At 69.4% G+C, this 110,934-nt stretch carries 116 protein-coding genes (2 of these 116 only partly in view); 71 read left to right on the forward strand and 45 right to left on the reverse strand.

Features of this window, described 5'->3' with window-relative positions:
* Positions 1-466, forward strand: partial view of a DEAD/DEAH box helicase gene (locus MPE_RS03170; protein WP_148210880.1) — the final stretch only. It extends 1,001 nt beyond the left edge of the window; only the last 466 of its 1,467 coding nucleotides appear in the window; its start codon lies beyond the left edge, outside the window; it ends in the stop codon at positions 464-466.
* Between the two features lie 8 nt (positions 467-474).
* Here the strand turns inward: MPE_RS03170 and MPE_RS03175 are convergent, their stop codons facing one another.
* Both MPE_RS03175 and MPE_RS03180 read right to left on the reverse strand, forming a co-directional pair.
* A complete protein-coding gene (locus MPE_RS03175) occupies positions 475-1,242 on the reverse strand; it encodes an SAM-dependent methyltransferase (protein WP_011828232.1) in 768 nt (255 codons plus the stop codon).
* The gene (locus tag MPE_RS03180) at positions 1,239-1,847 is read right to left on the reverse strand and encodes a Maf family nucleotide pyrophosphatase (RefSeq protein ID WP_041929868.1); all 609 of its coding nucleotides are present in this window, start codon (positions 1,845-1,847) and stop codon (positions 1,239-1,241) included. Before MPE_RS03180 ends, MPE_RS03175 begins: the two co-directional genes overlap by 4 nt.
* Before the next feature lie 39 nt (positions 1,848-1,886).
* On the opposite strand from MPE_RS03180, the gene MPE_RS03185 reads away from it, so the two are divergent.
* The 22 genes from MPE_RS03185 (at position 1,887) to nagZ (ending at position 21,514) form a co-directional block, all read left to right on the forward strand.
* Positions 1,887-2,450, forward strand: coding sequence for a YceD family protein (locus tag MPE_RS03185; protein WP_041929513.1), 564 nt, complete (start codon positions 1,887-1,889; stop codon positions 2,448-2,450).
* Between the two features lie 185 nt (positions 2,451-2,635).
* Complete coding sequence (gene rpmF, locus MPE_RS03190; protein WP_011828234.1) at positions 2,636-2,818, forward strand: 50S ribosomal protein L32; 183 nt, start codon at positions 2,636-2,638, stop codon at positions 2,816-2,818.
* A 209-nt stretch (positions 2,819-3,027) separates the two neighbouring features.
* Complete coding sequence (gene plsX, locus MPE_RS03195) at positions 3,028-4,134, forward strand: phosphate acyltransferase PlsX (protein ID WP_011828235.1); 1,107 nt, start codon at positions 3,028-3,030, stop codon at positions 4,132-4,134.
* The gene (locus MPE_RS03200) at positions 4,131-5,129 is read left to right on the forward strand and encodes a beta-ketoacyl-ACP synthase III (RefSeq protein ID WP_011828236.1); all 999 of its coding nucleotides are present in this window, start codon (positions 4,131-4,133) and stop codon (positions 5,127-5,129) included. The genes plsX and MPE_RS03200 overlap by 4 nt, the downstream gene beginning before the upstream one ends.
* A gap of 52 nt (positions 5,130-5,181) precedes the next feature.
* A complete protein-coding gene (gene fabD, locus MPE_RS03205; RefSeq protein ID WP_011828237.1) occupies positions 5,182-6,120 on the forward strand; it encodes an ACP S-malonyltransferase in 939 nt (312 codons plus the stop codon).
* The gene (gene fabG / locus MPE_RS03210) at positions 6,117-6,866 is read left to right on the forward strand and encodes a 3-oxoacyl-ACP reductase FabG (protein WP_011828238.1); all 750 of its coding nucleotides are present in this window, start codon (positions 6,117-6,119) and stop codon (positions 6,864-6,866) included. The genes fabD and fabG overlap by 4 nt, the downstream gene beginning before the upstream one ends.
* A gap of 117 nt (positions 6,867-6,983) precedes the next feature.
* A complete protein-coding gene (acpP, locus tag MPE_RS03215) occupies positions 6,984-7,223 on the forward strand; it encodes an acyl carrier protein (RefSeq protein WP_011828239.1) in 240 nt (79 codons plus the stop codon).
* 38 nt (positions 7,224-7,261) lie between these two features.
* Positions 7,262-8,506 carry a beta-ketoacyl-ACP synthase II gene (gene fabF, locus MPE_RS03220; protein ID WP_011828240.1) on the forward strand — a complete coding sequence of 415 codons (1,245 nt, stop codon included), beginning with the start codon at positions 7,262-7,264 and terminating at the stop codon, positions 8,504-8,506.
* A gap of 33 nt (positions 8,507-8,539) precedes the next feature.
* Entirely contained in the window at positions 8,540-9,004 is a 465-nt protein-coding gene (locus MPE_RS22625; protein ID WP_011828241.1) for a hypothetical protein, read from the forward strand.
* Between the two features lie 3 nt (positions 9,005-9,007).
* Positions 9,008-9,628: an RNA polymerase sigma factor RpoE gene (rpoE, locus tag MPE_RS03230; protein WP_011828242.1), complete on the forward strand. Its 621-nt coding sequence runs from the start codon at positions 9,008-9,010 to the stop codon at positions 9,626-9,628.
* A gap of 38 nt (positions 9,629-9,666) precedes the next feature.
* Complete coding sequence (locus tag MPE_RS03235) at positions 9,667-10,311, forward strand: sigma-E factor negative regulatory protein (RefSeq protein WP_011828243.1); 645 nt, start codon at positions 9,667-9,669, stop codon at positions 10,309-10,311.
* A 2-nt stretch (positions 10,312-10,313) separates the two neighbouring features.
* A complete protein-coding gene (locus MPE_RS03240) occupies positions 10,314-11,372 on the forward strand; it encodes a MucB/RseB C-terminal domain-containing protein (RefSeq protein ID WP_041929514.1) in 1,059 nt (352 codons plus the stop codon).
* Between the two features lie 100 nt (positions 11,373-11,472).
* Positions 11,473-12,978, forward strand: a complete 1,506-nt coding sequence (locus MPE_RS03245) for a DegQ family serine endoprotease (RefSeq protein ID WP_049820749.1) — start codon at positions 11,473-11,475, stop codon at positions 12,976-12,978.
* 559 nt (positions 12,979-13,537) lie between these two features.
* Entirely contained in the window at positions 13,538-15,352 is a 1,815-nt protein-coding gene (gene lepA / locus MPE_RS03250; RefSeq protein WP_011828247.1) for a translation elongation factor 4, read from the forward strand.
* Between the two features lie 7 nt (positions 15,353-15,359).
* Complete coding sequence (gene lepB / locus MPE_RS03255) at positions 15,360-16,328, forward strand: signal peptidase I (RefSeq protein ID WP_011828248.1); 969 nt, start codon at positions 15,360-15,362, stop codon at positions 16,326-16,328.
* A gap of 26 nt (positions 16,329-16,354) precedes the next feature.
* A complete protein-coding gene (locus MPE_RS03260) occupies positions 16,355-16,744 on the forward strand; it encodes a DUF4845 domain-containing protein (protein ID WP_011828249.1) in 390 nt (129 codons plus the stop codon).
* Positions 16,745-16,802: 58 nt separating this feature from the next.
* Complete coding sequence (rnc, locus tag MPE_RS03265) at positions 16,803-17,495, forward strand: ribonuclease III (RefSeq protein ID WP_041929872.1); 693 nt, start codon at positions 16,803-16,805, stop codon at positions 17,493-17,495.
* Positions 17,492-18,430, forward strand: coding sequence for a GTPase Era (era, locus tag MPE_RS03270; RefSeq protein WP_011828251.1), 939 nt, complete (start codon positions 17,492-17,494; stop codon positions 18,428-18,430). Before rnc ends, era begins: the two co-directional genes overlap by 4 nt.
* Positions 18,427-19,251, forward strand: coding sequence for a DNA repair protein RecO (gene recO / locus MPE_RS03275; protein WP_011828252.1), 825 nt, complete (start codon positions 18,427-18,429; stop codon positions 19,249-19,251). The genes era and recO overlap by 4 nt, the downstream gene beginning before the upstream one ends.
* Before the next feature lie 15 nt (positions 19,252-19,266).
* The gene (locus MPE_RS03280; protein WP_011828253.1) at positions 19,267-20,064 is read left to right on the forward strand and encodes a pyridoxine 5'-phosphate synthase; all 798 of its coding nucleotides are present in this window, start codon (positions 19,267-19,269) and stop codon (positions 20,062-20,064) included.
* Positions 20,065-20,071: 7 nt separating this feature from the next.
* Entirely contained in the window at positions 20,072-20,470 is a 399-nt protein-coding gene (gene acpS, locus MPE_RS03285; protein WP_011828254.1) for a holo-ACP synthase, read from the forward strand.
* Positions 20,471-21,514: a beta-N-acetylhexosaminidase gene (gene nagZ, locus MPE_RS03290; protein ID WP_011828255.1), complete on the forward strand. Its 1,044-nt coding sequence runs from the start codon at positions 20,471-20,473 to the stop codon at positions 21,512-21,514.
* Between the two features lie 91 nt (positions 21,515-21,605).
* Here nagZ and MPE_RS03295 read toward each other — a convergent pair whose 3' ends face one another.
* The gene (locus tag MPE_RS03295) at positions 21,606-24,602 is read right to left on the reverse strand and encodes an Rne/Rng family ribonuclease (RefSeq protein WP_011828256.1); all 2,997 of its coding nucleotides are present in this window, start codon (positions 24,600-24,602) and stop codon (positions 21,606-21,608) included.
* A 579-nt stretch (positions 24,603-25,181) separates the two neighbouring features.
* Here MPE_RS03295 and MPE_RS03300 point away from each other — a divergent pair.
* The 5 genes from MPE_RS03300 to MPE_RS22630 all read left to right on the forward strand — a co-directional run bounded on the left by MPE_RS03300 (position 25,182) and on the right by MPE_RS22630 (position 31,495).
* Entirely contained in the window at positions 25,182-26,258 is a 1,077-nt protein-coding gene (locus MPE_RS03300) for an RluA family pseudouridine synthase (RefSeq protein WP_083768008.1), read from the forward strand.
* Positions 26,255-26,923: an HAD family hydrolase gene (locus MPE_RS03305; protein WP_011828258.1), complete on the forward strand. Its 669-nt coding sequence runs from the start codon at positions 26,255-26,257 to the stop codon at positions 26,921-26,923. The genes MPE_RS03300 and MPE_RS03305 overlap by 4 nt, the downstream gene beginning before the upstream one ends.
* On the forward strand, positions 26,916-27,326 hold the full coding sequence (locus MPE_RS03310; RefSeq protein ID WP_011828259.1) for a Rieske (2Fe-2S) protein: 411 nt from the start codon (positions 26,916-26,918) through the stop codon (positions 27,324-27,326). The genes MPE_RS03305 and MPE_RS03310 overlap by 8 nt, the downstream gene beginning before the upstream one ends.
* On the forward strand, positions 27,323-28,333 hold the full coding sequence (locus MPE_RS03315; RefSeq protein WP_011828260.1) for a S49 family peptidase: 1,011 nt from the start codon (positions 27,323-27,325) through the stop codon (positions 28,331-28,333). Before MPE_RS03310 ends, MPE_RS03315 begins: the two co-directional genes overlap by 4 nt.
* Before the next feature lie 141 nt (positions 28,334-28,474).
* Positions 28,475-31,495, forward strand: a complete 3,021-nt coding sequence (locus MPE_RS22630) for a bifunctional diguanylate cyclase/phosphodiesterase (protein ID WP_011828261.1) — start codon at positions 28,475-28,477, stop codon at positions 31,493-31,495.
* A gap of 19 nt (positions 31,496-31,514) precedes the next feature.
* Here MPE_RS22630 and lysM read toward each other — a convergent pair whose 3' ends face one another.
* From lysM to ureE, 4 genes are all read right to left on the reverse strand, one after another.
* Complete coding sequence (lysM, locus tag MPE_RS03325) at positions 31,515-32,018, reverse strand: peptidoglycan-binding protein LysM (protein ID WP_036235720.1); 504 nt, start codon at positions 32,016-32,018, stop codon at positions 31,515-31,517.
* Positions 32,019-32,121: 103 nt separating this feature from the next.
* The gene (ureG, locus tag MPE_RS03330; protein WP_011828263.1) at positions 32,122-32,781 is read right to left on the reverse strand and encodes an urease accessory protein UreG; all 660 of its coding nucleotides are present in this window, start codon (positions 32,779-32,781) and stop codon (positions 32,122-32,124) included.
* Between the two features lie 52 nt (positions 32,782-32,833).
* The gene (locus MPE_RS03335) at positions 32,834-33,547 is read right to left on the reverse strand and encodes an urease accessory protein UreF (RefSeq protein ID WP_011828264.1); all 714 of its coding nucleotides are present in this window, start codon (positions 33,545-33,547) and stop codon (positions 32,834-32,836) included.
* 3 nt (positions 33,548-33,550) lie between these two features.
* Complete coding sequence (gene ureE / locus MPE_RS03340) at positions 33,551-34,204, reverse strand: urease accessory protein UreE (RefSeq protein WP_011828265.1); 654 nt, start codon at positions 34,202-34,204, stop codon at positions 33,551-33,553.
* A 143-nt stretch (positions 34,205-34,347) separates the two neighbouring features.
* Between ureE and MPE_RS03345 the strand changes: the two genes are divergently transcribed.
* Entirely contained in the window at positions 34,348-36,366 is a 2,019-nt protein-coding gene (locus tag MPE_RS03345; protein WP_041929515.1) for an AsmA family protein, read from the forward strand.
* Here MPE_RS03345 and ureC read toward each other — a convergent pair.
* The 3 genes from ureC to MPE_RS03360 are packed head-to-tail and all read right to left on the reverse strand — an operon-like array spanning position 36,351 to position 38,701.
* Positions 36,351-38,078: an urease subunit alpha gene (gene ureC / locus MPE_RS03350; protein WP_011828267.1), complete on the reverse strand. Its 1,728-nt coding sequence runs from the start codon at positions 38,076-38,078 to the stop codon at positions 36,351-36,353. The two genes, MPE_RS03345 and ureC, sit on opposite strands and share 16 nt — an antisense overlap.
* A 1-nt stretch (position 38,079) precedes the next feature.
* Positions 38,080-38,388: an urease subunit beta gene (locus MPE_RS03355; protein ID WP_011828268.1), complete on the reverse strand. Its 309-nt coding sequence runs from the start codon at positions 38,386-38,388 to the stop codon at positions 38,080-38,082.
* Positions 38,389-38,398: 10 nt separating this feature from the next.
* Positions 38,399-38,701 (reverse strand): urease subunit gamma, encoded by a 303-nt coding sequence (locus tag MPE_RS03360; protein ID WP_011828269.1) that lies wholly within the window; start codon positions 38,699-38,701, stop codon positions 38,399-38,401.
* Positions 38,702-38,798: 97 nt separating this feature from the next.
* Between MPE_RS03360 and MPE_RS03365 the strand changes: the two genes are divergently transcribed.
* Positions 38,799-42,311 (forward strand): hybrid sensor histidine kinase/response regulator, encoded by a 3,513-nt coding sequence (locus MPE_RS03365; RefSeq protein WP_011828270.1) that lies wholly within the window; start codon positions 38,799-38,801, stop codon positions 42,309-42,311.
* Positions 42,292-43,293 carry a response regulator transcription factor gene (locus MPE_RS03370; protein ID WP_011828271.1) on the forward strand — a complete coding sequence of 334 codons (1,002 nt, stop codon included), beginning with the start codon at positions 42,292-42,294 and terminating at the stop codon, positions 43,291-43,293. The genes MPE_RS03365 and MPE_RS03370 overlap by 20 nt, the downstream gene beginning before the upstream one ends.
* 17 nt (positions 43,294-43,310) lie before the next feature.
* Here the strand turns inward: MPE_RS03370 and MPE_RS03375 are convergent, their stop codons facing one another.
* From MPE_RS03375 to MPE_RS03440, 14 genes are all read right to left on the reverse strand, one after another.
* Entirely contained in the window at positions 43,311-43,577 is a 267-nt protein-coding gene (locus tag MPE_RS03375) for a hypothetical protein (protein WP_011828272.1), read from the reverse strand.
* A 31-nt stretch (positions 43,578-43,608) separates the two neighbouring features.
* Positions 43,609-44,367: a metallophosphoesterase family protein gene (locus MPE_RS03380; RefSeq protein WP_011828273.1), complete on the reverse strand. Its 759-nt coding sequence runs from the start codon at positions 44,365-44,367 to the stop codon at positions 43,609-43,611.
* Complete coding sequence (locus tag MPE_RS03385) at positions 44,364-44,786, reverse strand: VOC family protein (RefSeq protein WP_011828274.1); 423 nt, start codon at positions 44,784-44,786, stop codon at positions 44,364-44,366. Before MPE_RS03385 ends, MPE_RS03380 begins: the two co-directional genes overlap by 4 nt.
* Positions 44,787-44,827: 41 nt before the next feature.
* Positions 44,828-45,430 carry a cysteine hydrolase family protein gene (locus MPE_RS03390; RefSeq protein ID WP_011828275.1) on the reverse strand — a complete coding sequence of 201 codons (603 nt, stop codon included), beginning with the start codon at positions 45,428-45,430 and terminating at the stop codon, positions 44,828-44,830.
* Between the two features lie 74 nt (positions 45,431-45,504).
* The gene (locus tag MPE_RS03395; RefSeq protein WP_011828276.1) at positions 45,505-46,077 is read right to left on the reverse strand and encodes a hypothetical protein; all 573 of its coding nucleotides are present in this window, start codon (positions 46,075-46,077) and stop codon (positions 45,505-45,507) included.
* Complete coding sequence (locus tag MPE_RS03400; RefSeq protein ID WP_011828277.1) at positions 46,074-46,763, reverse strand: SDR family oxidoreductase; 690 nt, start codon at positions 46,761-46,763, stop codon at positions 46,074-46,076. The genes MPE_RS03395 and MPE_RS03400 overlap by 4 nt, the downstream gene beginning before the upstream one ends.
* A 28-nt stretch (positions 46,764-46,791) precedes the next feature.
* Complete coding sequence (locus tag MPE_RS03405) at positions 46,792-47,196, reverse strand: hypothetical protein (protein WP_011828278.1); 405 nt, start codon at positions 47,194-47,196, stop codon at positions 46,792-46,794.
* Positions 47,197-47,260: 64 nt separating this feature from the next.
* A complete protein-coding gene (locus MPE_RS03410) occupies positions 47,261-47,974 on the reverse strand; it encodes a GNAT family N-acetyltransferase (protein ID WP_011828279.1) in 714 nt (237 codons plus the stop codon).
* A gap of 13 nt (positions 47,975-47,987) precedes the next feature.
* A complete protein-coding gene (locus MPE_RS03415; protein WP_011828280.1) occupies positions 47,988-48,611 on the reverse strand; it encodes a LysE family translocator in 624 nt (207 codons plus the stop codon).
* 33 nt (positions 48,612-48,644) lie between these two features.
* On the reverse strand, positions 48,645-49,142 hold the full coding sequence (locus MPE_RS03420; RefSeq protein WP_148210881.1) for a hypothetical protein: 498 nt from the start codon (positions 49,140-49,142) through the stop codon (positions 48,645-48,647).
* Positions 49,143-49,204: 62 nt separating this feature from the next.
* Entirely contained in the window at positions 49,205-49,627 is a 423-nt protein-coding gene (locus MPE_RS03425; RefSeq protein WP_011828282.1) for a hypothetical protein, read from the reverse strand.
* A 15-nt stretch (positions 49,628-49,642) separates the two neighbouring features.
* Entirely contained in the window at positions 49,643-50,266 is a 624-nt protein-coding gene (locus MPE_RS03430; protein WP_148210882.1) for an antibiotic biosynthesis monooxygenase, read from the reverse strand.
* Between the two features lie 43 nt (positions 50,267-50,309).
* A complete protein-coding gene (locus MPE_RS03435) occupies positions 50,310-50,603 on the reverse strand; it encodes a hypothetical protein (RefSeq protein WP_011828284.1) in 294 nt (97 codons plus the stop codon).
* Between the two features lie 66 nt (positions 50,604-50,669).
* On the reverse strand, positions 50,670-50,888 hold the full coding sequence (locus tag MPE_RS03440; RefSeq protein ID WP_011828285.1) for a hypothetical protein: 219 nt from the start codon (positions 50,886-50,888) through the stop codon (positions 50,670-50,672).
* Positions 50,889-50,965: 77 nt separating this feature from the next.
* On the opposite strand from MPE_RS03440, the gene MPE_RS03445 reads away from it, so the two are divergent.
* The 5 genes from MPE_RS03445 to MPE_RS03470 all read left to right on the forward strand — a co-directional run bounded on the left by MPE_RS03445 (position 50,966) and on the right by MPE_RS03470 (position 55,951).
* Entirely contained in the window at positions 50,966-51,376 is a 411-nt protein-coding gene (locus MPE_RS03445; protein WP_041929879.1) for a DUF2946 domain-containing protein, read from the forward strand.
* 486 nt (positions 51,377-51,862) lie between these two features.
* Positions 51,863-54,013, forward strand: coding sequence for a TonB-dependent siderophore receptor (locus tag MPE_RS03455; RefSeq protein WP_011828288.1), 2,151 nt, complete (start codon positions 51,863-51,865; stop codon positions 54,011-54,013).
* Between the two features lie 12 nt (positions 54,014-54,025).
* Positions 54,026-54,919 (forward strand): DJ-1/PfpI family protein, encoded by an 894-nt coding sequence (locus tag MPE_RS03460; protein ID WP_011828289.1) that lies wholly within the window; start codon positions 54,026-54,028, stop codon positions 54,917-54,919.
* Positions 54,920-54,967: 48 nt separating this feature from the next.
* Positions 54,968-55,411 (forward strand): copper uptake system-associated protein, encoded by a 444-nt coding sequence (locus tag MPE_RS03465; protein WP_011828290.1) that lies wholly within the window; start codon positions 54,968-54,970, stop codon positions 55,409-55,411.
* A 63-nt stretch (positions 55,412-55,474) separates the two neighbouring features.
* Positions 55,475-55,951: a copper chaperone PCu(A)C gene (locus MPE_RS03470; protein ID WP_011828291.1), complete on the forward strand. Its 477-nt coding sequence runs from the start codon at positions 55,475-55,477 to the stop codon at positions 55,949-55,951.
* A gap of 23 nt (positions 55,952-55,974) precedes the next feature.
* Here MPE_RS03470 and MPE_RS03475 read toward each other — a convergent pair whose 3' ends face one another.
* The 3 genes from MPE_RS03475 to MPE_RS24965 all read right to left on the reverse strand — a co-directional run bounded on the left by MPE_RS03475 (position 55,975) and on the right by MPE_RS24965 (position 57,664).
* Complete coding sequence (locus tag MPE_RS03475) at positions 55,975-56,421, reverse strand: SRPBCC family protein (RefSeq protein ID WP_011828292.1); 447 nt, start codon at positions 56,419-56,421, stop codon at positions 55,975-55,977.
* A 528-nt stretch (positions 56,422-56,949) separates the two neighbouring features.
* The gene (locus MPE_RS23150; RefSeq protein ID WP_148210883.1) at positions 56,950-57,357 is read right to left on the reverse strand and encodes an excalibur calcium-binding domain-containing protein; all 408 of its coding nucleotides are present in this window, start codon (positions 57,355-57,357) and stop codon (positions 56,950-56,952) included.
* A 97-nt stretch (positions 57,358-57,454) separates the two neighbouring features.
* Positions 57,455-57,664: a DUF6980 family protein gene (locus MPE_RS24965; RefSeq protein WP_148210884.1), complete on the reverse strand. Its 210-nt coding sequence runs from the start codon at positions 57,662-57,664 to the stop codon at positions 57,455-57,457.
* Positions 57,665-58,375: 711 nt separating this feature from the next.
* On the opposite strand from MPE_RS24965, the gene MPE_RS03480 reads away from it, so the two are divergent.
* The 8 genes from MPE_RS03480 (at position 58,376) to MPE_RS22635 (ending at position 67,338) form a co-directional block, all read left to right on the forward strand.
* Complete coding sequence (locus tag MPE_RS03480; protein ID WP_011828296.1) at positions 58,376-59,392, forward strand: integron integrase; 1,017 nt, start codon at positions 58,376-58,378, stop codon at positions 59,390-59,392.
* Between the two features lie 102 nt (positions 59,393-59,494).
* The gene (gene urtA / locus MPE_RS03485) at positions 59,495-60,772 is read left to right on the forward strand and encodes an urea ABC transporter substrate-binding protein (RefSeq protein WP_011828297.1); all 1,278 of its coding nucleotides are present in this window, start codon (positions 59,495-59,497) and stop codon (positions 60,770-60,772) included.
* Between the two features lie 155 nt (positions 60,773-60,927).
* Complete coding sequence (gene urtB, locus MPE_RS03490) at positions 60,928-62,523, forward strand: urea ABC transporter permease subunit UrtB (protein WP_041929518.1); 1,596 nt, start codon at positions 60,928-60,930, stop codon at positions 62,521-62,523.
* On the forward strand, positions 62,520-63,656 hold the full coding sequence (gene urtC, locus MPE_RS03495) for an urea ABC transporter permease subunit UrtC (protein ID WP_011828299.1): 1,137 nt from the start codon (positions 62,520-62,522) through the stop codon (positions 63,654-63,656). The genes urtB and urtC overlap by 4 nt, the downstream gene beginning before the upstream one ends.
* Positions 63,653-64,537, forward strand: coding sequence for an urea ABC transporter ATP-binding protein UrtD (urtD, locus tag MPE_RS03500; protein ID WP_011828300.1), 885 nt, complete (start codon positions 63,653-63,655; stop codon positions 64,535-64,537). The genes urtC and urtD overlap by 4 nt, the downstream gene beginning before the upstream one ends.
* A gap of 7 nt (positions 64,538-64,544) precedes the next feature.
* Positions 64,545-65,237, forward strand: coding sequence for an urea ABC transporter ATP-binding subunit UrtE (gene urtE, locus MPE_RS03505; RefSeq protein WP_011828301.1), 693 nt, complete (start codon positions 64,545-64,547; stop codon positions 65,235-65,237).
* Between the two features lie 108 nt (positions 65,238-65,345).
* Entirely contained in the window at positions 65,346-66,431 is a 1,086-nt protein-coding gene (locus MPE_RS03510; protein WP_011828302.1) for a GGDEF domain-containing protein, read from the forward strand.
* 151 nt (positions 66,432-66,582) lie between these two features.
* Positions 66,583-67,338 carry a hypothetical protein gene (locus tag MPE_RS22635; RefSeq protein WP_011828303.1) on the forward strand — a complete coding sequence of 252 codons (756 nt, stop codon included), beginning with the start codon at positions 66,583-66,585 and terminating at the stop codon, positions 67,336-67,338.
* A 40-nt stretch (positions 67,339-67,378) separates the two neighbouring features.
* Here MPE_RS22635 and MPE_RS03520 read toward each other — a convergent pair whose 3' ends face one another.
* Complete coding sequence (locus MPE_RS03520; RefSeq protein WP_011828304.1) at positions 67,379-68,872, reverse strand: cryptochrome/photolyase family protein; 1,494 nt, start codon at positions 68,870-68,872, stop codon at positions 67,379-67,381.
* Between the two features lie 34 nt (positions 68,873-68,906).
* On the opposite strand from MPE_RS03520, the gene MPE_RS03525 reads away from it, so the two are divergent.
* From MPE_RS03525 to MPE_RS03555, 7 genes are all read left to right on the forward strand, one after another.
* Positions 68,907-69,509 (forward strand): YqgE/AlgH family protein, encoded by a 603-nt coding sequence (locus MPE_RS03525; protein WP_011828305.1) that lies wholly within the window; start codon positions 68,907-68,909, stop codon positions 69,507-69,509.
* Entirely contained in the window at positions 69,502-69,912 is a 411-nt protein-coding gene (ruvX, locus tag MPE_RS03530; RefSeq protein WP_011828306.1) for a Holliday junction resolvase RuvX, read from the forward strand. The genes MPE_RS03525 and ruvX overlap by 8 nt, the downstream gene beginning before the upstream one ends.
* Entirely contained in the window at positions 69,909-70,409 is a 501-nt protein-coding gene (pyrR, locus tag MPE_RS03535) for a bifunctional pyr operon transcriptional regulator/uracil phosphoribosyltransferase PyrR (protein WP_011828307.1), read from the forward strand. Before ruvX ends, pyrR begins: the two co-directional genes overlap by 4 nt.
* Entirely contained in the window at positions 70,409-71,371 is a 963-nt protein-coding gene (locus tag MPE_RS03540) for an aspartate carbamoyltransferase catalytic subunit (protein ID WP_011828308.1), read from the forward strand. The genes pyrR and MPE_RS03540 overlap by 1 nt, the downstream gene beginning before the upstream one ends.
* Positions 71,368-72,687: a dihydroorotase gene (locus MPE_RS03545; RefSeq protein ID WP_011828309.1), complete on the forward strand. Its 1,320-nt coding sequence runs from the start codon at positions 71,368-71,370 to the stop codon at positions 72,685-72,687. Before MPE_RS03540 ends, MPE_RS03545 begins: the two co-directional genes overlap by 4 nt.
* A 31-nt stretch (positions 72,688-72,718) precedes the next feature.
* Entirely contained in the window at positions 72,719-73,468 is a 750-nt protein-coding gene (locus MPE_RS03550; RefSeq protein ID WP_011828310.1) for a lysophospholipid acyltransferase family protein, read from the forward strand.
* A 526-nt stretch (positions 73,469-73,994) separates the two neighbouring features.
* Positions 73,995-74,213, forward strand: coding sequence for a hypothetical protein (locus MPE_RS03555; RefSeq protein ID WP_011828312.1), 219 nt, complete (start codon positions 73,995-73,997; stop codon positions 74,211-74,213).
* A 9-nt stretch (positions 74,214-74,222) separates the two neighbouring features.
* On the opposite strand, the gene gpmA is transcribed toward MPE_RS03555, so the two are convergent.
* Positions 74,223-74,966, reverse strand: a complete 744-nt coding sequence (gene gpmA / locus MPE_RS03560; RefSeq protein ID WP_011828313.1) for a 2,3-diphosphoglycerate-dependent phosphoglycerate mutase — start codon at positions 74,964-74,966, stop codon at positions 74,223-74,225.
* 93 nt (positions 74,967-75,059) lie between these two features.
* On the opposite strand from gpmA, the gene MPE_RS03565 reads away from it, so the two are divergent.
* From MPE_RS03565 to MPE_RS22645, 13 genes are all read left to right on the forward strand, one after another.
* Positions 75,060-75,476 (forward strand): rhodanese-like domain-containing protein, encoded by a 417-nt coding sequence (locus MPE_RS03565; RefSeq protein WP_011828314.1) that lies wholly within the window; start codon positions 75,060-75,062, stop codon positions 75,474-75,476.
* Positions 75,477-75,601: 125 nt separating this feature from the next.
* On the forward strand, positions 75,602-75,877 hold the full coding sequence (gene grxC / locus MPE_RS03570) for a glutaredoxin 3 (RefSeq protein WP_011828315.1): 276 nt from the start codon (positions 75,602-75,604) through the stop codon (positions 75,875-75,877).
* 182 nt (positions 75,878-76,059) lie between these two features.
* Positions 76,060-76,551, forward strand: coding sequence for a protein-export chaperone SecB (gene secB, locus MPE_RS03575; protein WP_036230692.1), 492 nt, complete (start codon positions 76,060-76,062; stop codon positions 76,549-76,551).
* Positions 76,552-76,579: 28 nt separating this feature from the next.
* Positions 76,580-77,581, forward strand: coding sequence for an NAD(P)H-dependent glycerol-3-phosphate dehydrogenase (locus MPE_RS03580; protein ID WP_011828317.1), 1,002 nt, complete (start codon positions 76,580-76,582; stop codon positions 77,579-77,581).
* A 150-nt stretch (positions 77,582-77,731) separates the two neighbouring features.
* A complete protein-coding gene (locus MPE_RS22640; protein WP_011828318.1) occupies positions 77,732-78,499 on the forward strand; it encodes an SGNH/GDSL hydrolase family protein in 768 nt (255 codons plus the stop codon).
* A 25-nt stretch (positions 78,500-78,524) separates the two neighbouring features.
* Positions 78,525-79,718, forward strand: a complete 1,194-nt coding sequence (locus tag MPE_RS03590; RefSeq protein ID WP_011828319.1) for an acyltransferase family protein — start codon at positions 78,525-78,527, stop codon at positions 79,716-79,718.
* A gap of 66 nt (positions 79,719-79,784) precedes the next feature.
* Positions 79,785-80,741: an exosortase B gene (gene xrtB / locus MPE_RS03595; protein ID WP_011828320.1), complete on the forward strand. Its 957-nt coding sequence runs from the start codon at positions 79,785-79,787 to the stop codon at positions 80,739-80,741.
* The gene (locus MPE_RS03600; RefSeq protein WP_011828321.1) at positions 80,738-81,490 is read left to right on the forward strand and encodes an exosortase C-terminal domain/associated protein EpsI; all 753 of its coding nucleotides are present in this window, start codon (positions 80,738-80,740) and stop codon (positions 81,488-81,490) included. The genes xrtB and MPE_RS03600 overlap by 4 nt, the downstream gene beginning before the upstream one ends.
* Before the next feature lie 8 nt (positions 81,491-81,498).
* Positions 81,499-82,560: a glycosyltransferase family 2 protein gene (locus MPE_RS03605; protein WP_011828322.1), complete on the forward strand. Its 1,062-nt coding sequence runs from the start codon at positions 81,499-81,501 to the stop codon at positions 82,558-82,560.
* The gene (locus tag MPE_RS03610) at positions 82,560-83,750 is read left to right on the forward strand and encodes a glycosyltransferase (RefSeq protein ID WP_011828323.1); all 1,191 of its coding nucleotides are present in this window, start codon (positions 82,560-82,562) and stop codon (positions 83,748-83,750) included. Before MPE_RS03605 ends, MPE_RS03610 begins: the two co-directional genes overlap by 1 nt.
* Positions 83,747-84,634, forward strand: a complete 888-nt coding sequence (locus MPE_RS03615; protein ID WP_011828324.1) for a glycoside hydrolase family 16 protein — start codon at positions 83,747-83,749, stop codon at positions 84,632-84,634. The genes MPE_RS03610 and MPE_RS03615 overlap by 4 nt, the downstream gene beginning before the upstream one ends.
* 3 nt (positions 84,635-84,637) lie before the next feature.
* Positions 84,638-85,999, forward strand: a complete 1,362-nt coding sequence (locus MPE_RS03620) for an O-antigen ligase family protein (RefSeq protein WP_011828325.1) — start codon at positions 84,638-84,640, stop codon at positions 85,997-85,999.
* Complete coding sequence (locus MPE_RS22645) at positions 85,996-87,045, forward strand: glycosyltransferase family 2 protein (protein WP_011828326.1); 1,050 nt, start codon at positions 85,996-85,998, stop codon at positions 87,043-87,045. The genes MPE_RS03620 and MPE_RS22645 overlap by 4 nt, the downstream gene beginning before the upstream one ends.
* Here the strand turns inward: MPE_RS22645 and MPE_RS03630 are convergent.
* The 13 genes from MPE_RS03630 to MPE_RS03690 form a co-directional block, all read right to left on the reverse strand.
* A complete protein-coding gene (locus MPE_RS03630) occupies positions 87,000-88,169 on the reverse strand; it encodes an acyltransferase family protein (protein WP_011828327.1) in 1,170 nt (389 codons plus the stop codon). The two genes, MPE_RS22645 and MPE_RS03630, sit on opposite strands and share 46 nt — an antisense overlap.
* A 46-nt stretch (positions 88,170-88,215) precedes the next feature.
* Entirely contained in the window at positions 88,216-89,010 is a 795-nt protein-coding gene (locus tag MPE_RS03635) for a glycosyltransferase family 25 protein (protein WP_049820752.1), read from the reverse strand.
* A complete protein-coding gene (locus tag MPE_RS03640) occupies positions 89,007-90,338 on the reverse strand; it encodes a polysaccharide pyruvyl transferase family protein (protein ID WP_011828329.1) in 1,332 nt (443 codons plus the stop codon). Before MPE_RS03640 ends, MPE_RS03635 begins: the two co-directional genes overlap by 4 nt.
* Before the next feature lie 8 nt (positions 90,339-90,346).
* Positions 90,347-91,864, reverse strand: coding sequence for a lipopolysaccharide biosynthesis protein (locus tag MPE_RS03645; RefSeq protein ID WP_011828330.1), 1,518 nt, complete (start codon positions 91,862-91,864; stop codon positions 90,347-90,349).
* A 9-nt stretch (positions 91,865-91,873) separates the two neighbouring features.
* Positions 91,874-92,917, reverse strand: coding sequence for a nitroreductase family protein (locus MPE_RS03650; protein ID WP_011828331.1), 1,044 nt, complete (start codon positions 92,915-92,917; stop codon positions 91,874-91,876).
* 4 nt (positions 92,918-92,921) lie between these two features.
* Complete coding sequence (locus tag MPE_RS03655; RefSeq protein WP_011828332.1) at positions 92,922-94,118, reverse strand: acyltransferase family protein; 1,197 nt, start codon at positions 94,116-94,118, stop codon at positions 92,922-92,924.
* A complete protein-coding gene (locus MPE_RS03660; RefSeq protein ID WP_011828333.1) occupies positions 94,115-95,344 on the reverse strand; it encodes a glycosyltransferase family 4 protein in 1,230 nt (409 codons plus the stop codon). Before MPE_RS03660 ends, MPE_RS03655 begins: the two co-directional genes overlap by 4 nt.
* Positions 95,345-95,348: 4 nt before the next feature.
* On the reverse strand, positions 95,349-96,677 hold the full coding sequence (locus tag MPE_RS03665) for a glycosyltransferase family 4 protein (RefSeq protein ID WP_011828334.1): 1,329 nt from the start codon (positions 96,675-96,677) through the stop codon (positions 95,349-95,351).
* Positions 96,674-97,783, reverse strand: coding sequence for a glycosyltransferase family 2 protein (locus MPE_RS03670; protein ID WP_237706361.1), 1,110 nt, complete (start codon positions 97,781-97,783; stop codon positions 96,674-96,676). Before MPE_RS03670 ends, MPE_RS03665 begins: the two co-directional genes overlap by 4 nt.
* Before the next feature lie 14 nt (positions 97,784-97,797).
* Positions 97,798-98,745: a polysaccharide biosynthesis tyrosine autokinase gene (locus MPE_RS03675; protein WP_011828336.1), complete on the reverse strand. Its 948-nt coding sequence runs from the start codon at positions 98,743-98,745 to the stop codon at positions 97,798-97,800.
* A complete protein-coding gene (gene epsF / locus MPE_RS03680; protein WP_011828337.1) occupies positions 98,742-100,178 on the reverse strand; it encodes a chain length determinant protein EpsF in 1,437 nt (478 codons plus the stop codon). The genes MPE_RS03675 and epsF overlap by 4 nt, the downstream gene beginning before the upstream one ends.
* A 30-nt stretch (positions 100,179-100,208) precedes the next feature.
* A complete protein-coding gene (locus MPE_RS03685) occupies positions 100,209-101,162 on the reverse strand; it encodes an EpsD family peptidyl-prolyl cis-trans isomerase (RefSeq protein ID WP_041929522.1) in 954 nt (317 codons plus the stop codon).
* Between the two features lie 236 nt (positions 101,163-101,398).
* Positions 101,399-101,872 carry a PEP-CTERM sorting domain-containing protein gene (locus tag MPE_RS03690; RefSeq protein ID WP_041929523.1) on the reverse strand — a complete coding sequence of 158 codons (474 nt, stop codon included), beginning with the start codon at positions 101,870-101,872 and terminating at the stop codon, positions 101,399-101,401.
* 335 nt (positions 101,873-102,207) lie between these two features.
* On the opposite strand from MPE_RS03690, the gene MPE_RS03695 reads away from it, so the two are divergent.
* Together MPE_RS03695 and MPE_RS22650 are read left to right on the forward strand one after the other, a co-directional pair.
* Entirely contained in the window at positions 102,208-102,885 is a 678-nt protein-coding gene (locus tag MPE_RS03695; protein WP_011828340.1) for a sugar transferase, read from the forward strand.
* A 202-nt stretch (positions 102,886-103,087) separates the two neighbouring features.
* Positions 103,088-104,197 (forward strand): glycosyltransferase, encoded by a 1,110-nt coding sequence (locus MPE_RS22650; protein WP_158304595.1) that lies wholly within the window; start codon positions 103,088-103,090, stop codon positions 104,195-104,197.
* Here MPE_RS22650 and MPE_RS03705 read toward each other — a convergent pair.
* Positions 104,121-105,011, reverse strand: coding sequence for an urease accessory protein UreD (locus MPE_RS03705; protein ID WP_041929524.1), 891 nt, complete (start codon positions 105,009-105,011; stop codon positions 104,121-104,123). The two genes, MPE_RS22650 and MPE_RS03705, sit on opposite strands and share 77 nt — an antisense overlap.
* Positions 105,012-105,283: 272 nt before the next feature.
* Between MPE_RS03705 and MPE_RS03710 the strand changes: the two genes are divergently transcribed.
* Both MPE_RS03710 and MPE_RS03715 read left to right on the forward strand, forming a co-directional pair.
* A complete protein-coding gene (locus MPE_RS03710) occupies positions 105,284-106,183 on the forward strand; it encodes a CmcJ/NvfI family oxidoreductase (protein WP_011828343.1) in 900 nt (299 codons plus the stop codon).
* Positions 106,180-106,785 (forward strand): 2-hydroxychromene-2-carboxylate isomerase, encoded by a 606-nt coding sequence (locus MPE_RS03715; RefSeq protein WP_011828344.1) that lies wholly within the window; start codon positions 106,180-106,182, stop codon positions 106,783-106,785. The genes MPE_RS03710 and MPE_RS03715 overlap by 4 nt, the downstream gene beginning before the upstream one ends.
* A 7-nt stretch (positions 106,786-106,792) precedes the next feature.
* On the opposite strand, the gene MPE_RS03720 is transcribed toward MPE_RS03715, so the two are convergent.
* Positions 106,793-107,755 (reverse strand): LysR substrate-binding domain-containing protein, encoded by a 963-nt coding sequence (locus tag MPE_RS03720; protein ID WP_011828345.1) that lies wholly within the window; start codon positions 107,753-107,755, stop codon positions 106,793-106,795.
* A 115-nt stretch (positions 107,756-107,870) separates the two neighbouring features.
* Here MPE_RS03720 and MPE_RS03725 point away from each other — a divergent pair, with 115 nt between their 5' ends.
* From MPE_RS03725 to MPE_RS03735, 3 genes are all read left to right on the forward strand, one after another.
* Positions 107,871-108,185: a putative quinol monooxygenase gene (locus MPE_RS03725; protein ID WP_202796705.1), complete on the forward strand. Its 315-nt coding sequence runs from the start codon at positions 107,871-107,873 to the stop codon at positions 108,183-108,185.
* Positions 108,186-108,246: 61 nt separating this feature from the next.
* Positions 108,247-108,729 carry a cupin domain-containing protein gene (locus tag MPE_RS03730; RefSeq protein WP_011828347.1) on the forward strand — a complete coding sequence of 161 codons (483 nt, stop codon included), beginning with the start codon at positions 108,247-108,249 and terminating at the stop codon, positions 108,727-108,729.
* A gap of 19 nt (positions 108,730-108,748) precedes the next feature.
* Positions 108,749-109,114 carry a DUF2917 domain-containing protein gene (locus tag MPE_RS03735; protein ID WP_011828348.1) on the forward strand — a complete coding sequence of 122 codons (366 nt, stop codon included), beginning with the start codon at positions 108,749-108,751 and terminating at the stop codon, positions 109,112-109,114.
* Between the two features lie 31 nt (positions 109,115-109,145).
* Here MPE_RS03735 and MPE_RS22655 read toward each other — a convergent pair whose 3' ends face one another.
* Positions 109,146-110,934, reverse strand: partial view of a sensor histidine kinase gene (locus tag MPE_RS22655; RefSeq protein ID WP_011828349.1) — the 3' portion only. It continues 5 nt past the right edge of the window; the window shows 1,789 of its 1,794 coding nt (coding positions 6-1,794); its start codon lies beyond the right edge, outside the window — the gene reads right to left on this strand; it ends in the stop codon at positions 109,146-109,148.

Consider the following 110,934-nt stretch of genomic DNA (forward strand, 5'->3'; position numbering starts at 1 on the left):
CGACGTGCCCTTCAACGCCGAGGACTACGTGCACCGCATCGGCCGCACCGGCCGCGCCGGGGCCTCGGGCCTGGCGATCACGCTGGTGTCGCGTGACGATGCCCGGCTGGTGTCCGACATCGAGAAGCTGATCAAGAAGAAGCTCGATATCGAGGCGCTCGAACTCGAGGACGACCGTCCTCGCCGTGCGCCGCGGCGTGACGATGGTGAGCGCGACGTCGTGCGCCGCGAGGATGACGGGCGCCGGACCAGCGCTGCCGCGGCAGGCGATCGGCCTGCGCCAGCGCGGCGCCCCACTCCGCCGGCAGCGCCCTCCGATCCGTTCTTCAGCCAGCCCTACGAAGCCCAGGCCGGCATCGAGCCCGTGTGGGAGAAGTCGGCCGCCCAGGCGTCGGCGCCCAGCAGCGGGCTGTCGCGCTACATCAAGGCCAAGAAGCGCGTGGCGTCCTTGCTGGGTGGCAAGTAAGGCGGCGATCAGCCGGCCAGCAAGGCGAACACCGCCGGTACGTCGGCCGGCAGTTCCGTGGAGCGCTGGCGCCACTGCGCCACCCGCGCACTGCGGGTCCAGCCACCCGGCAGGGTCAGGCCGCAACTGACGCTCAACCAGGTGTCCGGCGCGAGCGCACTGAGCAGCGCCCGGAGCAGGGCGCCATTGCGGTAGGGCGTCTCGATCATCAGCTGCGTCTGGCCGAGACGGCGTGACAGCGCCTCCAGTTCCTTCAGCCGCTGGGCCTGCGCGCCGGCTTCCTGCGGCACGTAGCCGACGAAGGCGAAGCTCTGGCCGTTCAGGCCGCTGGCGGCCAGTGCCAGCAGCAGCGAGGTCGGGCCAGGCAAGGGCTGCACGCTCACGTCGGCCGCATGGGCGGCCGCCACCAGAGCGGCGCCAGGGTCGGCAACGGCGGGCAGGCCGGCTTCGCTGATCAGCCCGATGTCGTGACCATCGAGCGCGGGTGCCAGCAGCGCCCGCAGATCCGCCGGCTCGGCCGCGTGGCGGCCTTTCGGCGGTCGCTGCAGCTCACGGATCTCCAGGGTTTGCAGCGGCTGCGCCAGCGGCGTGATGGCGTCCACGCGCTTCAGGAAGGCGCGGGTCGACTTGGCGTTCTCGCACACCCAGTACCGCAACCGGGCTGCGGCGTCGATCACGCCCTGCGGCAGCACCTCGCGGAGATCGGGTGGGGGCAGGCTGCCAACCAGCGTGCCGAGGTCCAGGGTGTTCGGCACCAGGATCAGCCGGCCCTTCATCCCGGGCTCCGCAGCAGCACGTCGATCCCGGCCTCGCGCAGCAGCTTGGCGGTGGCGATCAGCGGCAGGCCGATCAGGGCGGTCGGGTCGTCGGATTCGATCGCGTCGAGCAACGCGATACCCAGGCCTTCGGACTTGGCGCTGCCGGCGCAGTCGTAGGGCTGCTCTGCGCGCAGGTAGGCCTCGATCTCCGCGTCGCCCAGCGCCCTGAAACGCACCGCCACCGGCACACGCAGCAGTCGCTCGAAGCCGGTGGCCGGTCGCACCACCGCCAGCGCCGTCTGGAAGACCACGGTGCGGCCACTCATCGAACGCAGTTGCTCGACCGCGCGCTGGTGCCCGCCGGGCTTGCCGATCGGCGTGCCGTCCAGGTCGGCCACCTGGTCGGAGCCGATCACGACCGCGTCGGCATGGCGCGCCGCCACCTCGTGCGCCTTGGCGAGCGCCAGGCGCTCGGCCAGCGCGGCAGGGGCTTCGCCGGCGAGGGGCGTCTCGTCGACGCGCGGACTGTCCACCTCGAAGGGCACGCGCAGGCGCATCAACAGTTCGCGCCGGTAGCGCGAGGTGGAGCCGAGGATCAGGCGAGGCGGCGGCGTGGGGATCATGGGCGCCATTGTCGGTGCGGCGCATAAACTCCGGGCGCGATGAAGCCGAGCGAACAGAACCCCTTGCGCCTGAACGTCGCCGGCCTGGCGGCGGACGCAGCCAGCTTGTCGGGTACGTGGTCGCTGACGACGCTGGAGCGTCTGGCGGCCAGCGCCCATGCCGATGCGCCGCCGGCCGCCGGGGACGAGGTTGTCTGGGCCGCCCGGGGCGAGCAGCGTCGGCGCACGGGTGGCAGCCCGGAGGTCTGGATGCACTTGCAGGCCCGCACGTCGGTCCGACTGCAGTGCCAGCGTTGCCTGGCGCCGGTCGAGGTCGCGCTGGACTGCGATCGGTGGTTCCAGTTCGTGGCGACCGAGGATGCCGCTGCCGCCCTCGATGCCGACAGCGAGGACGACGTGCTCGAACTGACCCGGGCGCTGGACCTGCGCGAACTCGTCGAGGACGAGTTCCTGCTGTCGTTGCCGGTGGTGCCGCGGCACGACCGTTGTCCCGAGCCGCTGGTCGTTACCGGCGATGTCCTGGCCGCCGAGCCCGTGGCGCCCGCGAAGGAGAACCCGTTCGCCGTGCTCCAGGCACTCAAGACGCCCAAGGCCGGCCACTGACCCGGCCAACGTTCCGGGTATACTCGCGGGCTGTTTTATATTTCTGCCGGGCTTGCCCGACATGAAAGCTGCCGGCGCATGGCGCTCCGGCATGGACCATCCGCCACGGTGCTCCGGTCGATCCGGGGGTGCCACGGCAGCGTCCGGCGTCTGGTCGCCGGGCACGCAAGACCCAGGAGCTCCTCATGGCCGTTCAACAGAACAAGAAGTCCCCGTCGAAGCGCGGCATGCACCGCTCGCACAACGCTCTGAACACCCCGGGCCTGGCGATCGAGCCGACCACCGGTGAAACCCATCTGCGCCACCACATCAGCGCTACCGGTTTCTACCGCGGCCGCAAGGTGCTGAAGACCAAGGCGGATGCCTGAATCGGTGCGGCCCGGCGCCTCGTGCGGCCGGGCAGCGTCATCCTGCTTCGCAACGCGCCCGGCATGCCTGATTGAAGGCGGCCGGGCGTTGTCGTTGGTTCGGCGGCAACGTGCAAGCGCTGCTTCGCGCGTCACTTGCCACCGCTCCGCGCAAGGCTTAGCGTGTCGCCTGTGACCCGGCCAAGGCCCGCCTCCGCTCCGTCGACACCATGAACGACCCGCTCGCTTCCGCTGCCGAGGCCCGGTCTGCCACGGTGCGCTTGGCCGTCGACTGCATGGGCGGCGACCATGGTCCTTCGGTCACGCTACCGGCCTGTCGGGCCTTCCTGGCGGCCCATCCCGGCGCCGAGCTGTTGCTCGTCGGACGCCCCGAGGCGCTGGCGCCGGCGGCCGGCTGGGAGCGCTGCACGCTGGTGTCGGCGAGCGAGGTGGTCGCGATGGACGACCCCGTCGAGGTGGCCCTCCGGCGCAAGCGCGACTCGTCGCTGCGCGTCGCGATCAGCCAGGTCAAGCCGGTCGATGGCGTGGCGGCGGCGCAGGCCTGTGTCTCTGCGGGCAACACGGGGGCGCTGATGGCCGTGGCGCGCTATGTGCTCAAGACACTCGACGGCATCGATCGCCCGGCGATCGCTACCGTGATGCCGAACCAGCTCGATGGTCACACCACCGTGCTCGATCTCGGCGCCAACGTCGACTGCACGGCCGAACACCTGCTGCAGTTCGCGGTGATGGGCAGCGCACTGGTGGCCGCCGTCGAGGGCAAGGCGAACCCGAGCGTCGGCCTGCTGAACATCGGCGAAGAGGCGATCAAGGGCAGCGAGACCATCAAGCGCGCCGGCGAATTGCTGCGCGCCGCAGCCGCCGGCGGCCAGCTCAACTTCGTCGGCAACGTCGAGGGCAACGACATCTTCACCGGCCGCACCGACATCGTCGTGTGCGACGGTTTCGTCGGCAATGTGGCGCTGAAGACGGCCGAAGGCCTGGCCTCGATGCTGTCGAGCTTCATTCGCCAGGAGTTCACCCGCAGCTGGTACAGCAAGCTGGCGGCGCTGGTGGCGTTGCCCGTGCTCAGGCACTTCAAGAACCGGGTCGACCACCGCCGCTACAACGGTGCGGCGCTGCTCGGCCTGCGCGGCCTGGTGTTCAAGAGCCACGGTTCGGCCGATGCCTTTGCTTTCGAGCAGGCGCTCAACCGGGCTTATGATGCCGCGCGAAACCGACTGCTCGATCGGGTCCACGACCGCATCAGCGCGACGCTGCAGGCCCTGCCGGCCGATGCGGGCGCGCCGGACGGTCAGGTGCCCGAAGCCGCATGACCCCCTCTGCCTCTTCCCTTCCTCGCTACGCGCGCATCACCGGCACCGGCAGCTACTTGCCGCCGCGTCGCCTGACCAACGCCCAACTCGCCGCCGAGCTGGCTCAGAGCGGCGTCGAGACCTCCGATGAATGGATCGTCGAGCGCACCGGTATCCGCGCTCGCCACTTCGCGGCGACCGACGTCGCCTGCAGCGACCTGGCCGTCGAAGCCGCTCGCCATGCGCTCGAGGCAGCAGGGCGGCAGGCGGCCGAAATCGACCTGATCATCGTGGCGACCTCCACGCCCGACATGGTCTTCCCCTCGACAGCCTGCATCGTGCAGCACAAGCTCGGTGTCGCCGGCTGCCCGGCCTTCGACCTGCAGGCGGTGTGTTCCGGCTTCGTCTATGCGCTGTCGGTGGCCGATGCCATGATCCGCACGGGCGCCGCCAGCAGGGCGCTCGTGATCGGTGCCGAGGTGTTCTCCCGCATCCTCGATTTCAAGGATCGCACCACCTGCGTGCTGTTCGGCGACGGTGCCGGTGCCGTGGTGCTGGAGGCCAGCGACACGCCGGGCATCCTGGCGACCGAACTGCATGCCGACGGCAGCCATGTGGGCATCCTGTGCGTGCCGGGCACGGTCGCTGGCGGCCACGTCACCGGCGATCCGCTGCTCAAGATGGACGGACAGGCGGTGTTCAAGCTCGCCGTCCGGGTGCTCGACGAGGCGGCGCGCGCGGTGCTGGCCAAGGCCGGCCGCCAGGAGGCGGACGTCGACTGGCTGATTCCGCACCAAGCCAACATCCGCATCATGCAGGGCACGGCCAAGAAGCTGAAGCTGCCGCTGGAGAAGCTGGTCGTGACCGTCGACGAGCACGGCAATACGTCGGCCGCCTCGGTGCCGCTGGCGCTGGACCACGCGGTGCGCAGCGGCCGGGTCAAGCCGGGCGACACGGTGATGCTCGAAGGCGTGGGCGGCGGCTTCACCTGGGGCGCGGTGCTGCTCGACCTGTGATCGGCGCCGGGCCCGCCCGGCCAGAAGCCATAAGAAGATTGGGAAGTTCTCGATGTCCGCATTCGCATTTGTCTTTCCCGGCCAGGGCTCCCAGACCGTCGGCATGCTCGACGCCTGGGGCGATCACCCGGTCGTGGGCGAGACCCTGGCCGAAGCCTCGCAGGCGCTCGGCGAGGATCTGGTCGCGCTGATCCGGTCGGGTCCGAAGGAGGCGCTGGACCTCACCTCGAACACCCAGCCGGTGATGCTCGCAGCCAGCATCGCCTGCTACCGTGCCTGGCTGGCCGAGACCGGCCGGTCGCCGTCGATCGTGGCTGGGCACTCGCTGGGCGAGTACAGCGCCCTGGTGGCGGCCGGCGTGCTGAGCCTGGCGGACGCGGTGCCGCTGGTCCGGCTGCGGGCGCAGGCGATGCAGGACGCGGTGCCGGTCGGCGCCGGCGCCATGGCGGCCATCCTCGGGCTGGACGCCGATGCGGTGCGCGCCGGGTGTGCCGACGCCGAGGCGGCGACCGGCGAGTCGGTGCAGGCGGCCAACTACAACGACCCGAAGCAGACCGTGATCTCCGGCAGCAAGCTCGCCGTCGACAAGGCCTGCGAACTGCTGAAGGCGGCCGGTGCCAAGCGGGCGCTCCCGCTGGCGGTGTCGGCACCTTTCCATTCGAGCCTGATGAAGCCGGCGGCCGAGCGGCTGCGCCAGCGCCTTGTCGATGTGGCGCTGGCCGCGCCGGCCATTCCGGTGCTGAACAACATCGACGTCGCCGTCGAGTCCGAGCCGGCGGCGATCCGCGACGCGCTCTACCGCCAGGCCTTCGGTCCGGTCCGCTGGGTCGAGACGGTGCAGGCGCTCAAGGCCCGCGGTGTGTCGACCGTCGTGGAGTGCGGGCCGGGCAAGGTGCTGGCCGGGCTGGTGAAGCGGGTCGATGCCGAGCTGGCCGTGCTGAACATCTTCGATCCGGCCAGCCTGGCCGAGACCCAAGGAGCCCTGGCATGAGCGCGGACGCTTCGGTGACGACGCAGGTGGCCCTGGTGACGGGCGCGAGCCGCGGCATCGGCCGCGCGATCGCGACCACGCTGGCCGAGCGCGGCTTCAAGGTCGTCGGCACGGCGACCAGTGAATCCGGCGCGGCAGCAATCGGCGAGGCGCTGGCCCCCCTGGGCGGCCGCGGGTTGGTGCTGAACGTGAACGACGGCGCGGCGCTTGAGGCGGCAGTCGACACCATCGTCAAGCAGGACGGCGGACTGCACGTGCTGGTCAACAACGCCGGCATCACGCGTGACACGCTGTCGATGCGCATGAAGGACGACGACTGGGACGCCGTGCTCGACACCAACCTGAAGGCGGTGTTCCGTGCCAGCCGCGCGGTGATCCGGCCGATGATGAAGCAGCGCTACGGTCGCATCGTCAACATCACCTCGGTGGTGGGGGCAAGCGGCAATCCGGGCCAGGCCAACTACGCTGCGGCGAAGGCCGGCGTCGCCGGCATGACGCGCTCGCTGGCCCGTGAACTGGGCAGCCGGGGCATCACGGTCAACTGCGTGGCGCCGGGTTTCATCGCGACCGACATGACCGACGGACTGCCCGAGGCGCAGAAGGCCGCGCTGCTGGGGCAGATCCCGCTGGGGCGCCTGGGCGCGCCGGAGGAGATCGCCGATGCGGTGGCCTTCCTGGCGTCGAGACAGGCCGGCTACATCACGGGGACCGAACTGCACGTCAACGGCGGCATGTTCATGAATTGATCGTCGAACAGAGCGCGGTGCGACCCGTCGCCCCGGGGTCGCGCCGCTGCGCCGGAGCTGTCACGCCGGAGCAACTAGAATCACGGGCTGTTTTTGCAAACTCTCCTTGGAGGAGTCATGAGCGACATCGAAGCACGCGTCAAGAAGATCATCGCCGAGCAACTCGGCGTGGCCGAAGGCGAGGTCACCAATGAAAAAGCCTTCGTCGCCGATCTGGGCGCGGATTCGCTGGACACCGTGGAACTGGTGATGGCACTCGAGGACGAGTTCAGCATCGAGATCCCCGATGAAGAGGCGGAGAAGATCACGACTGTGCAGCTCGCGATCGACTACGCCAAGAGTCACGCCAAGGCCTGACGGCCGCGGTTTCCGTTTCATTCGTTTCTCTACAGCGCATGAGCCGTCGTCGCGTCGTGGTGACCGGGCTCGGTCTCGTCACCCCCCTGGGCAACACGGTGGACGAGTCCTGGTCGCGGCTCGTGGCTGGCCAGTCCGGCATCGCCACCGTCACCAAGTTCGATGCCACCAAGCTGGCCTGCCACATCGCCGGCGAGGTGAAGGGTTTCCAGATCGAGGATTACATCCCCGCCAAGGAAGCCCGGCACATGGACACCTTCATCCACTACGGCCTCGCAGCGTCGCTGCAGGCAGTGAAGGATGCCGGGCTGCCCACGGGCGATGCGCTGAACGAGGAGCAGGCCGAGCGCATCGGTTGCCTCGTCGGCTCGGGCATCGGCGGCCTGCCGCTGATCGAGGAGACCCACGCGGAGTACGCGGCACGCGGGGCGCGGCGGATCTCGCCGTTCTTCGTGCCGGCCTCGATCATCAACATGATCTCGGGGCATCTGTCGATCCAGTGCGGCTTCACGGGGCCGAACCTCGCGATCGTGACTGCCTGCACCACCGGCCTGCACTGCATCGGACAGTCGGCCCGCATGATCGAGGCCGGCGATGCTGACGCGATGATCGCTGGCGGTGCCGAGTCGACCGTCTCGCCGCTCGGCATCGGTGGCTTCGCCGCGGCACGTGCGCTGTCGACCCGCAACGACGATCCGGCCACCGCCTCGCGCCCCTGGGATCGCGACCGCGACGGCTTCGTGCTCGGCGAAGGGGCCGGCGTGATGGTGCTCGAGGAGTACGAGCACGCCAAGGCCCGCGGCGCACGGATCTATGCGGAGCTGGCCGGCTTCGGCATGGGCGCGGACGCCTTCCACATGACGGCGCCCAACGTGGACGGCCCGAAGCGTGCGATGAAGGCCGCGTTGCGCAGCGCGGGAATCGAAGCGGGTCAGGTGCAGTACCTGAACGCGCACGGCACCTCGACGCCGCTGGGCGATCTGAACGAGAGTAACGCGATCAAGCTGGCCTTCGGCGATCACGCGAAGAAGCTGGTGGTCAATTCCACCAAGTCGATGACCGGTCACCTGCTTGGCGGCGCAGGCGGCATCGAATCGGTGTTCACCGTGCTCGCGATCCGCGACCAGGTGTCGCCGCCCACGATCAACATCTTCAACCAGGATCCCGAGTGCGACCTGGACTACTGCGCGAACACTGCGCGCGAGATGAAGATCGAGCACGCCGTGAAGAACAACTTCGGTTTCGGCGGCACCAACGGCACGCTGGTGTTCAAGCGCGTCTGACGCGCGTGCCGGCCCTGAGCATTTCCCTGAACGATGCGTGCGGCTCCCGCCGTGGCGGTGACGGCGTGTCCGGGGCTGGCGCGAGCGGTGCTGCGACTCCTGTCGGCGCTGGCCGTGGGCGTGACCGCGCTGTGGGCGCTGCAGCGCGGCGACGGTCTCGCGGCGACCATCACCAGCCTGGTCGTGGCTGGCGTGGCGTGTTTGCTGTGGCGAGATCGGCGAGCCTCCGCGCAGTATCTGAAGTGGGACGGCGTCGACTGGTGGTTGGCCGCGCCGGTGGATGCGTCGGAACCGCGCGTAGGCAAGGTGGCGGTGGCGCTCGACCTGGATCGCTGGTTGCTGCTGCGCTTTCGGGCGGGCGGCCTCGAAGTTCCGGCGCCCGGACCCCGTACGCGCTGGCTGGCGTTGCGGCGCCACGAGCATCCGGCCGAATGGCATGCGCTGCGCTGTGCGCTCTATTCGCCCGCGGCATCGTCCGGCGCATCGGAAGGTCCCTGAGCCGTGGCTGAGCCGACCAGTCCTGACAACGACGCCCTGCTGGTCGACCGCGTCAAGCAGGGCGACGTACGCGCCTTCGAGATGCTGGTCGTCAAGTACCAGCGGCGGATCGAGCGCCTGATCGGGCGCATGGTGCGCGACGTCGACCTGGTCCAGGACATCGCGCAGGAGACCTTCATCCGCGCCTACCGGGCGATCCCGCAGTTCCGTGGCGAGAGCCAGTTCTACACCTGGCTGTACCGGATCGCGGTCAACACGGCCAAGAAGACCCTCGGCGACCTGAAGCGAGACCTGCTCGTGACCGAATCGGCACGGGCCGGCCGGGACGAGGACGGCGATGAAACTTCCCGGGTCGAGAACGAACTAACCGACGGCGAGACGCCTGACGCCTTGCTGGCATCGAAACAGATCGCCAATGCGGTGAACTCCGCGATCGAGGATCTGTCCGAAGATCTGAGGCAGGCGATCACGCTGCGCGAGATCGAAGGCCTGAGCTACGAAGAGATCGCTGACGTGATGAATTGCCCGATCGGGACGGTGCGGTCGCGCATTTTCCGGGCGCGCGAGGCGATCGCGGAGCGTTTGCGCCCGATGCTGGAGCAGCGCTCCGGCGAGCGCTGGTGAGTAGTGTGGGCGAGCCCAGGGGCCAACGGAGTGTTCAGATGAGCAATGTCGAGAACCTGCAGGGGGCCGAGGCCCTTTCGGCCCTGGTCGATGGCGAGGCCGACGCCGGCACGGCGGCCTCGCTCAGCGCGCGCTGGCGTGACGAGGCGGCTTTGCGCGAACGCTGGCACAGCTACCAGCTGATCGGTGACGTGCTGCGCTCCGAGGAGCTCGCCGGCGGGGGGCGCGACGCGGCGTTCCTTCAGCGTCTGCGCGCGCAGCTCGACCGGGAGCCGGTCGTTCTGGCGCCCCGGGCCGATCGGGTGGCCGAGGAGTCCGCTGCGGCGTTGCCCAGGCAGCGGGCCGCTGGTGGGGGATTGCGCCGCTGGGCCACGCCGGCCGCAGTGGCGGCGGGTTTCCTGGCCGTGATCGGGTCGTTGGCCGTGACCCGCCTGTCGGGGCCGCAGGCGGACGCGCCGCAGCTGGCGCAGGCGCCAGTGGTGCCGGCCGAGGCGCCCCAGCGGGTCGTCCTGTCCGCGCCCGCCGATCAGGTCGAGCCTGCCAGCGGCGTGCTGATCCGCGATGCCCGCCTCGATCAGTATCTGGCGGCGCACAAGCAGTTCGGTGGCAGCTCGGCCTTGAGCGTGCCGTCGGGTTTCCTGCGCAGCGCGACCTACGACGGCGCCACGGCGGCCGCGCGCTGAACATGCTGCAGAACATCGTCGCGCGGGGATGGCGCGCCATGCCGGCCGTCGTGCTGATGGCCGCGTTGTTGCCCTCCGCGACCCGAGCCCAGGCCGGGGGCGATCCGCTGGTCGAGGCGCGCGATGCACGCTACTGGCTGGCGCGCATCCACGAGGCGGCCGGGAAGCGCAACTTCCAGGGAACGTTCGTCGTGACGGCGGCCGGCTCGGTGGCGAGTTCGCGCATCGTGCACTTCTGCGACGGTCGCAACCAGTTCGAGCGCATCGAGTCGCTCGATGGTCAGCACCGTCAGGTCTACCGTCACAACGATCTCGTGCACAGCCTGTGGCCGCACAGCCGTGTCGCGGTGGTGGAGACGCGGCAGGCCATGGGGCAGTTCCCCCTGTTGCTGTCGGCCGGCGCTGACCGCATCGTGCCGTTCTACGACGTCAAGTCGCTGGGCGACGGGCGCGTGGCGGGGCACGAGGCCAATGTGCTGCTGCTTCAACCCAAGGACGGCTACCGCTTCGGCTACCGCCTGTGGGCCGAGCGCAGCTCCGGCCTCTTGTTGCGATCCGAGGTGTTCGACGAGCGCGATGTCGTGCTGGAGACCTCGGCCTTTTCCGAGGTGTCCATCGGCGTGAAGCCCCGGCCGGAGTCGGTGCTGCAAGCGATGAAGCGACTGGACGGCTATCGCGTCGAGCGACCGACGCTGCAGCAGGTGGACATCGGGCGAGAGGGGTGGTTGCTGAATGCCTTGCCACCGGGCTTCCGGCACGTCAGCAGCGTCAAGCGCCTGATGACCGTGGCTGGAGGGGAGCAGCCCCGGCCTGCTGCTGCCCAGGAAGAGTTCCCCTTGGCGCCGCCTTCGGTGCTGCAGGTCATCTACTCCGATGGCCTCACCTACGTGTCGGTGTTCATCGAGCCCTACATGCCGCGCCTGCACCGCCGGGAGATGCTGATGTCGCTGGGTGCAACCCAGACTCTGGTGAAGCGCCGGGGTGAATGGTGGATCACCGTGATCGGCGATGTCCCCGTCGTGACCCTGCGCGCGTTCGCGGCGGCCTTGGAACCCCGCTGACGGATTCGCGATCTCACTGCGCCGGGCCGCGGGGTCCCGCGGCCAAGGCTCCCTGATCGACTGTTGGTACGAGGTGATGATGCAAGAAGCAAGAACTGAAATGCCGCGCTCGTCGTGGCGCGCGCGTTCCTGGGTCTGGGTGGCGGCGGCGAGCATCGCCGGCGCCTCGACGCTGGGGGGGCTGCTGATGTCTCCGCATGCCAGCCATGCGCAGCCGGCCGTGGCAGCGGCACGTGGCCTGCCCGACTTCACCGACCTCGTCGAGCAGGTCGGCCCGGCGGTGGTGAACATCCGGACTACCGAGCGCACCCGCGGTGGCCAACGCGGCGGTGGGGGTGCCGGCCCGGAGATGGACGAGGAAATGCAGGAGTTCTTCCGTCGCTTCTTCGGCGTGCCGCCGGGGCAACTGCCTGGGCAGCGCCAAGATCCGCGGCGGCAGGCACCGGACGAAGAGCAACAGCGTGGCGTGGGTTCCGGCTTCATTTTCACGACCGACGGCTACGTGATGACCAACGCGCACGTGGTCGACGGTGCCGACGAGGTGTACGTCACGCTGACGGACAAGCGCGAGTTCAAGGCCAAGCTGATCGGTGCTGACAAGCGCACCGACGTGGCCGTGGTCAAGATCGAGGCCGCAGGCCTGCCGTCGGTGAAGATCGGCGACGTCAGCAAGTTGAAGGTCGGCGAATGGGTCATGGCGATCGGCTCGCCCTTCGGCCTGGAGAACACGGTCACGGCGGGCATCGTCAGCGCCAAGGCGCGCGACACCGGCGAGTTCGTCCCCTTCATCCAGACCGACGTGGCCATCAATCCCGGCAACTCCGGCGGTCCGTTGATCAACCTGCGCGGCGAGGTGGTCGGCATCAACTCGCAGATCCTCAGCCGCTCGGGCGGCTTCATGGGCATCTCCTTTGCCATTCCGATGGACGAAGCCACGCGCGTGGCGGACCAGTTGCGTGCCGGTGGCCGTGTGGTGCGGGGTCGCATCGGCGTGCAGATCGGCGAGGTGACGAAGGACGTGGCCGAATCGCTCGGCCTCGGCAAGGCGGCGGGGGCCCTGGTGCGTTCGGTCGAGGCCGGCGGGCCGGCCGACAAAGCCGGCGTCGAGGCGGGCGACATCATCACGCGCTTCGATGGCAAGCCGGTCGAGAAATCCAGCGACCTGCCGCGTCTGGTGGGGGGAACCAAGCCGGGGAGCAAGGCAAGCCTGCAGGTCTTCCGCCGCGGCAGCGCGCGAGATCTTGGTGTGACGGTGGCAGAACTCGAGCCCGAACCGGGACGCCGGGCGGCCGCACCGGAGAGCAAGCAGGCGCCGACGCCGAGCGTGGTGTCCGGCCTGGGCTTGACGCTGGCCAACCTGAGCGAGGAGCAGAAGCGCGAACTCAAGCTGCGTGGCGGCGTGCGTGTGGAAGCGACCGAAGGTGCGGCGGCGCGCGCGGGCTTGCGTGAAGGCGACGTGATCCTGTCGGTCGGCAATGTCGAGATCGTCGACGTGAAGCAGTTCGAGGCCGTGATCGCCAAGGTCGACAAGAGCAAGCCCATCAACGTGCTGTTCAGGCGAGGAGAGTGGGCGCAGTACGCGCTGATCCGCACGGCGACCCGCTGACGCAGCGCGGGGAAGGGCGGCGCGACGGTCGATCCGGGTCGTCAAGCCGTCGCCCCAGTCGTCAGTCTGGTTTTCCGCCAGCTGAAATCGATTCGGCGATTTGCGGAAGCCTTGAAATCTTCCAAAAAGTGGGTGTGTGCACACACCCACTTTTTAGTGTTCGAATTGGGCTTGAAATTCACTAGAATTCCGCCGAATTTCGCCCCTTTATGCGCGGCGCAGAACAATAGTCGGCATGCTAAAGATCGTCCACAGGACACCCACAGGGGTTTGTGGATAACATGTGCATGAATTCCATTGTTGGCACGCTGCAACGACGCAAAACCGAGCATCGGCGCGGTTTCCGGCCCGGTTGATGTGGCTACAATGAAAGCCCAACGAAGCAGTTGCCAAACGTTTTTTGTTGGAAGGCGCGTCACCGGTTTGACGTGCCTTTTTTTTATGTGCGGCACGGACCGCCCAGCCCTCATCCCGCTTCGCGACACGAGCACCCGGCGCAACGGCAGCGCTCTTGTGGCTCCCGCTTGAAGCGCAGCGCAGTACGACGACGACAGGTCAGATGGACCACATCCGCAATTTCTCGATCATTGCCCACATCGATCACGGCAAGAGCACCCTGGCCGACCGGATCATCCAGCGCTGCGGTGGCCTGAGCGATCGCGAGATGGAAGCCCAGGTGCTGGACTCGATGGACATCGAGCGTGAGCGTGGCATCACGATCAAGGCGCAGACGGCGGCGCTGAACTACAAGGCGCGCGATGGCCGGGTCTATCAACTCAACCTGATCGACACGCCGGGGCACGTGGACTTCAGTTACGAGGTCAGTCGCTCGCTGTCGGCTTGCGAGGGGGCTCTGCTGGTGGTCGATGCGTCGCAGGGTGTCGAGGCGCAGACGGTGGCGAACTGCTACACCGCGCTCGACCTGGGCGTCGAGGTGGTGCCGGTGCTCAACAAGATGGATCTGCCCCAGGCTGATCCGGAGAACGCCAAGGCCGAGATCGAGGACGTGATCGGCATCGACGCCGAGCATGCGATCCCCTGCTCTGCGAAGACGGGCGAGGGCATCGACGAGATCCTCGAGGCAGTGATCACCCGCATGCCGGCTCCCCGTGGCCAGCCCGACGGGCCGCCGCGCGCGATGATCATCGACTCCTGGTTCGACAACTACGTCGGCGTCGTGATGCTGGTGCGCATGGTCGACGGCGTGCTCCGCAAGGGAGACCGCATCCGGATGATGGCCACCGACACCGTGTATCCGCTGGAACAGTTGGGGGTTTTCGCGCCGAAGTCCGAATCTCGCGAGCAATTGAAGGCGGGCGAGGTCGGCTTCCTGATCGCCGGCATCAAGGAACTGCAGGCCGCCAAGGTCGGCGACACCATCACGCTCGAGAAGAAGTTGCCCAACAACGCCGGGCCGGCAAGTGACCCGTTGCCCGGCTTCAAGGAGATCCAGCCGCAAGTCTTCGCCGGGCTCTATCCGACCGAGGCCAGCGAGTACGACCAACTGCGCGACGCGCTGGAGAAGCTCAAGCTCAACGACTCCTCGCTGCGCTACGAACCCGAGGTGAGCCAGGCGCTGGGCTTCGGCTTCCGCTGCGGCTTCCTCGGCCTTCTGCACATGGAAATCGTGCAGGAGCGCCTGGAGCGCGAGTTCGACCAGGACCTGATCACCACTGCGCCCAGCGTCGTCTACCAGGTGCAGCTCGGCGGCCTGGCGGGCGAGGTGATCGAGGTCGAGAACCCATCGAAGATGCCCGAGATCGGCAAGATCGCCGAGATCCGCGAGCCCATCGTCACCGTCCACCTCTACATGCCGCAAGACTACGTCGGCCCGGTGATGACGCTGGCCAACCAGAAACGCGGCGTGCAGCTCAACATGGCCTACCACGGCCGCCAGGTCATGCTGACCTACGAGATGCCGCTCGCCGAGATCGTGCTGGACTTCTTCGACAAGCTGAAGTCAGTGTCGCGCGGCTACGCCTCGATGGACTACGAGTTCAAGGAATACCGCGCGGCCGACGTCGTGAAGGTCGACATCCTGATCAACGGCGACCGGGTCGATGCGCTGTCGATCATCGTGCACCGCAGCCAGAGCCAGTATCGGGGCCGCGCTGTGGTGGCCAAGATGCGCGAGATCATCTCGCGGCAGATGTACGACGTGGCCATCCAGGCAGCCATCGGTGCCAACATCATCGCGCGGGAGAACATCAAGGCCTTGCGCAAGAACGTGCTGGCAAAATGCTACGGCGGTGATATCAGCCGCAAGCGCAAGCTGCTCGAAAAACAGAAGGCTGGCAAGAAACGCATGAAGCAGATCGGCTCCGTCGAGGTGCCGCAGGAAGCGTTCCTGGCCATCCTCCAAGTGGACGACTGAACACTTCATGAGTGCATTGACCGGGCTGCTCTATGGCGCCCTCGTGGTTTACCTGGGCGGCTGGTATCTCGGCTCCTGGAGCGGCAACTTCTCGCTGCTGCTCTTCATCCTGACGCTGGCGACCTTCGGCTACTGGCTGGCCGAGCGCCTGCACTTCCTGCCGCGACGCGTGGCGGCAGCCTCGGCACTGGAGGCGCAGGACGCGCAGCGGCGCAGCGAACTGCAGCGCCAGGGCATCCAGCAGGTCGATGGCAACGTGGCCGTGGCGCGGGAGCGCGTGTTGGCCCAGCCGTGGTGGCTGGACTGGACCGCGGGCCTGTTCCCGGTGATCCTGGCGGTCTTCCTGCTGCGCTCCTTCCTGTTCGAACCGTTCAAGATTCCGTCAGGCTCCATGATCCCCACGCTGGCGATCGGCGATCTCATCCTCGTGAACAAGTTCCACTATGGGGTGAGGCTGCCGGTGATCAACAAGAAGATCCTCGCCAACAATGAGCCCCAGCGTGGCGACGTGATGGTGTTTCGCTATCCGGTCGAGCCAGGTGTCGACTACATCAAGCGCGTGGTCGGTCTGCCGGGTGATGAAGTGGCCTACCTGAACAAGAAGCTCTCGATCAATGGTCAGCCGGTGGAAACACGGCCGCTGCCGGATTTCTATGACGAGGACTCGCTGCGCTATGCCCAGCAGGCAAGTGAAAAGCTCGGCGCCGTCGAGCACCGCATCCTGACCGACAAGGACCGTCCCGGCTTCGTGATCCCGATGCCCCAGTTCCAGAACTTCCGCGACAACTGCCGCTACAACGCCGAAGGCGTGGTGTGCACCGTGCCCCCGGGCCACTACTTCATGATGGGCGACAACCGGGACAATTCGCAGGATTCGCGCTACTGGGGCTTCGTGCCCAACGAGAACATCGTCGGCAAGGCCTTCTTTGTCTGGATGAATTTCGGTAACCTCAGGCGAATCGGCTCCTTCCATTGAGCCGGCGCTTCACCAGGAGAACAACGATGGCCTTCGCAGCGTCGGCAACATCGGGTGCGGTCCGCGCGCGCCCTGCCCAGAGAGGCGTCACCCTGATCGGCCTGCTGTTCTGGGCCATCATCATTGCCTGCGTCGCGTTGGTCGGCCTGAAGGTGCTGCCGACCCTCAACGAGTACTTCACCATCCAGCGCGCGGTCAACAAGGTCGCCAAGGAGGGGGGCAGCACCGTGCCGGAGATCCGGGCCGCCTTCGACCGCCAGAAGGACATCGAATATTCGATCTCGTCCATCAGCGGCAAGGACCTCGAGATCACGAAGGAGAACGAGAAGGTCGTGGTGAAGTTCGCCTACGACAAGGAGCTCGAGCTGATCCAGCCGGTCTTCCTGCTGATCAAGTACCGGGGGCACTCGCAGTGAGGCCGTGCCGCGCCGCCGCCGCCAGGCGCGCGGCGCGGTCGGCGACGCCGTGAGCGACATCCCCGCCGCCTTCGACTCGCTGCAGGTCCGTCTCGGGCACCGCTTCGCGCAGGTCGGCCTGCTGGGCCGGGCGCTGACCCACAAGAGCTTCGGCGCCGACAACAACGAACGGCTCGAGTTCCTCGGCGACGCGGTGTTGTCGGCCGCCATCTCGGGCCTGCTGTTCGAGCATTTCGGCCAGTCCGGCGAGGGCGACCTGACCCGGGTGCGTGCCCACCTGGTGCGCGAGGAGATGCTGCACCGCCTGGCGCTGGATCTCGGCCTGCCGGCCCTGCTGCGCCTGAGCGAGGGCGAGGCGCGCAGCGGCGGCGCCCGGCGTCCGTCGATCCTGGCCGACGCGGTGGAGGCCTTGATCGCCGCGGTCTACCTCGACGGCGGCTTCGCGTCGGCGCAGGCCCTGGTCGAGCGCCTCTTCACGCCGCTGGTCGCCAGCACCGCGGCCGAAGCCTGGACGCGCGACCCCAAGACCGAATTGCAGGAATGGCTGCAGGCCCGCCGCCAGCCGGTGCCCGGATATCGCATCGAATCGACCCGCGGACGCCAGCATGAGCAGATGTTCACCGTGGTCTGCAGCATCCCGTCGCGTTCGCTCGAAGTTCGCGGTGAAGGGCGGTCCCGGCGTGCCGCCGAGCAGGAGGCCGCCCGTGCGGCGCTGGCTACACTGAAGCCAGACGAAACCGAGCGCCCATGAACGACAGCACCACCGCCGCCCCTGCTGCGGGCGCAGAGATGCCCGAGCAGCGCTGCGGCCTCGTGGCGATCGTCGGCCGGCCCAATGTCGGCAAGTCGACCCTGCTCAACGCCCTGGTCGGGCAGAAGGTCAGCATCACCTCACGCAAGGCGCAGACCACGCGCCACCGCATCACCGGCATCCGCAGCGCCGACGCGGCGCAGTTCGTGTTCGTCGACACCCCCGGCTTCCAGACCCGCCACACCGTCAAGGGCGCCGGTGCGCTGAACCGCAACCTGAACAAGACCGTCCAGTCGGTGATGGGCGACGTGGACGTGGTGCTGTTCGTCGTCGAGGCCGGCCGCTTCGGGCTCGACGATGCCAAGGTGCTATCGCTCGTGCCGCCGGGCAAGCCGACGCTGCTGGTCGCGAACAAGCTCGACCTGGTGCGCCGTCGCGCCGAACTCGCGCCCTGGCTCAAGAGCATGCAGGAGCGCCATCCGTTCGCCGAGTTCGTGCCGCTGGCGGCCACCAGCCCCGACGACGTGCGGCGCCTGCTCCAGATCGTCCAACCCTACCTGCCCGAGCAGCCGTGGTTCTACGACGAGGAGGCCCTGACCGATCGCAGCGAGCGCTTCCTCGCCAGCGAGATCATCCGCGAGAAGCTGTTCCGGCTGACCGGGGACGAGCTTCCCTACACGTCGACCGTGGTGATCGACGAGTTCAAGGAAGAGGGCGCGCTGCGCCGTATCGCCGCCACCATCATCGTCGAGCGCGAGGCCCACAAGGGCATGGTCATCGGCGACAAGGGGGAGCGCCTGAAGCGCATCGGCACTGATGCGCGCGTCGAGCTCGAGCGCCTGATGGACGGCAAGGTCTTCCTCGAGATCTGGGTCAAGGTGCGTTCCGGCTGGGCCGACGACGAGGCCCGCCTCAAGAGCTACGGCTACGAGTGAGAGCCGCCGCGTCGCGCGTCGCCGGCGCCACCCCGCAGGCTGCCCGTGGCGGCCGTGCTGCGGCCCCGGCGCTGCAGCCGGCCTACCTGCTGCACCGCTACGACTGGAGCGAATCCAGCCTGATCCTCGACCTGTTCACCCGCGAGCACGGCCGCGTGGCGGTCGCGGCCAAGGGAGCGAAGCGGCCCTACTCCCAGCTGCGCGCGGTGCTGCTGCCGTTCCAGCGGTTGCAGGTGGCCTATGGTGTGCGGCGCCCTCGGGAGGGCGACGGCGGCGAGGTGCAGCCGCTGAAGACCGCCGAATGGGCCGGCGGCCCGGCGATGCTCGGCGGCGCGGCGCTGCTGACCGGCTTCTACCTCAACGAACTGTTGATGAAGCTGCTGGCCCGACAGGACCCGCACCCGGCCCTGTTCGACGCCTATGCGCACACGTTGCCGGCGCTGGGGGCGAGCGACGATGCGCGGGTCGCGGCGGCGCTGCGCGGCTTCGAGCTGGTGCTGCTGCGCGAGATCGGCCTGCTGCCCGAACTCGGCCGCGTCACGCTGACTCAGCAGCCGCTGGGCGGCGGCGTTCGGCATGCGCTGAAGGCCGAGTCCGGCCTGGTGGCCGCAGCCGCGGGCGAGGTGGGCCTGGCGGCGGACGACTGGCGGGCCCTGCAGGCCGCGCTCGATGCCGACGATCTGGCGGCGCTGCAGCGCGCCTGCCTGCCGGTGCTGGCCGACCTCAAGCCGATGCTGCGCAACCTGCTTCACTATCATCTGGCCACGCCGGTGCTGCGCACGCGGCAGTTGATGATGGACCTGCAGAACCTCGACCGCTGACGAGCTGACGTTTCGATGAATCCGCTGATCTCCTCCGGCCATGCTTTCCACGCCGCGACGACCGCGCTGTCGGTCAACCTGAACAAGGTTGCGCTGCTGCGCAACACGCGGCCGCTGACGATCCCGAGCGTCACGCGTGCCGCCCGCATCGCGATCGACGCGGGGGCGCACGGCATCACCGTGCACCCGCGGCCCGACCAGCGCCACATCCGCACCCACGACGTGCACGACCTGGCCGAGATGCTGAAGCAGGAGCATCCGCACATCGAATACAACATCGAAGGCAATCCCTTCCACAACCTGATGGACCTTGTGCGTGTGGTGCGTCCGCACCAGGCCACCTTCGTGCCCGACAGCGTCGAGCAGTCCACCTCCGACCACGGCTGGAGCCTGCCCGAGGACAACGAGGCGCTGAGACCGCTGATCGACGAATGCCATGCGCTCGGCGTGCGCGTCAGCCTGTTCATGGACCCGCTGCCCGAGGCGATGGCCCAGGCCCGTGCCATCGGGGCCGACCGCGTCGAGCTCTACACCGAGGCCTATGCGCGCTCGCATGCCGAAGGCGCCGGCACGCCGCAGCATGCCGCGCTGCTGGCCTGCTACACCGCCAGCGCCGAGGCCGCGCTGGGCGTCGGCCTTGGGCTCAACGCCGGCCACGACCTGAACCGCGACAACCTGACCGCCTTCCTCCGCGCCGTGCCCGGCGTGCTGGAGGTGTCGATCGGCCACGCGCTGATCGCCGACGCGCTGGAACTGGGGCTGGCCGAGACGGTGCGCGACTACCTGCGCTGCATCCACCGCGCCCACGCGTAGCCCCGGCATGATCTTCGGGATCGGCACCGACATCTGCGACATCCGTCGCCTGCGCGCGACCTATGCACGTCGCGGCGAGCGCTTTGCGGAGAAGGTGCTGGGCCCGCAGGAGCTCGAGGTGTTCCGCTACCGCCTGGCCAAGGTGGAGGCGCGGGGCCTCAGCTACCTGGCCACGCGCTTCTCGGCCAAGGAGGCCTTCTCGAAGGCGATCGGCACCGGCATGCGCACGCCGATGAGCTGGCGTGCCTGCCAGATCCTCAACGCGCGCAGCGGCAAGCCGGAGATCCGCCTGCACGGACCGCTGGCCGCCTGGTTCGAGGCACAGGGCCTGCGCGCCCACGTCAGCGTCACCGACGAAACCGACTACGCGGCGAGCTTCGTCGTGGTCGAGACCCAGGAAACCTAGATGAACCACGCCCCCATCGTCCTCGACATCGCGGGGACCGCGCTCGATGCCAACGACCGGCGCCGCCTGCGTCACCCGCTGGTCGGCGGGCTGATCCTGTTCGCCCGCAACTGGCAGCACCGCGCCCAGCTGACCTCGCTCACCGCGGAGATCAAGGCGCTGCGCCCCGACGTGCTGGTGTGCGTCGACCATGAAGGCGGGCGCGTGCAGCGCTTCCGCAGCGACGGCTTCACCCACCTGCCGCCGATGCGGGCGCTGGGCGAACGCTGGATGCAGGATGCACTGGCCGCCACCGATGCCGCCACCGCCTGCGGCTACGTGCTGGCCGCCGAACTGCGTGCCTGTGGCGTCGATTTCAGCTTCGCGCCGGTGCTCGACCTCGACCACGGGCCGAGCGGCGTGATCGGCGACCGTGCCTTCCACCGCGATCCGCGCGTGGCCACGCTGCTGGCCAAGAGCCTGATGCACGGCCTGCTGCTGGCCGGCATGGCGAGCTGCGGCAAGCATTTCCCGGGGCACGGCTACGTGGCCGCCGATTCGCACACCGAGGTACCGGTCGATCGCCGCACGCTGCGCCAGATCCTCGGCGACGATGCCCGGCCCTACGAGTGGCTCTCCACCTCGCTCCCCAGCGTGATGCCGGCGCACGTGATCTACCCGAAGGTCGATGCGCGGCCCGCCGGCTTCTCGCCGCGCTGGCTGCAGGACATCCTGCGCGGCCGGCTCGGCTTCACCGGCGCGATCTTCAGCGACGACCTCAGTATGCAGGGCGCGACCGTCGCCGGCACGCCTACCGAGGCCGGCATCGCCGCGCTGAACGCCGGCTGCGACCTGGTGCTGCTGTGCAACCAGTCTCTCGACGGCGGCGCACCGCTCGATGCGCTGATCGACGGGTTGGAGACGGCGCTCGAGCGTGGCCGCTGGCAGGCCAGCGCCGACAGCGAGGCGCGCCGCCTCGACCTGCTGCCGCAGGCGGCGCCGTTGCCCTGGGACGAGCTGATGCACCACGCGCCCTACCAGCGCGCGCTCGACCAACTGCCCTGAGGGGATGCCGTGCCGCCGGTACCGCGGCCCATGAAAAAACGCCCCCGGGCCGCGAAGACTCGGGGGCGTTGTCCTCCGCCCTGGCGCGGGCTCAGCGGCCTTCGAACGGCAGCTTGATCTGCGACAGGTCCTTGCGCGTCTCCACCAGCACCAGCGGGCCGTCGTCGATGGCAACCACCGGCTTCGGCTCGCGCGGCACATGCACCGGCTTCGGTGCATCGGCCATCGCCTGCTGCACCGCGCGAACCTTGTCCGCGTCGGAGTTCACCCACTGCAGGCCTGCGCTGGTGGCCACCGCGGCGAGGTCGTCGATCGGCAGCGCGTAGGGCGGCAAGGCGGCGGCAGCCGCAGGCGGCGCAGCATCGGCGACCGGTTCGATCGCGACCGGCGCGGGTGCCGGTGCGCGCGCCACCACCGGTGCAGCGACCGGCACCGAGGCGGGCGGCGTGGCCACGGGAGGCCTGGACACCACGTCGGCCAACGCCTGCAACGCGACGTCCGCGGGCTGCGGCGGCGTGGGCGCCGCGACGGCCGGCTCTGCCGCAGCGGTGGGCTCGGCGGTCGGGGTAGCTTCCCACCAGGGCTTGACGGTGTCGGCCGCGCTGGATGACGCCGCAGCGTCGTCGCCACCGGCCACATCGCTCAGCGGCGCTGCGGCGACCGGCGCGCCGTTGTCGCCCTCGCCGCGCTCGCGGCGACCGCGGCCGCCCCGGCGCCGGCGGCGCGGCTCGCCGCCTTCGCCGGCGGTCTCGTCGTCCGGTGCGGCCTCGCCTTCGGCACGCGGCGGCAGGCTGTCTTCGTCGGTGCTCGGTGCAGCGTCGACGGCGGCGCCTTCGACCGCGCCTTCGGGCGCATCGCTGCGGGCCTCGTCACGCTCACCGCGACCGCGGCCACCGCGGCGGCGGCGGCGGCGTGCGCCTTCACCTCCCTCCGCATTTTCCGTGGCGTCGGCTGCAGCCACGCCCTCGGCAGCCAGAGGCAGTGTCAGGTCCTCGGCCGCCGATGCGGGGGCCGATTCCGGACGCGGGCCGCGGCGCGGCTCATTGCGCGGCGGGCGGTCGGCGCTCAGGCCGGCCGTCTCAGCGACAGCACCTTCCGGGCGCTCGCTGCGGCGGCCTCGGCCGTCGCGTTGTTCTCCCGCACCACCGCCACGGCGGTTGCGGTCCTCGCCCCGTTCACCGCGTTCGCCACGGGCTTCGGTGCGTTCGCCGCGCTGGCCATCGCGTCCGCCGCGGCGACCGCGGCCCCCGTCGCGCTGGCCATCGCGTCCGCCTTCACGGGCCGGCTTCGCCGGCTGTGCGGCAGGCGCGCTGACCGCGGGTGCGGCGGCCGGCGGCACGTCGCCGCCGAAGAGTTTCTTCAACCAGCCGAAGAACCCACCGCCGCCCGCGTCGCGGCTGGCAGGCACCGGTGCCGCCACGACCGGCGGCGCTGCGGCCACCGGCGCCTTGGCCACCGGTTCCGGTTTCGGCGCGGCCACCGGGGCGGGCAGATCAGGCAGCACGCCTTTGATCACCGGTTCCTGCTTGGCCTTGGCCTTCTCGCGCCGGGTGATGCCGACCTCGTCGTCCGGCTCCTCGATCATCGTGTAGCTGGCCTGCAGGTTCTCCAGACGGGGGTCGTCGTGACGCAGGCGCTCGAGCTTGTAGTTCGGCGTCTCGAGGTGCTTGTTGGGCACCAGCAGCACGGTGGTGCGCTGACGCAGCTCGATCTTGGTGATCTCGGTGCGCTTCTCGTTGAGCAGGAAGGACGTGACCTCCACCGGCACCTGCACGTGCACGGCGGCGGTGTTCTCCTTCATCGACTCTTCCTGGATGATGCGCAGGATCTGCAGCGCGGAAGACTCGGTGTCGCGGATGTGGCCGGTGCCGTTGCAGCGCGGGCAGGTGATGTGGCTGCCTTCGCTGAGCGCCGGGCGCAGGCGCTGACGGCTCAGTTCGAGCAGGCCGAACTTGCTGATCGAGCTGAACTGCACACGCGCGCGGTCGGTGCGCAGCGCGTCGCGCAGGCGGGTCTCGACCTCGCGGCGGTTCTTGCTCTCCTCCATGTCGATGAAGTCGACGACGATCAGGCCGCCCAGGTCGCGCAGCCGCATCTGGCGCGCGATCTCGTCGGCCGCCTCGAGGTTGGTGCGCGTCGCGGTCTCCTCGATGTCGGAGCCGCGCGTCGAGCGCGCCGAGTTCACGTCGACCGATACCAGCGCCTCGGTGTGGTCGATCACGATCGCGCCGCCCGAGGGCAGGTTCACCGTGCGCGAGAACGCGGTCTCGATCTGGTGCTCGATCTGGAAGCGGCTGAACAGCGGCGCGTCATCCTTGTAGCGCTTGACCCGCGAGGCCGATTCCGGCATCACGTGGTTCATGAACTGCTGGGCCTGCTCGTAGATGTCGTCGGTGTCGATCAGGATCTCGCCGATGTCGGCGTGGAAGTAGTCCCGGATCGCACGGATCACCAGCGAGGACTCCTGGTAGATCAGGAAGGCGCCCTTGCCCGCCTTGGCCGCGCCATCGATGGCGCTCCACAGCTTGAGCATGTAGTTCAGGTCCCACTGCAGCTCGGGGGCGCTGCGCCCGATGCCGGCGGTGCGCGCGATCAGGCTCATGCCCTTGGGGTACTCGAGCTGGTCGAGGTTCTCCTTGAGCTCCTCGCGGTCCTCGCCCTCGATGCGGCGCGACACGCCGCCGCCGCGCGGGTTGTTGGGCATCAGCACCAGGTAGCGCCCGGCCAGGCTGACGAAGGTGGTCAGCGCCGCGCCCTTGTTGCCGCGCTCCTCCTTCTCGACCTGCACCAGCAGCTCGGTGCCGTTGGAGATCACGTCCTGGATCTTCGCGTCGCGGACGGTCACGCCTTCCTTGAAGAACTGCTTGGAGATCTCCTTGAACGGCAGGAAGCCGTGGCGGTCCTCGCCGTAGTCGACGAAGCAGGCCTCCAGCGACGGCTCGACGCGGGTGACGACGGCCTTGTAGATGTTGCCCTTGCGCTGTTCGCGCCCCTCGATCTCGGTCTCGAAGTCGAGCAGTTTCTGCCCGTCGACGATCGCCAGGCGCCGTTCTTCCGATTGCGTGGCATTGATCAGCATGCGTTTCATGTGCACTCCTTCGTGCGGGAGGCCAGGGGCCCGCCCGCACACGAATCCGACCAGGCCCGTCGCCGGGCACGGCCTGTCGATGCACGAAACAGCGTGGAGGAACCGGAAGGAATCGCCCTGGACTCGACCGCTCACCACGCCCGTCAGGGCGCTGCGGCGCTCAAGCGTTGGCGCGTGCGTCCGCGTGGGTCTGGATGGGCTTGCCACGGGCCGGGCCGTGGCGTGGCGCGCTCCTTCCGCACACGCGCGGGCCGACGCGCAGCGACGGGGCTGCGGGCGATCGGAGCGCGAAGGGGAGGGGGCGGGCCGAAGACATCCGGGACATCACGGGGCGCGGGGGGCAGCTCGCCGGTGCCTGGGGCACCTCCGGTCTGCCACCGGAAAACCTTGTTGGTTGGTTCGTACTACGCTGGCTCTGCCGCCGCCTCGCGCCGCCTGCCGCTCACCTTGGGAGCCGGCCCGGCCGCTCGACGCGGCGTTGCATCACCGAATACCTGCCGCCGATCCGGCTGCAGGGCCCACGCCACGGCGAAGTGACCGCTAAACTCAAGCAAATCAATCACTTACGGCGCACACGTGGTGCAACGCATTATAGGAGGCAAAGCGGCCCCGGCGCGCAAGGCCTCGCGAGCCCCGGTGGCTGCCCCGCACCCGGTCGCCAGCCCGGCCGCGCGACCACCGCCGGCCCCCGCGGTGAGACACCTGACGGTCGGCGAAGACGGCGCCGGCCAGCGGCTCGACAACTACCTCGTCAAGACGCTCAAGGGCGTGCCGAAGACGCACGTCTACCGCATCATCCGCAGCGGCGAGGTGCGGGTGAACCGGGGCCGCGCCGCCGCCGACACGCGGCTCGCGGCCGGCGATGAACTGCGCCTGCCGCCGGTGCGGATGGCCACCCCGGCCGAGCGCGAGGCTGCGCCGCCCCGCGAGTTCCCGGTCGTTCACGAGGACGAGCACCTGCTGGTGATCGACAAGCCGGCCGGCGTGGCCGTGCACGGCGGCAGCGGCGTGAGCTTCGGCGTCATCGAGCAGCTGCGCCGGGCCCGGCCGCAGGCGAAGTTCCTGGAGTTGGTGCACCGCCTCGACCGCGAGACCTCCGGCCTGCTGCTGCTCGCCAAGAAGCGCAGCGCACTCACGCGTCTGCAGGACCAGTTCCGCGCGCGCGAGACCGGCAAGACCTACGCCGCGCTGGTGCCCGGGGCCTGGCCGGCCCGGCACAAGGTGATCGACGCGCCGCTGCACAAGTACCTCGACGGGGCCGGCGAGCGCCGGGTGCGCGTCACCGGCGCGGACGACGAGGACGGCCAACGTTCGATCACGCTGGTGCAGGTGGCCGCCGCCTACGCCGGCTACACCCTGCTCGACGTGACCATCAAGACCGGCCGCACCCACCAGATCCGCGTGCACCTCGCGCACGCCGGCCACGCCATCGTCGGTGACGACAAATACGGCGACTTCGCGCTGAACAAGGCCTTCGCCCGCGGCGAGGCCGTGCCGGCGGTGAAGTTCGACCGCATGTTCCTGCACGCGCGGCGGCTGCGCTTCGAGCACCCCGCGAGCGGCGAGACGATCGAGCTCGAGGCCGCCCTGCCGGCAGAATGCCGGCTCCTCCTGACAGCCCTGCCGCGCGTCGCGGCCCCACCGCCCCCTCCATGAGCGCATTCCGCCCCCGCCAGTTCGACCTCGTCGTGTTCGACTGGGACGGCACGCTGTACGACTCCACCGCGCTGATCGTCAAGTGCATCCAGGCGGCCGCCGCCGACCTCGGCACCGAGGTGCCGGGCGACACCCAGGCCGCCTACGTGATCGGCATGGGCCTGCAGGAGGCGCTGCAGCATGCCGTGCCCGGCCTGCCGCGCGAGCGCTACCCCGAGCTCGGTCAACGCTATCGGCACCACTACTTCGCGCGGCAGCACGAGCTCAGCCTGTTCGCCGGCGCGCTGGACATGCTGCACGCGCTGAAGGCGCGCCAGCACTGGCTGGGCGTGGCCACCGGCAAGTCGCGCCGTGGGCTCGACGAGGCGCTGCACACGGTGCAGCTCCAGGGTCTGTTCGACGCCACCCGCACCGCCGACGAGACCGCGTCCAAGCCGCATCCGCGCATGCTGCAGGAGCTGATGGCCGAGCTGGGCGTCGCGCCGGCCCGCACGCTGATGATCGGCGACACCACGCACGACCTGCAGCTGGCCGCCAACGCCGGCACGGCCAGCGTCGCCGTCAGCTTCGGAGCGCACGAGCCGGCGGCCTTCGAGACCTACGCGCCGCGCTTCGTGGCCCATTCGACGGCCGAGCTCGACCACTGGCTGCGCGCCCATGCCTGAGCCCGCCGACCCCGGCACCGGCGTGCCGCTGTGCGCCTCGTCCGACCTGGCCGAGGGCGGACGGGCCGTGCTGTTCGACGTGCTCGAGCACGGCCAGCCGCTGCGCGCCTTCGTGCTGCGCGTCGACGGCCAGCTGGTGGCCTACCTGAACCGCTGCGCCCATGTGCCGGTCGAGATGGATTGGCAGGAAGGCGAGTTCCTGGACGGTGACCGCCGCTACATCGTCTGTTCGATCCACGGCGCCACCTACGAGCCGTCCGACGGCTACTGCATCGCCGGGCCCTGTGGCGGTGCGCGCCTCAAGGCCGTTCGCGTGGCGGAGCGCGACGGCCAGGTGAGTTGGTATCCTTCCGCGGACATCCGGCCCGCCTTCGGCGCCGCTTCCACACCGAGCAGTCCATGAGCAGTTTCGACGATCCCGCCGAGCCCACGCTGGGCCCCGCCACGCCCGCCCGCCCCGCGGCCGCCGCCGGCGGCCCCGCGCCCACCAGCGTCGACGGGCGCGTGATCGAGGAGTTCGCGCGTGACTTCCTGAAGGAGCGCCGCAGCGAGCGGCGCTGGCGCGCGTTGCGACGGCTCGCCTGGCTGGTGATCTTCGCGCTCATCGCCTGGGCCCTGATCACGCAGCAGCGCAATGCCGCCGTGCCGAGCGGGCCGCACACCGCGCTGATCGAGATCCGCGGCGAGATCGCCGCAGAGGCGCTGGCAAGCGCCGAGGGCATCAATGCCGCGCTGCGCACCGCCTTCGAGGACGCCGGCGCCCAGGCCGTGGTGCTGCGCATCAACTCGCCCGGCGGCAGCCCGGTGCAGGCCGGCCTCGTGACCGACGAGATCAGGCGCCTGAAGGGGCTGCACGCCGACAAGAAGCTCTATGCGGTGTGCGAGGAACTGTGTGCCTCGGCGGCCTACTACATCGCCGCGGTGGCCGACGAGATCTTCGTCGACAAGGCGTCCATCGTCGGCTCGATCGGCGTGCTGATGGACGGCTTCGGATTCACCGGCACGATGGAGAAGCTCGGCGTCGAACGCCGCCTCATCACCGCCGGCGACAACAAGGGCCTGCTCGACCCCTTCTCTCCGCTGAGCGAGGCCCACAAGGCCTATGCGCAGGCGATGGTCAACCAGATCCACCAGCAGTTCATCAAGGTGGTGAAGGACGGCCGCGGCGCGCGCCTGAAGGAGGCGCCCGAGACCTTCTCCGGCCTGTTCTGGAGCGGCGAGTCGGCGGTGCAGCAGGGTCTGGCCGACCGGCTCGGCAGCCTGGACTACGTGGCGCGCGAGGTGGTCAAGGCCGAAGAGGTGATCGACTACACCCCCAAGGAGAACGTGGCCGAGCGCCTGGCCAAGCGCTTCGGCGCCGCGGTCGGCGCCGGCGCGGCCAAGGCGCTCGCGGGACCGTCGCTGCGCTGACGGCCGGAATTGCCGGCCTGTTCGGCGCTTCGACCGTCCTGCAAGTCTTCCAGAATCCTCCGAGGGCGGCGTTTGCCGCCCGCCCCCCCGCGCACGCGCGGACGCAGCATGGACGGAGACCGGGCGGTGGCCCCGAGCAGGATGACGAACGACCCGATGGCCAGCGGCGGTTTTCCACCGACCCCGCGCGCGCAGCCCGAGCGGCCCGAGCGGTCGCTGGCGGCCTCGCTCGCGCTGCTCGCCGTCCTGCACTTCGTGTTCGCCTACGGCGCGATCCACCTGTCCCGTCAGCCGGGCAGCGTCGCCACGCTCTGGTATGCCAATGCGGTGGTCGCGGTCGTGCTGCTGTCGCGCCGGCGCGCCGAATGGCCGCTGCACCTGCTGGCGATGGCCGTGGCCAATGTCGCCGCCAACCTGTTCAGCGGGCACGCGCCCGGTCTGAGCCTGTCTTTCCTGCTGCCCAATCTGCTGGAGGCCTCGCTCGCGGCTGCACTGCTGCGTCTGGCCGGACCGCCCGCGCGCTGTGTCCAACAGGTCGGAGCGCTGCTGTGGGCGCTGGTGCTGGGGGCCGTCGTGCCGAGTCTCGTCGGCGCCACGATGGGAGCGGCGGTGCTGTCGATGCAGTTCGACGCGCCCGTGGGCTCGCTGTGGTCGGCCTGGTTCGTCGGCACGGTCATCGGTGGCGTGTCGGTGCTGCCGCTGGGCCTGCTGCTGCTGGCGCGTGGCGGTCGGGCGGTGTGGGCGGCGCTGGCCCGGCCCGCGGTGGCCGCGGTGGTGCTGGTCGCGGTCGCGACCGCGGCCTCGGCCTCGGTGTTCTCGCATTTCCGCTACGTCTACGTGTCCGTCGCGCTGATGCTGGTGGCGGCCGTCGGGGGCTTCGCCGGCGCAGCCACCGGCGGCCTGCTCGCCTCGCTGTCGGTCGGCATCGTCATCGCGCTCGGCCTGTTCCAACCCGGGCCGGGCGAGGGCTGGCTGGAGACGGTGGCCTTCTACCTGCCGGTGGTGCTGACGCTGGTGCCGCCGCTGCTGCTGGCCGCTGCGATGGAGCGCAACCGCCAGCATGTCCACGAGATCGAGGACCGCGAGGCGCAGTTCCGCACGCTGTACGAACGCACGCCGGTGATGATGCACTCGGTCGACGTCGAGCGCCGGCTGGTCGCGGTCAACGACGCCTGGCTGGCCCGCCTGGGCTACGAGCGCTCCGAGGTCCTCGGGCGCCGTTCCACCGAGTTCCTGACCGCCGAGTCTCGCGAGCGCGCGGAGCGGTCGATCATTCCACGCTTCATGCGCGAAGGCGAACTGCGCGACATGGACTACCAGATGGTGACCAGGTCCGGCGAGGTGCTCGACGTGCAGATCTCCGCCATCTGGGAGACCGACGCGCACGGGCAGCCTTTGCGCACGCTCGCCGTTCTGAAGGACGTGACCGAGCAGAAGCGTCTGGCGCTCGAGCTGGCGGCCGAGAAGGAGCGCATCGAGGTCACGCTGCACTCGATCGGCGACGGCGTGATCAGCACCGACGAAGCGGGGCGCATCACCTATCTCAATCCGGTGGCAGAGCAGATGGTCGGTTGCCTGCTCGCGCAGGCCCGGGGCCTGCCGTTCGCGCAGGTCGTCCAGCTGTTCGACCAGGAGAGCGGCGCGCCGCTGCCGAGCCCGGTCGAGCAGTGCCTGCAGGACCGCGAGGTCTATGGCGTGCGGGAAAGCGCGGCGCTGCGGCACCGCTCCGGCCGCGACTACGGCGTGCAGATCTCGGCCGCACCGATCGCGGGGCGTGATGGACGGGTGCTCGGCGCGGTGATGGTGTTCCAGGACGTGACCGAGGCCCGCGGCCTGGCGCAGAAGATGTCCTACCTGGCCCATCACGACGGCCTCACCGGCCTGCCCAACCGCGTGCTGTTCCAGGACCGCGTGCACCAGGCCTGCCAGTCCGGACGCCGGCATGGCCGGCGTTTCGCGGTGATCTTCATGGACCTGGACCACTTCAAGCACGTCAACGATTCGCTGGGCCATGCGGTCGGCGACGAGCTGCTGAAGGCGGTGGCACAGCGGCTCACCGGCGCGCTGCGCGCCAGCGACACCATCTGCCGTCTCGGCGGCGACGAATTCGTGGTGCTGCTGTCCGACCTCGACGACGTCGAGGTCGATGGCGTGGCCGAGGTCGCCAAGAAGATCCTGCGGCAGGTGGCCCAGCCGTGCGTGCTGGGTGGCACCGAGGTCAACGTCGGCGCAAGCCTCGGCATCGCGCTGTTCCCGGGCGATGGCGAAGACCCCGACACACTGATGAAGCGTGCGGATGCGGCCATGTACCGGTCCAAGCGCGAAGGCCGCAACCGCTATCACTTCTTCTCGAAGGCGGTCGACGATGCCGCCTCGGCGCGGCTGCAGCTCGAGGCGGACATGCGCCGCGCGCTCGCGGCGGGCCAGTTCATCGTGCACTACCAGCCGGTGGTCCATGGCCGCACGCGCGATGCGGTCGCCGTCGAGGCCCTGTTGCGCTGGGATCGTGCGGGCCAGGGCCTGCAGAGCCCGGCCGTCTTCATCCCGGTGGCCGAGGAGAGCGGCCTGATCGTGCCGATGGGCCACTGGGTCCTGCGCCAGGCCTGCGAGCAGCTGCGGGCGTGGTCGGGCACCGCGCTCGGCGGCATCTCGGTCGCGGTCAACGTCTCGCCGGTGCAGCTGGCGCAGGCAGATTTCGTCGACACCGTGGCCGACGTGCTGCACGCCACCGGCGTCGACGGCAGCCGTCTCGAGTTCGAGATCACCGAGTCCACGCTGATGCAGGACCCCGAGGCCACGCTGGAGATGCTGCGCCGCCTCAAGGGCCTGGGGGTGCGGATCGCGATCGACGACTTCGGCACCGGCTATTCCAGCCTCGGCCACCTCAAGCGCTTTCCGGTCGACACGCTGAAGATCGACCACACCTTCGTGCGCGACCTCGAGGCCGATGCCGATGACCGCGAACTCGTCCGCGCGATCCTCGCCATGGCCCGCAGCCTGCGGCTGCACGTCGTGGCCGAGGGCGTCGAGACCGAGGCCCAGGCCGCGATCCTGGCCGCGATGGAGTGTCCGGCTTTCCAGGGCTACCTGTTCGCCCGGCCCGCCGGCGCCGCCGTGACGGCGGCGTGGCTGCAGGACCGGGCCGCGACGCTCGCGCGGTGACGCCGGGCGCGCGCCGGATTCAGGGCTGCGGCGGGATGCGCAGCACCTGGCCCGGGTAGATCTTGTCCGGGTGCGTCAGCATCGGCTTGTTGGCCTCGAAGATCACCGGGTACTTGTTCGGCGTGCCGTAGAACTGCTTCGAGATCTTCGACAGGTTGTCGCCCTTCACCACGGTGTAGTACTGCGCCTCGGGCGTGGGCGTCGCCACCGTGAGCCGGTCGTTCACCGCCACCACGTTCTCGACGTTGCCGCAGCACAGCAGCACTTTCTCCTTGGTGGCCTGGTCGGGGGCCTCGCCCGAGACCGTGACCGTCGCGCTGGCACCGTCGAAGCCGACAGCCAGGCCGTCGACCTTCAGGCCCTGCGCCTGGATGTAGCTCACGATGGCGTCGCCGGCAGCCTTGTTCAGCCGCTCCAGGTTCTCGGGACTGGGGGCCTGCTTTGCGGCCTCCTGCGCTGCCTTGGCCTCGCCCTTGCCGAACAGCTTTTCTCCGGCTTCCTTGATGAAACTCATCAGGCCCATGGCGTTGTCCTTTCGTGGTGGATAGAGAAGGGGGAGTGCCGACTCTAAACCCACCGCGACCCGGCGCCGATGAAAGACCGCCTACCCCCGCGGGGCAGGGGGCTCAGGCCGCGTGCAGCAGTCCGCGACGCTCGATGAAGCTCACCACCTCGGCCAGGCCAGCGCGGGTCTTCAGGTTGGTCATCACGTAGGGCCGCGAACTCGCATGGGCCGGCCGCATGCGCTGCGTGTCGGCCTCCATGACGGCCAGGTCGGCGCCGACGTGCGGCGCAAGATCGGTCTTGTTGATGACGAACAGGTCGCTCTTGGTGATGCCGGGGCCGCCCTTGCGCGGGATCTTCTCGCCGGCGGCGACATCGATCACGTAGATCGTCAGGTCGCTGAGCTCGGGGCTGAAGGTGGCCGCGAGGTTGTCGCCGCCGGACTCGATGAACACGATGTCGGCGTTCGGGAACTTCGCCAGCATGCGGTCCACCGCCTCGAGATTGATCGACGCATCCTCGCGGATCGCCGTGTGCGGGCAGCCGCCGGTCTCCACACCCATGATGCGTTCGGGCTCCAGCGCGCCCGACACCGTGAGCAGGCGCTGGTCTTCCTTGGTGTAGATGTCGTTGGTCACGACCACCAGGTCCCAGCGCTCGCGCATGCTCTTGCAGAGCATCTCCACCAGCGTGGTCTTGCCGGAGCCGACGGGGCCGCCGACGCCCACGCGCAGGGGGGGCAGCTTCTTGCTGCGGTGGGGGATCGAATGCAATGCGCTCATGGCGGTGATGATGCACGAAGCGCGCCACCGGCCACGCCGTGGCCCCGCTCGCTCAGGAGCGGAACAGCCGCGAGTACTGTGTCTCGTGGCGGGCCGACAGCACCGCGAGCATTGGCGTGAAGGCCATGCGTTCGCCGTCACGCAGCACGAGCGCCGCGTCCACGGTCGCGGGGATGGCCTCGACCAGCGCACCGAGCATGCGCTGGCCGGCGCTCTGGCCCAATGGCACCGCCTTGATCGCCGCCTGCACCATGTTCTCGGCCCAACCGAAGGCGTAGGCCAGCGCCACCTCGCGCAGGCTCGCGGGCGTGCCGGCCGCGGCCAGCGCGAACGCCACCGGATAGCTGGGCGCGGGCGGCAGCGCGAGCAGGCGCGCCAGGGCTGCAGCGTCGGTGCCGGGCCGCTGCTGCAGCCAGGCACCGAGCGAGCGGCCCATCTGCTCGGTCTGCAGCCGCAGCTCGGCGCTCTCGCGGGTGGACAACAGCCAGTCGTTGAGTTCCCGCACCCGCGTCGCGTCGCCGCGCCGCCAGGCCGCCACGGCCTGGGCCACCACCGCCAGCTCGCCACGCCCGAGGCCCAGCAGCAGCTGATCGAGCAGCCAGGCCTGTGCCGTGGCCTCGTCGCTCACCAGGCCGGCCTCGACCGCCGGCTCCAGGCCCTCGGAATAGCTGAAGCCGCCCACCGGCAGGGCCGGCGAAGCCAGCCACATCAGGGCCAACAGTGTGGCGGCGCCGGTCGGCGCGGCCGGACGGCGCACGCGCGGCATCGCTCAGTGGTGATGGCCGGAGCCGTGATCGTGGTCGTGCCCGCAGCCGGGGCCGTGCACGTGTGGTGCCGGTGCGGCGGCCTTGATGGCCACGCCGACCGGCCGGCCACGCGGCGTCGGCGCCGGGGTGCTGGCCTGCGCGGGTCCGTGGTCGTGGTCGTGCGCGTGATCGTGCCCGGCGTGGCCATGCCCGTGCGCGGCCGCCTCGCCGTAGGCGCCGCTCTCGGGCTCGAACGGCGCCTGCGCCTCGCTGACGATCAGGTGCATGGCGCGCAACATGTCGGCCAGCACATGGTCGGGCTCGAGCTGCAGGCGGTCGGGCTGCAGCTCCAGCGGCACATGGCGGTTGCCGAGGTGGTAGGCGGCGCGCAGCAGGTCGAAGGCCGAGCCGTGTTCGCTGCAATGCCTCACCACCAGCACCGACTGGGGCGCGGCGATCACGCGGACCAGCGAACCGTCCTCGGCCACCAGCACGTCGCCGCCGCGCACCACGCTGCCGCGCGGCAGGAACACGCCGAGCGCGCGGCCCTGCGAGTCGGTGGCATCGAAGCGGCTCTTCTGGCGCACGTCCCAGTCGAGTTCCACCGTCGCGGCGCGCTTCAGCAGCGCGGGTGCGAGGCCCGCGCCGCGCGCGAGCAGTTTGTTGAGGGTCAGCATGGCGCGAGTATGCCCCTGGCTGCGCGCCACCGTAGGCCACGGCCTACAGGCCGACCCGCCGCCGGCCGATGGCGGCGACGGCCCGGCCGCGTCACGCTCGCAGTTCGCGCCCGCCCCTCCGCGCCGCGCGCCGCCGAGATCCGATGCCGACCCGTTTCCCGTCCCTGCTGCGCCGTCTGGCGATCGTCTTGCTCGCGCTGGCGATCGCGCTCGCGGTCGCGTGGATCGTGCCCTGGAAGCTCAACCCGCTGCGGGGCTGGATCGGTGAGCGGGTGCAGGCGGCCACCGGCCGCACGCTGGTGATCGACGGCGACCTGTGGTGGCGCTTCGGTCGCCATGGACGGCTCACCGCGGAGGGCCTGCGGATCGGCAACCCGGCCTGGGCCGGGCGCGCCGATTTCCTGCAAGCGCGCCGCGTCGAGCTTGAGGTGGCACTGTGGCCGCTGCTGCGCGGGCGCATCGTGCTGCCGCACGTGCGCGCCGAGCAGCCCGACCTGTGGCTGGAGCGCGCGCCGGACGGCCGCCGCACCTGGCGGCTGGAGCGCGCGCAGAACGACGGGAAGCGCACCCTGTTCCTTGGCAGCGTGGCGCTGGACCGCGGCGTCGTCACCTATGCCGAAACCGCGCGGCGCGCCGAGGTGCGCTTCGCGGTGCAGACCCGCGTCGACGGGGGTCGCCCGCGCCTGCAGGCGGAGGCCAGTGGCCGCTGGAACGACCTGCCGGTGAAGGGCCGCGCGGAAGGCGACGAGGTGCTGCAGCTGCGCAACGAGGACCAGCCCTATGCCTTCGAGCTCGACGGGCGCATCGGCGGCACCGCGATCGCCGCGAACGGCAGCATCGTGCGGCCGCGCGAGCCGCAGCGCGCCGACCTGCGGATCGAGCTCGCCGGCAGCTCGCTCGGCGAATGGCACCGCATTGCCGGAGTCGGCCTGCCCGACACGCCTCCCTACAAGACCGAGGGACGGCTGCGCTTCGATGGCACACGCTGGACCTACGAGGACTTCAAGGCGGTTGTCGGCCGCAGCGACCTCGGCGGCCGTGTCGCCTTCGAGCGCCGTGCGCCGCGCTCGCTGTTCAGCGGCGAGCTGGTGTCGAGCTCGCTCGACCTGGCCGATTTCGGCCCGGTGATCGGCAAGGCACGCCCGGCCGCAAGAAGGGCCGTGCCGGCCACGAGCGCGAAGAAGACACCGGCCGCCGCGGCCGCCGCGTCCGCTGCGTCGGCGCCGTCGTCCGACGGCCCGCGCCGCGTGCTGCCCCAGCAGCGCTTCGACGCCGACAAGTGGGGCACGCTCGACGCCGAGGTGCATTTCGTCGGCCAGGAGGTGCGCAACCTCGGCAGCTTCCCGATCGGCAAGCTCGACTTCCGCGTGAAGATGGACGATCGTCGCCTGACGCTCTCGCCGCTGCTGCTGCAGCTCGGCGGCGGGCGGCTCGACGGCGACCTGCACATCGACGGCCGCGTGCAGCCGATGGCGGCGCAGCTCGACCTGAAGCTGCGCCGCCTGCAGCTCGACACGCTGCTGCCGCAGCTGCGCAGCACCAAGAGCGCGCTGGGCGCGATCAACGGTCGGCTCGTGCTCGCCGGCCAGGGCCAGTCGTTCGCCCAGATGCTGGGCAGCGCCGATGGCGAGGCCCAGCTCGCGATGGGCCGCGGGCAGGTCAGCAACCTGCTGCTCGAGTTGCTGGACCTCGACGCCTACGAGGCACTGAGCTTCCTGGTGCGAGGTGACCGCTCGGTCGAGGTGCGCTGCGCGCTGGTCGACGTCGGCTTCCAGCGCGGGCAGATGAGCACGCGCGCCGCGGTGTTCGACACCGTGGACACGGTGATCGAGGCGCGCGGCCGGGCCGACTTCACGAACGAGCAGCTCGACCTGCGCGTCACGCCCACGGCCAAGGACCTGAGCCCGCTGAGCGCCCGCGTGCCGTTCGACGTGAAGGGCCCGTTCGCGAAGCCGCAGGTGTCGCCCGACAAGGCGCGACTGCTGGCGCGCGGCGGTGGCGCATTGCTGCTCGGACTGATCAACCCGCTCGCCGCGATCATCCCGCTGATCGAGACCGGCCCCGGCGAGGACCGCGACTGCCGGGCCCTGATGGCGCGCGCCACACAGGAGGGTCTGCCGCCCGGGGCCCCGCCGGGGCCCGCGGATCAGAAGAGGAAATAGCGCTGCGTCATCGGCAGGGCGGTGGCCGGCTCGCAGGTCAGCAGCTGGCCGTCGGCGCGCACCTGGTAGGTCTGGGCGTCGACCTCCATGCGCGGCAGGTAGGCGTTGTGCACCATGTCGCCCTTCTTGACGGTGCGGCACTGCTTCACCGCCGAGAGCGGCTTGCGCAGGCCGTACACGCTGCCCACCTCCGAGGCCAGCGCGGCCTGGCTCACGAAGCTGAGCGAACCGCGCGTGAGCGCGCCACCGAAGGCACCGAACATCGGCCGGTAGTGCACCGGCTGCGGCGTCGGGATGCTGGCGTTGGCATCGCCCATCAGCGCCGACGCGATGAAGCCGCCCTTCATCACCAGCGAAGGCTTCACGCCGAAGAAGGCCGGCCGCCAGAACACCAGGTCGGCCCACTTGCCGACCTCGATGCTGCCGACCTCGTGGCTGACGCCGTGTGCGATGGCCGGGTTGATCGTGTACTTGGCCACGTAGCGTTTGGCGCGGCCGTTGTCGTGGCGCTCCGGGTCGCCCGGCAGCTTGCCGCGCTGGACCTTCATCTTGTGCGCGGTCTGCCAGCAGCGCAGCACCACCTCGCCGACGCGACCCATGGCCTGCGAGTCCGAGCTGAACATGCTGATCGCGCCCAGGTCGTGCAGGATGTCCTCGGCCGCGATGGTCTCGCGGCGGATGCGGCTCTCGGCGAAGGCCAGGTCCTCGGCGATCGCCGCGTCGAGGTGGTGGCAGACCATCAGCATGTCGACATGCTCGTCGAGCGTGTTGACGGTGTAGGGCATCGTCGGGTTGGTGGAGGACGGCAGGAAGTTCGCTTCGCCCACCACGCGCAGGATGTCGGGCGCGTGGCCGCCGCCGGCGCCCTCGGTGTGGAAGGCGCACAGCGTGCGGCCCTTGGTCGCGCCGATGGTGTCCTCGACGAAGCCCGACTCGTTCAGCGTGTCGCTGTGGATCGCCACCTGCACGTCGCCCTCGTCGGCCACCGACAGGCAGCAGTCGATCGCGGCCGGCGTCGTGCCCCAGTCCTCGTGCAGCTTGAGGCCGATCACACCGGCCTCGACCTGCTGGCGCAGTGCCTCGGGGCGGCTCGCGTTGCCCTTGCCGAAGAAGCCCAGGTTCATCGGGAAGGCGTCGGCCGCCCGCAGCATGTTGGCGATGTTCTCCGGCCCCGGCGTGCAGGTGGTCGCGAAGGTGCCGGTGGCCGGCCCGGTGCCGCCGCCGAGCATGGTGGTCACGCCGCTGGAGAGCGCCTCCTCGATCTGCTGCGGGCAGATGAAGTGGATGTGGCAGTCGATGCCGCCGGCGGTCACGATCAGGCCCTCGCCTGCGATCACCTCGGTGCCCGGGCCGATGACGATGTCGATGCCCGGCTGCACGTCCGGGTTGCCGGCCTTGCCGATCGCGGCGATGCGCTGGCCGCGCAGGCCGATGTCGGCCTTCACGATGCCCCAGTGGTCGAGGATCAGCGCATTGGTCACCACGCAGTCCACCGCGTCGTGCGGCCCGGGGCCGTTGGGCCGCTGGCTCTGGCCCATGCCGTCGCGGATGACCTTGCCGCCACCGAACTTCACTTCTTCTCCGTAGCCGCCGGCGCGCAACGTGTAGTCGGCCTCGACCTCGATAACGAGTTCGGTGTCGGCCAGCCGCACGCGGTCGCCCACCGTCGGTCCGTACATCTCCGCGTAGGCGCGGCGTCCGATGGTGGCCATGTCAGAGCTTTCCTTGCACGAGGCCGCGGAAGCCGTAGACCGTGCGGTCGCCGGCGTAGTCGACCAGCTCGACAGTGCGCTGCTGGCCGGGCTCGAAGCGCACTGCGGTGCCCGAGGCGATGTTGAGCCGCATGCCGTGGGCCGCGGCGCGGTCGAAGCGCAGCGCGCCGTTGGTCTCGGCGAAGTGGTAGTGCGAGCCGACCTGGATCGGCCGGTCGCCACCGTTCTCGATCACCAGCGTCAGCGTGCGGCGATCGGGGTTCAGCACATGGTCCGGTCCGTCGGACGGCAACAGCTCTCCAGGCGTCATGTGAGCGGCCTCATGCAATGGGTTGGTGCACGGTCACCAATTTGGTGCCGTCCGGGAAGGTCGCCTCGACCTGGATGTCCGGGATCATCTCGGCCACGCCGTCCATCACGTCGGCCCGGGTCAGCACCTGCTGGCCCGCGCTCATCAGCTGGGCCACGCTCTGCCCGTCGCGGGCGCCTTCCAGGATCGCGGCGGTGATCAGCGCCACGGCCTCCGGGTGGTTGAGCTTCAGGCCCCGGGCCCGGCGCCGTTCGGCCAGCAGCGCGGCGGTGAAGATCAGCAGCTTGTCTTTCTCGCGGGGCGTCAGGTCCATGGCGGGGCGCTGTGAGCAGGATGGATGCCATGCTAGTGCACCGGCGTCCGGGCCGGCTGGTGCGGTTCTTGATCGGTGAGGTACAACCCTGCTGCCCATGCCGTCCCACCCCGCCGCCCTGCCGCCTGCTTCCGACACGCCGCCCGCCGCGCCGGTGCAGCGCGTGATCAAGCTGCGCCGCGACTACAACAGCTGGGTCGCGCGCGAGACCATGGAGGACTACGCGCTGCGCTTCACGCCGCGCGCCTTCCGCAAGTGGTCGGCCTGGCGGGTGGCCAACACCGCCATCGGCGGCGCCGCGTCCTTCCTGGTGCTGGAGGCGGTGGGGGCCACGCTGCTGGTCCAGCACGGCTTCGTCAACGCGGCGCTGGCGATCCTGGTGACCGGCCTGGTGATCTTCCTGGCCGGGCTGCCGGTCAGCGTCTACGCGGCGCGTCACGGCGTCGACATGGACCTGCTGACGCGCGGCGCCGGTTTCGGCTATATCGGCTCCACGCTCACCTCGCTGATCTACGCGAGCTTCACCTTCATCTTCTTCGCGCTCGAGGCCGCGGTGATGGCGTATGCGCTGGAGCTGGCCTTCGATATCCCGCCGGCCTGGGGCTACCTGATCTGCGCGGTGGTCGTGATCCCGCTGGTGACCCACGGCGTCACCGCGATCAGCCGGCTGCAGGTCTGGACCCAGCCGCTGTGGCTGGCGATGCTGGTCGCGCCCTATGTCTACGTGTTCGCCGAGAACCCGGGCGTCGTCGACGGCCTGCTCGCGTACGGCGGCGAGAAGGGCGTGGCCGGCTTCTCGTGGCTGCACTTCGGCGCGGCCACCACGGTGGGCATTGCGCTCATCACGCAGATGGGCGAGCAGGCCGACTACCTGCGCTTCATGCCGGAGAAGCGCGCCGGCCAGCGCGGCCGCTGGTGGCTGGGCGTGCTGGTCGGCGGGCCGGGCTGGGTGCTGCCGGGCGTGCTGAAGATGCTGGGCGGCACGCTGCTGGCGTGGCTGGCCATCAGCCACATGGTGCCGCTGGACCGCGCGGTCGACCCCAACCAGATGTACCTCGCGGCCTACGAGCACGTGTTCCCGCACTACGGCCTGGCGGTCGCGGCGACCGCGCTGTTCGTCGTGATCTCGCAGCTCAAGATCAACGTCACCAACGCCTACGCCGGCTCGCTGGCCTGGAGCAACTTCTTCGCGCGCCTCACCCACAGCCACCCGGGCCGCGTGGTGTGGATGGTGTTCAACACCGCGATCGCGCTGATGCTGATGGAGCTCAATGTCTTCCAGGCCATCGGCAGCGTGCTCGGGCTGTACAGCAACGTCGCGATCGCCTGGATGATGGCCGTGGTGGCCGACCTGGTGGTCAACAAGCCACTGGGCCTGAGCCCGCCCGGCATCGAGTTCCGCCGCGCTCACCTCTACGACGTCAACCCGGTCGGCGTGGGTGCGATGGGCATCGCCTCGCTGCTGTCGATCACCGCGCACATCGGCCTGTACGGACCCATGGCGCAGGCCTGGTCGGCGGCCATCGCGATGGTCACCGCCTTCGCCGCCGCGCCGCTGATCGCCTGGGCCACGAAGGGCCGCTACTACATCGCCCGCCAGCCCGAGCCGCTGGCGGCCGGCGACGATGGGCGTTACCCGCGCCTCAGCCGCTGCTGCATCTGCGAGCGTGAGTACGAGCGCGACGACATCGCCTCCTGCCCGGCCTACGGCGGGCCGATCTGCTCGCTGTGCTGCACGCTCGACGCGCGCTGCGGCGACCTGTGCAAGCCGCCCGAGGCCAAGCTCGCCGCGCAGTGGTCGGCGGCGCTGCGGCGCCTGCTGCCGCGCGCCGTGTGGCCCTACATCGACACCGGTCTGGGCCACTACCTGCTGTTGATGCTCACCGTGGTGCCGCTGCTCGGCGGCCTGTTCGCGCTGCTCTACCACCAGGAGCTGCGCACGCTGGCCGCCAGCGGCGCGCCGCTCGCGCCGGCGGTGGCCGGTGCGTTGAAGCTGGGCTTCGTGAAGGCCTTCGCTGCGCTGCTGCTGATCGCCGGGACCGTGGCCTGGTGGCTGGTGCTCACGCACAAGAGCCGCGAGGTCGCACAGGAGGAGTCCAACCGCCAGACCGCCGCGCTGCGCACCGAGATCGAGTCGCACCGCCGCACCGACGCGCAGCTGCAGGAGGCCAAGCTGCAGGCCGAGCGCGCGATGCACCAGGCCGAGCAGGCCAACCGCGCCAAGAGCCGCTACATCACCGCCATCAGCCATGAGCTGCGCACGCCGCTCAACAGCATCCTCGGCTATGCGCAGCTGCTGGAGGAGGACGAGGCGATGCCGCCGCACCGCGCGCAGGCGGTGCGCGTGATCCGCCGCGGCGGGGACCACCTCGCCAGCCTGATCGAGGACACGCTGGACCTGGCGCGCATCGAGAGCGGCAAGCTCGCGCTGGAGGTGCGGCCGCTGCGGCTGTGCGAGGCGGTGCAGGAGCTCGCGCGCATGTTCGAGCTGCAGGCGCGCGCCAAGGGCCTGGTGTTCCGCCACGAGATCGAGGGCCCGGACGTGGTGCGCGCCGACGAGAAGCGGCTGCGCCAGATCCTCATCAACCTGCTCGGCAACGCGGTGAAGTTCACCGCGCAGGGCGAGGTGGTATTCCGCATGCGCTACGCGCGCGAGATCGCGCACTTCGAGATCGAGGACTCGGGCCCCGGCATGACGTCCGATGAGCTGGCGCGCGTGTTCGAACCCTTCGAACGCGGCGGCGCGCTGGCCGGCGGCGGGCACGGCACCGGCATCGGCCTCACCATCGCGAAGATGCTGACCGACCTGATGGGCGGCGAGATGACGGTGCGCAGCACGCCCGGCCGCGGCACCGCCTTCGCGATCCGGCTGTTCCTGCCGCAGGCCAGCGAGGCGACGGTGGCGCCCGCGGTGCGCGTGGCGCGCCGCATCGGCTATGCCGGCGCGCGCCGCAGCGTGCTGGTGGTCGACAACGAGGAGGCCGACCGCGGCCTGCTCGCCACGGTGCTGGAGCCGCTGGGTTTCGCGGTGCGCCAGGCGGCCTCCGGCGAGGCGGCCCTGCGCTTGCTGCGCGCCGGCCCGCCGCCCGACGCCATCCTGATGGACCTGGCCATGCCGGGGCTGGACGGCTGGGCCACGATCCGCCAGCTGCGCGAGGAAGGCCTGTGCGAGGCGCCGGTGGCCATCGTCTCGGCCAATGCCTTCGACCGCGGGCTCGACAACGACGTCGGCGTCACGCCGGCCGACTTCTTCGTGAAGCCGGTGCGCGTGACCGACCTGCTGCAGTGGCTGGGCCAGCGTCTGGCGCTCGAATGGATCGATGCGCCACCGCGCCACGCCACGGCCTCCGGCCCGCCGGCGCTCGCCACGCCGGCCGGTCCGCTGCCGGTCGCCGCGTTTGCGCGCCGCGCCGCGCTCGACGAACTGGCGCGGCTGGGCTACCTGCGCGGCCTGCTCGGCGAGCTGAGCGCGATCGAGGCCGAGGACCCGGCCGCCGCGGCCTGGACCGGCCCGGTGCGCGAGCTGGCCCAGCAGTTCCGCTTCGACGCCATCCGTGCGCTGCTGAATCCCCGAGACGAGGAACCCGAAGATGCTGCCGCGGCCGCCTGACTCTCCCGCCGACCCCAACGTGCCGCGCGGGCCGGAGCGCATGCGCCTCGGCGAGAACAGCGACGTGGTGCTGATCGTCGACGACGTGCCGGACAACGTCTCGGTGCTGCACGATGCGCTCGACGAATCCGGCTACACCGTGCTGGTCGCCACCAGCGGCGAGGCCGCGCTGGAACGCGCCGCCCACGCGCGGCCCGACGTGGTGCTGCTCGACGCGCTGATGCCCGGCATGGACGGCTTCGAGGTCGCGCGTCGGCTCAAGCGCGACGCCGCCACCGCGCACATCCCCATCGTCTTCATGACCGGCCTGGCCGAGACCGAGCACGTGGAGGCGGCGTTCGAGGCCGGCGGCGTGGACTACGTGACCAAGCCGATCCGCCCACGCGAGGTCATCGCGCGCATCGCCGCCCATGTGCGCGGCGCGCGCCAGGCACGGCAGGCGCGCAGCGCGCTCGACGCCTTCGGCCACGCCGTCATCACCGTGCGCGCCGGCGACGGCCGCGTGCTGTGGCAGACGCCGCTGGCGCGCGAGCTGCTGCAGGCGCTGGACGCCACGCGCGAGGCCGGCACCCGCGGCCCGGTGCTCAGCGAGACCCTGCTCGACTGGATGCAGGCGCAGGCGGTGCTGGCAGCCACCGAGCAGACCGGCTACCCCATCGTGCTGGCGCGCGAGGGCCGCCGCGTGAGCTTCGCGCTGCACGAGGCCACCGGCGAGGACGAGTGGCTGCTGGTGCTGACCGAGTCGAACGACCGCGCCAGCATCGAGGGCCTGGCGGTCGCGTTCCGGCTCACCGGCCGTGAGGCCGAGGTGCTGCACTGGGTGGCCCAGGGCAAGACCAACCGCGACATCGGCGACATCCTCGGCACCAGCCCGCGCACCGTGCACAAGCACCTGGAGCATGTGTTCGCCAAGCTCGGCGTCGAGACGCGCACCTCCGCGGCGGCGATGGCGCTCGGCAAGCTCAAGCGCGGCGCTGCCTGAGGTGCCGCGGCCGGGCCTCAGGCGAGGTCGTCGTCGGAGAGCGACTTGAACAGGCGGCCCGCCTGCGCCGCCAGCGTGAGCAGGCCGCACACCAGCACCACGGCGCTGCGCTGCGAGGGCCGCATCCCCGAGTCCCACCAGTAGCTGAAGCCGCCTGCCAGCGTGAACAGGCTGCCGAGCACGAGGAAGGCCATGAACAGCAGCCAGCTCACCCACGGCGCCGGGCGCCAGAACAGCAGGTGGCCCCAGGCGGCCAGCGCCACCAGCACGGCGAAGGTCTTCATCGCGACGTGGCCTCGTCGGCGGAAAGGCCGTTCATGGCAGGCGGCCCCAGCGCAGTGCATGCGCCCATTCGGGCCGTGCGCGCTGCTCCGCCAGCACCGCCATCGCCTCGTGGTCGTAGGGCACCGCCAGCAGCTCGGCCGACCAGCGGCCGTCGTCGCCGCGCTCGGCGATCGCGTAGCGCGCGTCCGGCGCGCCGTTCTCGACGGCGTGCGGCCAGGGCTGCGCGTCGCCGTAGGCCGGCAGGCCCACGCTGCCGGGGTTGAGCAGCAGCTGGCCGCGCCGGCTGCGCAGCAGGCGCGGCGTGTGGGTGTGCCCGCAGCACACCAGCGCCGCACGCACCTCGCCCAGGCGCGCCGCCACCTCGTCGGCCGTCGCGGCGCGCAGTCCCTGCGGCGTCACGGTCTCGAAGAAGTAGACGTCGTCGTGCACCGGCGTGCCGTGGCACAGGAAGGCGTCGTCGTCGGCCAGCGCGTGCCGGTGCGTCAGCGTGCGCAGCCAGTCGAGTTCGGCCGTGCCCAGCATCGCATGCGCATAGGCGTCCGAGGGCTCGCGCGGCAGCGCGCCGCCGCCGAGCACGTAGCGCTCGTGGTTGCCGGCCAGCTGCAGCCAGTCCTGCGCCATCAGGAAGCGCGCCGTCTCGCGCGGCAGCAGCGGCCCCGACAGGCTGTCGCCGAGGTTGACCGTGCGGTCCACGCCACGGCGGCCGATGTCGGCCACCACCGCCTCGAGCGCGGCGAGATTGCCGTGGATGTCGGAGACGAAGGCGATGCGCAGGGGCGGCGTCGTCATGCGTCCGGCTCGGTCTGGCCGCGGCAGACGACGGCGAGCTTGTGGCCGTCGGGGTCGCGTACGTAGGCCGCGTAGAAGTCGGCGTTGTACTGCGGGCGCAGGCCCGGCGCGCCCTCCGAGCGGCCGCCGTGCGCCAGCGCCGCGGCGTGGAAGGCGTCCACCTCGGCCCAGCTGCGAGCCTGCAACGCCACCATCGTGCCGTTGCCCACCGTGGCGGGCCGGCCGTCGTAGGGCTCGCACAGCCACAGCGCGATCTCCTTCGCGCCGTGATCCTGGTAGGTGCCCCAGCCGATCCAGCCGTCCCAGTCGGGCTCGTCGCGGGTGTCGCAGCGCTGCAGGCCCAGCGTGGCCATCGTCGCGTCGTAGAAGCGCGCGGCGCGGGGCAGATCGGCGCTGCCGAGGCAGACGTAGGTGAACACCGTGAGCCCCTCCTTTCGGTGCCGCGACGCGCCGCGCGGACTCAGTTGCCGAGGTCGGCCACCGAGTCCACCACCGCCGCGTACAGGTCGCGCGTGGACGCCAGCGCGCCGTCGTGCACCTCGCGCGCTGTCAGCACCTTGCCGTTCGGCCCCTGCAGCGCGCGCGTCGCGGTGGCGCTGGCCACCACCGTCGGCGCGTAGCCGAGGTTGAAGCCGCCGTGCGCGGTGGAGTTGATGCACATGTGCGTCATGAAGCCGGCCAGCACGATCTGCTGGATGCCCAGCGCCTTCAGCCGCTCGTCGAGGTCGGTCTGCACGAAGGAGTTGGGGTAGTGCTTGGTGATGACCGGCTCGCCGGCGATCGGAGCCACCTCGGCCGAGATGGCGCCGATCTCGGCCCGCACGTCGTAGGGCGAGCCGGCGCCGGCGTCGTGCTGGATGTGGAAGATCGGCATCCTGCGCGCGCGGGCGATCTCCAGCAGCTTGCGCGCCTCGACCAGCGCCTCTTCCACGCCGGTCAGCTGCATCACGCCCTGCCGGTAGGTGTTCTGGCAGTCGATCATGATCAGTGCGGCCTCGCCCAGCGCGGCCGGACGGTGGCCGAGGCCGACGAGATCTCTCAAGGTGGTGGACGCGGTGGTCATGCGGGTCTCCTGGTGATGCCTGGCAGGGCTGCCGGCGCGCCGCCATTACACCAAAGTCACGATGGACCCGCGCCTCAGGGCGGATCGCGCGGGCTGCCAGCGTCGGCGGCGATCAGCCCGGCGCCCAGCCCGCCGGCCCCTGCGGCGGCACCGCCACCACCACCCCCGCCGCGCGCATCGCCGCGGCCCCCGCCGTCGCCGTCGCCACGGCCGCCCCGCGGCATGCGGCCCGGCCCCGAGGGCGGCAGCAGCAGGCCGGCCGGAATCGGGTCCAGGCCGAGCTGGGCCCGCACGTCCGAGCGCAGCGCCTCGATCAGCGGCTGCCAGTCCACCGGCTCGCCGCGCCGCAGCCGCAGCGCGCACTGCGCCGCCAGCTCCACCTGCGCCAGCGAGCCGAACAGCACCAGATCGGCCAGCGTCTCCTCGATCTGCGGACCGTGCTCGTCGGCCGCCGGCGAGAACGAACCGGCCAGCGATCGGTAGGCCGCCATCAGCGACTTCAGCCGCTCGGTCTCCTGCCGGTTCTCGCGCTGGCGCCGCTGCTGCACGCGCTGCATCACGAACACACGCACCGCCAGCAGCACCACGGCGAGCAGCAGCGACGCGATCAGCGTCAGCGGCAGCGGGCCCAGGTCGGTCAGCCTCATCGCGGCACCCAGCCTCCACACACCGGGAACACCTGGCCCACGAAGCAGTCGGCCGGCTCGCTGCACAGGTAGGCGGCGAACTCGGCATCCTCGCGCGCGCCGACCAGGCGGCCCAGCGGCACCTCGCGCTTCAGGCGCTCCTGGAAGCGCGGGTCGGCCTGCACCTCGGGCGGGAAGTAGGTCGGGTTGTCGACGAAGTTCTGCGCGATCGCGTTCACCCGCACGCCGTGCGGCGCCACCTCGACGCCGACCGCCTGCACATAGGCCAGCTGCGCGCCGCGCGCGGCGCTGTAGGTCGAGCTGTTCTTCATGCCGCGCAGCGCCGCGGCGCTGCCCATCAGCACCACCCGGCCCGCGCGCCGCGCGATCATCTGCGGCAGCACCGCGCGCAGCAGCCGCGGCAGCGGGTCGACCAGCGCGCCGAACACCGCCGCCCACTCGGCATCGGACGACGCCACCGCGCTGGTGCGCGGCGCCGGGATCGCCAGGTTGAGCACCAGCAGGTCCACCACGCCGGCCGCGGCCACCACCCGCGCCGGCGCATCGGCGTCGGCCAGCGGTGAGGTGTCGGCGATCACGTCTGCGCCGTGCGCGGCGAACACCTCGCACAGCGCCGGCCCCATGAAGGCATCGGCCTGGGTGATCAGCGCACGCCGTCCGCTCAGGCTCAGAGGGTTTCCTGTCATGCGTCGGTCCTTTCGGTCACGGTGTCGGTCAGCGGCGCGGTTGGTGCATCACGCGCTGCGTCTCGGCCCACAGCGCCTGGCACTGGTGCTCGAGCGGGCTCGAGGCCGCCGGCGCCACGCCCTGCGCCTCGGCGGTCTTCACGCGCCGCAGTTCGCCCTGGTAGGCGGCGCTGCGGCGAGCTGCGGCGAGCTGGCGGCGGCGCGCGTCGTCGAGCTGCAGCCGGCGCAGGCTGAGGTAGGCGTCGTCGCGGTGGCCGCGCATCGCGGGCAGGCGGGCCTCGCACTTGGCATAGCCGAGATCGAAGCGCGCCATCGCCTGCGGGTCGAGCGCCATCGACTGCGCCGCGGCGGGCAGCGGCGCCGCGGCCGCCAGCACGGTGCAGGCGGTGGCCAGGGCCCGGGCGCCAGGGAAGGGAAGCTGGAGGAGTCGCACGCGGGGGTCCTTTGCGGAGCGGGGAGGGTGGGCGGGCATAGGCAGCGGTTGCGCGCGGCCCGGCTCAGGCGCCGACGCGCGACAGCACCCGCACCACCACCTCGCGGCGGAGCCGGAAGCCCAGGCGCTCGTAGACGTGGCTGGCGGCGCGGTTGTCGTGCATCACGTGCAGGAAGGGCTGCTCGCCGCGCGCGAGCTGCTGCCGCAGCAACCGTGCCATCAGGCGGTGGGCGAGGCCGTGGCCGCGGTCGTCGGGATGCGTGCACACGCCGCTGATCTCGCGGAAGCCGCCGGCGCCCATGCGCTCGCCGGCCATGGCGCGCAGCCGCTCGCCGTCGAGGCAGCCGTAGTACGCGCCGAGCTCCACGGTGCGCGGGCCGAACGGCCCCGGCTGCGTCAGCCCGACCAGCGCCAGCATGCGCGGCACGTGCGCGGCACCCAGCCGCTCGGTGCCCGGAGGCAGCGCCGGCTCGGGTGGATCGTCGGCATCGGCCGGGGGCGGCGCCGGGCCGTCCCACACCATCTGGTGCATGGTGGACTCGGCCTCGATGCGCCAGCCGGCCGGCGCCGGCCCGGACCAGCCGGCGCAGTACAGGGGCTCACCGCTGGCGCAGTGCGGCGCCAGCGCGGCGAAGTCGGGGCGCTGCAGGTCGGCGAACCCAACGATCGGCGAGAAGCCCGGCGCATAGCGCCGCGCCGTGTCGCCACCGACCGACCAGTGCGACTGCGGCCCGGACAGCGTGTGCCAGGTGATGTTGTCCAGCAGGCCGGCGTTCATGGCGCGGTGCGGCTCAACGCGACTCCGACAGCGCGAGGTTCGCGCCCAGCCCGGCGAAGCAGCCGGCGAAGCCGCGGCGCAGCCAGTCCTGCACCCGCGGCGACTCGAGCACCACGCCGCGGAAGGCGTCGGCCAGCAGCCCGTAGACGACGAACACCGCGAAGGTCATCGCCATGAACACGCCGCTGAGCACCAGCATCTGCGCCAGCGGCGACGCGGCGTCCACGGCCACGAACTGCGGCAGGAAGGCCAGGAAGAAGATCGTGAGCTTGGGGTTCAGCGTGTTCAGCAGCGCAGCCCGCGTGACCAGGCTGCGCATCGGCAGCGGTGCGGCGGCGGCGGCCCGGTCGACGGCGAACGCCCCGCGGTCGCGCCAGGTGGCCCAGGCCAGGTAGAACAGGTAGGCGACCCCGGCGAACTTGAGTGCCTGGAACGCGAGCGCGCTGGTGTGCATCACCGCCGACAACCCCAGCATCGAGGCCAGCAGGTGCGGCACGATGCCCGCGGTGCAGCCCAGCGACGCGTAGACGCTGGCGCGCCGGCCCTGCGCGAGCCCGGTGGACACGGTGAACACGACCCCGGTGCCGGGGATCAGCACGACGATGAGCGAGGTGACGAGGAACTGCAGCGTGATCAAGCGTCGGTCTCCTGGGCGTGGTCTTGTTCGTCGTCAGCCGGGGCAGTGCTTGTCGCCGGGCGCGCGGCGGTAGAGCGTGAATTCGGCGTGCGTGTCGAGGTCGCGGTAGCGGTGGGTGAGCGCATCGATCGCAACGATGTCGGTGCAGTAGCGCTGGCCCGGGCGCAGCCAGAAGTTCTCGCTCGCGGCAGTGACGGTGTAGCACATGCGGGCGCCGCTGATGTCGACCCGGCCGGCGCCGTGGAAGGGGCGTGGGTCGTCCTCGGTGCGACCGCAGGCCTCGAAGCGGCCATCGGCATGGAACTCGTCCCAGGCCCAGCAACTGCGCCCGCCGTCCTCGGAATTGCACCACAGGCCCAACAGGGCGCGGTGCAGCGTGGCGTCCTGCGCCGCCGACGGCAGCGGGAACAGCGGCAGCAACATCGACAACAGCAGCAGCTGCCACCGCACCATCGCCCGCCGCCGCGTCGGCACGCGGGACCCTGGCGCGGAGCGCGGCCACATCGCGGCGGACGGTCGGATCGGCTTCATCGGAGGGTGGCGTTGTAGAACATGGCCGGTGCCCGAGGCAAGTGCCGGCTGTCTGCTGGCCATCAGCGGGCCGGCCTGCCGCCGCCGCGCAGCCGCGCGGCCAGCAGCGGTGCGAACATCGTGAAGACCAGCACCGCCGGCCACAGGTTGCCGTCGCGGAAGCGGTACGCGGCCAACAGCTCGGGCCAGGACCTGCCCTGCACCATGCGGCCGAAGCCGAACTCTAAGCCCAGCGTGAGCAGCAGCCAGAGCAGGCCCATGCCGAGCCATTGTGTGCGGTCCAGCGGGCCCAGGCGCGGGATGCAGGCGAGCGCCACCGCCAGGATGCACGCACACAGCAGCAGGCCGCTCAGCACCAGCGCGGCCGGCAGGCCGAGGCGAGGCACGAGCACCAGTTCGCGCAGCCCGCCGTTCAAGAAGGCCAGCGCCAGGATCGCCAGCCAGGCGAGCAGGGCGCCGCGCAGCGGCAGGCGGCGCGCGGGCATTCGGCCGCCCCGGCCTCAGGCGAACAGCCAGCGCCGCAGCAGCCGGGTGTAGCGCGGCATCACCACCCAGACCATCAGGCTGACCACGATGCCGGTCACCGCCAGCATCGTCAGCGGCGGGTGGCCTGCCAGGCCCAGCGCGCTCAGCACCGGCGCAACGAGCAGCGGCACCAGCAGCACCAGCGGGTAGATCGCCGACCACGTGACCAGCGCCTGCTTCCAGCGCACCGGCAGCCGGGCCTTCGCGCCGGCCGGCGTGAACCAGAAGTCCAGCCCGCTGCGGATGAAGAAGTCGTCGCCGCTCTCCAGCAGCGGGGACACCGCCTCGATCAGGCGCTTGCGGTCGGCCGAGGCCATCCAGGCCTGCAGGTGCTCGCAGGTGTCGAAGCGGATGATCACCGTGAACGTTTCGGTGAGTCCGGGGATGGGGCGGATGACGTGCCAGTCCAGGTGCCCCGGTGCGGCCCGGCTCAGCGGGGCGATCTCGGCCATCCAGCGCTCGTAGTCGGCCTGGCGGTCGTGGCGCACGCGATGGCTGATGACGGCGGTGGCGCCGGTGTCGTCTCGGGCGCCGGCGTCGGCGCCACCGTCGGCGCCACCGTCGGCATCGGGACAGGCAGGCGGGGTGTCGCGGCTCATGGTGGGCGGGTGTGGCATCGGTGGAGGGGTGGGCGGCCGGCGCTCAGGCCTTGGGCGCCAGCAGGAACGCGAGCCCCAGTGCGGCCATGCTCGCACCCAGCGCCCAGCGTGTGGTGGGCGACTCGCGCGACAACCGGCCGCGAGCGAGGCCCATGCACACCAGCCCCGCGATGAGCGGCGACAGACCCAGCAGCCACAGCGACACGCCGCTGAAGACGAACTGCCGCGGCGGCTCCCGCGTGGGCAGCGCGACCCCGCCGCCGAACAGCACGACGAGACCCAGCGCGGCCAGCGCGGCGCCGAACAGGTAGGTGATCAGCAGGGTGGGGCGCAGCATGGTGCGGATGATGCCGTCACCGCGGGCAGAACGGCGCCGGAGGCACCGAAGACCCGTTGCCCGCCATCAGCGCCCGCGCCGGACCTGGAAGGCGCCGAGGCCCATCAGGGCGACCGCCGGCCAGAAGCTGAAGAAGAACAGCAGCCCGGGCCCGATGGGGTTGGGGTTCGGATCGGGCCACAGGCCCACCGCCGCGAGCAGCACGATGGCGAGCAGCGGGCTCCAGCCCAGCACGGCCAGCCAGAAGCCGATGCGGAACCAGCGGTTGGCGAGGTAGGTGCGCATCGATCGTTCACGTCGACATGACTTGCATCATGACGCGCAGTATCGGGCGGCTCGCCCTCCGTGCCTACAATGCCTCGATGACCATCGGCCGCCGGCTCCGAGCCCTCACGCTGTGGATCGCGTGCTGCGCGATCCTGCTGGGCGGACTCGCGCCGACGCTGTCGCATGCGTTCGCCGCCGACGTTCCCGAGGGCTGGGTCGAGATCTGCAGCGTCACCGGCTCGAAGCTGGTTCGTGTCGATGCCGGCGACACGCTGGGTCCGGATGCCGCGGACCCGTCGGACCCGGGCGAGTCGCGTGCTCATGCGCTCGAGCATTGCCCCTACTGTTCCACGCACACGACCGTGCCCGGACTGCCGCCCGCCGCCCCGGCAGACCTGGTCCTCGACGCGCGGGAGCATCACGTTCCCGCGCTGTTCCTGGCCGCGCCGCGAACCCTGTTCGCCTGGGCCATTGCCCAGTCCCGCGCTCCCCCTCTGAAGACCTGAACGTCGAACCCCGGCAACGCGGCGCGTGAGCGTCGTGTTCCGGCCTTGCCTTCGTTCACCCGCCCGCGGTCAGTCCGGCCGCCCTGGCGATCTTCAGGAGTTTCTCCATGTCCTGCATCGAACGCGCGCTGCGCGCGATGACGCACTTCAACATCGGTGCGTCCCTGGCTCTGCTCGTCTGGCTGGCGGACCGTTCCGGCGTGCTGCCATGAGAACGCGCAGCTCCATCGAAGACCTTTACTGGCAGGAGCTCGGTCCCGTGCTGCGCTCCATGGTGGGCCCGGGTGTGGTGCTGGCTGCCGTGTGCGCGGCAGCGTTCACCCTGGCCGGTGCCTCGCCACACAGAGCGAAACCGCCCGTGTCGCCGGTCCTCCAGCTCCACATGCTGGTGTCCCTGCCCGCAGCCTTGCCAAGCGCTTGAGCGATGCCTCGCGGGCGCCGTCGAGCGCTGCTCGCCGAGGTACCAACTTCTCCAGAGACGAACCCATGAACCGCCTGCATCGTGTTTCCCCGCTGACCTTCGCCTGCCTCGCCCTGGCTGCCCATGCGCAGTCCGAACCGCCTTCCCAGGTCCTGCCGCCGGTCCAGGTGCAGGGCCAGCGCGACGACTACCGCGCCCCCGAAACCACCACCGGCAACCGGACGTCCACGCCGTCGCTCCAAAGCCCTCAGAGCGTGCAGGTCGTGCCGCGCGCCGTCATCGAGGACCAGAACGCACTGAACCTCGCCGAAGCGCTCCGCAACGTGTCCGGCGTGCAGTTCGATTTCGGGTTCAACGGGACGGCCATGCCGCTGGTCGTGCTGCGAGGCTTTCCGAGCGTATCGATGACCGCCATGGGGCCGATGTCGGGCAGCTCGACCTACTACCTGGACGGCACCAAGGTCACCGGCGTCCCGATCAACATGGCCAACGTGCTGGCCGTCGAGGTGATCAAGGGGCCGTCGAGCGTCCTGTACGGGCGCGCCGAACCGGGCGGGCTGGTCAACGTGGTCAGCAAGCCGATCAGCGTCGTGCCCGCCATGAGCCTGGAGCAGACCGTCGGGGAGTACGGCCTGTCGCGCACGGCGGTGGAGGCATCCGGCCCTCTGAACGAGGAACGCAGTCTGCGTGGCCGGGCGTCCGCCTCGTACTACACGGCCGATTCCATCCGCGACTTCGTCGAGGACAAGCTCGGCGCCTTCGGCGCCAGCCTGAGCTGGCTGCCCAGCGCGCAGACCACCTTGACGGGAACGCTGGACTACAGCCACCAGCGCTACCGCACCGACTACGGCGTGCCGGCCTTGGGCGACCGGCCCGCCGATCTGCCGTGGTCGCGGCAGTTCAACGACTCGCCGCAGCTCTCCAGCAGCAAGACCACCACCCTGAAGCTGGAAGGCGAGCACCGCCTGTCCGAGGCCTGGCAGCTCAAGGGCAAGCTCCTGACCCTGCGCAGCGACACCTCCGAGATGGACATCTCGCCCTATCGCGCCGACTACGGCATGGGCATGACGCCCGACGCCACCTGCCCGGGCACGGGCAATCCGCTGTGCCGCTACTACTTCTACGTGCGACCGGACGGGCGCTACCGGCTGGACCAGTTCAACCTCGACCTGATCGGCAAGATCGACACCGGCGGGATCCAGCACACCGTGTTGCTCGGCGTCGATGCCTACAGCGGCCGCAAGACCGGCACGACCTACTTCCAGCAGATCGGCTCGGTGGACATCTACACGCCGGCGCTGGGCAGCACGCCGCCGCTGGACCTGGGCATGTCCATGCCGATGGACATCGAGGATCGCAACCGCTGGACCAGCATCTACGTGCAGGATCAACTGGCCCTGGGCCAGGGCGTCTTCCTGACCGCCGCGTTGCGGCACGACCGCACCAGCGCCATCTACGCCGCCCCGGGCACCGAGCCCAACAAGGCTTCGTTCACCACGCCACGACTCGGTGCGGTCTGGCAGTTCGCCTCCAACCAGTCGATCTACGCCCAGTACCAGGACGCCGTGTCCGCCAACAACGGCCGGGACACGGTGACCGGGGCCGCTCTCAGCGCCGAGCGCGCCAGGCAGTTCGAGATCGGCCACAAGATCGACTGGCTCGACGGCAAGCTCAGTTCGACCCTTGCGGCGTACGAGCTGACCAAGCGCAACCGTGGGGGCTCGGTCCCGGTCGCGACGCCGCCCTTCTACAACACCGTCACGGTGGGCGAAGCCCGCTCCCGTGGCGTCGAATGGGATCTTTCGGGGCAGGTCTCACGCAGTCTGTCGCTGATCGCCTCCTATGCCTACACCGACACCCGCGTGCTGGTCGATCCGACCTACCAGGGCAAGAAGCTGGCCAACGTGGCGCGGCATACCGGCAGCCTCTGGGCGCGCTACGCCATCGACAGCCAGTGGAGCACGGGTGCCGGCGTCTTTGCACAAGGTCAGCGCCAGGGCGATACGGGCAATACCTTCCAGCTGCCGGGGTACGGACGGGTCGACGCCATGCTCGCCTACCGCTTCGCGCTGCAGGATGCCCGGGCCGCGCTGCAGTTCAACGTCGACAACGTGTTCGATCGCAAGTACTACACGGGCAGCCATCAGTTCGTGGCCGACTGGGTCAAGCTGGGGTCACCGCGGACAGTCAAGGCGACGCTGCGGCTGGATTACTAGGAGAAACTCGCAATGCTGCATCGCCTAGCGCCGCCGCTGCTGGCCATCGCCCTGACCGGCTGCGGCGACCGTGCCGTGCCCGAGGTACAGCCGCCGCCGATCGAGAGGCCCTCATCGGCAGCCGACGCCGAGTCGAGGGCCAGCCTGCCCGCGCAGATCACGCCCGACAACCACTCGATGGTCATGGATGCCATCCTCGGCAAGCCCAGGCATGCGGTGGGCCAGATCGGCATCCTGGTCTACGACGGCGTCAACGACCTGGACTTCATGGGCCCCCGCTACGTGCTGGGGCAGACCGGCGCGAACACCCGCCTGATCGGCCTGAAGCCCGGCCCGATCAAGACCGTGACGGGCGTCCAGGTGGTGCCCGACGCGGTCATCGACGAAGTCACCCGGCTCGATATCCTGATCATCCCCGGCGGCTTCACCGGCACGATCGAGGCGGCTTACGACGACCGGGTGCTGGACTGGATCCGCACCATCGACAAGGGGACGATCTACACCGGGGCGATCTGCACGGGTGTCTGGATCCTCGGCGCCACCGGTCTGCTCGAGGGCCGGCAGGCCGTCTCGCACTGGTACCGCGAGGAAGAGTTCCTCCGGAAGTACAAAGCCATCCCGGCGAACAAGCGCTACACGCACGATGGCAAGTACTGGACATCGGCCGGCGTGACCGCCGGCATGGACATGTCTCTCGCCCTGCTGAATGACAACTGGGGCGAGCGCTACACGCAGGGCGTGATGCTGGACATGGAGTACGACCCGGCGCCCCCCATCCAGGGCGGGAGCCCGGCGAAGACCAGCTGGCTCGTCGAATGGATGCTGAAGACGATGTACGACGCCGGCGTCGACCCGCTCATCGACCGGCTCGAGAAGCAACGAAGTGACAGAGCCGCCTTGAAATGACGACCATGCCTCACCAGAACTCCGAGGCAGCAACCCAGGAGACCCTCGATGACATCCATACCGTTGAAACTCGCCGCGGCGGCCTTGTGCATGACCGTGCTCGTCGGGCCGGCCACGGCCGCCGACAGCACGGACCAGCGCCACGTGCGTGAGGTGCTGATGAGCACCTTCGACAAGCCCGAATCCCGGCTGCAGGTCGACCCCGTCGTCGTGCAGGGCGATCACGCGATTGCCGGCTGGACGCAGGGCGAACGTGGCGGGCGCGCTCTGCTGCGGCGCCATGGTGGCGCCTGGCAGATCACCGCCTGCGGCGGCGACGGGCTGAAGGACGCGACGACACTCGTCGACGCCGGCATCCCGGCGGCTGAAGTAAAAACCCTGGTGCAGACCCTCGGCGCCGCGGAAGCCCGGCTTCCGGCCGCGCAGCGCGCCAAGTTCTCCACCTTCGACGGACTGATGCGCATGAACGCGCAGGGAACGCATTCGCATTGAAGCCGACGCCCACGCGCAAGCGTTGCGTGGGATCTTGAATCCAACCTACCGAAAGGATCTGCCATGCATGTCAAACCCTCCATCGCCGCCGCACTGTTGTGCAGTGCCCTGGCCACTGCCGCGTCGGCCCAGGTCGCCATCCAGGACGCCTGGGTTCGCGCAACGGTACCGCAGCAGAAGGCCACGGGCGCCTTCATGCAGCTCACCGCGGCGCAGGACAGCCGGTTGGTGTCGGTCCAATCGACCGTCGCGGCCCTGGTCGAACTGCACGAGATGACCATCCAGGACGGCGTGATGAAGATGCGCGAGATCCCGGGACTGGCCCTGCCGGCAGGCAAGGCCGTCGACCTGAAGCCCGGCAGCTATCACGTCATGCTGATGAACCTCAAGCAGCAGATGAAGGCCGGTGACAGCGTGCCGCTCACGCTGGTGTTCGAGGACAAGACCGGCAAGCGCGACACCGTAGAGGTCAAGGCCGAAGTGAGGGCGCTCGGGACCCAGCCGGCGAAGCAGGACGGGCACGGCGGTCACAAGCATTGAGCCTGGGGCCGCGGTGCGCCTCGTCAGTCGGGGATCTGCGGCTCCACCAACTGGGCCAGCTGGGCGAGCGATTCCTGCCAGCCCAGGTAGCACATCTCGAGCGGAATGACCTCGGGGATGCCCGCCTGCGTGATGCTCACGTCGGTGCCGCAGAGCACCGGCTTCAGCGACACGGTCACCTCCATGACACCGAGCAGGTTGGGGTCGTCGAACGTGTCGGTGTAGCGGATCCGCTCGTTCGGCACCAGCTCCAGGTACTCACCACCGAACGCGTGGCTGTTGCCCGACGTGAAGTTGCTGAACGACATGCGGAAGCTGCCGCCGGCGCGCGCCTCCAGGTGGTGGACCTTGCACGTGAAGCCGTACGGAGGCAGCCACTTGCTCAGGGCATCGCCGTCGAGGAAGGCGCGGTAGACCTTCTCGGGCGGGCTGCGGAGAACGCGGTGAAGGCGGACGGTGTGGTCGGACATGGGGTGACCTCGTTGGCTGCGTTGGGGTAGATCGGGCGCAGAGGCAGCGAAGGATAAACAACAACGAGCCTCCGCGCCTCCGAACCCACGACGAACCGGCGTTCGTCCGCTCGACATCTGGCCCGGCACGCGTACAACGCCGAAGCTGCGGTCGGAAGTGGGCCGGCATCACCCGCCGGGATGGGCGCCACCGTGCGCTGAACGGCGTCCGAGTGCCAGCAACGCCCAGCCCAGCACGAGAAAAGTGCCGAAGATGCCCGCCGCTTACAGCGCGACCCCACCGTAGCCGCCCAGAGAACGGACCAATTGTCTTTTCTGCCCAAGGAACACCCAGGATCTCAGCGAGCTGACGGGCTGATGCCGCTTGATTGCGAGCAGAGACTATGGCGTGATCAAGCTCAATGGCCATGATGAATCCTCTCGGCAAGCGCTCCTGTGGCGCCCAACGATTGAGCTGAGCGGGCCGGTGGAGATCGGCCTCGAGCGAAGGGTTAGGCCGCAACTCTTGAGCCAACTACCGGCGGACCTTTAAGGCCTGCACCACTGCTCTTCGCAGGGGATGCCATCGTTGTCGCCGTCCATCTTCACACCGGGACAATTGGCGAGGAAGTACTTGGCTTCGGTACACGAGCTCATTTGAGAGCAGTACTTTCGTCCGTCGCAGCGGAAGCTGCTAGAGACGGCGGCTGGCGCTGAAGAGGCTGTTCTGGGGGTTTCCGCCGCAGCGGAGGAGGCAGCCGCGGCACGGCGTGCTCTTTCTGCGGCGTTCAACTCCTCCAGCGTGGGGTCCTTTCGAGGTTGAGTCGAAGGGCAGGGGCTCTGCTGATACGTGACGCTGCCATTGATGACGCACTTGTTCGCCGGTGCAGCGTGCACTCCGGAGGCGGCAGCCGCAAGAGCCAGGAATGCATAGAGCTGCGAGATGATGATGCGCATGGTCTGGCGGCTAACGTTTGACATGAGCTGCATGACCCGGCTTGCCGGGGCGAGTCCTCTCGATGGGATGGGTTAGACCAGCGCACACCACTGCCACTCACTTCTGAAGTTCCGAGAGCTTGGTGCCGCACCAAGGACAAAACGAGATGGCTATCGAACTGCTGCCTCCATCATGAACGATAAGGCCGTACTCTTTGAGCCTCGGGAAGTAATCAATTAGTGCATCGGGACACTCGTGGCGGGACGAATGCTCCTCGCAAACCGACTCCAACTGCCTTTGCATCGACTCACAGCAGTGTTGTGTCATAAGGTCTAACGTTCGAGCTGAGCCGCGCACGCCGGCATGGCGCTTGGCCCGCTGTACGGATGATGACCTAAGCCGGGAAGCGGGCCAAGTGCCATGCCGGTGGGCGTCGGTTCCAGCGAAGGGTTAGGCCTCGCCTTGCTGCAGCGCCCATGGCTCGAGTTCAGTACAACTTGACTTCAAGAACTGACTCCGTGACTCGATGGGGAAGGCGAGCGCCTTCGAGGGCTTGTGCAAGGCGTGTCAAGTCCTGAGGCTTTGAGCCATTGGCGAACGACCCTGGCTCAATGCGTTCCCAGTAGAACTGTTTTGGGATGATCAGGTGAGCGATCTCCTGGAAGGGAAAGGGCTGGCCCCAAACCCCCGAATCTCCTATGCAGGTTGACAGGACGTCTTCCGTGCCCGGAAGACCGGCCGTCCAGTAACCAGCGTCGCGAGACAGTCGTTCGAATGTTGTCCAGGCGCACCAGCTCTCGCTGAACTCTGCCACCGCATGCCCTTTTCCGAGAATGCGATTGCATAGCAAGAAGAACTGGCGCCACTGCTCGTCGGACATTGGTTGCGAGGCCTAACTAGATTTAGACATGCATGACCGTACTGGCGCTGTTGAGCTAACGCAACCCCTGCGTGGGGTGTCACGGCGTGCACGACGCCCTGCAGAGGGCCCCTTTCTGGCCGATGGGCGCGGGCGTTTAGGCGGCCTAAATTTCCTGGATGCCTGTTCCCGATCCGGAGCCCGCTGAATCGACGACGACGACGCCACTCGCGCCGCCGCCCCGCCTGCTCGACCAGCTCCGCGAGCACATTCGAGTCAAGCACTACGCCTTGCGCACCGAGCGCACCTACGTGGAATGGGTGCGCCGCTACATCCTGTTTCACGGCAAGCGCCATCCGCGCGACATGGGGGCGCTGGAGATCGAAGCGTTTCTCAGCCACCTGGCGCTGGAGCGCGGCGTGGCCTCGGCCACGCAGAACCAGGCCAAGGCGGCCTTGCTGTTCCTCTACAAGGAGGTGCTGCGTGCGGTCGATCTGCCCTGGCTCACCGAGGTGGTGGCTGCCAAGACCTCGCGCCGTCTGCCGGTGGTGCTCACGCAGCGCGAGGCGCGCGAACTGCTGATGCAGCTCCACGGCGCGCACTGGCTCGCCGCGTCGCTGCTCTACGGCAGTGGCCTGCGGCTGCTGGAATGCCTGCGCCTGCGCGTCAAGGACGTGGAGTTCGAGCGTCGCGAACTCGTCGTGCGCCAGGGCAAGGGCAGCAAGGACCGCGTGACGGTGTTGCCAGAGAATCTGCTGCTGCCTCTGCGCAACCAGCTCGCGCAGGCCCGGGCGCTGCACGAGCGCGACCTGGCCGCCGGCCGTGGCGCGGTCTGGCTGCCCGACGCGCTGGCGGTCAAGTTCCCGCGGGCGGCTCGGGCCTGGGGCTGGCAGTGGGTGTTTCCGTCACGGGTGCTGTCCGTCGACCCACGCAGCGGCGTGGAGCGCCGGCACCACCTGGCCGAGCAGGGCCTGCAGCGCGCGGTGTCGCTGGCGGCCCGCCGTGCCGGGATCGACAAGCCGTGCTCGCCGCATGTGCTGCGCCATTCCTTCGCCACCCACATGCTGCAGGCCGGTTACGACATCCGCACGGTGCAGGAGCTGCTGGGCCATGCCGACGTCAAGACCACCATGATCTACACGCACGTGCTCAACCGCGGCGGCCGCGGGGTGCTGAGCCCGCTCGACGCGCTCTGAGCCGGTGTCTCTACGCCACCTTGCGTATTCCGCCGCCCGGGGGTTCTGCCTAACCTGCAGCGGTCCGTGAACCCAACCGATCCCCCGAGGAGGAAACACCCCATGTCCCACACCACCCGCCGCGCCTTTGCGGCCTCGCTTTCCGCCGTGGCGCTGGCCGCTGCCGGCGCCTTCGTGCCCAGCGCCTTCGCGGCCGACACCATCAAGGTCGGCGTGCTGCACTCGCTGTCGGGCACCATGGCCATCTCGGAAACCGTGCTCAAGGACACGGTGCTCATGACCATCGACGAGATCAACGCCAAGGGCGGCGTCATGGGCAAGAAGCTCGAGCCGGTGGTGGTGGACCCGGCCTCCAACTGGCCGCTGTTCGCCGAGAAGGCCAAGCAGCTGATCAGCCAGGACAAGGTGGCCGTAGTGTTCGGCTGCTGGACGTCGGTGAGCCGCAAGTCGGTGCTGCCGGTGTTCGAGGAAACCAACTCGCTGCTGTTCTACCCGGTGCAGTACGAGGGTGAGGAACTGTCCAAGAACGTGTTCTACACCGGTGCCGCGCCCAACCAGCAGGCCATCCCCGCGGTGGAATACCTGATGAGCAAGGACGGTGGCTCGGCCAAGCGCTTCGTGCTGCTGGGCACCGATTACGTCTACCCGCGCACCACCAACAAGATCCTGCGTGCCTTCCTCAAGAGCAAGGGCGTCGCCGAGGCCGACATCATGGAGGAGTACACCCCCTTCGGCCACTCCGATTACCAGACCATCATCGCCAAGATCAAGAAGTTCTCGTCGGAAGGCAAGAAGACCGCGGTGGTGTCCACCATCAACGGTGACTCCAACGTGCCCTTCTACAAGGAACTGGGCAACCAGGGCCTGAAGGCGACCGACGTGCCGGTGGTGGCGTTCTCGGTGGGTGAGGAAGAGCTCCGCGGTGTCGACACCAAGCCGCTGGTGGGCCACCTGGCGGCGTGGAACTACTTCATGTCGATCAAGAACCCGACCAACGCCGCGTTCATCAAGCAGTGGAGCGACTACGCCAAGGCCAAGGGCATCCCGGGCCACAAGGACAAGCCGCTGACCAACGACCCGATGGAGGCCACCTACATCGGCATCCACATGTGGGCGCAGGCGGTCGAGAAGGCCAAGTCCACCGACACCGACAAGGTCATCGCCGCCATGGCGGGCCAGACCTTCAAGGCGCCGGGCGGCTTCACCAGCACCATGGACAAGGAAAACCACCACCTGCACAAGCCGGTGTTCATCGGCGAGGTCAAGGCCGACGGCCAGTTCAACGTGGTCTGGAAGACGCCGGGCCCGGTGGTCGCCGATCCGTGGAGCGACTACATCGCCGAGAACAAGGGCAAGAAGAACGTGCCGGAGAAGAAGTAAGCAACGGATAGCCGGCTCTCGATGTTGGCGCGCGCCGGCCGGGCCGGCGGCGATCGGACTGTCCACCAGGTCGCCGCCGGTCCTGCCGGCGCGCAGCCTTCTTTTTCTTCTTCTCATGGCTTCCTACTCTCCACGGTGACGACGAATTGAATGCCTTGCGTGCTTTCCTGCTGAGCCTGTGCGCCGCCGGGCTGCTGGGGCTGGCTGCGGCTCCCGCGCGTGCCATGACGCCCGCGCAGGCGCTCGCCATCTCGGCCGGCGACACCGACACCCGCGTCGCCGCCCTGCAGCAGGCCATCGCCGCGCTCGACCCGCGCGTGCCGGTGCTGGTGCAGGCGCTGCTGGACGGTGAGGTGAAGGTCGACGACCAGCGCGCCTACATCGTCGCGGCCGACGGCTCGGCCGTCGACGCCGCCACCGGCCAGCCGGCCACGCCCCCCGAGACCGCGGAAGACGCGGTCAACAACAACCGCATGCGCGGCGAGCTGCAGGCCGCGCTGGCCGCGCTGCAGCTGATCACCGGCGACCTCACGCAACGCCGCGCCGCCATCGGCTCGCTGCGCGAGGCGATGGACGAGGCCAAGCTGCCGCTCATCGAGCAGGCGCTGGCCAAGGAGGCCGACCCCGCACTCAAGGCCGAGCTGGAGACGCTGCGCGCCAAGGGCCTGATCGCCTCCACCGACCCGGCCAAGCGCCTGCAGGCCGCGCAGGCCCTGGCCAGCAGCACCACGCCGGCCACCCGCAGCCTGCTGCTCGAGCGCCTGAAGCCGGCAGCCGAGGGCGGGGAGGCCGACCCCGCGGTGCGCGCGGCGCTGCAGGCCTCACTCGACGGCGTCAATTCCATGCTGGCCTGGGGCGAACGCGCCGGCGTCGTGTTCACCGGCATCAGCCTGGGTTCCATCCTGCTGCTGGCGGCGCTGGGCCTGGCCATCACCTACGGGCTGATGGGCGTCATCAACATGGCGCACGGCGAGCTCATCATGATCGGCGCCTACGCCACCTACCTCACGCAGAACGCCTTCCGCGCCTGGCTGCCGGACCACTTCGACTGGTACATCGTCGCGGCCATCCCGCTGTCCTTCCTCGCCGCGGCGGCGGTGGGCGCGGTGCTGGAGCGCGGCGTCATCCGCTTCCTCTACGGCCGCCCGCTGGAGACGCTGCTCGCCACCTGGGGCATCAGCCTGGTGCTGATGCAGGGCGTGCGCTCGCTGTTCGGCGCACAGAACGTGCCGGTGGAGAACCCGGCCTGGCTGTCGGGCGGCGTGCAGATCATGAGCAACCTGGTGCTGCCGTGGAACCGCATCGCCATCGTGGTGTTCGCGGCCATCGTGCTGGGCGGCATCGCCTTCCTGATCGCGAAGACGCGGCTGGGGCTGTTCGTGCGCAGCGTCACCCAGAACCGCCCCATGGCCTCGTGCATGGGTGTCAACACCGCGCGCGTCGACACGCTGGCGTTCGCGCTCGGGGCCGGCGTGGCGGGGCTGGCGGGCTGCGCGGTCAGCCAGGTCGGCAACGTCGGGCCCGACCTGGGGCAGGGCTACATCGTCGACTCCTTCATGGTGGTGGTGCTGGGCGGCGTGGGCCAGCTCGCCGGCACCGTGTACGCGGCACTGGGGCTGGGCGTGATCAACAAGTTCCTCGAAGGCTGGGCCGGCGCCGTGCTGGCGAAGATCATCGTGCTGGTGTTCATCGTGGTGTTCATCCAGAAGCGGCCGCAGGGGCTGTTCGCATTGAAGGGGAGAGAGGCATGAGTGCCGTGCTGACGCCTCCTCTGCCCGTGGCACCGCCGCGCAGTCGCCTGCTGCAGGGCAAGGCCTGGACGGCGCTGCTGGCCGCGGTGATCACCGTGACCGTGCTGGTGCCGGTGCTGAACCTCGTGGTGCCGGCCGGCAGCGCCTTCCACCTGAGCGACTACGCGGTGGCGCTGATCGGCAAGATCATGTGCTACGCGATCTGCGCGCTGGCCATGGACCTGATCTGGGGCTACACCGGCATCCTGTCGCTCGGCCACGGCCTGTTCTTCGCGCTCGGCGGCTACGCGATGGGCATGTACCTCATGCGCCAGATCGGCCGCGACGGCAACTACCAGTCGGACCTGCCCGACTTCATGGTCTTCCTCGACTGGAAGGAGCTGCCCTGGCACTGGAGCTTCAGCGACTCCTTCGTGGCCACGCTGTTCCTGATCGTCGCGGTGCCGGGCCTGCTGGCCTTCGTGTTCGGCTTCTTCGCGTTCCGCTCGCGCATCAAGGGCGTGTACTTCTCGATCATCACGCAGGCGCTCACCTTCGCCGCGATGCTGCTGTTCTTTCGCAACGAAACCGGCTTCGGCGGCAACAATGGCTTCACCGACTTCAAGCGCATCCTCTCCATCCCGATTGCGCAGCCGTCCACGCGCATGGTGCTGTTCGTGCTGACCGGGCTCACGCTGATCGGCTTCTTCCTGCTGGCGCGCTGGCTCATCCACACCAAGTTCGGCCGCGTGCTGCAGGCCATCCGCGACGCCGAGAACCGCGTCATGTTCTGCGGCTACGAGCCGCTGAACTACAAGCTCGCGATCTGGACGCTGTCGGCGGTGATGTGCGGCATCGCCGGTGCGCTGTACGTGCCGCAGGTGGGCATCATCAACCCGGGCGAGATGTCGCCGGCCGCCAGCATCGAGATCGCGATCTGGGCCGCGGTGGGCGGCCGCGCCACGCTGATCGGCCCGATCGTCGGTGCCTTCTTCGTCAACTTCGCGAAGAGCTGGTTCACGCAGGTCTTCCCCGAGTTCTGGCTGTACTTCCTGGGCGCGCTGTTCATCGCCGTCACGCTGTTCCTGCCGGACGGCATCGTCGGCGGCGTGAAGCGGCTGCTGGGCCGCGGCAGCAAGGAGAAGCGCGCATGACGCCCGAGCTGATGGAGGCCGGCGCCCGCACCCGCGAGCGCATGGCCGCGAAGCCCGAGGCCGGCAAGTCGGGCGGCCGGGCGGCGAGCTACAGCCGTGTGGTCGAGCCGGGCACGCTGGACACCGCGCACGGCGGCATCCTGTACCTGGAGGACATCACCGTCAGCTTCGACGGCTTCCGCGCGCTGAACAAGCTGTCGCTGAACATCGCCGCCGGCGAGCTGCGCTGCATCATCGGCCCCAACGGCGCCGGCAAGACGACCATGATGGACGTGATCACCGGCAAGACGCGGCCCGACGCCGGCAGCGCGTTCTTCGGCTCCACCATCGACCTGCTGCGCCTGCGCGAGAGCCAGGTGGCGAGCATCGGCATCGGCCGCAAGTTCCAGAAGCCCAGCGTGTTCGAGCAGCTCACGGTGTTCGAGAACCTGGAGCTCGCGCTGAAGGCCGACCGCCGGCCGCGCGCGGCGGTGTTCGCCCGGCTGTCGGGCGCGCAGCTCGACCGCATCGGCGAGATCCTCACGCTCATCCACCTGAAGGGCGAGGCGCAGCGCCTGGCCGGGCTGCTGTCGCACGGCCAGAAGCAGTGGCTGGAGATCGGCATGCTGCTGATGCAGGACCCCAAGCTGCTGCTGCTCGACGAGCCGGTGGCCGGCATGACCGACGAGGAGACCGAGCGCACCGCGCAGCTCTTCGTGTCGCTGCAGGGCGCGCACTCGCTGGTGGTGGTGGAGCACGACATGAAGTTCATCGACGAGCTCACCCGCGACGACCCGGCCAAGAAGGTGACGGTGCTGCATGAGGGCAGCGTGCTGGCCGAGGGCTCGCTCGCGCAGGTGCAGGCGAACGACAAGGTGGTGGAGGTCTATCTTGGCCGCTGAACACACCATGCTGAAGGTCGAAGGCGTCAACCAGTACTACGGCGGTTCGCACATCCTGCGCGGGCTGGATTTCGAGGCGAAGGCCGGCGAGGTGACGGTCGTGCTGGGCCGCAACGGCGTGGGCAAGACCACGCTGCTGAAGAGCCTGGTCGGGCTGGTGAGCATCAAGTCCGGCAGCATCCGGCTCGACGGCACCGAGGTGCAGCGCCTCACGCCCTACGAGCGCGTGCGCCGCGGCATCGGCTACGTGCCGCAGGGCCGCGAGATCTTCGGCCGCCTGACGGTCGAGGACAACCTGCGCATGGGCCTGGCCAGCAAGCCCGGCAGCACACCGATCCCGGCCGAGCTCTACGAGCTGTTCCCGGTGCTCAAGCAGATGCTCGGACGGCGCGGCGGTGATCTGTCGGGCGGGCAGCAGCAGCAGCTGGCGATCGCCCGCGCGCTGGCGGCCGGCCCCAAGCTGCTGATCCTGGACGAGCCGACCGAGGGCATCCAGCCCAGCGTCATCAAGGACATCGGCCGCGTGATCCGCAAGCTGGCCGATCGCGGCGACATGGCGATCATCCTGGTGGAGCAGTACTACGACTTCGCCGCCGAACTGGCCGACCAGTACCTGGTGATGGAGCGCGGCGAGATCGTGCTGCGCGGCCGCGGCGCCGACATGGAAACCGACGGCGTGCGCCAGCGCATGTCGATCTGAGCGCGCTGCCCCGCGCCGCCGGGGCGTGCATACTGCGCGCGCCCGGCGCGGCGGTTCTCAAGCGTGCGGCGGGCAGGCCGATAGCCGATCAAGCCCTATCCACACGCCATGACAGACCTGCTCGGATCCGTCGTCAGCCTCACCGGCTACCGTGACCGCGACCTGCTCGACGCAGCCGCGGTCACGATGCTGGCCGACTGGCTGCGACCGCTGAGCCTGAGCCTGTACCGCTGTGTGGGCGAGGCCGGCGATACGCGGCTGCTGCTGCAGGCGTGCGCCCGCGACGGCCCGCCGGCGGTGGCGGGCGATCCGCCGTGGACCCCGCTGGAGGCGCTGCCGTCGCTGGACGACTGGCTACCGCACCGCGACGCGCTGGCCGGCGGCGAACCGCTGCTGGCGCTGCCCACCAGCCGACCCGGCCCGCGAGGCCGGCCGGTGCTGCTGAATGTGTTCCCGCTGTGGGTCGGCACCGAACGCTTCGGTCTGGTCGAGGTGCTCGCCGAGAAGCCGCTCGACGCCGAACAGCTGCGCTTCGTCGATGCCGTGCTGAAGATCTACCGCAACCAGGTCGGCCTGCTCGACTACAGCGAACGCGACACGCTGACCGGTCTGCTGAACCGCAAGACCTTCGACGAACAGTTCGGCAAGTGCCTGCTCGAGTGCGACGGCCCGGGGCCGCTGGCGCCGCTGTCGCCGTCGGCCGACGGCGGGCAGCAGCCCGAACGGCGCGCCCGCGCGTCGCTGCGCTACTGGATCGGCGTGGTCGACGTCGACCACTTCAAGCGCGTGAACGACAACTTCGGTCACCTGATCGGCGACGAGGTGCTGCTGCTGATGGCGCGCATCCTGCGCGGCGCCTTCCGGCATGGCGACCGCCTCTACCGCTTCGGCGGCGAGGAGTTCGTCGTGATGCTGCACGCCGATTCGCGCGTGCACGCGGCGCTCGCCTTCGAGCGCTTCCGCGCGCGCATGGAGACCTGCCGCTTCCCGCAGGTCGGCAGCGTCACGGTCAGCATCGGCATGACCGAACTGCGCGCCGACGACACCCCCAGCGCGGCCTTCTCGCGCGCCGACCTGGCGGTCTACCACGCCAAGCAGAACGGCCGCAACCAGCTGCAGTGCCACGACCAGCTGGTCGAGGGGGGCACGCTGGTCGAGGCGGGCGGCAAGGTCGGCGAGATCGAGCTGTTCTGACGCCGGTACCACGCCGGCACGGCAGCGCTTCGCTGCGGTAAGCGAAAACCTGCGGGCCAGCAACCCCCCTGAACGACAGACGGGACAGTCACGCCCGACTCCCCTGGCGCCGACAGAATGCGCCGACTCAAAAACCTGGGGAGGACGACAAATGAGGCATCGGATTGCTGCGCTGACGCTGGTGGTGGGGCTGGCCGGTTGTGGGGGCGGGGGCGGGGGTGATGACCCGCAGGACGCTCCGGCCACGGATGCAACGCCGCTGGAAGGGGGCTACGAGCTCGCCAGCAGCACCGGCGCCCGCGGTGAGGCGCTGATCCTGGAGGACCGCACGTTCTGGGGCCTCAGCGGCTTCGAGTCGGGCGGCACGCTCTACGTCGACACGCTGACGCAGGGGACCGTGAGCCGTGCCGGCGCGACGGTGAGCGCGACCGATCTGCGCCAGTACGACTTCCTGAACGGCGTGGTCAGGACGACCGGCTTCTCGGGCTCGATGAAGGTGTCGGGCATCGTGTCCGGCACGGTCAGCCCGAGCGGGGCGGCGGCCACCAACCTGACGCTGACGCCGGTGGCGGCTTCCGATTTCGACTACCACGCCGCCGCGAGCCTGGGCACGATCGTCGGCACATGGAACGGCGACTCGCTCGACGGCAGCAGCGGCAGCGTGACGGTGGGCGCCGGCGGCGCGATCACCGCCTCGCTGAGCGGCTGCAGCATCACCGGGAACGCGGCGCCGCATCCCAGCGGCAAGAACCTCTACGCCGTGTCGGTCACCTTCGGTCCGTCACCCTGCATCCTCGCCAACGCGACGGCCAGCGGGATCGCGATCATCGGCACCGCGCAGCAGCTGGTGGTGGCCCTGACATCCGCCGACCGCTCGGCCGGCACGGTGTTCCTCGGCGTGCGTTGACGGACCTCGGGCGCGCGGGCCCTCCCGCGTCGCCTCTGCCTCAGCGCGCCCCCTTCACCACCGCATAGCGCGCCAGCGTGCGTTCGCGCGCCAGCTCATGGCGCACGATGGGCTCGGGGTAGTCGCGGCCGAGCACCAGGCCGGCGGCGACCAGGTCGAGCGGCTTGGCGTCCCACGGGGCGTGCAGCGCGGCGTCGGGCAGGGCGGCGAGCTGCGGCAGGTAGCGGCGGATGAACTTGCCCTGGGCGTCGAATTTCTGGCTCTGGCTCACCGGGTTGAAGATGCGGAAGTAGGGCTGTGCGTCGCAGCCGCTGGAGCTGGCCCACTGCCAGCCGCCGTTGTTGGCGGCGAGGTCGTAGTCGTTCAGCTTCTCAGCGAAATAGCGCTCGCCGCGGCGCCAGTCCAGCCCCAGGTCCTTGCACAGGAAGCTCGCCACCACCATGCGCAGCCGGTTGTGCATGTAGCCGGTCTGGTTGATCTGGAGCATGGCCGCGTCGACCAGCGGGTAGCCGGTGCGGCCCTCGCACCAGGCGGCGAACAGCGCGTCGGCATGCTTGCCATGCTCCCACTTGATCTTGTCGTATTCGGGCTTGAAGCTGCGCTCGACGACCTGTGGGTGGTGGTGCAGCACCTGGTGGTAGAAGTCGCGCCAGATCAGCTCCGACAGCCAGACCTCGGCGCCGCGCGAGCCGGCGCGCGCGCGGTCCCAGGCCAGCCGCGCCAACTCGCGGATCGACAGCGTGCCGAAGCGCAGGTGCACGCTCAGGTAGCTGGGGCCCTTGACGGCGGGGAAGTCGCGCGTCTGGTCGTAGCGATCGATGCGCTCGTCGCCGAAGTCCTCCAGCAGCGCGCGGCCGCCGGCGGTACCGGGGGCGAGCTTCAGCGCCGCCAGGTTGGTGGGTTCGAAGCCGATGGCGGCCAGCGTGGGCACGCCCGCGGCCTCACCCGCCGGGCGCGGCGCCAGCGCGCCGGCATGGCGGCCCACCGGGTAGGCCTGCAGGTAGAAGGGCTCCAGCTTCTTCAGCCAGGCGTTCTTGTAGGGCGTGAACACGCCATAGGGCGTGCCGGCGCCAGTCAGCACCTCGTCGGTGTCGAACACCACCTGGTCCTTGGCCGGGTGGAAGGCGATCCCGGTCTGGGCGAGCGCGCCTCGCACCTGGGCGTCGCGCGCCACGGCGGCGGGCTCGTAGTCGGTGTTCGCGTAGACCGCCTGCACGTGCAGTGCGGCGGCCAGTCGCGGGATCTCGTCGCGCGCGCGGCCATGGCGCACGATCAGCCCGACGCCCTCGGTGCCGTGGCTGCGGCCCAGGGTGTGCAGCTGCGCGTCCAGGTCGACCAGGCTGTCGCGGATGAACTCGACGCGGCGGTCGGTGCGCGGCAGCGGGTCCAGGATCTCGGTGTCGAACACGAATGCCACCCAGACCCGCCGTGCGGCGCGCAGCGCGTGGTAGAGCGCGGCATGGTCGTGGGCGCGCAGGTCCCGGCGGCACCACACCAGCGCGGCGTCGAGTGTTTTTCCGGAGGCCTTGTCCATGCGCCGGAGTGTGCCCGGTCACTACAATCGCCGCATGGGCTCGGACTCCGCCACCAACCTGACGAATCAGTTCCTGATTGCCATGCCCGGCATGGCCGACGATAACTTCGCCGGCTCGGTGGTCTACCTGTGCGAGCACACCGAGCGCGGTGCGCTCGGCCTGGTGATCAACAAGCCCAGCGACATCAAGCTGGGCCGCCTGTTCGAGAAGGTCGACCTGCCGCTCGACCGCGAGGAGCTGGCGGAGCAGCCGGTCTACCTCGGCGGGCCGGTGCAGACCGAGCGCGGTTTCGTGCTGCACGAGCGCGGCGAGGACGACGCGGCCGACATCGACGCCGATGGCGCCACCTACACCTCCTCGCTGCGCATCCCCGGCGGCATGGCCATGACCACCAGCAAGGACGTGCTCGAGGCCCTGGCCAACGGTGCCGGCCCGAAGCGCGTGCTGGTCACGCTGGGCTATGCCGGCTGGAGCGCCGGCCAGCTGGAGGACGAGATCGCCCGCAACGGCTGGATCACCGTCGACGCGAAGCCCGAGGTGATCTTCGAGACGCCGACCGAGCAGCGCTACGACAAGGCGCTGTCGCTGCTGGGCATCGACCCGCGCATGCTGAGCAGCGAAGCGGGCCATGCCTGAGCCGGCCGGAGCCCCGCAGCCCCTGCAGACCCTGCTCGCTTTCGATTTCGGCCTCAAGCGCACCGGGGTGGCCACCGGCAACACGCTGACGCGCAGCGCCCAGCCGCTGCGCACCGTGGCGGCCGAGGGCGACGCGCGCTTCGACGCCATCGCGAAGCTGATCGCCGAATGGCAGCCGGCCGCGCTGGTGGTCGGCGTGCCGTTCCACCCCGACGGCGCGCCGCACGACAATACCCGGCGCGCGCAGCGTTTCGCCCGCCAGCTGCACGGCCGCTTCCGGCTGCCGGTGCACGAGGTCGACGAGCGCTGGTCCACCACCGAGGCCCTGTCCGATGGGGCGCGCGACGCCGATGCCGCCGCCGCGGCGATCCTGCTCGAACAGTATTTCCAGGAGCACGCATGACGACCCTGCACCTCGACGCGGAAGCGCTCTACGCCGATCTGCTGGCGCGGGTGCGGCCGCTGCTCAAGCCCGAGACCGTGCTGGTCGGCATCTGGTCGGGCGGCGCCTGGCTGGCCGAGCGGCTGCAGCGTGACCTGGGACTGGCCGGCCGCCACGGCGTGATCTCGAGCGCGCTGCACCGAGACGACTTCGGCTCGCGCGGCATGAGCGCCACCACCGATGCGACGGCGCTGCCGTTCGAGATCGAGGGCCGCCACATCCTGCTGATCGACGACGTGCTCTACACCGGCCGCACGGTGCGCGCGGTGATCAACGAACTGTTCGACTTCGGCCGCCCGGCCAGCGTCGGCCTCGCGGTGCTCGTCGACCGCGGCGGGCGCGAACTGCCGATCGAGCCCGCCGTGTCGGCCGCCCGCGTGGTGGTGCCGCGCCACCAGCGGCTCGCGCTGGTGCGCGACGAGGCCGGCGGCTTCACACTCCAACTCGAAAGCGCCTGATGCTGAACAAGCGCAACCCGCAGCTCAACGCCCACGGCGAGCTGATCCACCTGCTGTCGATCGAAGGCCTGCCGAAGGCGGTGCTGACGCAGATCCTCGACACCGCGGGCACCTTCCTGAGCGTCAACGACCGCGAGGTGAAGAAGGTGCCGCTGCTGCGGGGCAAGAGCGTGTTCAACCTGTTCTTCGAGAACAGCACGCGCACGCGCACCACCTTCGAGATCGCTGCCAAGCGCCTCAGCGCCGACGTCATCAACCTCGACATCGCGCGCAGTTCCACCGCCAAGGGCGAGAGCCTGCTCGACACCATCGCCAACCTGTCGGCGATGCACGCCGACATGTTCGTGGTGCGCCATGCCGAAAGCGGCGCGCCCTACCTGATCGCGCAGCACGTGGCGCCCCACGTGCACGTGGTCAACGCCGGCGACGGCCGTCACGCGCACCCCACGCAGGGGCTGCTCGACATGTACACGATCCGCCACTACAAGAAGGACTTCAGCAACCTCGTGGTGGCGATCGTCGGCGACATCGTGCACTCGCGCGTGGCGCGCTCCGACATCCACGCGCTCACCACGCTGGGCGCGGCGGAGGTGAGGGCGGTCGGCCCGCGCACCCTCGTGCCGGCCGACCTGAAGCACATGGGCGTGCGCGTCTGCCACGACATGAGCGAAGGCATCCGCGACGCCGACGTGATCATCATGCTGCGGCTGCAGAACGAGCGCATGAGCGGTGCGCTGCTGCCGAGCGCCGGCGAGTACTTCAAGAGCTTCGGCCTCACCGAGGAGAAGCTCGCGCTCGCCAGGCCCGACGCCATCGTGATGCACCCCGGCCCCATCAACCGCGGCGTGGAGATCGACTCGTCGGTGGTCGACGGCAGGCAGAGCGTGATCCTGCCGCAGGTGACCTTCGGCATCGCGGTGCGCATGGCGGTCATGAGCACGATCGCGGGGAACAACGCATGAAGATCCTGATCAGCAACGGCCGCGTGGTCGACCCGGCCTCGGGCCGCGACGAGCGGGCCGACATCGCCATCGCCAACGGCCGCATCCTCACGATCGGCAAGGTGCCGGCCGACTTCGCGCCGGAGCGCACCATCGACGCCGCCGGCCTGGTGGTGGCGCCCGGCCTGGTGGACCTGGCCGCGCGCCTGCGTGAGCCCGGCCACGAGCACGAGGGCATGCTCGAGAGCGAGCTGGCCGCCGCCGCCGCCGGTGGCGTGACCAGCCTGGTCTGCCTGCCCGACACCGACCCCACGCTCGACGAGCCCGGGCTGGTGGAGATGCTCAAGTTCCGCGCCCGCAAGCTCAGCCGCTGCCGGCTGTTCCCGCTCGGCGCGCTGACGCGCGGCCTCGGCGGCGAGGTGCTGACCGAGATGGCCGAGCTCACCGAGGCCGGCTGCGTGGGCTTCTCGCAGGCCGACGCGGTGCTGCGCGACACGCAGGTGCTGTCGCGCGCGCTGCAGTACGCGGCCACCTTCGGCTACACGGTGTGGCTGCGGCCGAACGATCCCTGGCTGGGCTCGGGCGTCGCCGCCAGCGGCGCGGTCGCCACGCGGCTCGGGTTGTCGGGCGTGCCGGTGGCGGCCGAGACGATCGCGCTGCACACGCTGTTCGAGCTGGTGCGCTCCAGCGGCGCGCGCGTGCACCTGTGCCGCTTGTCCAGCGCTGCCGGCGTGGCGCTGCTGCGCGAGGCCAAGGCCGAGGGGCTGCCGGTCACGGCCGATGTCAGCATCAACTCGCTGCACCTGACCGATGTCGACATCGGCTACTTCAACCCGGCCATGCGCCTGGTGCCGCCGCTGCGCCAGCAGCGCGACCGCGACGCGCTGCGCGCCGGGCTGGCCGACGGCACGATCGACGCGCTGGTGTCCGACCACACGCCGGTCGACGAGGACGCCAAGACCCTGCCGTTCGCCGAGGCCGAACCCGGTGCCACCGGCCTGGAGCTGCTGCTGAGCCTGGCGCTCAAGTGGGGCGAGGACAGCGGCGCCGGCCTGCGCCGCGCGCTCGCCACCGTGAGCTGCGAGCCGGTGCGGGTGCTGGGCGACGCGCTCGGTTCGCTCGCCTCCAGCGCGGGCCGCCTCGTCGAGGGCGGGGTGGCCGATGTCTGCGTGTTCGACCCCGAGGCGCGCTGGACCGTCGCGCCGGCCGCACTGCGCAGCCAGGGCAAGCACACGCCGTTCGCTTTCGACACCAGCGGCTTCGCGCTGCCGGGGCGCGTGCGCGCCACCTTGGTCGCCGGCCACGTGGCGCACGAAGCCACGCGCGACGCGGCATGAGCGCCCGTCGCGTCACCGCCGCGCCACCCTGATGCTGCGCCGTCTGCGTGCCGCGTGGCGCCTGCTGCGCGTGCTGCTGCACGTGTTGCACGGCCTGGCCATCGTGCTGACGATGTTCCGCGCGCTCGGGCGTACCGAGCGGCGCGAGCGCGTGCGCTGGTGGGCCGCCAAGATGCTGCGCGTGGCCGGGGTCGGTGCCCGGCGCAGCGGCGAACCCTGGCCCGGCGGGGCGTTGCTGGTCGCGAACCACATCTCCTGGCTGGACATCGTGGCCATCCACGCCTTCTGCCCGCAGGCGCGCTTCGTGTCCAAGGCGGACGTCCGGCACTGGCCGCTGCTGAGCCGGCTGACCGAGGCGGCCGACAGCCTCTACCTCGAGCGCGAGCGCAAGCGCGACGCGCTGCGCGTGGTGCACCAGATGGCCGAAGCACTGACGGCCGGCGACACCGTGGCGGTGTTCCCCGAAGGCACCACCGGCGAGGGCCACGCGCTGCTGCCCTTCCACGCCAACCTGCTGCAGGCTTCCATCGCCACCGGCACGCCGGTGCAGCCGGTGGCGCTGCGCTACCGCGACCGGCACGACGAGGTCAGCAAGGCGGTGGCCTACGTCGGCGACACCACGCTGGTGCAGAGCCTGTGGTGGGTGGCCTGCGCCGACGGCTTGCAGGTGCACGTGCAGTTCCTCGCGCCGCAGGCCAGCGCGCAGGCCGAGCGCCGCGCGCTCGCCGAGCGCCTGCGCGCCGCGATCGACGAAGCCCTGCAGACGCCACCGACCACGTGATGTCCGCAGTGCGGCTATGTCTGCATTGCTGCGCCGTCGATCACCCCCTGCTGTTCCCGCAGGCTCCGCCGTCACCGGCACAGAGAGCGGCCGAACGTCGAGGGGACGCCATGCAGCTGCTCAAACTGGTCGCGCACCACATCAAGGTCGGTGTGCCCTTGCCGTTCGGCGTGCGCAACGAAGAGGGCAAGCTGCTGCTGGCCTGCGGCTAGGTCATGGCCAGCGAGGCCCAGCTCGAGGCGCTGCTCGACCGCGGCGCCTATGCCGACGTCGAGGAGATCAATACGACTTCCCGGCGCTCGTCGATGCCTTCGCCGGCGAGTTCATCACGCTGGTCGATCGCGATCCCGATGTGGCGATCTACGGCTCGATCCGCCAGGACCCGCGGCGCCTGTGGAGTACGGCGTGGCGCATGCGTTGCACACCGCGCTGGCGGGCCAGTTGATGGCGCGTCGCGCCGGCTGGGCCGAGGAGCGCGTGGCGGCGCTGATCAAGGAATACGGGCCTCTACCCGCCGGGCGACTTCGTGCGGCTCGCCTCCGGCGAACTGGCGGTCTTCACACGCCGTGGGCCCGGCGCCCATGCGCCGATGGTGGCTGCCATCGCCGACCGCGCCGGCCTGCCCACGGTGCGCACCACGCCGCGCCACACCGCCCAGCCGGGCTGCCAGATCGCCGGCCGGGCGACCGACCTGCAGCTCGTGCTGCGCGTGGCGCCGGAGCGGCTCTACGGCCTGGTGGGCTGAGGCACGGCCTCAGCCGTCCGCCTGCAGCGCGGACACCGAGGCCGCCTGCGCGGCGGCGTCGGCCCCGCCCAGGTAGTACTTCGACGTGGGCTTCAGGTTGGCGTCCAGGTCGTAGACCAGCGGGATGCCGTTCGGGATGTTCACGCCCACGATGTCGGCGTCGGAGATGTTGTTCAGGTGCTTCACCAGCGCGCGGATGCTGTTGCCGTGCGCCACGATCACCAGCCGCTGGCCGGCGGCGATGGCCGGGGCCAGCGTGCCGTACCAGAGCGGCAGCACGCGCGCCACGGTGTCCTTCAGGCACTCGGTCAGCGGCACCTGGTTGGCCGCGAGCTTCGCGTAGCGCACGTCGCTGCGCTCGCTGCGCGGGTCGTTCGCTTCCAGCGGCGGCGGCGGCACGTCGTAGCTGCGGCGCCAGAGCAGCACCTGCTCGTCGCCGAACTGCTTGGCCATGTCGGCCTTGTTCAGGCCCTGCAGGCCGCCGTAGTGGCGCTCGTTGAGGCGCCAGTCCTTGATGACCGGCAGCCAGGTGCGGTCCATGCCGTCGAGGCAGTGCCAGGCGGTCCAGATCGCGCGCTTGAGCACCGAGGTGTAGACGGTGTCGAAATCGATGCCGGCCTGCTTCAGCAGCCGGCCGGCCTGCTGGGCCTGGGCCACGCCGGTGGGAGTGAGTTCCACATCGGTCCAGCCGGTGAAGCGGTTCTCGAGGTTCCAGGTCGATTCGCCGTGGCGGATCAGCACGAGTTGGGTCATGAGGCGGGTCGCGGCAGCAATGGGAATAGCCGCAGATTCTAGAATCGCTGTCTTTCCGCCTCCCTGACCGCGCTGGCCGCGCGCGCCCCCACCGTGAAGTTTCTCCTCGACAACTGGTATCTGGTCCTCGCTGCGCTCGCCTCGGGCGGTCTTCTGGTCTGGCCGCTGATCGCTCGCGGCGGCGGCCCGAACCGCGTGTCCACCGCCGAGGCGGTGATGCTGATCAACCGCGAGAAGGCGGTGCTGATCGACGTGAGCGAGCCCGCCGAGTACGCCGCCGGCCATGCCAGCAACGCCCGCAACATCCCGCTCGCCGGTCTGGAGAGCGGCGCCAAGGGCCTGCCCACCAACAAGAGCCTGCCGGTGCTGGTGATCTGCCCGACCGGCGCGCGCGCCAACCGCGCCGTCGCCACCCTGCGCAAGCTCGGCTACGAGAAGGCCAGCACCGTGATCGGCGGCCTGGCGGCCTGGCGCGAGGCGCAACTGCCGGTGGAGAAGTCGGCGGCCTGAGCGGGCCCGGGCCTATCGACGAGATAGCGCCAAATGCCGCGCATTGCCGCGCAAATCAAACCCGCAGCCCGGCAAGGACGTGTCGATTCCGTGACACTGGCGGCTCGTTCCACCGATTGCCCGCCATGTCGTCCTCCACCGTCAAGATGTTCACCACCCAGGTCTGCCCGTTCTGCATCCGGGCCAAGGCACTGCTGAAGCAGCGCGGCGTGGAGCAGATCGAGGAGATCCGCATCGACCTCGACCCCGCGCAGCGCGACGCCATGATGCAGGCGACCGGCCGGCGTACCGTGCCGCAGATCTTCATCGGCGACACCCATGTGGGCGGCTGCGACGAACTCATCGCGCTCGACCAGCGCGGCGGCCTGATGCCGCTGCTGCAGCAGCAGTCCCCGGCCTGACTGACGGCAGGCCGGCAAGCCGGTCGCTGCCACCCCGCTGCGACATAATCCGGCGGTTACATGCCCCAGGGCCCGCCGACGTCGACGACGGCGGGCCGTTTGTTTGTTCAAGGCCCTCCAGACCGCGATGCCTCCCACGGCCCCGCGGTTCGAGCCGGCCCAGCCCCTGACGGATGCCCACCATGGCCGAGCAAGACTCCAACCCCGTGTTCCAGATCCAGCGCGTCTACCTCAAGGACGTGTCGCTGGAGCAGCCCAATTCGCCGCAGATCCTGCTCGAGCAGTCGCAGCCGCAGGTCGACATCAGCCTGGCCGTCAACGCCGAGACCGTGGCCGACGGCATCTACGAGGTGTCGGTGACCGCCACGGTCACCACCAAGGTCGCCGACAAGACGCTGTTCCTGTGCGAAGCCAAGCAGGCCGGCATCTTCGAGATCCGCAACCTGCCCGACGGCCAGACGCAGCCGGTGCTGGGCATCGCCTGCCCCGGCATCGTCTACCCCTACCTGCGCGCGACGGTGGCCGACATCATCACCCGTGCCGGCTTCCCGCCGGTGCACCTGGCCGAGGTGAACTTCCAGGCCATGTACGAAGCCCAGCAGCAGGCCGCCGCGCAGCAGCAAGGCGCGGTGAGCAACGGCAACGGCGGCTCGCCGATCATCACCAACGCCTGATCCGCGCCGCCAGCCCGGCCCGCCGCGCATGCGCATCACGGTCCTCGGCGCCGGTGCCTGGGGCACGGCCCTCTCCGTCGGCATCGCGCCGCGGCACGACACCCTGTTGTGGGCGCGCGATGCCGCCCAGGCCGCGCACATCGAGGCCAGCCGCGACAACCGGCGCTACCTCCCCGGCGTGGCGCTGCCCGCCGCGCTGCGCCTCACGGCCGACCTGGACGCGGCGATCGCGCACGCCCAGGCGGACGGTGGCCTGATCGTCATCGCCACGCCCATGTCGGGCCTGCGCGAGATGCTGGCCCGCTGCGCCGCCAGCGGCGCCGGACTGTGGTGGCTGTGCAAGGGCTTCGAGGCCGGCACCGGCGCACTGGGCCACGAGGTGGCGCGCGAGGTGGCGCCGGCAGCCCGCGTGGGCGTGCTGTCGGGACCGAGCTTCGCGCTCGAGGTCGCGCGCGGTCAGCCCACCGCGCTGGTGGCCGCCAGCACCGACGAGGCGCTGCGCAACCAGGCCGTCGAGGCCTTCCACAGCGAATCGCTGCGCGTCTACACCTCCGCCGACCCGGTGGGCGTGGAGGTCGGCGGCGCGGTCAAGAACGTCATCGCCATCGCCACCGGCATTGCCGATGGCATGGGCCTGGGCCTCAACGCGCGAGCAGCGCTCGTCACCCGCGGCCTGGCCGAGATCACGCGCCTGGGCACGGCGCTGGGCGCGCGAGTGGACACCTTCATGGGCCTCAGCGGCCTGGGCGACCTGGTGCTCACCGCCACCGGCGATCTGTCGCGCAACCGCCAGGTCGGCCTGCAACTGGCCCAAGGCCGCTCGCTGCCCGAGGTGCTGGCCGCGCTGGGCCACGTGGCCGAGGGCGTGTACAGCGCCGCCACCGTGCTGGCGCGCGCGCAGGCGCTGGGCGTCGACATGCCCATCACCGCCGCCGTGGTGGCGGTGCTCGACGGGCGGCTGACGCCGGCGCAGGCGCTGGAGCGGTTGATGCGGCGGCAGGCAAGGGCCGAAGGCCACGCGCCGGACTGAGCGCGTCCCGCTCTCGCATCGCATCGACGTGACAGGCTGTTCGCAGCCTCCTGTCAGGACGTCGCTCCTGGTTACGCCTCTGCCCTGTTGTTGCAGGGAAATGCACGCATCGCCGTTCAAACTCCTGCGACCGCCAACGCAGGAGACGCCTTGTTCACCCGATACCTCGCCGTCTGGCTGCTGGTCCTGACCGGTCTGACGGGCCTGGCGCCCGTCGCAGCGGCGCAGCCTGCACAGGCGGCCGCTGTGTCCGGCCCGACCGCCTACCCCTCCGAAGCCTCGCAGTGGCCGGGCAAGGGCGTCGTGCGCGTCTTCGGCTGGATGGTCGACAACCGCCGCGAGTTCTGGCGGCAGCGCGAGCACGAGCGGGGCCGGGTGGTGTTCGCCGGCGATTCGCTGGTCGCCGGCTGGCGCACGCTGAAGCAGGACTTCCCCTCCGTGCCGGTGGCCAACCGGGGCATCGGCGGCGACGTCAGCCGCGGCCTGCTGTTCCGCTTCCAGGAGGACGTGCTCGATCTTCAACCGACGGCCGTGGTGATCCAGATCGGCACCAACGACCTCAGCGCCCAGCAGGCCCCGGCCGACACCGTGTCCAACCTCGTCGCGATGATCGAGATGGCGCGCCGGCACGACCGCGGGCTGCCGATCATCGTCTGCACCGTGCCGCCGCGTGCCCACCCGCAGGCGCCGATCGATCCGGCGAAGTGGAGGGAGCTCAACGCCGGCATCCGGGCGCTCGCGGATCGGCAGGCGGGCGTCAGTGTGGTCGAACTGGCCGAGCCGCTGTCGGCACCCGACGGATCGCTCGACCCGCGCTACTTCGCGACCGACAGGCTGCACCTGTCGGCGCAGGGCTACGAGCGCTGGACATCGGCACTCGAGCCCGCCCTGGCGCCGCTGCGCACGAGCCGCCGCTGATGCGCCTCGCCTCCGACGCCCGGTCATGAACGCGCGAGCGCCGTCCTCCCCGGTCGCCGCACCGCCCATCGGTGCGGCCGCCACGGCCTATCTCGACGCGCTCAGGGCGATCGCCGCCAATCTGGTGATCGGCTCGCACATCGTGCTGATCCACTTCGACGGGAAGATCCGCTACCCGGGCGGCAGCCTCGCGGTGGCGGTCTTCTTCCTGCTGTCGGGTTTCCTGATCACGCAATCGATGCTGAACTGGGCCGCGCGGCCCGGTCCCCGCCTGCCCGGCTTCCTGGCCGATCGGGTCGCCCGCATCATGACGCCCTTCGTGCCCGCCTTGCTGCTCATCGTGCTGGCCAACGGGTGGCTGATCTCCTCGCACTGGGGCGCGCCCGAGGTCAACACCGGCCTGCGGCCCTTCCTCGGCAACCTGCTGCAGCTGCAGGATCACAGCATTTTCCAGTTCCTCGAGATGCTGCGCCTCGACATGCCCTGGCGCATCCGGCCCTACAACACCGCCGAGCCGTTCTGGACCGTGTCGGTCGAGATGTGGATCTACGTCGCGATGGGCCTGTTCGCCTTCTGTGTGCTGTGCCAGGAGCGGCTGCGCCGCCGCTACCTCTGGCCGCTGGCCGCGCTGAGCTTTCCGGTGCTGGTGTGGAACGCCGCTGCCGGCGGCGGCAAGTCGCTCACGCTGATCTGGCTCGTCGGTGCGGCGGCCGGATGGGCGTTCGCTCGACTGCCGGCCTACCGCCGCAGCGGCTGGCTGGCCGTGTGGCTGGTGGCCCTGGGTTCGGTGGCGCTGGTGGGCCGCGCAGCCAAGATCGGCTTCGACCCCTACGACCTGCAGACGGCGGCCCTGATCGCGCTGGTGATGTTCGGCGTGCTGTGCCATCTCCTGAATGCCCGCTCCGTTCCCGCTCCCGTCGAACGGGCGTGCCGCTTCTTCGCGTCCTACAGCTACAGCCTCTATCTCATCCATAACACCGTGCTGATCGTCGTCTGGGAGACGACCCGTGGTGCGCCCCGCTGGCTGGCCATCGTGGGCGGCGTGCTGCTCTCGCACCTGGTCGCCTACGGGCTCTATCTCGCGTTCGAGCGCCACTACCGCCATGTGGCGCTTTGGCTGAGACCGCGTTTCGAGCAGGCACTGCTGCCGCGTTCGCGCCCGGCCCGGCTGCCGACGGCTCACGGGACGGTCGGTCTCGAGGCCGCCTCCCGCTTCTGAACCGGAGAAACCTACAGTCACGCTCGTCACGTTTGTTGCGGCGCAGCAAGTGCGTAAACTGCACCGATGAATATTCACGTTCCCGCAGCGCGCGCACCCGGTGGACGGGTCGATGCGCAGCGGGCCGTCTCGAGCGAGGCCGGAGCGTCCGGTGGGGCGGCGCGCGCCGCTCGCCCGTTGCTGCCGGTGGCAGCCGGGCTGCTGCTGCTCTACCTGCCCAGCATCACGGACCTCGCGCAGGGCCTGTGGCAGACCGACACCCACTCGCACGGCCCCATCGTGCTGGCGGTCGTCGTCTGGCTCTTCTACCGGCAGATCCGGCCGGCACTCGCCGACGGATCGGCAGGCTCCAGCGCGCGGCGGTCGGTGCCGGGCTGGCTGCTGCTCGCCGTGGGGCTGCTGGTCTACGTGCTCGGGCGTTCGCAGTCCTTCCCGGTCCTGGAGGTGGCGTCGCTGCTGCCGGTGCTGTTGGGCTGCTCGATGCTGCTGCTGGGCGCGCCCACCACGCGAAGGCTGTGGTTCGCTTTCCTGTTCCTGTGCTTCCTGATCCCGATGCCGGGTTCGATGGTCGACGCGATCACGCAACCCCTGAAGATCGGCGTTTCTTACGTTGTCGAACATCTGTTGCACTCCGCCGGCTACCCGATCGCCCGTGCCGGCGTGGTCCTGACCGTCGGCCAGTACAAGCTGCAGGTGGCCGACGCCTGCTCGGGCCTGAACTCGCTGTTCATGCTGGAGGCCTTCGGGCTGCTCTACCTCAACGTGGTCCGCCACGCATCGGCCCTGCGCAATGCGGTGCTCGCGGTGCTGATCGTGCCGATCTCGTTCGCTTCCAACGTGCTGCGCGTCGTGGTGCTGGTGCTGATCACCCACCACTACGGCGACGCCGCGGGGCAAGGCTTCATTCATGGCTTCTCGGGCATGGTGCTGTTCGCCGCGGCGCTGTGCATGACGGTGCTGGCCGACACCGCCCTGCGCCGGCTCCCTGCGTTGCGCGGCGTCCGGCACGAGGCGCCGCAATGAGCGCGGCCCTGACGACGCCCACGGCATCGGCGGGCGCCCGCGCGGGCCTGTCCTGGCGTTCGAGCCTCGCCGTGTTCCTGCTGATGCTGCTGGCCGCCGTGGCGGCCTGGCAGCTCACGCCTCGCGCGCTGCCGGGCGCGGCGGGCGCGGGTCCGCTGCCGCAACTCGAACTGGCGGTGCCCCCGGTCATCGGCGAGTGGCGGCTCGTGCCCTCGCTGCGAGAGCAGGTCGATCTGGCGGTCGACCGCGACGGCGAACGGCTCATCAGCCAACCCTATGACCAGACCCTGCTGCGCACCTACCAGAACGTGCGCGGGGAACAGATCCTGCTCGCGGTGGCCTACACCCGGCAGCAGAGCCAGGAGGTCAAGGTGCACCGGCCCGAGGTCTGCTACACGGCCGTCGGCTTCGAGGTGCTGTCGCTCGATCCGGCCCGCCTGGGTGTGGCGGCCGCAGGCACGCAGCCCGTCGACGGCATGCGCATGGTGGCGCGCAGCATGCACCACACCGAGGCCGTCAGCTACTGGATCCGCATGGGCGGCATCTACAGCCAGAACGCGTTCGACACCCGCCTGCACCTGCTGGCCGAGGGGCTGCAGGGCCGCCTGCGCGACGGCGCGCTGGTGCGTGCCTCACGCATCGTCGCTGACCCGCGCGAAGCAGCGGCGGCCTATCCGCAGATCGAGCGCTTCCTGTCCGAGTTCACTGCAGCGTTGACGCCCGAGGTGCGCGCGCTCCTGCTCCTCTGAACCCCACCATGCCTGTCGAACCTTCTGCCTCGCCGGCCGCCGCAACCCGCGTCCTGCTCGTGATCCCCACGCTCAACGAGGCGGCCCACATCGACGGCCTGCTCGCAGGGCTGCTGGCGGATCCGCCGAGCTCTGCGAGCTGGCGCATCGTCGTCGTCGACGGCGGCAGCACCGATGGCACCGTCGACAAGGTCAAGTCCGTGGCAGCGCAGCAACCCGCGGTGCAGTGGCTGCACAACCCGGCGCGCATCCAGAGCGCGGCGCTCAACCTTGCGGCGCGGCAGTTCGGCCGCGAGGCCGACGTGCTGATCCGCTGCGACGCCCACGCCGTCTACCCCGCCGGCTTCTGCCAGCGCCTGCTCGATACCCTGGCCCGTTCTGGCGCCGATGCGGTGGTGGTGCCCATGGATTCCATCGGCCACGGCTGCCTTGAGCGCGCCGTGGCCTGGGTGTCCAATTCGCCGGTCGGCACCGGCGGCTCGGCGCATCGCGGCGGCCACCGCAGCGGCTTTGTCGACCATGGCCATCACGCCGCATTCCGCATGGACATGTTCCGCCGTGCCGGGGGCTACGACGAGAGCTTCACGCACAACGAGGACGCCGAGCTCGACTGCCGGCAGCGCGCCCTCGGTGCCCGCATCTACCTGGACGCCGACATCCGCCTCGGCTACCACCCGCGCAGCAGCCTGCCGGCGCTGGCGCGTCAGTACTTCCGCTACGGCGCCGGACGCTCGCGCACTGCGCGCCGCCACCCGGGCTCGCTGCGCCTGCGGCAGCTTGCCGTGCCCGCGCATCTGCTGCTGTCGGTGCTGGCTGTCGCGATTAGTCCCTGGTTCGCCGGGCTGCTGGCGTGGCCGGCGTTCTACGTCGGCGTGCTGCTGCTCACGTCGCTGCTGATGGCGGTGCGGCACCGCTCGGCCTGCGGCCTGCTGGCCGGCGTGGCTGCCGCCACCATGCACACGGCCTGGGCGCTGGGCTTCCTGTCGGGTCTGGTGGGCCGGCGCGAGCAGGCCTGGCAGCCGGTGCTGGCCGCCCCCCTGTGGCCCGCTGAAACGAGAGCCCCCGCCTGATGAACCCGTCCACCTTGAACGTTCTGCTGGTCGATCCCTCGCTGTTCACCGCACCCTACGACGCGGCGCTCACCGAAGGCCTGCTTGCGGCCGGCGTGCAGCCCACGTGGGCCGTGCGGCCCACACGCAAGGGCGACCGCCCCGAGCTCCCCGAGGCCCACGTCGACGCCTTCTTCTACAAGGTCATCGACGAGGCCCCGGGCCTGCCGCGTGCGCTGCGTGCCCTGGCCAAGGGCCTGTCGCACGCGATCGGCCTGCTGCAGCTGTGCCGGCGCGTGGTGGTGCGCCGCCCGGCGGTCGTGCACTTCCAGTGGGTGGTGGTGCCGCCGCTCGACACGCTGGCCATCCTGTTCATCCGCATGCGCTGCCCGGTCGTTCTGACCGTGCACGATACGGTGCCCTTCAACGGCGAGCGCATGTCGCTGCTGCAGAACCTGGCGTTCGACCTGCCCATCAAGCTGGCCGACCGCGTGATCGTGCACACCCTGGCCGGCCGCGAGCGGCTGGTGAAGCGCGGCGTGTCCGCCAGCAAGCTGGCCGTGATCCCGCACGGCCCGCTGCGCCTGCAGGCCACGCCGTCGCCGGCCGGCCTGCGGCGCGACGACCCGCGCTGGAGCTTCGTGCTGTTCGGCGAGATCAAGCCCTACAAGGGGCTCGACGTGCTGATCGAGGCAGTGGCCCGCCTGCCGGCCGATGTGCGCCGCCAGTCGCGCTTCATCGTGGCCGGTCGGCCGCGCATGGACCTCGCGCCGCTGCAGGCCCGCATCGCGGAGCTGAAGCTCGACGATGCGATCGAGCTGCGCCCCCAGCGCCTCTCGGAACAGGAGATGGCCGACCTGTTCGCCCAGGCCCATGCCTTCGTGTTCCCCTACCGCCAGATCGACGCCAGCGGCGTGTACTACCTCGTCAAGTCGCTCGGCAAGTGGATGATCGCCAGCCGCGTCGGCATCTTTGCCGAAGACCTGCAGCACGGCACGCAGGGCGCGCTGGTGCCGCCCGAAGACATCGGCGCACTGTCCACGGCGCTGGCCGACGCGGTGATCCACCGCTCCATGCCGCGACCCCTGCCGCCCGGCAGCACCTGGGCCGGCATCGGCGTCACGACGCGGGTGCTGTACCAGCAGGCCATCGACGCACGCTCCGCAAGCGCCCGGCCTCCCAAGGTCCAACCGCAGCCGCCGGCGCAATGAACAACCGCCGCCTTCTCACCGCCCGACTGGCCGTGATGGCCGCTGCGGCCACCTGCGGACCCGGCCTGCTGACGGCCTGCGCGCAACAGCCGCAGGGCGGCAGCGTGGCCGCCAGCGTGCCCAGCCAGCCGGTCGCGCCGGTGCGCGAATCGGGCTACAGGCTGGTGAAGAACTGGGACTTCAAGACGCTGATCCGTGACGACGCCGCATTGCGCAAGGAGTTCTTCACCCGCTACATCTTCGCCAACGGCACGCTCGATCACGTGAACGACGAGTGGAGCCGCTATCGCGACAACAACAACCACGTCTTCACCGACACCGGCCTGTCGCTGGTGGCCCGTGCACCCGGCGAACTGAAGCCCGGCAAGGTGGAGAGCGGCATGCTGCGTTCGCGCTGGAGCGGCCAGTACGGTGTGTACGAGATCCGCATGAAGGCGCCACCGGGTCGCGGCACCTGGCCCGCGTTCTGGCTCAACCCGCAGGACCAGACCTGGCCACCCGAGATCGACGTGGTGGAGATCGTGAACAACGGCGACGGCGGCACGCGGCGCAGCTTCCACTTCCTGCACGGCGTGGGCACCAAGAACGCGAAGCAGCGCGTCAGCAGGCTCGACGCGCAGAAGACCTATGTGCCGGGCACCGATTTCGCCGAACAGTTCCACGTGTTCTCGGTCGAGTGGACACCCGACAGCGTGCGCCACTACGTGGACGGGGTGCTGGTGACCGACCGCGACTACCTCTGGGTGCACAACGACGGCCGGGACGCCGGTGCGGCCCATGTGCTGGTCAACCTGGCCATCGGCGGCAACTGGCCCGGCCCGCCGAACGCCGCGTCGATGCCGGCCAGCCTCGAGATCGACTACATCCGCGTCTGGCAGCGCTGAACCATGCACAGCCTCTCCACCACGGCCCCGTTCGACGCCCAGGCGCCGCTGGACGCTGCCGACACGCGGCACCAGGGCCGGGCGCTGCGCGGCGCCATCGTGTTCCTGCTGCTCTCCACCACCGTGCTGCAGCGCTTCGGGCTGAACTTCGGCAGCTATTCGGCCAACGTCACCTTGCTGGCGATGTTCGGCGTGCTCGGCGTGGCGCTGGCATCCAGCCGGCTGAGCTTTGCGGTCGAGCGCGTGTTCCTCTACGTGCTGTGCATCGCCGTCGCGGCGGCCAGCATGCTGACCAACCTGAACTTCTCGCAGATCGACCGTTCGTCGTTCTCGTCGCTGCTGCTGCTGGTGGTGATGTTCGTGCCCTTCCTGTTCGTCCTCAAGCCCGACCCCACCGGTCGCAACGACGCCGACTGGGTGATGCGCTGCTTCTCCAACATCGCGCTGTTCTGCGCTTTCGCGGGCATCGCGCAGTTCTTCACCCAATTCGTGATGAAGCCCCCGTGGCTGTTCGACTTCACCGAATCCATTCCCTTCATCCTGCGAGGGCCGAGCGGATTCAACACCGTCATCCCGGTCGGTTCGCTGTTCAAGTCCAACGGTTTCTTCTTCCGCGAGCCGTCGGGCTTCTCGTTCACCATGGCGTTCGCGCTGCTGGTCGAGGTGGCGCTCTACAAGCGCCTGCCGCGCATCGGCGCGTTCGCGCTGGCACTGCTGCTCACCTATTCGGGCACCGGCATCCTGGCGCTGTTCATCGGCTTGCTGTTCCCGCTGGGCCTGCGCACGGTGCTGCGGCTGGGCGCGGTGGCGCTGGTCGGCGGCCTGGCGGTGCTGGTGCTGGGCGACGCACTGAACCTGTCGTTCACGCTCGGCCGCATCGGCGAGTTCGGCTCCGAGCGCAGCAGCGCCTACATCCGCTACATCGCGCCTTTCCGCGTCATCGCCGACACGATGATGAGCGACGCCTGGAGCTTCTGGCTGGGCCACGGGCCCGGCACCATCTACCGGCTCGGCCCGTCGTCGTCCTACGACTTCCACGACCCCACCTGGGCCAAGCTGCTGTTCGAGTACGGCCTTCTGGGCTTCGTCGCCTTCGTGGCGCTGTTTGCCACGGCCTTGTACCGGCCGCGCGTGCCCCAGCAACTGCGTGCCGTGCTGTTCTTCTCGTGGCTGCTGATGGGCGGGCACCTGCTGACACCGGAAAACAACTACATGACGCTGGTGCTGGTCGGCCTGATGCCGCTGGCCGGCGTGGCGCTGGGCCGGCGCGTCGTGACCGAAGCGTCCGCAGATGCCGATGCGGCAGCTTCGTCGCCGCCGGACCCCACGATGGTCGCCAAGCCAAGCGGAACCGAAACGAGATGACGCCCTCCTTGCCGAAGATCAGCGTGGTGATCCCATGCTTCAACTACGCCCGCTACGTGGGGCAGGCCATCGAGAGCGCGCTGGCGCAGGCGCATCCCGATACGGAGGTGGTGGTCGTCAACGACGGCTCCACCGACGGCTCGCTGGCGGTGATCGAGCGCTACGCGCAGCGGGTGGTGGTGATCGACCAGGTGAACCAGGGCTCCATCGCCGCCTACAACCGCGGCTTCTCGGAATCGAGCGGCGACGTGGTGATCTTCCTCGACGCCGACGACCTGCTGGAGCCCGGCGCGCTGGCCGCCGTGGCGGCGGCCTGGACGCCGGCCTGCGCCAAGCTGCAGTACGACCTGAAGATCATCGACGCCGAAGGCCGCGACACCGGCCGCCGCTTCTGCAACTTCGCCAACGGCTACGGCACGGCCGAGGCCCGCAGCGCCTTCCTGCGCACCGGCACCTACCGCTGGCCCGTGACGACCGGAAACGCCTACTCGCGCTGGTTTCTCGAACCGATGTTTCCGCTGCGCATCGAGCACGGCCCCGATGGCCACCTGAACACCGTGGCACCGGTGTACGGCGACGTGAAGGTGCTGCCGCAGGTGCTGGGCGCCTACCGGGTGCACGGCGCCAACATGTGGTCCAGCGACGGCTCCGACCATTCGCGCCTGCCCTTCCGCATCCACACCCGCCAGCGCGAAGTGGCCTTCATGCAACTGCACGCGCAGCAGCGCGGTGTGTTCCTGCCGGCCGGCAACGTGCTGGATCGGGAACTGCCTTTCCTCAACTACCGGCTCATGGCGCTGAAGCTCGGCCTGGCCTACACCGGCCAGGAGCACGACTCGCCCTGGTCGCTGGTGCGGCGGGCTTGGTCGCTCATCGTGTCGGAGCCCATGTCGCTCAAGCACCGCGTGGGCCACCTCGGATGGTTCGGCGTGCTGGCGCTCGCACCGCGGCAGGCGGTGCCGGCGCTCTTGCACGTGCGCTTCAACCGCAGCGAACTGCTTCAGTCGCTGCGGCGCTCCGTGGGGCTGGCGCCCGTGCGCACCTGAGGCACGCCGCCGATGCGAGCGGCCTTGCTCGAGGGTGCAAGGGAGTAGGGCCGCTCCACCAGCAGGAAGAGCACGGCCGTAGGCAACAGCGTCAAGCCGAACAGGACAGGCAGCAGGCCCCAGAAAACCCACGCACCCTGTCCGGCCGGGGGTAGCACCTGCGCGAGCAGCAGGAACCCTGCGTTGAGCACCAGACCGTGCAGCAGGTAGTAGGAATAGCTCATGTTGCCAAGCCAGCGCAGGGGTGTCCACGAGAAGGCGCGTGGCAGCCACGCCGACGGCGCGCGAAAACACACCAGGCAAAGCAGCGGCCACGCCACGAAAAGGATGCAGACCTGAGCCGCCTGTGCAGCGTGGCCTTCACCGGGCAACAGCACGGCGCCGAGACCGGCCAGCAGCGCCAGCACCCCTGCCAGCGCACCGGGCGGAGACGCAGACGCAGCCTTCAAGCGATGCGCCAAGGCCTCGTGCAGCAGCATGCCCGCCACGAACATCATGAGCCGGATGGGCCCGCCCTGAAGCGCCCCGTACAAGGCCAGCGCGCCGGCCAGCACCAGCAAGAACACCACGCGCCAGCGGCGGCTGCGTTGTCGCAACCCCAGCACTGCGATGAAGGCGGGCGTGACCAGGTAGAAGAGCATCTCGTAGCTCAGCGACCAGGCCACGGTGATCAGCGGATCGATGGGGAGCAGGCCGGGCAGCAACAGCAGGTTCTGCACCAGGTAGAGGGCGGCCTCCGCAGGGTCTGCGGGGATGCGACTCTCCGAAGGAAACGCGAACGACAGCAGCACGTACGCGACGAACACCACGATGAACGCGGGGTAGATGCGGGCGACCCGACGGCGCATGAAGCCGATGAAGGGCTGGGGGCGCTTCATCAGCGAGCCGTAGATGAGGTAGCCGCTGAGCACGAAGAACAGGTCGACGCCGGCGTGGCCCGCATGGCGCAAACCGCTGGCGATGCGCACGGTCTCGGTGCTGCCCGCAATCCACGGCTCCACCATGCCCGTGTAGTGCGTGAGGAACACCAGGAGCACCGCGAAGCCCCGCAGTCCCTCCATCGGCCTGACGTTGTCTGCCTGGCCGCCGCGCGCCAGTTCGAACCGGTGAACGAGCCAGTTCATGCCTTTACATGCTCGGCGAGGTGCGGCTTGATGGACCGCGGCGGCTCTACGTGCCCGATGGTCCGAGATAGGGGCCGCCGACGTCAGCCGTCGAGCCCATTGGCGACGCAGGAGAGGAAGTCAGGTCGAACCATGCTCGGGCTGCGCGGTCTCGCAACCTCCAGAGAAACCGGTCTACGCGATGAGAGGCCAGGGACGATGCGCCGATCTGCTGGGCATGCTCGATCGTCGAGGGTCCATGGCGTTCAAGTACTGGAAACGGGAACAGCGTGAACGCGGGCATCCCGCATACCCAGTAGCGGGACATCGCCCAATCCACGGGCATCGTCATGACCCGACAGGCCGACAACAACGCTTCGGCGCCGCGACGACTCAGCACATAGGCCTGGGTGCCGTAGAGATAGCCTCGCACCTGCATCAAGTGGCTGTGGTCGGACAGCAGCTTGTACTTGGCGATCCGCACGTTGATGGGGTGCGAGGTGTACAGGCGCAGCACGTCGATGCCATGATCGGCCAGGCGGTGCGCGCAGAGTTGCTCGATGAGCGGCCAGTCGACCATGACGTCGTCTTCGAAGACCAGCAACTGATCGGCAGCCGACATCAGGAACTGGCGCCAGACCTCGTAGTGGCTGGCATAGCAACCCACCTCGCCCGGCTTCAGCGCGCGACCGAATCGGCGCACGGTCAGCGGCTCGTCGTAGTGCAGCCCCTGCGCGGGAAGACGGAGCGCGTCGAAGAACTCCCAGCGAGCAGTGCCGTGCGCCGCACCCGCCGCGAACTGCTCGCGTCGCTGATGGGCCGAGGCCATGCTGATGACCTTGATCTGGGTCGAGGTGCTCATGGGGCAACAGGCTGGCCGGCGCCCTTCGGAGTCGACGCCGGAGATGACGCAGGGTCGGTGAAGATCGCGAGATTGCGGACCGATGCCGCGATCACGGCTGGACGATGGTCGTGCACGAGCTGGCGAAGGGGCTCGAGTTCGTCGACGAAGCGGGTGACCAACGCTGCGAGCTTGGCGGGATTGCCGCTTTCCGCCGGCCCGAGCAGGTAGTGCTCCGGGTAGCCGAAATGCCGGAACAGCCCTTGAAACTTGTCCTGGTAGGTCAGTGCGGCCACGGGTTTGCCGACGCCCAGCGTGGCGATCGCCAGGTGCATGCGGCCTGTTACCACGCCATCGGTGCAGCCTGCGACTGCCTTCAACTGCGCGGCCGACAGCCTTGCCGTCGGGTACGTCAGTCGGTCGCCCAACTCCGTCGACAGGGCCTGGAAGATCGGTGCCAGGCAGGCGTCGTCGCTCTCCTGTCCTCGGTAGTCATGCGAAATGAGCGCCACGGAGACGGCGCGCTGCGAGCAAACCTCCCGAAGCGCCTGCACGGCGCTGTGCACAAATCCCTGTACCTGCTCCGGCGTGGCGTTGCGGATCAGCATCGGGTGGATGTTGAAGCCGATCACCACGTCTCCTGCGCGGCGACGGGAGGTGGCCCACGCGTCCGCCGCAACGACTGCCGGGCCGGCGTCGTCGGGTGCGAGCATGAACGCCGCGTCCGTCACCAAGCGGGCCTTGGCGTGAGTAAAGCGCCTGAAACGATCGAGCGACAGCTGGTCCCGAACGTTGACGGCGATCGTCGGGGACAGCCGATCGAAGATCGGTTTGAGCCGAGGATGCGGGTGCTCGTTGAAGCTGAATCCGAGAATGCAGACGCGAGCGCCGGCCCGCGCGACCGACTCCGCGGTGAGCAGCATGCGCGCAGTCGTCAGCGGGCTGTAGTACCCGTCCATCACGTCCGCGCCCACCACGGCCAATGCATCGGGCGCAAAGGCGTGGACGGTGCGAAGTCCCTCTGCCATGGGGCTGGTCCAGGCATCGACCGGCTCGAACCCGAGCGCAGTCGCGGCGCTCTGGGCCGCGGGCGTCGCGGTGAGCACGCCCACCCGTAGGTTCGGTGACGCATCGCGGAGCCGCTTCACGACCCCTTGCATCATGGCCTCGTCACCCTTGGCGCCGACCAGCGTCCACGGGTCGCTGGGGACGATCAGGAGCCGCTGCACCGTGCCCTCGCGCCGAAGCGAGGGCCCCGGCGGCAAGGCATCGACGGCGCGGTACATCGCGCGGATCTCTTTCCAGACGCGGAGCTGGTGGCGGAGCTTGCTGAGGTACGGAATCGCCATGCGAAGGTCTACGGAGTAGGAGTGTCGGAGGTCGGCGTGGCGATGGCGGCAGGCTCGCGTCGAGGCCGCACGAGCGCGAGCGTGTTGCGAAGGACGTGGGGCGCGATCAACTGCATCGAGGCCAGATAGATGACCGCTCCGGCCAGCGAACTCCCGATCAGGACGACGAGCGTCGGCAGCCCTTCGGCGCGCAGGAACTCCTGCGAGAGCACCGCCGCGCCGACCATCAGGGCACTCGACGTCAGCATCGGCCAGATCCGGCGCAGGAGCTCGGACAGCGAAACACCGATCAGGCGCCTGACCAGATAGAAGCTCATCGGCGTGGTGGCCAGTTGACTGATCACGTAGGCATGCAGCAGGCCCGTCATCCCGGAGTCTCGCGCGAGCGCCAGGGCGCCGAAGGTCAGAACGACCTTCACCACCATGAACTTCAGGCCGATCGACGGGCGACCGATCGCGTTGTAGACGGTGCCGTTGTAGAACTGGAGCACCTGCACGGCGCCGAGCAGGCCCATCCACCGCATCACCTCGGCGCTGGCATGCCACTTCGCGCCGAACAGCACGACGGTCAACGACGGGGCGACGGCCGCCACCATGCAGAAGATGGGCACGGCCACGGTTGCGGTCAGGCTGATGCTCTTGTAGTACGCCGCAATCAGCCCCGGGCGATCGTTGGCCAGCCTGGAGAATCCGCTGTGGGCGACGTCGAGGACGGTTGAACCGAGCATCTGAAGAAGTGCCTGGTACAGCTTGAGTCCAACCGTGTAGACAGCGAGCGCCGCTGGCCCCAGGGTGGATGCCAGAAACAACTCGACGTAGCGCGTGTTGGCGAAGTCGAGGAGGTACGTCCCCAATCGATTGCCACCGTAAACCATCAGCGGCCGGACGCCTTCAAAGTCGACGCGGCGCGTCAATTTCCAACCTGGGCGCATCCACATGAGTGCGGCCGTCACGAGCGACGATGTCAGCGCCTGCGCAACCAAGCTCCAGACGCCCCAACCCGCAAAGAGTAGTGTCAGCAGCACGATGCTTCCCACGGCCGTGGACACCATTGCGGTCGTCGCTATCCAGCGATAGCCGAACGTGCGTCGCCGAACAGCCATCTGTCCGAACGTGACGGCCGAGATCGGCAGGGCCAGCGAGGCAATCTGCAGGATCGGCGCCAGTTCCGCGATGTTCATGAGATGCGCGATCTGCGGGGCGGTCACCCACACGACCACCACCAACACGATCGACACCAGCAAGTTGAGCCAGAAGACAGCGCTGAGTTGCTCTGGCGATATGTGTTCCCGCTGAACCACGGCTTCGCTCAGTCCTTGCTCAGACAGCATGCTGAAGAAGGTCAGGACAACCATGGCCGCAGCGAACAGGCCGAGTTGCTCGGGTGATAGCACCCGCGCCACAACCGTCAGCAGAAGGAGTGAACTGAAGCGGACACACCAACTCTGAATGGCCGACCACAACAAGCCAGAACGAACTTTCTCTCTAAGCGACGAACTCAAAGTTCCGACTCCCAATAGCGACAAGAGCCGGAATCACTGCTCGTGCAAAGTGACAACCGTTTCTAGGTTGCGACGTGGTGACCTTGGCACCATTGCCTGCGCATCGGCATATCCAACGGCCAAGTACATGATGATCTTTTCGTTGGAGGGAATATCACCACGGTCATGGCCCTTTTGATCGGTATCTGGCGAGACGCACCAATTGAGGCAGCAAGATGCCAAACCACGACTTTGCAGCGCAAGAAGAAGACTCATGACGAACAGCCCGGCATCGACATAGGGCTCGTTCCGCTCCGTCGCATCGAAGAAAGTTCGGCTGTCAGCGCAAACGACGAGCAGCGTTGTCAGCTGGTGTCCGAATCCTGCGTTGCCATTCTGAAGTTCGAGCAGATGCTTGGTGCGTTGAGGATCTCGATAGATGTGCAATCGCCATGGCTGGCGATTGCAGGCGCTGGGGCTCAGCTGAGCCGTCGCGATCGCCTCGTGGATCAATGAGATCGGAACGACATCGGTGGTGTATGCGCGAACGCTTCGACGCTGGGCACACAACAGGTCGAACGTTGCGGCTGTGCCTGCGCTCGGCTGGTACGGTCGCGGCGTCGTCAACGAGGGGGTCGGCGGCGCGAGGCTCAAGCATTCGTTCAGCAGCGACCATATCTGCGTGGCGTGCTCGGGCGGTGGCGGCGTGACCGCTAGCCGGTCGCGGTACGCCCGAAGCGTTTCGATCGCCCCCAAGAACACGGGATCGTTTGACGGTAGGCCGGCGCCGCTCCAGCGTTTGACCAGTCTGCAGGTCGCGATCACTGGATCGCGACCGAAGAACCGTCTTGGCCCCGCCATGCAGAGGCCCTTCTCGAGCTTGTGGTACTGGAAGATCAGCTCTGAACTCAACTTCGCGTACGAGGTGTCCTGCGCAGACCAGAACATGAACGACTTGGCATGTAGCAAGTCGGAAATGAAGTGTCTGAGCTTGACCCAGCGCTTGAGAACGATCTTGGCCGCGTCCAGGCGCGCTTTTGCCGCAGGGAATGGCTTTACCGCGAGATTGATGGGTGTTAGCAGCAATGACTTAAGCATGCGTTCATCCTGCTTTTAAAGTGGACGCAAGTCGACCGCTGGCGATCTCGGTGCCCAGGCGAACAAAGCGGCTTTCGATCTGTCGGTAGAGAAAGAAGCTGAGTGGGACGAGCACGACGAGGGCTGCCACCGTGCTGATTTCGCAAATCTGCTGATTCCACTGACCAGTTGCTTGCGCAATCAACCAACCGAAGAGAGAAAACAGCGGGATGTGGATGAGGTAGGTCGAGTAATAACATTCGCCCAAAGCCCTGGCGACACGATTTGAGGTCAAAGCGAGCAGTGGAACGTCAAGTGCAGACTGGCCTGTGACATCTCCGCGTGCGCGACGAAGCTCGATCAAGGCGGCGCCGACGAATATCCCCCATATCACGACCTCCAATCTGACCGAACGCGGAACGATGAAGGATGCCGCGAGTGCCAGCGGAACGATCCACAAGTGAAGCCGGCTCAACAGCGGCATGAACGCGCGGGAAAGAATGCCGAGCGCAAAAAAGTGAAGTGCCAGAGGCAGGAACGCCGGGTACTGCCATTGCAGGGGGCTCAACTTCTTGAAGGTGATCCACAACGCCGCCATCAGGATCAGGCCGACCGCACGAGGCCAGCCGGGATGCACCAGGCAACCGACAAGCAGTGGTGCGACCAAGTAAAACTGCCACTCGAGCGACAAGCTCCACGCCGGGGCCAAAAGGCTGGACGAGCTGTAAGGCAGCCACGTGTCAGGGACCAGTCCGTGCAGAAGCCCGAGGTGCAATAGCAGATGCGTGCCGAAATGGGCGTCGGTCGACGCCTGGCGTTCAAGACGCATGGGGAGTTCGAACACCCACTCGCTCTGGTAAACGAACTGGTAGGCACCGCTCAGGGCCAGCGCGCACAGCAGCGCGAACCAGTAAATAGGAATGATCCGGAACGCCCGACGGGTGAGATACCGGAGGTACGACTCCCGCTTCTCCAGAAGCAGGTGCGTGATGACAAAGCCGCTGAGACAGATGAAGACATTGACTGCCACATCTCTTCGGCTGAGGAAGTCGGGGACGAGGTTGTTGATGCCGCAGAGATGCAGTGCGTGCCCGATTACCACCCACCAGGCCATGTAACCCCGCAAACCGTCGAGTGCGTGGAAGCTCTTGATGCCTGACGCGCCGCGGGCATCGTAGGTGGCGATCTGCTTGGGCCAACGCAGCAAGTTGCTGGGGTTCATGGTGCGTGGGCCTTCTCGAACTGAAGTGAAGCAAGGGTGACGGTTTCCGATGGCCCGCCGGCATCGAGCGTTGCGTGGAGCGAGGCGAGCTGAGCGGTGTTCCAGTTGAGCGCGGCATCGTGTGCGCGCGTGCGCAGTCGAGCGCGCGCATTCGCGTCGCCAATCAGTTTCACTACCTCGCGCGCAAAGCCCAGGGCATCGATGTCGGCCACGACGGCGAACGCACCGCTGCCGTGCTCGTCGAGGCCGCGGGCGCCGGATGTTGTCGACACGATGGGCATCCCGGCGGCCAGCGCGTCGAGCAGTTTGATGTTGACGCCCGTTCCCGCCAGCACCGGGTTCACGAACACCATGGCCTGCGCAAAGGCTTGCTGGAGTCGGGGAACGAAACCCAGCTTCACGATGCCCGGACCATCGGGCACTTGAGCGGCCACGCCGCCTGCCAGCAGGAGTTGGACGTCAGGCCGCTCTTTGCGAATCAAGGGCAGCACCTGTTCGGAGAAGAACCGAGCCCCTTGCACGTTGAGCAGGTTGCCCGAGCCGACGAAGAGCAGATTCGGCGCGTCGGAAGGAGGAACGGGTTCGCCGATGTCGATCAGGTGGCCGACCTGAACCACGCTGGTTCCGGAGCCGGCCAGACGCCGGGCAAACGCGCGCGCCTCGTTCGCTTCGATCGCCAGCACGACATCCGCCCGGCGGAACCCGGCTTCCTCTCCGGCGAGTGACGTGGAGTACCACTGAGGGATCAGGCCCGACGCCAGGTAATGACGGTGCCGCATGCCAAAGCTGTCGTGAGCGTCCAGCAGGCGAAGGCAACCGGGGCCGAACGCCTGGAGGGCCTTCGACATGAAGACGTACTCCACCAGCACGGCGTCGAATCGGTGGGCGGCATGCAGGTCGCGCAGCGCGTGGGTGATCCGCTCGTCATACCACTCATCCAGGCCCAGCATGTAGCCGGCGTCGAGCTTGAGCAGGCGCCCCAACTTGCGCAGTGCGCGCAGTGCCAGCAGACGCGCGCCGCCGCGCCGGGCCCACGGAAGCATGTGCAGTCGCGCGGGGCTGAACCGTGCGGCCATGGCCTCCGTGTCGGCCTGCTCCATCGGAACGTATGCGAAGTGCACGTCGTGGCCCGAGGTGGCCAGTGCCTGCGCCAGGGTCGCGATGCGCACCCGGTTGCCCGCGTTCGGCGGGTCCGTCGGGACGGGGGAGACGACAAGGATCTTCATCGCATCACGAGAGCGTGCGTTCGCCGACCGGTTCGGCATGCAACGAAGCGACCGGCTCGACGACGGACAACGTCGTGCCGCCGGCTGCCGCGGCGCGGCCTCGGTGCCGCTCGATCAGCGCATCGAAGGCCTGCTTCAGGTCGGCGGTCTTGCTTCGGTACGAGAAGCGGCGGTCGATGTGAGATCGCCCGGCTTCGCCGATGCGGCGCGCGAGTCCCGGGTCGACGAGAAGCTGGTGAATGGCTTCGGCAAAGGCGTCGGCCTGCGCGGCGACAAGCAGGTGCTGTCCGTGCTGAAGATCGAGGCCTTCCGCGCCGACGGGCGTGGCCACGACCGGGCAGCTGCGTGCCAGGGCTTCCAGCACCTTGATCTTGACGCCACCCCCAAAGCGATACGGCGTGAGCGAGACGGCCGCGTTGTCGAAGAATGCGTCGATGTCATCGACGAACCCCATCATGCGGATGCCTTGCGCCTCCAGCGCCGGAGACGGGGCAGGGCAGGCGGGCCCTGCGATCCGCAGTTCGACCGTAGGGTGGCGGGCGCGGACCTGGGGCCAGATGTCTTCCAGCAGCCAGCGCAGGCCGTCGATGTTGGGCGGATGGAAGAAGTTGCCTACCATCGCGACGTACTGGCCGGCGCCGCGCTCGACCGACGGTGGAATCTCGGTCGCTACCGGGCTCACGTGGCACGGCACGTCGGGCAGGTAGGCCCGCAGCACGCCCGCATCGGTGTCGCTGATCGCAAGCAGCAGATCCGCCTGGCCGTAGTGCTTCAGCTCGTAGCGAGACCATGCCAGCCAGTTCAGTGCCTTGATCAGGCGCTTCAGCGTGCCTTGGGTCTTTCTCCACTCCCTGTAAAGAGACACGGCGCAGACATCTTGCGTGTCGACGATGGCGGGTACGCCCGCCGCCGCGCCCACGAACTGGGCGACCTGCGGAAACTGGAACAGAACGGCCGCGGCGTGAGAGCGGACGATCGTGTCGCGAATGGCCGATTCCATGGCGGCGGACCAGGGCGCGGCCATGGGTCGACCGCCGAGAAGCTGGCGCAGGCGCCCGCGCCAGCGCGGTTTGCCGGCCGGCATCGGAACCGTCGTCACGCTCGCGCAGAACTCGGCAAGCGCTCGCTTGCCGGCCTCGACGTCGTTGGCCGTGGTATCGAAGGAGACCCAATGGATGTCGTAGTGCTGTGCCAGGTGGCGCAGCATGCGAAAGCACAGTACGCCGCCACCGATGCCGCACCGCAGGTGGTAGACCCACGGCGCGACGACGACCAGGGAAGGGCGCTTCGATGACGGAACGGACGCGCGAGGCGCCGGGGTCTCGGCGTTCACCGCACCACACCCAGCTGCCGCAGCGACTGCATCAGCAGCTTCGGCCGCGTGCCGGGCGCAAAGCGCCACAGCACCAGCCGGCGCGCCAGCGGTGCCGGTGCCACCAGCACGAGCATCGTCCACAGCGCGATCGCTGCGCGCGCCTGCAGACGCATGCCCTGCGGCCGGCCCCAGCTGCGCAAGAGGTCGCCCAGCAGGTTGAGCCGGTTGTCGCGCGGCAGCGGGTGCGATGCCGGCGCCAGCCGGTACGAGGCCACGCGGTAGGGCAGCAGCGTGAGGCTGTAGCGCACCGCGTCGTCCGGCACCTGGATGCCGACGCGCGCCGCCGTGCGCTGTGCATAGGCAAACAGCTGCGTGGCCCGCGTCACCTCGCGGCCGAAGCGCAGGGTGTCGAGTTCGCTGAAGGCGCCGTCGTTCTGGCCGTGGATGCGGTAGCTCACCAGCGGCTTGGGCACGGTGATCACGTCGCCCAGGTAGGGCGCGGCGGCGATGCAGCAGGAGTCGGCGGCGCGGCCGCCCGCGTGGTCGAGCGGGAAAATCTTCTGAAGGAACTCGCGGCTGTACACGTTGCCCGAACCCGGCGGGGTGGGGTAGGCACTGGTGGTCATGACCCAGCGGCGCGCTTCCTCCGGCGTGGGCACCATGTGGTATTGCGGCAGCACGCTGCCCAGCGGTCGCAGCGCGGCGTCCACGCTGCGCATCTGGAACTGCACCTTGCTGAGGCCCGGCCGCCACACGGCAGCGGCTTCGCGCACCACGCTCGGGTCCAGCACGTCGTCGGAGTCGAGGAAGATCACCACGTTGCCGCGGCATGCCGCGAAGCCGGTGTTGCACGCGCCCACTTGGCCTTGGTTGTCTTGGTGGAGCGCGGTGATGCGCTGGCCGTAGCGGGCCATCACCTCGCGCGAGCCGTCGGTGGAACCGTCGTCGACGACGATCACCTCCACGTGCGGCCAGTCGAGCGCGAGCGCGCTGTCGATGGCGTCACCGATGAAGCGCGCGTAGTTGTAGTTGGGGATGACCACCGAGACGCGGATCTCGTCGCCCGTGCGGGCCGGCGCCACCACGCCGCCGTCGGCGCCTGGGGATCGAAGCGCTTGCAACACGGCGGCTCCGGAGCCTATTGCTCGTTGACGATCACGCCCGCCAGCTGGGCGGGGCCCTTGGCCAGGGCGTTGATCAGCGTCTGCATGCTCTTCATGCGGCTCTTGCCGCGCCGCCCGATCACCAGGGCGGCACCGCACTTCGCGGCCACCACGCGGGCGTCGGCCCCATGCACCGAAGCCGGCGTGTCGACTACCACGTGGTCGAACTTGGACAGCAGCTCGTGCATCAGCAACCCGAAGGCCGGGCGTTGCACCAGCTCCAGCGGGTTGGGTGGCACCGCGCCCACCGGCAGCACGAACAGCGTGGGCAGGTCGGGCACCTGGTGGATCACGTTCTGCCGCGAGCGCCCCGAAAGAATGCTGCTGAGGCCGTTGCTGTTGTCGATGCCGAACAGCTTGTGCTGGCGCGGCGTGCGCATGTCGGCGTCCACCAGCAGCGCGCGCCCGCCGAGCTGGCTGAAGGCCACCGCCATGTTGGCGGCGACGAAGGTCTTGCCATCGCCCACGTCGGGGCTCACCACGGCCAATGCGCGCCGCGCTTCGCTGAGGCTCAGCACGCCCATCATCAGCTGGCTGCGCAGCTCGCGGAAAGCCTCGGCCTGCTCGCAGAACGGGTTGGCGGCGACCACCAGCTCCGGGTTGCAGTCCGACTTGCCGCTGGGCGCGTAGGGGTAGTGGAACTGCTGCGACAGTGCCCACAGCACGTCGTCGTTCGTCACCAGCTTGAGGGCCACCGCGGCTTCGCCGAAGCGCAGGCCATGCTTGCGCTGGTAGGCGAGGATCTTCTCGATCTGCGCGTCGGTCAGCCGCTTGGCCTCACGGATGATGTCGCCGATGGAGCGGTCGTGCAGGTCGCTCACATCCTCGGTGCCCTCGGGGGAAGACAACGAGGGGTTGTCGGTGTCGGCCGCTCCGGCCGAGGAGCCGAGCGGCTGGTGGGCGATGACGGGTTCGCGTCTCATGATCGGGCGGGGCCAGCGAGCCCTCTTACGACGCGCGCCTTGGTCAGCTTCAGCCGCGAGCCGCCATGGGCGTCCTGCCGGCTGGTCTTGGGCAGCACGATCAGCAGCGGCTGCCGCAGGCCGCTGACCACGTCTTCGATGGTGCGCATGCGTCGGTCCAGCAGTTCGCGTGCCAGCATCAGGCCGATGCCGAGCAGTGAGCCCAGCACCAGCGCCACCGCAGTGTTCAGCAGCAGGCGAGGGGACGAGGGGAACGCCGGCGCGGTGGCCTGCTTGAGCACCGACACGTTGGTCTGGGTGTTCTGGCTTTCCATGCTGGTCTGGTTCACGCGGGTCAGCACGGCGTCGTAGGTGCGTTGGGCGTTCTCCACGTCCCGCTGCAGCACGGCGGCTTCGTCGCGCAGGTCCTTCAGCTTCAGCAGCTTGGCGCGCTGTTGCTGGATCTCGGCATTGAGCTGGGCCAGGCGGCCCTCGTTCACGGTGTTGTTCACATTCAGGCTCCCGGTCACGCGTGTCGTCTGCGCCTGGATGCGCTTGTGCAGCTCCTCGATGTTGGCGCGCAGCTCCACGACCTGCGGGTTGTTCTCGCCCAGGCGTTCGTTCAGTTCGGTCAGCTTGGCCTGTTGGCGCGACAGGTCGGCGGTCAGGGCGCTGACCACCGGGTTGTTCAGCACTTCCTGCATGCGGTCGTTGTTGCCGCTCGACTGATCCTGCCGTCCGCGCGATTCGGCGGCCAGACCCTGCAGCACGACCAGTTGCGTGGTCAGCTCGTTGAGGCGGGCGTTCTCGACGTCCAGGCGCTCGTCCGTGGCGATGATGCCCTTCTGCTGCTGGTAGGCGGACAGCTTGGCCTGCGCCTGTTCCAGCGCTTCGCGGGTGTGCTTGGAGCGGTCGTCGAAGAAGGCGTTGTACTGCTTGGCCGGCTCCACCTTCAGGTCGAGCGTGGTGTCTATATAGGCCTGCATGAAGGCGTTCGCAACAGCTGCAGAGAACTTGGGGTCGGGCGACGAATAGGCCAGCGTGATGACGTTGGATTCCCGCGCGGGCAGGATGTCGAGCTTCTTCTGGATCAGCGCCGCCAGCCACGATTCGAAGTCGCCCTGGCCGCCAGTGGAAGCCCGCCATTGCTCGCGCAGCTCGACGCTCTCGTTGAGCTTCAGGCCGGGGCTGCGCAGTGCACGCAACGCCACCCGTTCGCTGCGCACCACGTCGAGCTGGGTGGCCATGAAGCCCAGCGGCACGATGCCGCCGGCGGCAGCGGTGTTGCCGCCCAGGTCGGGCAGCTTCACGTCGATCAGCACCGAAGCGGTCGACGTGTACTGCTTCGGCAGCGACAGGCTGACCGCGATGACGACCGCCAGCACGACGGCGAGAACGGCGAAGCCCGAGACCCAGCGGGCCCGGACGATGGTGAAGAATTGGCTGAAGGTCATGGCAATGAGGTCTTCTGGACAGGCACGCGCTCAGCGCAGGCCCTGGATGCCCTTGCTGCGCGCCTCGGCCTCGAGCTCGGCCTTGCCGTTGCCGGTGGCGACCGGCGGTGCCAGGGTCGCGGAGGCCGGGCCGGCAGCAGCCCCTGCTGCAGCCTCTCCCGGCGCAGCCTGCGCGAACTTGCCGAGGTACTTGACCGGCGTCGTGCCGCGCATGGCTTTCAGTTCGGTGTCCACCTTCTGCTGCTTGCGCTCGTTCAACAGGAACTGCTCGATGGGCAGCCGCGCTTCTTCCAGCTTGCGCGGTGCGGGCGTGCTGCTGGTCAACACCAGCACGCGCAGCCCCGGCGGCTGCGGCAGGAACTCCACCTGCCCTTCACTCATGCCGGCCAGCCGGTCGAGCACGGGCAGGGCCCAGTCTTCCGCCGGCTTGGTGGCGGAGGCCAGCGTGTAGTTCAGACCGCCGGCGTTCAGCTCCGCCAGCATGGCGGGCACCGTGCGGGCCGCCGCGAGCTTGGCCTGCAAGGCGGGCAGCCGCTCGCTCGGTGCCACGATGCCGAGCTCCTGCACCGAATAGATGCGGCGTGTCTTGAAGAGTGCGGGCCGCTCTTCATAGAAGCGCTCGATTTCCTGCGCGGTGGGCTTGGCGGCGGTTTCGGCCAGGCGATCGATGTAGGCGCGCGCCAGCACCTCGCGGCGCGCGAAATCCAGTGCCTGCACCACCTGGGGTTCGCGGTCGATCTTGGCTTCGTTGGCCTTCTGCACCGCGAGTTCGAGTTGAACCAGCCGCTCGAGTGCCGCGCGGCTGGCGGCCTCCACCTGTTCGGGGCGCAGGTCGGGCTGTCGCTGCAGCACGAGGTTCACCTGATGGATCGAAACCTCGCCCTGACCCACCTGCGCCGCCACTTGCGATGTGCTGGTGTCGGCGCGGCGCTCTCCGCACGCGATCAGCGCGAGTGCGCAGCAGGCCGGGACGAGGGCCGTCATGAGGCGAGTGGGCTTGGGCAGTGGACTGGAGTGATTCATCAAGAGGGGGCTGCGGGGAATACCCTAACCATAGCAAGACTAGTGCGCGGCGATGACGAAAGCACCCACAACAGCCGTGTGCGGCTGTATCGGCTCCTGCATCGAGCGGGGGCAGCCATCGTCATTCAGACGACGATCCGAAAAAGACAAAGGCGCCCCGAAGGGCGCCTTTGCGTCGCCGTCGATCGCGACGCGGATCAGACGGGTTGCTGCGACTTCTTGCGACGCAGCGCCAGTCCTAGAGCCCCCACGCTCAGCAGGGCGAGCCCCAGCGCAGCGGGTTCTGGCACCGCCGTAGCCGACGAGTGCAGCGTATAGCTGCCCTTGGGCAGGAACCCGCCGAGCACGCCGTAGTAGTAGCTGCCGGTGGACAGGTTGGCGAAGCTCCGGGTGGTGGTTGCGCCTTGCGGACCGGCGAGGAAGAAGCTGCCGATCAGGCTGTTGTCGACCGCATCGAACAAGCCCAGGCCCAGCAGGCCATTGCTCTTCGTGATCTCAAGCGTGGTGCGCAGGCTCGAAGGCGAGGTGAGCTGGAAGTTGAACACGTCGGCAACCACGAACTGCTTGCCGGAGTTGTAGGTGAACGAGCCTTCGTCGTAGTTGCCCACGAAGGCATTGGCGTGCAGGGCAACGGCGGCCAAGGCGGCCACTAGCAGGCGCTTCAAACTCATGTACGACTCCTCAGACTGAACGTCGATTGCCCGACGCGACACCACAAGTGTCCTCGATGAAATCCAACTCGGTGCGTTCGATTGCTGCAGTGTGTCAAAAAATGTAGTTTTTAGGGAAATTCCGCCTCTTGCTCGGAACGGCCAAGCTTCGAGACGTCGACATCGACGTGAGTACGAAGTTTGGGGTTTCGTCGTGTTTCACATTGATGGTAAATCAGGCGCTTCGACTGTCGAACGTCGCCGGATCCGTAAGCCGGTGTAACTCCCAATTCTTTTTTGGCAAGAATCTTGCACTGCAGCATTTGCGCCGCAAAATCGGTCGACGGAGATCCCACATGACTGCTGCTGCCTACATTCTGAATGCGCTACAGGTGAAGGGCCGGACGGGCGTCCGCCATTCGCTGCTCGATGCGTCGAGCACCGTGTTCAATCAAGTGCTCGCGCTCATCATCCTGGTGCTGCTGAGCCCCGTGATGCTGGTCGTCTCGTGGTTGATCTGGCGTCGCGACGGCGCGCCGATCTTCTTCGGGCACTACCGCGTCGGGCGTGATGGTCGGCTGTTCCGGTGCCTCAAGTTCCGCACCATGTTCGTCAACTCCGAGCAGATGCTCTCGGACCTGTTGAAGAAGGACCCGCAGGCCCAGGCCGAGTGGGCACGTGATCACAAGCTGTCGAACGATCCTCGCATCACCCCGGTGGGCGATTTCCTCCGCCGCACCAGCCTCGACGAGCTGCCACAACTGTTCAACGTGCTGCGCGGCGAAATGAGTCTCGTGGGTCCACGTCCCATCACGGTGCCGGAACTCACGCGCTACGGCCGTGTGCGCTGGCACTACCTCAGCGTGCGGCCCGGCATGACCGGCCTGTGGCAGGTGAGCGGCCGCAACGAGACCACCTACAGCGAGCGGGTCGCGATGGACCGCTATTACGTGGGCCGCCGCTCGTTCTGGTTGAACGCCTGGATCATCGTGCAGACGGTCGCCGTTGTCGCAACGCGGCGCGGCGCACGGTGAGGGTTGCCGACTTGCGTCGCAAGAGGTCGCATTGAGGGGCGCGGATCGCTCAGGAGACGGGCCTGCACCGAGTCGGAGTACGGGTGTGGCCTCCTCGGGCGGCCATGTGATCCATCTGGTCGGGCGACTGACCGACGAGGTGTTCAGCTTTCTGGGTCCTGCCACCGAGGCACTGACCGGCTCCGGTCTGGCGCAGACGGTGGTGATCGTCGACGACCTGCGCTACCGCCACCAGTTGCACCGCTTCCATGACGATATCGATCTGGTGCTGATCCCGGAGCGCGGCAGCCGGTTGCTGCGCTGGCAGGCATCGATGCAGACCTTGCGCGAGGTGCTGGCGAAGCATGACGACGTCAAGGCCATGCACCTGCATGGTTTCCTGCCGTCGCTCATCGGCTCGTATGTCGCCCGGTCCCTGGGGCTGGGCGTTCCCATGTACTACTCGCCTCACGGCTCCAAGTCGCTCGGCTCGCTGCATCGCTTGGGAAGCCTGATGCTGTGGTGCCTGAAGCCCGTGATCGGCTCGTTGCGTGATCTGCGAGCGATCTCCAGTCTGTCGCAGGAGGCCAAGGCCCTGCACACGCTGACGGACACCCAGTCGATCGAGGTGGCCGAGAGCCCGGTGTCGGAGGCCTTCTTCGACGTTGATCGCCATGAAGTCCACCACCCGCTGATCGTCACCGGCAGTCGCTGCCACGATCCGCGCGCGGCTGAACTGTTCGCGCAACTCGCCGTGCTGCTCAGCGACAAGGCGCTGCGCCTGAGCTTCAACTGGATCGGCCGGACGGATCAGAACTCGCAGGTGCGTCTGCGTGCCGCCGATGTGAGCGTCTATGACGTGCGCGAGGACAGCGATCTCGCCTCGCGTCTGGCGGCAGGCTGGATCTATATGGCCCCCGGCAGGACGCGCGGCTTCCCCGTGTTCCTGGCGGAAGCGATGGCGGTCGGTCTGCCCTGTGTCGCGATCGACACTCCCGATCACCGCGACGTCATCCGGCACGGCGAGACGGGCTTTCTCTGCCGCAACGAAGAAGAAATCCTCTACAGCATCGCGCAGTTGATCGACACACCGGGGTTGCGTGCCGCCATGGGCGCGGCGGCCCGCCGGACCGCACGGCAGCGATTCAGCGAAGCGCGTTTCCGCGACTCGCTGCTGTCGGCCTACGACCTGCCCACGGGTCCGGGCGGCCTCTCGCCGCTGTCGCCGCTGCTGCCTTCCATCGGTGGCTCGGGCCTCACGTCCGCCACACCCGCGGCTCCGCCCCCGCGCAGTCCCACGCCAGCCGGCGCCATCGACCTCTCACCGCTCTGAGCCGCTGCATCAGCGGCTCCACCCGCGCGCCCAGCATGCGCAGCACGACCACGTGGTCGTGCGGGGCGGTCACGCCCAGCGGCTCGGCGCCCGGTTGTGCGGCCGAGTCGGGCGCGCGTGCGGCGTCGATCAGCGCATCACGCCGCGCGCTCGCGAGGGCGGTGCCGCTGGCGAACCACAGCGTCGCCAGCACCGTGTGGCCGGCCCAGCCCAGCGGGCTGGCGAGCAGCCGCTGCGTGACGGGCGCATGGCGCGGGTCGTCGAAGTCGAGCACGCCGCGCTCCAGCCAGGGCAGCGGGTGGGCGGCGCTGCGCACCTCGATGCTCTGCTCGAAGCAGCCGCTCGCGTAGCGCTCGCCCGCCGCGGGCAGGCCCAGCGCCAGCAGGTCCCAGCCCAGCATCTCGGCGCCGGGCGCCAGCTCGAAGCGCAGCGCGTTGCGTGCGCGCGCGCCGTCGTGCACCAGGGTCTCGAGCGGCAGCCACTCCAGCCGTGCGCCGTCGGCCACCCGGGCGGTCAGCGTCTGCAGCGCGGCGTCGCCGCCGCTGCGGTAGAAGCGCGTGGCGCCCGGCGTGGTGAGCAGCGCGTGCGCGCCGGTGTCGACCTGCGCCGTCAGCGCCAGCTCGTCGCCGCCCACGATGCCGCCCGGCGGATGCACCAGCACGTGGTGGCAGATGCCCGGGCCTTCGGGGTACAGACTCTGCAGCACCCGCAGCGGCCCGCTGTGCACGCCGCGGCCGATGGTGCGGGGAAGCGCCGCCGCGGGGGCGTCGGGATCGGGGCGGTAGTGCAGGTCGAGGCTGCCGAGCCAGGCCATGGGATGCGTGCGGAGCGGGGGAGGGACGCGGAGGGCGCGAGCGATTGGCCGCAACTCTAGCCGCTCGCTCGAGCCTCGTGGATCCAGCTCCGGACGGGACGATGATCCGCACCTCGCAACATGCGTACGGCGCATGCGAAGCGCCCCAGATGTCGCTTGAGGCGGACGTCGGCGATGGGTTCAATGGGTCTCGCAGCAGCGCCCGCGGCGAACCGACCCAGGCGATCGGTTCCGGGCTCTGCTCGTTCGATGAACGAACCTCCGGAGCCCCCATGAACACGCTGACCCCTCTGCTCGAGCCCCTGCGCACTCCCCCCGGCCCGTCGCCCCGCCGAGACAGGCACGTCCTGGCGCGACTGAACTACCTCCAGCCCACCGCGGAGCGTCCGTACAGCTATGCCTGCGAGCCGCCGCCGGGCACACCGTGGGAGAACTGCGAGTACGAGCCGCGGCAGATGGAGATCCGGGACGCGCGCCTCGCCGACAAGCCGCCGTGCATCGATAGCGAGGGCTACGCGTTGTGGGACGCGCCCACGTCCGTCACGGACTTCCTCGACACCGAAGCGGTCCGGGCCCGCTACTACCCCGAGGCCGCAGAACTGGCGCTGGCCGCGACCGGCGCGACGCGCGCCTACGTCTTCGACCACCTGGTGCGCCGGCGCGAACCCGATCGCGCGGCACTCACGTTCGGCCGGCAACGCGCCAACGACGTGGCCGCGGCCAATGGCCGCATCCACAACGACTACACGGAAGCCTCCGGCCGCAAGCGGCTGGCGCTCGTGCTGGACGATCCCGAGGCGGTGGCCCGCGTCAGGCGGTTCGCCATCGTCAACGTGTGGCGGTCGATCAAGGGTCCGGTGCTGGACACGCCGCTCGCGGTGTGCGACGCGCGCACGCTGACGGTCTCGGACCTCGTGGTCAGCGATGTGCGCTACCCGCGCCGCACCGGCGAGATCTACGTCGCGCTGCACTCGCCGCTGCATCGATGGTCCTACTTCTCGCAGATGGACCGCCATGAGGCGCTGGTGTTCAAGCAGTACGACTCCCGGGTCAGCGGCGTGGCCCGGTTCACACCGCACACCGCCTTCGACCTGCCCGACATCCCCGCCGGCGCGCCGCTGCGCGAGAGCATCGAGCTGCGCTGCCTCGTGGTCTACGGAGACGCGCAATGAGCGCCGCGCCGATCGAGTTCTGGTTCGAGTTCGCCAGCAACTACAGCTACCTCAGCGTGATGCGCATCGAGGACTGCGCTGCCCGGCGCGGCGTGCAAGTCCGCTGGAAGCCCTTCCTGCTGGGGCCGATCTTCCGGAGCTTTGGCTGGCAGACATCGCCCTTCGTGCTGCAGAAGGCCAAGGGCGACTACGTCTGGCAGGACATGGTGCGCCAGTGCCGCAAGTACGACCTGGCATGGACCCGGCCCTCGGGCTTTCCCCGCTCGTCGCTGCTGCCCTCACGCGTGGCGCTCGTGGGGGCCGAGCAGGATTGGATCGGCGCCTACTGCCGGCGCGTGATGTCGATCAACTTCGGCGAGGACCGGGAGATCGATACGAACAAGGTGGTGACGGAGGTGCTCACGGCGCTCGGCCTGCCGGCACGGCAGATCATCGACGAGGCGCAGTCCGAGGCCAACAAGCTGCGGCTGAGGCAGCAGACGGAGACGGCGGCGCGGCGAGGGATCTTCGGTGCGCCGATGTTCTTCGTGGGCGACGACATGTTCTGGGGCAACGATCGCCTGGACGATGCCCTGGACCACTGCGTCCAGGCGCCGGCGTAGGGACGACTCAGGAACGCCGGGCGCGCGGCTTCGGTGCCGTCTGCGGGGGCGCGAGAGCGGGCTCGGCCGACATTCGCGCCTCGCTTTCTATCCACTCCGCCACGCGACGGATGTCGGCGCGGGGACGATCGTTGGCGAGGATGAGCCAGTAGGCGTGCTCCATGTCCGCACGGTGGTTCGGTGGGGCCAGCCGGACCAGCCGGCCGGCGTCGAGCAGCGGCTGGATCAGCTCGATGCGCCCCAGCGCCACGCCCTGCGCGTCCAGCGCGGCCTGGATCACCTGGTCGTACTGGTTGAAGTGCAGCATGCCCTGGTGCCGCACGTCGGACCAGCCTGCGGCACCGAGCCAGTCGCCCCATCGCAGCCAGGGGTGCGTCGGGTCGTCGAACTCCAGCAGCGAGACCTTCGCGAGCGCCTGCGCCGACCGCAGGGACTTGAGGCCCAGTGAAGGGTGGGCCACCGGCGCGACGGATTCGCCGAACAGGCGGGTCGCCCCGGCCGGCGCCAAGGCCGGCGTGGTGTAGCGGATGGCCAGGTCGATGCCGTCGCTGCGCAGGTCGGCCACGCGGTTGTTCGCAGACACGCGCAGGTCCACGCCCGGATGCAGCTTCTGGAACCGGCTCAGCCGCGGCAGCAGCCACAGGCCCGTCACGCCGATGCTCGCGCTCAGCATCACCGGTCGCAGCACGCCGGTGGTGTGGATCTCGCCCATCACGTCCTGCATCTGCTGCACCGCGCCGTCGGCGCTGCGGAACAGCCGTTCGCCTTCGGCCGTGAACGCGATGGAGCGGTAGCCGCGGACCAGCAGCTTCACGCCGAGCTGCTCTTCCAGCGCGCCGATCTGCCGACTGACGGCGGATTGCGTGAGGCACAGGTCCTGCGACGCGAGCGTGATGCTCATGCGGCGTCCCACCGCGACGAAACCCCGGATCAGGTCGAGCGATGGCAGTCGTACGAGAGGGAGTGACATTCCTGGGGCGTATGCGATGCGACGGAATGATCGATTGAAGCACAGGCGGCGCGGTCCTGTAATCCGAACCTCGAACCGGCATGCGTGCCGGCCCCTGCTTCGACCGGAGACCGTGGTGACAACCGATCCGACCGTTTCGTGGCCCTCGATGGACCACGTGCTGATCATCCACTCCGTGCGCGACTACGCGGCCTGGAAGCAGGTCTTCGACGAGGCCGCCGCGCTGCGCCGGCGCGCCGGTGAACTGAGCTACCAGCTCCTGCGCGACGAGCACGATGCCAACCGGGTGGTTCACTTCTCGCGATGGACATCGCTCGCGGAGGCCCGCGCCTTCTTCGAATCGCCGGGGCTGGAGGAGATCCGGCGACGTGCCGGCGTCGAGGCCCCCGAGTTCAACTACCTGCACGGCCTGGAGCAGGGCACGCTCTGAACGCCCGCGTCGAGCCCGGACCTCGGCGCCGAACCCATGACATCCAGAGTCGGAGGAACCGATGAATGAGGACCAGAAACCGGTGGCGATCCACGCGCTCCAGGCCGCCGTGCGGACGAAGCCGTCCAACTATCCCGAGCCCTTCGCGTCCCGCATGGCGGGGCGCGTCATCCGTCCGCTCGGTGATGTCTTCGGCCTGTCGAACTTCGGTGTCAATCTGACGCTGCTGGCGCCCGGCGCGGTGTCGGCGCTGCGGCACGCGCACCGCCGGCAGGACGAGTTCGTCTACGTCGTGGCGGGCTCGCCGACGCTGGTCACCGACGCGGGCGAGACGCCGCTGCAGCCCGGCATGTGCGCCGGATTCCGCGCGGGCAGCGGCGATGCGCACCGGCTGGTCAATCGCACCGACCACGATTGCCTCTTCCTGGTGGTGGGCGACAGGACCGCCGGCGACAGCGCGATCTACCCGGACGACGACCTCGTGGCGCAGCTGGGCGAGGGCGGCCGGTGGCAGTTCCTGCACAAGAACGGCGATCCGTATTGACGGACCCCCCGCCCGCATCATGAAGCCGAGCTCTCGCCACGTCCTGATCGCGTGGAACGAACGCCTGGAGCGCACCGTGGGTGCGGCGCTGCGCCTCTGGCGCCGACCGGGCGCCGTGTCGCGACCCGACGCCCTGGAGGTGGACGTCGCGTTCGCCGAGCCCTACCGAATCACCTCGCCGACGGACGTTTGGGTCGCATGCCTGAGCGGAACGGCGTGGCTGACGCGGGAAGGGTGTCTGGCCGACACGATCCTTTCGCCGGGTGACGTCCGGCGCGTGCCGGCCAGCGGGAAGCCGCTGGTCGTCGGCATGCCACGCTGCCGGCTGCGGATCGCCCTGCTGCGCGAACACGTGGCGGAGCAGCGCGGTACGCCGACCGCCTGAGCCCTCGCCGGCGCGTCCGCTGCCGGTCAGGTCAGGCGAGCCGCGCGAAGCCCGAGTCGCGCGGCGGCTCGTCGGCCGGGCGCGTCCTGGCGCGGCCGGAGAGCGAGAAGAACACCGTGGTGCCCACGTCGGGCTGCGAGCTCAGGCGGATGTGCCCGCCATGGCGGCGCACGATGCGCTGGCAGGTGGCCAGCCCGACGCCGGTGCCGCTGAACTCCGACGCTTCGTGCAGCCGCTGGAAGGGCTTGAAGAGCTTGTCCGCCTGCCGCGTGTCGAAGCCGGCGCCGTTGTCGCGCACGAAGAACTCCGTGCCGTCCGGCGACTCGACACGGCCCACCTCGATCTCGGCGCACGCGCGCTTGCCCGAGTACTTCCAGGCGTTGCCGATCAGGTTCATGAGCAGCGAGCGGGCCAGTCCGGGGTCGGCCTGCGCGTGCAGCCCGTCCTCGATCCTCACCTCGGCCTGGCGGCCGGGCTCGGACTGCCGCAGCTCGGCCACCACTTCGCGGGCGATGGCGCTCAGGTCCACGGACACCGGTTGCAACTGGTGCGTCGCCACCTGCGACAACGCCAGCAGGTCGTTGATCAGGTGGTTCATGCCGCGCGCCGAGCTTTCCACCAGCGCGCTCATCCGGTCCCCCTCGGGGCCCAGCGCCGGCGCATAGCGTGCCCGCAGCAGGCCGATGAATCCGATGATGGCGTTCAGCGGTGTCTTCAGGTCGTGGGCGGCCGTGCGGGCGAAGGCGTCGAGCTCGTCGTTGGCGAACTGCAGCGCGGCGGTGCGGGCCTGCACGCGTTCCTCCAGCTGCTCGTTGGCGTCGCGCAGGGCCTGCGCGGCCGCCCGGACGTCGGTGATGTCCTCGATGATCCCGCCCACCAGCCGCGAGCCGTCGCTCGCGTCGACGATGCGGCGCTTGCGGTCGGCCACCCAGCGCACGCTGCCGTCCGGACGGCAGATGCGGTACTCGCACTGCGCGCTGCCGAACGCCACCAGGTTGAGCAGCGATTCCTCGGCGATCGGCCGGTCCTCCGGGTGCACCAGCGACAGCCACAGCGTGCGGTCCTGCAGCAGCGAGCGCGCGGAGTGGCCGCAGATCGTCAGGAACGCCGGGCTCGCATAGAGCATCTCGCGCACGTCGTCCTTGCCGATCCACAGCGCTTCCTGCAGGCTGTCGTGCAGCTGGCGGAACTGCAGTTCCTGGCGCTTGAGCGCGTCGCGCGTGCGGACCTCGTCGGTCACGTCGTCGGCGATCACCAGCACGCTGTCGCGGTGCCGGATGCGCATGCGGTGCAGGCTCACGTGCACATGGCACAGCTCGCCGTTCTTCTTGCGGTGACGCACGATGCCGGCATCGTGGTGCGGCGTCAGCGTCTCGCTCAGCAGGCGCATCATCTGCGGCACGTCCTCGGGCGGGCGAATGTCGGTGGCCAGCATGCCCAGGAACTCGGCCTCGGTATAGCCGTAGTGCGCGACCGCGGCGTGGTTCACCGCGATGAAGCGCAGCGTCTCCTCGTCGAAGGCCCACATCGGCTTCGGGTGGTGCTGGAACAGGTCCTGCACCCGCACCTCGCCGATGTGCAGCCGCTGCTGGGCCTTCAGCAGCGCCAGGTTGCCGGTGCGCACCAGCGCGACGACCAGCAGGCCGCTCAAGAGCACGTAGGCGATGCCCTTGTAGCGCTGGGTGAACGTCAGCCAGTCGATGTCGTTCGAGACCTGGAGCACCAGCGCATCGGACAGCAGGATCCAGGCGATGCCGGCGACGATGTAGATCGCGCCGATGCCCAGCGCGACCTGCGTTGCCCGACGTCGAAAGACCGAA

Origin of the sequence: Methylibium petroleiphilum PM1 (genome assembly GCF_000015725.1) — a bacterium.
Classification (GTDB): Bacteria; Pseudomonadota; Gammaproteobacteria; order Burkholderiales; family Burkholderiaceae_C; genus Methylibium; species Methylibium petroleiphilum.

Bases quoted from the DNA above. Each gene is read 5' to 3' on its own strand.
- MPE_RS03175 (WP_011828232.1), bottom strand. From the start codon at position 1,242: ATGAAGGGCCGGCTGATCCTGGTGCCGAACACCCTGGACCTCGGCACG.
- MPE_RS03180 (WP_041929868.1), bottom strand. From the start codon at position 1,847: ATGATCCCCACGCCGCCGCCTCGCCTGATCCTCGGCTCCACCTCGCGC.
- MPE_RS03185 (WP_041929513.1), top strand. From the start codon at position 1,887: ATGAAGCCGAGCGAACAGAACCCCTTGCGCCTGAACGTCGCCGGCCTG.
- rpmF (WP_011828234.1), top strand. From the start codon at position 2,636: ATGGCCGTTCAACAGAACAAGAAGTCCCCGTCGAAGCGCGGCATGCAC.
- plsX (WP_011828235.1), top strand. From the start codon at position 3,028: ATGAACGACCCGCTCGCTTCCGCTGCCGAGGCCCGGTCTGCCACGGTG.
- MPE_RS03200 (WP_011828236.1), top strand. From the start codon at position 4,131: ATGACCCCCTCTGCCTCTTCCCTTCCTCGCTACGCGCGCATCACCGGC.
- fabD (WP_011828237.1), top strand. From the start codon at position 5,182: ATGTCCGCATTCGCATTTGTCTTTCCCGGCCAGGGCTCCCAGACCGTC.
- fabG (WP_011828238.1), top strand. From the start codon at position 6,117: ATGAGCGCGGACGCTTCGGTGACGACGCAGGTGGCCCTGGTGACGGGC.
- acpP (WP_011828239.1), top strand. From the start codon at position 6,984: ATGAGCGACATCGAAGCACGCGTCAAGAAGATCATCGCCGAGCAACTC.
- fabF (WP_011828240.1), top strand. From the start codon at position 7,262: ATGAGCCGTCGTCGCGTCGTGGTGACCGGGCTCGGTCTCGTCACCCCC.
- MPE_RS22625 (WP_011828241.1), top strand. From the start codon at position 8,540: ATGCGTGCGGCTCCCGCCGTGGCGGTGACGGCGTGTCCGGGGCTGGCG.
- MPE_RS03235 (WP_011828243.1), top strand. From the start codon at position 9,667: ATGAGCAATGTCGAGAACCTGCAGGGGGCCGAGGCCCTTTCGGCCCTG.
- MPE_RS03240 (WP_041929514.1), top strand. From the start codon at position 10,314: ATGCTGCAGAACATCGTCGCGCGGGGATGGCGCGCCATGCCGGCCGTC.
- MPE_RS03245 (WP_049820749.1), top strand. From the start codon at position 11,473: ATGCCGCGCTCGTCGTGGCGCGCGCGTTCCTGGGTCTGGGTGGCGGCG.
- lepA (WP_011828247.1), top strand. From the start codon at position 13,538: ATGGACCACATCCGCAATTTCTCGATCATTGCCCACATCGATCACGGC.
- lepB (WP_011828248.1), top strand. From the start codon at position 15,360: ATGAGTGCATTGACCGGGCTGCTCTATGGCGCCCTCGTGGTTTACCTG.
- MPE_RS03260 (WP_011828249.1), top strand. From the start codon at position 16,355: ATGGCCTTCGCAGCGTCGGCAACATCGGGTGCGGTCCGCGCGCGCCCT.
- era (WP_011828251.1), top strand. From the start codon at position 17,492: ATGAACGACAGCACCACCGCCGCCCCTGCTGCGGGCGCAGAGATGCCC.
- MPE_RS03280 (WP_011828253.1), top strand. From the start codon at position 19,267: ATGAATCCGCTGATCTCCTCCGGCCATGCTTTCCACGCCGCGACGACC.
- acpS (WP_011828254.1), top strand. From the start codon at position 20,072: ATGATCTTCGGGATCGGCACCGACATCTGCGACATCCGTCGCCTGCGC.
- nagZ (WP_011828255.1), top strand. From the start codon at position 20,471: ATGAACCACGCCCCCATCGTCCTCGACATCGCGGGGACCGCGCTCGAT.
- MPE_RS03295 (WP_011828256.1), bottom strand. From the start codon at position 24,602: ATGAAACGCATGCTGATCAATGCCACGCAATCGGAAGAACGGCGCCTG.
- MPE_RS03305 (WP_011828258.1), top strand. From the start codon at position 26,255: ATGAGCGCATTCCGCCCCCGCCAGTTCGACCTCGTCGTGTTCGACTGG.
- MPE_RS03310 (WP_011828259.1), top strand. From the start codon at position 26,916: ATGCCTGAGCCCGCCGACCCCGGCACCGGCGTGCCGCTGTGCGCCTCG.
- MPE_RS03315 (WP_011828260.1), top strand. From the start codon at position 27,323: ATGAGCAGTTTCGACGATCCCGCCGAGCCCACGCTGGGCCCCGCCACG.
- MPE_RS22630 (WP_011828261.1), top strand. From the start codon at position 28,475: ATGACGAACGACCCGATGGCCAGCGGCGGTTTTCCACCGACCCCGCGC.
- lysM (WP_036235720.1), bottom strand. From the start codon at position 32,018: ATGGGCCTGATGAGTTTCATCAAGGAAGCCGGAGAAAAGCTGTTCGGC.
- ureG (WP_011828263.1), bottom strand. From the start codon at position 32,781: ATGAGCGCATTGCATTCGATCCCCCACCGCAGCAAGAAGCTGCCCCCC.
- MPE_RS03335 (WP_011828264.1), bottom strand. From the start codon at position 33,547: ATGCCGCGCGTGCGCCGTCCGGCCGCGCCGACCGGCGCCGCCACACTG.
- ureE (WP_011828265.1), bottom strand. From the start codon at position 34,204: ATGCTGACCCTCAACAAACTGCTCGCGCGCGGCGCGGGCCTCGCACCC.
- MPE_RS03345 (WP_041929515.1), top strand. From the start codon at position 34,348: ATGCCGACCCGTTTCCCGTCCCTGCTGCGCCGTCTGGCGATCGTCTTG.
- ureC (WP_011828267.1), bottom strand. From the start codon at position 38,078: ATGGCCACCATCGGACGCCGCGCCTACGCGGAGATGTACGGACCGACG.
- MPE_RS03355 (WP_011828268.1), bottom strand. From the start codon at position 38,388: ATGACGCCTGGAGAGCTGTTGCCGTCCGACGGACCGGACCATGTGCTG.
- MPE_RS03360 (WP_011828269.1), bottom strand. From the start codon at position 38,701: ATGGACCTGACGCCCCGCGAGAAAGACAAGCTGCTGATCTTCACCGCC.
- MPE_RS03365 (WP_011828270.1), top strand. From the start codon at position 38,799: ATGCCGTCCCACCCCGCCGCCCTGCCGCCTGCTTCCGACACGCCGCCC.
- MPE_RS03370 (WP_011828271.1), top strand. From the start codon at position 42,292: ATGCTGCCGCGGCCGCCTGACTCTCCCGCCGACCCCAACGTGCCGCGC.
- MPE_RS03375 (WP_011828272.1), bottom strand. From the start codon at position 43,577: ATGAAGACCTTCGCCGTGCTGGTGGCGCTGGCCGCCTGGGGCCACCTG.
- MPE_RS03380 (WP_011828273.1), bottom strand. From the start codon at position 44,367: ATGACGACGCCGCCCCTGCGCATCGCCTTCGTCTCCGACATCCACGGC.
- MPE_RS03390 (WP_011828275.1), bottom strand. From the start codon at position 45,430: ATGACCACCGCGTCCACCACCTTGAGAGATCTCGTCGGCCTCGGCCAC.
- MPE_RS03395 (WP_011828276.1), bottom strand. From the start codon at position 46,077: ATGAGGCTGACCGACCTGGGCCCGCTGCCGCTGACGCTGATCGCGTCG.
- MPE_RS03400 (WP_011828277.1), bottom strand. From the start codon at position 46,763: ATGACAGGAAACCCTCTGAGCCTGAGCGGACGGCGTGCGCTGATCACC.
- MPE_RS03410 (WP_011828279.1), bottom strand. From the start codon at position 47,974: ATGAACGCCGGCCTGCTGGACAACATCACCTGGCACACGCTGTCCGGG.
- MPE_RS03420 (WP_148210881.1), bottom strand. From the start codon at position 49,142: ATGAAGCCGATCCGACCGTCCGCCGCGATGTGGCCGCGCTCCGCGCCA.
- MPE_RS03425 (WP_011828282.1), bottom strand. From the start codon at position 49,627: ATGCCCGCGCGCCGCCTGCCGCTGCGCGGCGCCCTGCTCGCCTGGCTG.
- MPE_RS03430 (WP_148210882.1), bottom strand. From the start codon at position 50,266: ATGAGCCGCGACACCCCGCCTGCCTGTCCCGATGCCGACGGTGGCGCC.
- MPE_RS03435 (WP_011828284.1), bottom strand. From the start codon at position 50,603: ATGCTGCGCCCCACCCTGCTGATCACCTACCTGTTCGGCGCCGCGCTG.
- MPE_RS03440 (WP_011828285.1), bottom strand. From the start codon at position 50,888: ATGCGCACCTACCTCGCCAACCGCTGGTTCCGCATCGGCTTCTGGCTG.
- MPE_RS03445 (WP_041929879.1), top strand. From the start codon at position 50,966: ATGACCATCGGCCGCCGGCTCCGAGCCCTCACGCTGTGGATCGCGTGC.
- MPE_RS03455 (WP_011828288.1), top strand. From the start codon at position 51,863: ATGAACCGCCTGCATCGTGTTTCCCCGCTGACCTTCGCCTGCCTCGCC.
- MPE_RS03460 (WP_011828289.1), top strand. From the start codon at position 54,026: ATGCTGCATCGCCTAGCGCCGCCGCTGCTGGCCATCGCCCTGACCGGC.
- MPE_RS03465 (WP_011828290.1), top strand. From the start codon at position 54,968: ATGACATCCATACCGTTGAAACTCGCCGCGGCGGCCTTGTGCATGACC.
- MPE_RS03470 (WP_011828291.1), top strand. From the start codon at position 55,475: ATGCATGTCAAACCCTCCATCGCCGCCGCACTGTTGTGCAGTGCCCTG.
- MPE_RS03475 (WP_011828292.1), bottom strand. From the start codon at position 56,421: ATGTCCGACCACACCGTCCGCCTTCACCGCGTTCTCCGCAGCCCGCCC.
- MPE_RS23150 (WP_148210883.1), bottom strand. From the start codon at position 57,357: ATGCGCATCATCATCTCGCAGCTCTATGCATTCCTGGCTCTTGCGGCT.
- MPE_RS24965 (WP_148210884.1), bottom strand. From the start codon at position 57,664: ATGACACAACACTGCTGTGAGTCGATGCAAAGGCAGTTGGAGTCGGTT.
- MPE_RS03480 (WP_011828296.1), top strand. From the start codon at position 58,376: ATGCCTGTTCCCGATCCGGAGCCCGCTGAATCGACGACGACGACGCCA.
- urtA (WP_011828297.1), top strand. From the start codon at position 59,495: ATGTCCCACACCACCCGCCGCGCCTTTGCGGCCTCGCTTTCCGCCGTG.
- urtC (WP_011828299.1), top strand. From the start codon at position 62,520: ATGAGTGCCGTGCTGACGCCTCCTCTGCCCGTGGCACCGCCGCGCAGT.
- urtD (WP_011828300.1), top strand. From the start codon at position 63,653: ATGACGCCCGAGCTGATGGAGGCCGGCGCCCGCACCCGCGAGCGCATG.
- urtE (WP_011828301.1), top strand. From the start codon at position 64,545: ATGCTGAAGGTCGAAGGCGTCAACCAGTACTACGGCGGTTCGCACATC.
- MPE_RS03510 (WP_011828302.1), top strand. From the start codon at position 65,346: ATGACAGACCTGCTCGGATCCGTCGTCAGCCTCACCGGCTACCGTGAC.
- MPE_RS22635 (WP_011828303.1), top strand. From the start codon at position 66,583: ATGAGGCATCGGATTGCTGCGCTGACGCTGGTGGTGGGGCTGGCCGGT.
- MPE_RS03520 (WP_011828304.1), bottom strand. From the start codon at position 68,872: ATGGACAAGGCCTCCGGAAAAACACTCGACGCCGCGCTGGTGTGGTGC.
- MPE_RS03525 (WP_011828305.1), top strand. From the start codon at position 68,907: ATGGGCTCGGACTCCGCCACCAACCTGACGAATCAGTTCCTGATTGCC.
- ruvX (WP_011828306.1), top strand. From the start codon at position 69,502: ATGCCTGAGCCGGCCGGAGCCCCGCAGCCCCTGCAGACCCTGCTCGCT.
- pyrR (WP_011828307.1), top strand. From the start codon at position 69,909: ATGACGACCCTGCACCTCGACGCGGAAGCGCTCTACGCCGATCTGCTG.
- MPE_RS03540 (WP_011828308.1), top strand. From the start codon at position 70,409: ATGCTGAACAAGCGCAACCCGCAGCTCAACGCCCACGGCGAGCTGATC.
- MPE_RS03545 (WP_011828309.1), top strand. From the start codon at position 71,368: ATGAAGATCCTGATCAGCAACGGCCGCGTGGTCGACCCGGCCTCGGGC.
- MPE_RS03550 (WP_011828310.1), top strand. From the start codon at position 72,719: ATGCTGCGCCGTCTGCGTGCCGCGTGGCGCCTGCTGCGCGTGCTGCTG.
- gpmA (WP_011828313.1), bottom strand. From the start codon at position 74,966: ATGACCCAACTCGTGCTGATCCGCCACGGCGAATCGACCTGGAACCTC.
- grxC (WP_011828315.1), top strand. From the start codon at position 75,602: ATGTCGTCCTCCACCGTCAAGATGTTCACCACCCAGGTCTGCCCGTTC.
- secB (WP_036230692.1), top strand. From the start codon at position 76,060: ATGGCCGAGCAAGACTCCAACCCCGTGTTCCAGATCCAGCGCGTCTAC.
- MPE_RS03580 (WP_011828317.1), top strand. From the start codon at position 76,580: ATGCGCATCACGGTCCTCGGCGCCGGTGCCTGGGGCACGGCCCTCTCC.
- MPE_RS03590 (WP_011828319.1), top strand. From the start codon at position 78,525: ATGAACGCGCGAGCGCCGTCCTCCCCGGTCGCCGCACCGCCCATCGGT.
- xrtB (WP_011828320.1), top strand. From the start codon at position 79,785: ATGAATATTCACGTTCCCGCAGCGCGCGCACCCGGTGGACGGGTCGAT.
- MPE_RS03600 (WP_011828321.1), top strand. From the start codon at position 80,738: ATGAGCGCGGCCCTGACGACGCCCACGGCATCGGCGGGCGCCCGCGCG.
- MPE_RS03605 (WP_011828322.1), top strand. From the start codon at position 81,499: ATGCCTGTCGAACCTTCTGCCTCGCCGGCCGCCGCAACCCGCGTCCTG.
- MPE_RS03610 (WP_011828323.1), top strand. From the start codon at position 82,560: ATGAACCCGTCCACCTTGAACGTTCTGCTGGTCGATCCCTCGCTGTTC.
- MPE_RS03615 (WP_011828324.1), top strand. From the start codon at position 83,747: ATGAACAACCGCCGCCTTCTCACCGCCCGACTGGCCGTGATGGCCGCT.
- MPE_RS03620 (WP_011828325.1), top strand. From the start codon at position 84,638: ATGCACAGCCTCTCCACCACGGCCCCGTTCGACGCCCAGGCGCCGCTG.
- MPE_RS22645 (WP_011828326.1), top strand. From the start codon at position 85,996: ATGACGCCCTCCTTGCCGAAGATCAGCGTGGTGATCCCATGCTTCAAC.
- MPE_RS03630 (WP_011828327.1), bottom strand. From the start codon at position 88,169: ATGAACTGGCTCGTTCACCGGTTCGAACTGGCGCGCGGCGGCCAGGCA.
- MPE_RS03635 (WP_049820752.1), bottom strand. From the start codon at position 89,010: ATGAGCACCTCGACCCAGATCAAGGTCATCAGCATGGCCTCGGCCCAT.
- MPE_RS03640 (WP_011828329.1), bottom strand. From the start codon at position 90,338: ATGGCGATTCCGTACCTCAGCAAGCTCCGCCACCAGCTCCGCGTCTGG.
- MPE_RS03650 (WP_011828331.1), bottom strand. From the start codon at position 92,917: ATGCTTAAGTCATTGCTGCTAACACCCATCAATCTCGCGGTAAAGCCA.
- MPE_RS03655 (WP_011828332.1), bottom strand. From the start codon at position 94,118: ATGAACCCCAGCAACTTGCTGCGTTGGCCCAAGCAGATCGCCACCTAC.
- MPE_RS03660 (WP_011828333.1), bottom strand. From the start codon at position 95,344: ATGAAGATCCTTGTCGTCTCCCCCGTCCCGACGGACCCGCCGAACGCG.
- MPE_RS03675 (WP_011828336.1), bottom strand. From the start codon at position 98,745: ATGAGACGCGAACCCGTCATCGCCCACCAGCCGCTCGGCTCCTCGGCC.
- epsF (WP_011828337.1), bottom strand. From the start codon at position 100,178: ATGACCTTCAGCCAATTCTTCACCATCGTCCGGGCCCGCTGGGTCTCG.
- MPE_RS03685 (WP_041929522.1), bottom strand. From the start codon at position 101,162: ATGACGGCCCTCGTCCCGGCCTGCTGCGCACTCGCGCTGATCGCGTGC.
- MPE_RS03690 (WP_041929523.1), bottom strand. From the start codon at position 101,872: ATGAGTTTGAAGCGCCTGCTAGTGGCCGCCTTGGCCGCCGTTGCCCTG.
- MPE_RS03695 (WP_011828340.1), top strand. From the start codon at position 102,208: ATGACTGCTGCTGCCTACATTCTGAATGCGCTACAGGTGAAGGGCCGG.
- MPE_RS03705 (WP_041929524.1), bottom strand. From the start codon at position 105,011: ATGGCCTGGCTCGGCAGCCTCGACCTGCACTACCGCCCCGATCCCGAC.
- MPE_RS03710 (WP_011828343.1), top strand. From the start codon at position 105,284: ATGAACACGCTGACCCCTCTGCTCGAGCCCCTGCGCACTCCCCCCGGC.
- MPE_RS03715 (WP_011828344.1), top strand. From the start codon at position 106,180: ATGAGCGCCGCGCCGATCGAGTTCTGGTTCGAGTTCGCCAGCAACTAC.
- MPE_RS03720 (WP_011828345.1), bottom strand. From the start codon at position 107,755: ATGTCACTCCCTCTCGTACGACTGCCATCGCTCGACCTGATCCGGGGT.
- MPE_RS03730 (WP_011828347.1), top strand. From the start codon at position 108,247: ATGAATGAGGACCAGAAACCGGTGGCGATCCACGCGCTCCAGGCCGCC.
- MPE_RS03735 (WP_011828348.1), top strand. From the start codon at position 108,749: ATGAAGCCGAGCTCTCGCCACGTCCTGATCGCGTGGAACGAACGCCTG.